Genomic DNA, 115,343 nt, shown 5'->3' with positions numbered 1-115,343 from the left:
TAAGGTCTGTCAGCTGGCGTCGCATTCCGGTTACCTTGTCACTGATAGCGTTAAGCGCGCTGTTCAGTCTGCTGATTGGCTTCGGTTCCGATCTGCAGCAGATGGCGCTGTTCAGTTTTACCTCCTTTGAGGTGTTCGGCCAGCAGGCGCGTTGGCATACGCTGGCGGCCATGCTGGCAACCGGTGAGCTGTGGCGACTGATTACGCCGGTTTTCATGCATTTCAGCCTGCTGCATATCATGTTTAACCTGCTCTGGGTTTGGGTTGTCGGCGTAAGAGTGGAGCCGGAGCAGGGCAGCCTGCCTTTCCTTGGCCTGGTACTGTTCAGTGGCGTATTGTCCAACCTTGCGCAGTTTGTTGTCAGCGGCCCCATGTTTGGCGGCATGTCGGGTGTGGTGTTTGCCTTGCTGAGCTATGCCTGGTTGTGGGACCAGTCTGGTATGCAGCCTCGTATCGGTCTGCCGCCCGCATTGATGGGCTTTATGCTGCTGTGGCTGGTATTGGGGTTCACCGGTGTGTTGCAGGGAGTCGGCCTTGGCGCAATAGCCAATACCGCCCACCTTGCCGGGCTGCTGGCCGGGCTGCTCTGGCTGTTGCTGGTACGGTTTCTGGGCAGGCGTTTCAGCTGAGCACTGTGCTAAAATCGGAACATCCAACTCAGGAGATGCTAATGACTCTGGACAAGATGATTGAGGCGATGACGCCGGATATCTACCAGTCACTGCGCCGCGCAGTGGAGCTGGGCAAGTGGCCCAATGGCGAGCGTTTGACGCAGGAGCAGCGCGAGACCAGTCTGCGTGCCGTCATCGCCTATGAGCACAAGCGCAATATGCCCGAAGATCAATGTGTCGGTTTCATCGACCGCACCCGCCCCGATGGCAAGCAGCATGGCAGTGATCCGCTGCAGCCGCAGGTTCTGAAGATTCTGGCTGATGGTTGATACTGTAGATACCCCTGCTGTTGGTGGCTTGCGCAAGATGTATACCCGGCTGGAGCAGCCCGTTCACTATCAGCTGCCGATCGGTGATGAGCAGGTTGATCTTAATGCACTGATCGGCAAGCCGATTCGACTGGTGTACCAGCAAGAAATCAACTGTCTTCACTGTGGTCGCAAAACGAAAAAAAGCTTCAGTCAGGGCTATTGCTACCCCTGCTTTACCAAGCTTCCCCAGTGTGACAGCTGTATCGTCAAGCCGGAAAAATGTCATTATCACGAAGGTACCTGTCGTGATCCGGCCTGGGGCGAACGTCACTGTTTTCAGCCCCACGTGGTCTATCTGGCCAACTCATCCGGCCTCAAGGTCGGCATTACCCGGGGTGAGCAGATACCCACCCGCTGGATGGATCAGGGCGCCATTCAGGCGTTGCCGATCCTTGAAGTGGACAACCGCCTGCATTCGGGTCTGATTGAACAGATCATTGCGGCCCACGTCAGTGACAAGACCAATTGGCGGACCATGCTCAAGGGGGGAAATCCGGGTATCGACCTCAAAGCGGAACGTGACCGTTTGCTTGGGCTCTGCGCTGATGAGCTCAATAAGCTGCGTGAGCGTTTCGGTGAGGCGGCAATCCGCCAGCTGGAGGCCGACGTGGTCGAGATCGAGTATCCGGTAGACCAGTATCCGGGCAAAATCAGCACCCATAATTTTGATAAGGAACCGGAGGTATCCGGGGTGCTCCTGGGTATCAAGGGGCAGTATCTGATTCTGGATACCGGTGTCATCAATATACGTAAATTTTCCGCTTACAAGGTACAGCTAAGCGTTTAGGCAGGAGTCGCAATGTCAGCTCAACAGCCCCATGCAATCTATCTGGAAGACTATCAGCCCCCCGCCTGGCGAGTGGAGCGTACAGCGCTGCGCTTTGAGCTGGAAGAAGAACAGGCACTGGTGCGAGCGCAGCTGAGCATCAGCATCAATCCGGAAGCGGGCAGTCGCCAAGCGCTTGAACTGTTGGGTGATGACGAGATTGAGCTGCAGCGGCTGAGCATTGACGGCGAGGTGCTGTGTGCATCCGACTATGCCCGTGCCGATGGCCGATTGGTCATCCCAAACGTGCCTGACAGCTTTACGCTGGAATGTGTCACTCGGCTGCTGCCACAGCAAAATACTGCACTGGAAGGCCTGTACAAGTCCGATGGCATGTTTTGTACCCAGTGTGAGGCCGAGGGTTTCCGGCGCATCACCTTTTTTCCCGATCGTCCGGATGTCATGTCGGTATTTACCACTACGCTGGTAGCCGACAAGACGCGTTATCCTGTACTGCTGTCAAACGGTAACCCGGTTGCCTCAGGCGATGCCGATGGCGGCCGTCATTGGGTGACGTGGGAAGATCCCTGGCCCAAGCCCAGCTACCTGTTTGCGCTGGTCGCAGGTGATCTCGCGTTGGTTGAGGATCACTACACCACCGCTTCGGGCCGTGAAGTGGCACTGCGTATTTATGCCGAACGCAAGGATCTGGACAAACTGGACCACGCGATGGTCTCGCTCAAGAATGCCATGCGCTGGGATGAGCAGGTGTATGGTCGTGAATACGACCTGGACATCTACATGATCGTGGCGGTGGATTTCTTCAACATGGGTGCGATGGAGAACAAGGGGCTTAACATCTTCAATACCTCCTGTGTGCTTGCTCACCCTCAAACCACTACCGATGCTGCATTTCAGCGCGTGGAAGCAGTGGTGGCACACGAGTATTTCCATAACTGGTCGGGTAACCGTGTCACCTGCCGTGATTGGTTCCAGCTCAGTCTGAAGGAGGGATTTACCGTCTTCCGGGATGCCGAATTTTCGGCTGATATGAACTCCCGTACAGTGAAGCGTATTGAGGATGTGACGCTGTTGCGCACGGCCCAGTTCGCCGAAGATGCCGGCCCCATGGCACATCCGGTACGGCCGGAGTCCTACATCGAAATTTCCAACTTCTATACCCTGACAGTGTACGAGAAAGGGGCAGAGGTGGTGAGGATGCTGCACACCCTGCTTGGGCCGGAGCTGTTCCGAAAAGGCAGTGACCTCTATTTTGAACGGCATGATGGCCAAGCCGTTACCACAGACGATTTCGTACGAGCTATGGAAGACGTCTCAGGTCGCGACCTGAGCCAGTTCCGCCGCTGGTACTCTCAAGCCGGTACGCCCAGGCTCAATGTTTCCGATCAGTACGATGCCGAAACCGGTTGCTACGAGCTTCACGTCAGTCAGAGCTGTCCACCGAGTCCAGGCCAGGAGCACAAATTGCCCTACCACTTGCCGCTGGCCATGGGGCTGCTGGCTGATGATGGTACCGAACTGTGCAGCCGGGTGCTGGAGTTGACCGAAGAGGAACAGGTGTTCCGCTTCGAAGGTATTCCGAGCCGCCCGGTGCCCTCACTGCTGCGTGGTTTCTCGGCCCCGGTTAAACTGGACTATGCCTATACGGATCAGCAACTGTTGATGCTGCTGCGTCATGATACTGATGGCTTCAATCGCTGGGATGCCGGCCAGCGATTGAGCGTGCGTTTGCTGCAGCAGCAGACAGAAGCCTGGTGTCGGGGCGAACCGATGCAGTGTGAACAGGCGCTTGTCGATGCCTGGCGTGGCCTGCTGCGTGATGAGAACCTTGACCCCGCGATGGTGGCTCAACTGTTGCGTTTGCCATCCGAGGCACAATTGAGTGAACTGGCCGATGAAATTGATGTCATTGCCATTCATGAAGCGCGTGAATTCATGCGCACAGCACTGGCGCGAGCGCTTGAGTCGGAGTGGCTGGCAGTCTACCAGCGCTGTGATGCTGCATCCGGCACCTACTCGCCGGATGCAGCATCGATCGGATTGCGCAGTCTGAAGAACCTGGCCCTGGAGTATCTGATCGCCACAGGCCGTGAGCCTTGGCTGGAGCTTGCACGCCAGCAGTTCGAGCAGAGTGATAATATGACCGATCAGCAGGCGGCGCTGTCGCTGGTTGTGCATTCGGGCTTTCGTGAAGTGGGCGCCGAGTTGCTGGAAGCGTTTTACCTGCAGTGGCAGCATGAGTCGCTGGTGATGAATCAGTGGCTGGCAATTCAAGCATCCGACTCGGCTCCCGGTGCGCTGGAACGCGTGGTGTCGTTGAGCCGGCATCCCATGTTTGATATGCGCAACCCGAACAAGCTGCGTGCATTGATCGGTGGGTTCTGTGGTCAGAACCTGGTGCAGTTTCATGCCGAGGATGGCAGCGGCTATACCTGGCTGGCAGACTGGATCCTGAAGCTGGACCGTCAAAATCCTCAGGTGGCAGCAAGGCTGCTGACACCGCTGACTCGCTGGAAGCGTTATGAACCGGTGCGTCGGGCGTTGATGCGTGATCAGCTACAACGAATGATGGATACCGCCGAGCTGTCGGCTGATGTATATGAAGTGGTAAGCAAGAGCCTTGTTTGAACAGGGCATTACAGCGCGCCCGTTTGGTGGTGCACACAACCGGAACAACAAACCGTGAAGGATAAGTAGATGGAACCGTATCTGAACGCCAGTGACAAATTTGATCTTCAGCAGAATTACCGCCGTTATCTGAAGTTCCATGATCAGTGCCAGGTACTGAACGAAATACTGAAGGATGCCCGTGCCAGCAGGGTCTGGGTGGCAGGTGTGGTGTTGATGGTGTTTGCGCTGGGCTCCGAGTTCTTTCTGGGTGCTGCAGCTGGTCTGTTTGGCCTCTATTTCTACCGTATCCTTTCGGCCTGGTATCGACTGAGTCAGGTTGAGGAAAACGTTGAAGGGATTGAGCGCTGGTTTGCCAGCAAAGGGCTTAAGTTTGAAAGCCGGGTGCTGTATCAACGCAATGATGACCAGCTGGCACAGCCTCTCGATCCGTTTAATGAAGAGCTTTACCGCTGATCTGACACCATACGATGCAGCGAGAGTACCGACGCCTTAGCCAGCACACCCGCCACCTTCTGTCGTTACCGGAAGGTCTGAACGTGGATTTCAAGCGTGAAACCCAGGCGGTGAAGGCGTCGGATCTTGTTGCCTTCGCCAATACGGCATTGGGTGGCACATTGTTGATCGGCATCGATGAGTACACCACTGAAGACGGTGTGCAGCGTGGCAGGGTAGTCGGCTGTGAAGTGGACGACAAAGCCAGGCTAACGCTGGTCAACAAGGCCACCGGCTGTATACCTAACGTTGATATCCATATTTTTACCGAAAACCTCTCGGCTTCCAGGCCCATCTTTCGGGTCGAGATTCCCCCTGGGCAGAATAAGCCCTACTGTACCCAACGCGGCGAATACTCTATCCGTACCGATGGTCGTAACCGAGCCATGCTGCCGGAAGAGTTGCTGGCTATTTTCATGGAACGAGAAGGCGAGCAGTTTCTGTCCCGCTTTCGTCATGCCGTCCAGCAACTGGAACATCAGCTTGACAGTGTCAGTCACGCCCTCAGTGATGGCATGCTGGGCGTGAGCGAGCGTTTACATGAGCTGGATCATCAGTTGCAGCGCACCCTGTCACGTATTGAACAACTGACCGACAGCAACAAGAAACGCTCACGCAATTTGATGCAGGCCTTGCGGCAAAGTCAGGATGGCATCGTGCAGCTTGAAAACAGTATTGCTCCGGTCATCAATGACAAGGGGCAGCACCTGCTGCAGGATATCGAGCACAAGCTGGGTATGTTGCTGGATCTGCTTGATATCGACAGCAGCAACGGCAACGGTCACTGATCAACCTTCGTCTACCGCACTGGTTAAGCTTGATCCCTGTCAAGATGAGGCAATGAGACTCGTCTATAGTGAAGTAAAGCAAGCTGTAGCGGAGACACCAACATGACAATTCTGTCAGAACTGCATCAGGATCATATCAACCTGAACCGTCTGCTCGAAATACTGACGCTGAAAGTAGAGCGGTTGCGTGAAGGCAATCACCCGAACTTTTCATTGATGGCGGACGTGGTGGCGTATGTCGGCAGCTATGCCGACCAGCATCACCACCCGCGTGAAGATGTGATGTACGAACACTTCCGTGGCCGTGATGCTGACTTGGACAAGGGTTTTGACCAGTGTGAAGCCGAACACGCAAAGCTGAAACAACTGTCTCATGACTTGGCCGAGTCCATTGATGCGATCCTGCATGACGCCGTGATGCCGATGGATCGGTTCACCGATCAGCTGGATGAGTTTGTCAGTACCGAGCGCCAGCATCTGGATTTTGAAGAGCGAGAACTGTTCCCCGGTATTCGCAAATTGGCCGGTGATACTGACTGGCAACAGCTTGAAGAAGCGTTGCCGTTGCCTGAAGACCCGCTTTTCGGTGAAAAGCAGGCTGCCGAGTACCGTGATCTCTATCGTGCTTTGATGGAAGATATGAACCGCAACGGCGCGGCGCACTAGCCGCGCTGTGCCATATAAAGGTTGACCGTATCAACGATCGCCTGAGTCTGCGGATCAACCTCCAGATTGACCCTGGCGCCCGGTTGCAGGCTGCCGAACGTTGTCTGCGAAAGGGTTTCCGGTATCAATGATATACCGAACTCACCCCGTTGGTTATCGACCTCAGCCAGGGTCAAGCTGCAGCCGTTCAGACCGACAAACCCCTTGGGGAGCAGGTAGGGGGCCGCAGCTTGTGGAATTTCAAAGTGAATATGGTGGTTGTGCTCGCTTGCTTCGATTCGGCTGATGCGTGCGCAGCACAAGATATGTCCGGACATCAGGTGGCCGCCTATTTCATCACCAATGCGGGCGGCACGCTCAAAGTTGACTCGGTCGCCGGGTTTCAGCTCACCCAGGTTGGTCAACTCTAGCGTGGTATCAATCAAGTCAAAGCAGACATGGCGACCCTTGAACGAAGTGATGGTCAGGCAGGTGCCATTAACTGCAATGCTGGCACCGGTCTCCAGGGCGCTTGCACGGGCAGGTGGCAGCTCCAGTTCCAGTTGCATGAAACCTTCGTGGCGACGGCAGGCGATAACCTCGGCGGTGCCCTGAACAATGCCAGTAAACATGTTGTGCTAACCTCTATACATCAGATCTGATCCGGTATTGGGAGCGTAAGTTTAACCCAAAGCCGCACGGAGAATAAAAAATGCGTGTATTGATTACAGGTGGTAGCGGGTTTATAGGACAGGCCCTGAGTACGGCCCTCATCGCCCGTGGAGATGATGTCATCATCCTCAGCCGGTCGCCGGAGGCCGTGCCTGCACGCAAGCGAGTACAGGCTGTAGGGGCTTTGCATCATATTGAAAACCAGGTTGATGCGGTCATCAACCTGGCGGGGGCACCAATTGTCGATAAACGCTGGAGTGATGCACGCAAGCAAGTTTTGCGTGACAGTCGTATCCAGCTGACCGATGCACTGGTGAACTGGATGCGACAACAGTCACAGCCACCGGCTGTTCTGGTCAGCGGCTCCGCTATTGGCTATTACGGCAGTCATGCTGATGAAGTGCTGGAGGAGAATGCTGAGCCAATGCCCGGATTTGCCCATGAGCTTTGTCGTGACTGGGAGCAGGCTGCCCTTGAGGCTGAATCATTCGGCGTACGTGTCTGTCTGATCAGGACTGGAGTGGTGCTGGGACCAGAAGGTGGGGCGCTGTCAAAAATGCTGCCAGCATTCCGGCTGGGTCTGGGTGGTCCCATTGGTGATGGCAAACAGTGGATGTCCTGGATCCATCTGGACGATGAGGTGGGTGCCATTATTTATTTGCTGGACAATCCTTCTCTCCACGGGCCGTTTAACCTGACTGCACCAGAGCCGGTGCCTAATGAAGTGTTCAGTCGAACATTGGCGCGTGTTTTGCGTCGACCTGCGTTTATGCGTGTACCCGCGACGATAATGAAACTAATGCTGGGCGAGGCCAGTGAGTTGTTGGTGGAAGGCCAGCGAGTTGTACCTGAAAACCTCCACACCGCCGGCTACGAGTTTCAGCAACCACGGCTGGAGGACGCACTGCGAAAGGTGCTGGATGTGAAATGAGGTAAGGGCCTCATGACACCATCAAAAGATCCTGTTCGCGAGAGTCCATACTCGGCTCCGCGTTGCGCAGGCGTCTGCGACGCATCGTTTCCAGTGCTTCAAGTAACAGGTCACCCTGCCACAATGTTGGTTCGTGGCGCAGGTGATGTTCCAGATCCATAATCAGAAAGTCCAGCGCCTGGCTACCCGCCGCTTCGCACAGGGACGTAAGGGAGTGCACATGGTGATCAAGCCAGAATTGCTGTCCCCAGTCGATCAAGCGTTGTTGAGTGCTGCCGGCATCGTTCTGCTGGCAGGCAATGGCCAGTGCCTGAAAGGTGTTGCGCTCCGCCTGCTGGTGTGATCGGTGCAACTGCGCTGCCTGTGCTGCCTGCACTTCCTGGCTGGCAGCCTTGTCACGGTTACGCAGCTGGCGCAGCTGATGCCAACTGTAAAGCCAGCCCAGAGAGCTGATGATGCTCAGTAGCCCAAGACCTGCGACCAGCATCCGCGAAGGGCTGCTCGGGTTGGCAGCGTCTCGGGCTACGGGTGTGCTTGAGTCTGTAACGGGTGGCAAGGACACCATGTCGATCTCCAGCTGTCTGCCGGGCAGCGTCAGAATTTGCCCTCTGTCACTGAGTGTGTTCCACCAGTGAATATCGATGGCGGGCAGAACCAGTCCGCCTTCACCCAACGGCTCAATCAAGATCCTTTCCGTGCGAGTGCTCACCAGCCCCTGCGGGGTTGCCGTTTCCGTCAGGCTGACATCTTCAGTACGGGCAAATGCTGAGTCCAGCTCTGCAACAAACAGGGAGGGCAAGGCATCGGCGGGCAGGCCAAGTGCTGTCAGGCTGATCTCGCGGACAAAGCTTTCACCAGGTTGCAGGCTGTCAGGCAGAGGAGCCTGTTCCTCGAAGCTGAGCCGCTCTGCTGGCAACCAGTAGCCACGCTGGCTGTGATGTGCCTGTGGCAGTACCTCTATCTCGAAACTTTCCACGGGGGTCAGTGCAATCGCATTTGGGGTAACATCGCTTTCATCGTCAAGAACCAGCCGTGCTCCTCGCAGGGTGTGCAAGCCCTCGTTTGAAGGAAAAAGCGCAAAGGCCTGTTCGGTAATCTGCCAACTTTCGCCACCGCGATCGGTTTCGTAACTGCGCTTTTCCGTCAGAGGTATGACCAGCGCCTCGGGCAGTTGGGGAGGCTGGAACCGGGCTGATTCAGGCAGTGGTTCTGTATGAAATACCCGCGCGGTATACAGCAGCTGAGCATGGCTGTAGATCTGATCCTGACTCAGTAGGCTGTCCATAAACAGGTTGCCGCGGTTCCGTGTCGGAGCGAGGTTACCTGTTACCTCAACTTCCATGGGGGCACTCAGATCGCTACCCAGTCGCAGGGGCGGAATCCGGATTTTGCCCGTGGTGCGGGGACGCAATTGCAGTTCCCAGCGCGTTCGTACGGCACGGCTGGAGGAGGAGTGGCTGGAAATGATGACCTTGCGGCTGCTGAGTACACTGAAGTCTCCTTCAAGTGGAGTCAGATCAGGGCGTTGCTCCAGCTGATCAGTTGCTTCCAGTGTCAGGGTCAGTACATCGGCGGCCGTTAGAGAGTAGCGGTCGAGCGAGGCGCGCACCTCAGCCCAGGCTGGCAATGAACAGCTCAGCAGTAACAGCAATGCCAGCAATGAACGCATCCGCGACTCCATTGTGGTGCAGAAAGAATTTAACAAATTCAGGTCATTATCAGTCATCATCTCGGCCAGATCAATTTCATGACCGTATCGCTTCGAACGAGGGAGATGTTTGCTATCCGTAAGGATGACTTCAGGCAGGCTTTAACTATACTGCTGAAAACAAAGCGCTTTCACTCAGGACGAACTCAGAATAAGAGGATGCTTATGTCCCGGCAACGTGCAGACAGCAAAACCGAACTCATGCAGCAACTTAAGGCGACCATTCGGCAGCGGTTGCCCAAGGAGCGGGCAGCACTTCTTGGAAGCTTCGTTGATCACTTCTTTGCCCATGCGGCAGATCAGGATCTTGGCAGCTGGCGCCTCGATGATCTTTATGGTGCCACACTGGCGATCTGGCATTTTCTGCAGCAGCGTTCTGCAAGTGAAGAGATCAAGGTCAGGGTGTTCAATCCTGACTTTGAGCGGCATGGCTGGCAGTCGACCCACACCGTTATCGAGGTAATGCAGCCGGATATGCCCTTTATTGTTGACTCGCTGAGGATGGAGCTGAACCGTCGAAACCTTACCATTCACGCGATCATCAATACGGTTTTCAGCATCCGCCGGGACAAGAAGAAAGGTGAGCTGCAGGAATTACAGCCGCGTAATGTGGCGTGCAAGGGCGGTGAACCCGAATCGCTGGTTGTCATTGAAGTGGATCGTCATACGGATCCGGCTCAGCTGGAAGAGCTGCGTAAGAGCTTGCTTGAGGTGCTGGGTGAAGTCAAGGCAGCGGTAACGGACTTTGATGCCATGCTGGCCAAGGCGCATGAGCTGCTTCAAGAATATCAAAAGATTCCCGAGGGACTGGAAGAAGAGGATGTTGTTGAAGCCCGCGACTTTATTTCATGGCTGAAAAACCATTTCACCTTTCTAGGATACGATGAACTGACCCTGACCGGCGAAGGCAAAAGCCGCCAGCTGGAGCCAGTATGCGACAGCTGCCTGGGTCTGTTTAAACAGCAGGATGGCAGTTGCCATCCGGGTGTGCTGCCATCCGGTGATCGAGAGGATGGCGGGTTTACGCTGATTCCTGATCTGATGTCATTTACCAAGTCATCCCGGCGCTCACGCGTGCATCGGCCAGCTTACCCTGACTACATCAGCATCAAACGGTTTGATGCCGAGGGGCAGCTGGTAGGTGAGTCACGTTTTCTGGGACTTTATACGTCATCGGTCTATCTGCATGGCGCCACCGATATTCCCGTCGTCAGGCGCAAGATCAACGCGGTAATGGAGCGCTCAGGCCTGCACAGGCAAGGGCATGACTGGAAAGAGCTGAAACAGATTCTCGAAATTCATCCGCGAGATGATTTGTTTCAGGCAAGTGTTGAAGAGCTGTTTGATACCGCCATGGGGATTTTGCAGATTCATGAGCGACGTCAGATCAGGCTGTTCCTGCGGCGTGATTATTATGGCCAGTTTTTCTCTGCGCTGGTGTATGCCCCGCGTGAGGTGTACAGCACCGATTTCAGGCAACGCGTGGAACGCATTCTTCAGCAACAGCTTGGCTGCGACCAGGCCGAGTTCACGACATACTTTTCCGAATCTGTATTGGCCCGTACTCAATTCATTCTGCGGACCAGCAACCATCAGGAAGTTACTCGAGAGTTTGATGTGGCCGATCTTGAGCGGCGCATCACTCAGGCGGCCAGCAGCTGGAGCGAAGAGCTGTACGCGGCGCTGGTCGAAAGTCTGGGTGAAGAAAAGGGAATAAAAACCTACAACCATTTTTGCAGCGGTTTTTCGGCGGGCTACCGGGCGGACTTTTCACCGCGTGCGGCGGTGGTCGATATTCAGTATATCCGTCGATTGACCGAAGACGCGCCGATTGCACTGAGCTTTTATGAAGCGCTTGAGCGTGAGCCAGATGAATTGAACTTCAAGCTCTATCATTTTGGACAGGCGCTGCCGCTGTCAGATGTGCTGCCGGTACTGGAAAATCTGGGTCTTAGAGTTATCGATGAACACCCCTACCAGGTGGAAACAGACGGACGCTGTATCTGGATTCACGACTTCAATCTGCGCTACACCGGCAAGCAACAGGTTACGGCCGAAACCATGCAGAACCTGTTCGAAGATGCTTTCCTGAATATCTGGAACGGCAATACCGGTAATGACGACTTCAACAAGCTGGTGCTTGGGGCGCAGCTGCACTGGCGTCAGGTTGCGCTGCTGAGGGCTTATGCCGGCTACATGAAACAGATTCGCTTTCCGATCAGTCAGGAAGCGATCAGTCTGGCGCTCAAACATCATGTGGCGCTGGCACGACTGCTGGTGGAGCTGTTTGCTGCACGCTTCGACCCTGACAGGGCCGATCCCAAACGGGAAGACAAGTTGGAAGCGGATATTCTTCAGGGGCTTGAAGAGGTCGCCAGTCTGAACGAAGATCAGGCAATCCGTCAGTATCTGGCACTGATACGTGCCACATTAAGAACCAACTTCTACCAGCAGCTTGGTGGTCAGCCCAAGCCCTATCTGTCGTTAAAGCTTTCGCCGCGTGATATTCCTCACGTGCCCGAGCCTCGGCCCTTGTTTGAAATTTATGTGCATTCTCCGCGGGTGGAAGGGGTGCATCTACGCGGTGGCAAGGTTGCCCGCGGCGGGTTGCGCTGGTCTGATCGCCTGGAAGACTTCCGTACCGAGGTGCTGGGGCTGGTCAAGGCTCAGCAGGTGAAGAACGCGGTTATTGTTCCTGTCGGTGCGAAGGGTGGCTTTGTCGCGCGACATCTGCATTCGGATATGAGTCGTGAAGCCTGGATGGAGGAGGGCGTAAGCTGTTATCGCACCTTTATTCGTGCTCTGCTGGATATAACCGACAATCTGATTGAGGGTGAGGTCGTACATCCCAAGGCAGTCGTACGCCACGACGAAGACGATACCTATCTGGTTGTGGCCGCGGACAAGGGCACTGCAACGTTCTCTGATATCGCCAATGAAATTGCCGCCGATTACAATTTTTGGCTGGGTGATGCCTTCGCCTCCGGTGGCAGTCAGGGGTATGACCACAAGAAAATGGGCATTACCGCACGTGGCGCCTGGGTATCGGTAGAGCGGCATTTCCGTGAATTGGGGCTGAATACGGCAAAAGAGCCGTTCACATGCATTGGGATCGGTGACATGTCTGGCGATGTGTTTGGTAACGGCATGCTGCGCTCGGATCAGATCAAATTGGTGGCCGCGTTCAATCATTTGCATGTTTTCATCGACCCTGACCCGGACCCCGCGGCTTCATTCAAGGAGCGTCAGCGTCTGTTTGAGCTGCCACGCTCGGGCTGGGGGGACTATGACGCCAAATTGATCTCCAAAGGCGGTGGTATCTTTAATCGCAGCGCCAAGTCGATCAGTTTGACGCCAGAAATCAAGCGGTTGACCGGTCTGACTTCAAGCCGAGTTACACCCAATGAGCTGATCTCGGCCCTGCTGTGTGCCGAGGTGGATCTGATCTGGAACGGTGGTATCGGTACCTACATCAAGGCCAGCGATGAAGCTCATGCCGATGCGGGTGACAAGGCCAATGATGGCCTGCGAGTCGATGCGCCGCAGGTCCGCGCGCGCGTGGTTGGAGAAGGGGGTAATCTGGGGCTGACCCAGCGTGCGCGTATGGAGCTGGCATGCAATGGCTGCCGCCTTAATACCGATTTCATTGACAACGCAGGTGGCGTTGACTGCTCCGACCACGAAGTGAATATCAAGATTCTGCTGAATCAGCTGGTGGCCAGTGGTGATATGACCGCACGCCAGCGTAACAAGCTTCTCAGTGACATGACCGATGATGTCGCGGAGCTGGTGCTACAGAACAACTACCGTCAGGTACAGGCAATTTCACTGGCAGAGGCGCGTTCTGCAAGCTCCATGGCTGAGTACAGGCGCTTTATCAATGCGCTGGAATCTCAGGGGAAACTCAAACGCAAGCTGGAATTCCTGCCGGCAGATGAACAGTTGGCCGACCGGCAGAACAATCGTCAGGGGTTCAGTCGACCGGAACTGTCAGTGCTGGTTTCCTACAGTAAGGCTGATCTCAAGGAGCTGTTACTGGCGTCTACGGTGCCGGATGATCCCTATCTGGCGCAAGAGCTGGCCACGGCCTTTCCTGCACGAATCTGCAAAACCTATTCTGATGCCCTCAATGAACATCGACTGCGCCGCGAGATTATTGCCACTCAGATCGCAAATCAAATGGTCAATCTTATGGGCATCAACTTTGTTGATCGCTTGCTGACCTCTACGGGAGCCGACATAGAGCATGTGGTACGTGCCTATGTTTTGGCTCGGGATATTTTCAATCTGAAGCCGCTGTGGCAAGAGATTGAAGGGCTTGATTACAAGGTTAAGGCCGATGTGCAGCTTGAGATGATGCATGATCTGCAGCATTTGATTCGGCGCGTGACGCGCTGGTTTGTTCGTAACCGTCAAGGTACGCTCGACTGCGCCAAGGAAGCCGAACATTTTAGCCCCTGCTTGGTGAGATTGGTGCCTGAGCTGGGCAACTTGCTGAGTGGGCAGCCATTGGAAGTGTGGCAGAGTGCACATGACCGTTATGTCGATGCAGGCGTTCCCGAGAAGCTGGCGCAGCGTGTCGCTGGCTCAAGAGCATTGTATCCGCTGCTGGGCATCATAGAAGTGGCGCATGATTGCGAAGTGTCTGTAGAACTGGCAGCAAAAGCACATTTCAGCATGGGTGATGCGCTTGAGTTGCAATGGTTCAGCACTCAGCTAAACGATCTGGATGTGAACAGCTACTGGCAGGCTCTTGCGCGGGACAGTTTCCGTGATGATCTGGATACTCAGCAACGCGCTCTGATTGCGACCCTGTTTGCCCCAGAAGGCAAGCTGGACCAGTCGGGGCTGGAAGCGCGCCTGGATGCCTGGCAGGAGCAGAATCAGCCGCATGTGGAGCGCTGGCTTAACATTTTGACCGAGTTGAAAAATGCCAGTGTTCAGGATTACGCAATGTATACTGTCGCCACACGAGAGCTGGCCGATCTGGCCCGCTGCAGTAGCTTGACGGAATCCAGTGGCTAGATGAACGAAATAATTGTTGATCTCAGGATCAGCAGTGAAGAATTCTTGAAAGTGTATCGGGGCCCGTCCCGGGTGGTATCAACCCGCGCCCGGGACGGTCGTCGAGTACAGTTCCCGGCCAATATTCTGCGCCCCTGGCTGCTGCATGAAGGCATCAGGGGCACCTTTCGCATCCGCTTCAGTGACGCAGGCAAACTGGAGGATATCCAGCGCTTGAGTTGAATGGTGTTCATAACCCGGCCGCTCGCCTATAATGTGGCCTCAGTTTATAACCACCTCAGTGACTCTCATGCTCTACGACCTCGCACGCGCACTCATGTTCAGGCTTGACGCCGAAACCTCGCACGAACTGGCATTGGGTAGTATGAACCTTGCTGCCTCTCTGGGTTTGCCTCGCCTGTTGGGTGCTCAGCAAATTTCGCTGCCAACCAAGGTGATGGGCATTCGCTTTCCCAACCCGGTTGGGCTTGCGGCGGGTCTGGACAAAAACGGTACCGCCGTCGATGGCCTGGCTGCCATGGGCTTCGGCTTTATTGAGGTGGGTACGGTAACTCCCAGGCTACAGCCGGGTAATCCAAAGCCTCGACTGTTTCGGATTCCGGAGTACGATGCCATTATCAATCGTATGGGGTTCAACAACGCAGGCGTTGATCAGCTGTTGAAGAATCTTGATCGCAGCCGGTACAAGGGTGTTTTGGGCATCAATATCGGCAAGAACAAGGATACTCCGAACGAGCAGGCGGATCAGGACTATCTGGTTTGCATGCGCAAAGTGTATTCCCGTGCCAGCTACATTACGGTAAATGTTTCATCGCCCAACACGCCGGGCTTGCGTACACTGCAGTTCGGAGATTCGCTGAACAGTCTGCTGGATGCTCTGAAAACCGAACAGGCCAGGCAGGCCAGTCTGCATGGACGTTATGTACCCATTGCGGTCAAGATTGCTCCGGACATGAATGATGAAGAGCTGGGGCTTGTAGCCACCGCTCTCAAAACCTACGAGATGGATGGTGTGATTGCCACCAACACTACGCTGTCACGCGAGGGGGTTGAAGACAGCCCACTGTCGGATGAGGCGGGTGGCCTGAGTGGCGCACCGGTACGCAATCGTTCTACTGAGGTGATCAGGACACTGGCTTCACATCTGGATGGTGCTCTGCCGATCATCGGTGTGGGGGGAATTACCGAAGGCTTTGATGCTGCCGAGAAAATCGAGGCGGGCGCCAGCCTGGTGCAGATCTATACCGGATTCATCTATCGTGGGCCGTCACTGGTACGGGATTCGCTTGAAGCAATTGAACAGCTTAAGCGAGGTTGAACTCGGCGGCAGGCCTGCGAGCAGGCCTGCCGTTCAGATTTAAGAGGTGAGTTGCACCGTCAGTGCATTGAAGGGTTGTGTTGGATAGCAGAAACGCCGGACATTCCACTCCAGTGCGCCTCACGTCCTTCGCGCCAGCCACTCATCCAGTGACTGCGCAGCTCAACTGTCTGGACTGGGCATTCCTCACGGGAACGCCCGTTGATGCCAGCCATGAATCCACGATTAAACAGAGTAGAGGTACGATCCCGTTTCTGTTTCTTCATACTTTGCGCCTCACATATTCTGATTATACTGTCCCCGACGTTAAGGTAACTGCATGGAACGGGGATGCGCTTTACGGTTTTCTGTCGTGACGTCACACCCCTATTGATATCTGAAAAAACAGGCCGTGGCGATTTAAATAAACTATGTTGTTACAGTGTTGTAATAAAATTTATCCGAGCGCAATTGCAGCATCGGTTATTAAATCAAGTGCTTAATCCGAATTGCTGCAGTTGCGGCGCTTGAATGAATTTTTTTCACTTTCATGACAGGTCGTTACCTGCAGACAGTAAAACATCGTCATGACCAGGTCGGAGCTACTCCAGACAATGCAACTTTTCATCACCTGTCCCAAGGGGCTGGAAAATCTGTTACAGGACGAACTGACTCAGCTGGGTGCTGCCGAAGTACGTCAGACCGTCGCGGGTGTGTCCTGTGAGGCCGAACTTGAAACCGCTTACCGCATCTGCCTCTGGTCTCGGCTTGGTAACCGGGTGTTGATGCCGCTGGCAGAAGGTGAGGTGCCGGACGCGGATGCACTGTATCAGCTGGTACAGACCGTGGACTGGCTTGAGCATCTTCGTCCCTCCGGCACTCTGACGGTGGATTTTAATGGCCGTTCTGACGCGATCAACAACACTCACTTTGGTGCACTGAAAGTCAAGGATGCCATTGTGGATCAGATTCGCTCTGCAACTGGACAGCGTCCGAGTGTAGAGCGCAACCAACCCGATCTGCGCATCAATGCTCACCTGCAGCGTAACCGGGCTACGGTGGCACTTGATCTGTCTGGGGACAGCCTGCACCGGCGCGGCTACCGCCTCAAAGCCGGTGCGGCACCGATGAAAGAGAACCTGGCCGCTGCCGTGTTGATTCGGGCGGGCTGGCCCGCCGCTGGCTTTGATACGCTACTGGATCCCATGTGCGGCTCAGGTACTTTGCTGACGGAAGCGGTACTGATGAGCGCCGATATCGCGCCTGGCCTGTTTCGACAGACATTTGGTTTCAGTCGCTGGCCGGGGCATGATTCCCGTCTTTGGCAGCAGCTGGTTGAAGAAGCCCGCCAGCGTCGTGAAACCGGTCTGGTAAAGGTACAGACGCAGTTCTATGGTTTTGATGCCGATGCCAGTGTGCTGTCGCGGGCTGAAGAAAACGCCCGCCGTGCCGGTGTCGCTGAACTGATCCGATTTGAACGCCGGCCACTGGATCAGTTACAGAGGCCAGAGGGAGGCGCCAAAGGCCTGCTGATTACCAATCCACCCTATGGTGAGCGCCTCGGCGAAACCCAGGAGCTGATGTTCCTGTACCGTTTGTTGGGCGAGCGACTGAAACAGGACTTTGCCAACTGGCAGGCTGCTGTATTTACCGGTAACCCTGACCTGTGCAAGGTGATGAAGCTACGGGCGGAGAAACAATACCGGCTGTTCAACGGCACCATCGACAGCAAACTGCTGCTGTTTACCGTACATGAGCAATCGGAAGAGCAGCGTGAGGAAGCCCGGCAGCGGCTGGAACAGGGCAGCGAGACCGTTGCTTTGTCCGAACAGGCGCAGATGTTTGCCAACCGCCTGAAAAAGAATCTGAAACAGCTGTCCCGGTGGGTGAAGCGAGAGTCGATCAGCTGCTACCGTGCCTATGACGCTGACATGCCCGAATATGCCGTCGCCGTGGATATCTATCCAGACCACGCCGTGGTTCAGGAATATGCACCACCTGCGTCCATTGATCCGGTCAAGGCGTTCTCGCGACTTCAGGATGTGATGCTTGCCGTTCCGCAGGTGCTTGAACTGCCGCCGGAGCGGGTGGTTCTGAAGCAACGCAAGCGTCAGCAGGGCCAGCAGCAATATGAGCGCCAGGACCAGACCGGTCATTTCATGACAGTCATTGAGCATGGCTGCAAGCTGCAGGTTAATTTGCACGATTATCTCGATACCGGTCTGTTTCTTGACCATCGCCCGGCTCGGCTCAAAGTGCAGCAGTTGGCGGCGGGCAAGGATATGCTGAATCTGTTCTGCTACACCGCCAGCGCCAGCGTACATGCCGGTGTGGGCGGGGCGCGCAGTACCACCAGTGTGGACCTGTCTCAGACCTATCTGGACTGGGCTCGGCGCAACCTGGAGCTGAACGGCCTGCCGAAGGCGCAACATCAGCTGATCCGCTCGGACTGCCTGCAGTGGCTGCAGCAGCCACACCAGAATCGCTATGATCTGATCTTCATGGACCCGCCCACTTTTTCCAATTCGAAGCGGATGGATGATGTGCTGGATGTGCAGAGAGACCACGTGCAGCTGATCAAGGGTGCGATGCAGCTGCTGCGTGATGATGGTCTGCTGATTTTCTCCAATAACTACCGCCGTTTCAGTATCGATCGTGAGGCGCTGGCGGACTTTGAAATCCGGGATATTACGGCCCAAACACTGGACCCGGACTTCAAGCGCAACGCCAGAATTCACAGTTGCTTTGAAATTCGTCATCGTCGCTGATGCACTGCCACGGGGCTTTTATCGCCCGACTGCACTGAACTGGCACAAAAACTGCTTGATTTTGCACCAATGCTCTGCACGGCGCTGGTGCAAATTGTACACATTGGTGCGTAAACCCAGTCACCACGCCGTCTGAGCCATTCAATTTACTTCGGGTGTTGATTCAGGTGGTGCTGTATTGCGGTGCAGTTGCCTCTTGATGGTGCATCCGTCAACAGACGGAGGGGATCGAGTGGAATCCATCAGCAGTGCAATCTCGCAGCTGTCGCAGAGTGCCAATACTCTGTTTATCCTGTTGGGCGCCGTTTTGGTATTTGCCATGCATGCCGGCTTCGCATTTCTTGAAGTGGGAACGGTACGTCGCAAGAACCAGGTCAATGCACTGGCCAAGATCATGAGTGATTTTGGCTTTTCAGCGCTGGCATACCTGTTCGTAGGCTATTGGTTGGCCTACGGAATCACGTTCTATGACAGTGCTGCCGTGCTATCCCGCGACAGCGGCTATGAGCTGGTAAAGTTTTTCTTTTTAATGACCTTTGCCGCTGCGATTCCTGCCATTATCTCCGGTGGAATTGCCGAGCGTGGTCGCTTCTGGCCGTTCTTGATAGCCTCAACTCTGGTCGTTGGGCTGGTATATCCGTTGTTCGAGGGTATTGCCTGGAATGGCAATTTTGGTGTTCAGGCCTGGCTGGAGGAGCACTTCGGGGCACCGTTCCATGATTTTGCCGGCTCTGTTGTGGTGCACGGTGTTGGTGGGTGGTTGGCACTGGTTGCAGTACTGTTGCTGGGCATACGTCATGGTCGCTACAAGGGGGGCCGGCTGGTTGCGTTCCCGCCGTCGAATATTCCGTTTCTGGCACTGGGTGCCTGGATTCTGTGTATTGGCTGGTTCGGTTTCAACGTCATGTCGGCTCAGACGCTGGATGGTGTGTCCGGTCTGGTGGCAATGAACAGTCTGATGGCGATGGTTGGCGGTATCGTGAGTGCGCTAATTGCGGGGCGCAATGACCCGGGCTTCATTCATAATGGCCCGCTGGCGGGTCTGGTGGCTGTCTGTGCCGGATCTGATCTGATGCACCCACTGGGCTCTCTGGTGGTCGGTAGTGTGGCCGGTGCGCTGTTTGTGTGGACGTTTACACTGATACAGAACCGCTGGAAGATCGATGACGTGCTGGGGGTGTGGCCGTTGCACGGCTTGTGTGGTGTCTGGGGAGGCGTTGCCGCCGGTATCTTTGGCAGTGAAGCACTGGGTGGGCTGGGCGGTGTCAGCCTGGTTTCACAGCTGCTCGGATCTCTGCTTGGGGTTGTGATTGCAGTGCTGGGTGGTCTGGTGGTCTATGGTGCCATCAAATCATTGGTGGGTCTGCGTTTGACTGCTGAGGAAGAGTTCAATGGCGCGGATTTGAGTATTCACAAGATTGAAGCAACATCTGACGATCGTTGAAAACAAAAATGCCCGGCATGGCCGGGCATCCTGATCAGTGCTGAGCTCCGAACTCAGTGCTGGTGTCCACCGGCACCGTGAACGTGACCGTGCTCAAGTTCTTCTTCAGATGCTTCACGTACTTCAACAACTTCTACGTCAAAGCTCAACGTCTGGCCTGCCAGCGGGTGGTTGCCATCCAGCGTGATGTTCTCGCCTTCAACCTTAACCACAGTCACGGGCTGTTCACCCCAAGGGGTCTGAGCCATGAACTGCATGCCCACCTGTACATCATCGATACCGGCAAAGGCGCTGCGATCAACGTCCTGAACCAGCTCTTCGCGCATAGGACCATAGCCTTCTTCAGGCTCAACGGTTACCTGCAGGCTGTCACCCACGGCCTTGCCGAGCAGGGCGTTTTCCAGTCCCGGGATGATGTTGCTGGCGCCGTGCAGGTAGGCAAGTGGCTCTTGGCCATTGGAGCTGTCCAGCACGTTGCCTTCTGCATTGGTCAGAGTGTAGTGGATGGATACAACGGATTTGTCAGCGATCTGCATCAGGGTCTCTCCTGGTGATGCGGAGATGCGTCGATGCACAGGCTCCCGGTCGATCAACCCCTGCCAGTGATGACACAGGGCTCAGCGAGCCGAAAACAGGGCAGCTTGGCAGGGCTCCCGGTTGGTTTGGGGCAACATGCTAACGGCCCGGCAGAGCAGGTGCAACCCGCAGCGGCCTTCAGGCATGATCTCAAGCGACCAAAATGGCGTAGTATGAAAAATTTTTTAGAACATCAAGGAGCATTGGTCGGTGAAGCAGGGAGAACGGGTGGCAATTATAGGTGCGGGGCTTGCCGGTGCGCTGGTGGCTGAAGGACTGCATCGCTTTGGAGCGCAGGTAACCGTTTTTGACAAAAGCCGGGGTACTGGTGGTCGCTTGGCGGCCGCGAGGTTGGGTGAGCTGAGTATGGATCTGGGAGCACCCGGGCTTAATCCATCTCAACGCAGTGCTCTGGCGGCACTGTTGCCAGGAGCGTCAATGCCACCCCTGTTCCACTGGCAACCCATTGCTGTGGATTTTAATCTGAAGCCTGTGGCGGCTAAACAGCTTTGGATGGCCCAGCCACGCAGCAGTGGTCTTACCCGCGCCCTGTTGAATGGAGTTGAGCTCAATACCCGTGTCCGTATTGCTCGGATCGAGTTTTCGGATGAAGAGGGGTGCGTTCTGGTAGATGATGCCGGTACCGCTCAAGGTCAATTCGACAGAGTCGTAATCGCTACACCGGCCCCTCAGGCGGTATCTCTGCTGGAGTGTGAGCCTGCGCTGCAGCGGGCCGTTCGAACAGTGGAGATGGAGCCTTGTTGGATGTTATTGCTGCAGCTTGAGCAGAGACCTGATCGGCTGGCACAGGTAGAATGGCTGGAGGGGGAGCATTCCTTGCTGCAAAGGCTCTGGCGCGATGGCAGCAAGCCCGGCCGCAGTGGCGAAACCTGGGCGGTTGAGGCCAGAGCTGACTGGAGCAGGCGTCATGTTGGTGATACGCCCGAGCGGGTTCAGGCTGAATTGTTACAGGCGTTTTCGGCGTTGTGCATGCAGCCGGCTAAACCGGTCCAGAGCCGTATTCATCGCTGGCTTTATGCCCATGCCAGACAGCCGGTGCTGTCATCATTCTGCAGTGATGATGCCCGTGTACTGGTCTGTGGTGACTGGGTGGCTGGTGGCGGCATCGAAGGCGCCATCGCGAGTGCTCGTCAACTGTTGGAGCGGATCCGTTCCTGAGCTATGCTGGTTCAAATGGAGGCTCTGCAGTTAGACTGTGGTTATGACAGGGAGGAGATAACTGTGACTGATCAACTGCGACACAAGGTGGAAAATGCACTGAGCACGCTGGGACAGGTGTTGTTGGGCAAGGATGAGCAGCTGCGCCTGGCACTGACTTGCCTGCTGGCAGAGGGGCACTTGCTGATCGAAGACCTGCCCGGTATGGGCAAAACCACTCTGGCGCATGCCCTGGCGCGCGTGTTGGGGCTGGACGACAAGCGAATTCAGTTCACCAGCGACATGCTGCCGGCCGACATCCTCGGTGTGAGTGTTTTTGAACCCGGCAAGGGCAGTTTCCGCTTCCATCCTGGCCCGGTTTTTACCCAGCTTCTGCTGGCGGACGAGATCAACCGCAGCACCCCCAAAACCCAGTCTGCACTGCTGGAGGCGATGGAAGAGGGGCAGGTCAGTATTGAGGGTGAACGTTATCCGCTGCCTGAGCCTTTTTTTGTCATCGCGACCCAGAATCCATCTACCCAGTACGGCACCTTTCCATTGCCCGAGTCCCAGCTTGATCGGTTTCTGATGCGTATTGCCCTGGGTTATCCAGCCCCGGATGTTGAACGGCGCCTGCTGACGGGCGGGGATACTCGCCAGCATTTGGGGGGACTGTCACAATGCTTGACGCCAACTGAATTGTCACTGGCTCAGGCGGCGTGCCGTGATGTACATGCCTCTTCCAGCTTGATTGACTACGTGCAGCGTCTGTTGCAGTACACCCGTGATGCGCCCGGCTTCAGTTATGGGGTTTCACCTCGCGGCGGGCTGGCTCTGTTGCGCTGCGCACGCTGCTGGGCCTGGCTGGATGGGCGAGATCACCTGGTGCCGGAAGATGTTCAGGCGGTACTCGAAGCGGTGGTCGGTCATCGCGTGCGGGCAGCAGAGGATGTGGCGGGTCATGAAAGCCGTCGGCTGGTGTCAGAGTTGATGGCGGAGGTGGATGTTCTTGGTTGATACACTGCGATCACGGCTACAGGGACGTGTTCGACGCTGGGCGCTGAAGCGCTACCCGCGCAGTCGCAGTGTGACACTGACCCAAAAGCGCATTTTCATTCTGCCTACCCGTGCCGGCGCCGGTTTCATGTTGCTGCTGCTTATGTTGTTGATAATGGGCGTCAACTACGAAAACAACCTGATCTATGCCATCACCTTTCTGGCAGCCGGGGTATTTCTGGTCTCCTGCCTGCACACTTACAGCAACCTGGCCGGCATAAAGTTGCAGGCACTTCGTGGCAACAGCTGTTTTGCAGGTGAGCAGGCCGGTTTCGAACTTGAACTGGATCATCAGGCTGGGCGGCAGCCTGAGCAGATACGATTGCAGTTTGAGCAGGGCAGCCCTCTTTTGATTGATCTGGAACACAGAGGTCAGCGTCTGGAGCTTTTCTGTGCTGCACCTGAGCGAGGCTGGTTGGATCCCGGTGGCTTGAAGCTGGAAACCTGTTTTCCGCTGGGATTGTTCAGAGCCTGGACCTGGGTCAGCCTGGAGCTGCAGGCACTGGTTTATCCCAAGCCTCTTGGGGGAGAGCTTCCGGCTCCTGATGGCGGCGGCCAGTCGGGTGAAACCGGCTTGCAAAAGCGGGATGGCACAGATGATTTCACAGGTCTTGAACAGTTTCAGCCAGGGATGTCGCTGCGTCAGATTGACTGGAAAAGCTATGCCCGCGGGCTGGGTCTTCAGGCCAAGCAGTTTGGAAGTCAGCAGAGCCCGGATATCTGGCTGGACCTTGAGGCCTGTCCAGGAAATCTTGAGCAGCGTCTGTCGCGCTTGACCTACTGGGTGCTGGAACTGTCCAGACGAGAGCAGCGCTTCGGACTCAGGCTGGGAGCCCTGGAGCTGCTCCCCGAGCAGGGTGACAATCATCGCTATGAAGCTTTGAAGCGACTTGCGCTGTATGGTCGTGGAGGTCGAGCATGAGGCACGTCCAGATAAGTCGAAGTGCGGTGATCCTGCAGCTGGTGACATTTGTTGCTGTGCTGCTGCCCCATCTGAACTGGTTGCCAATCTGGACCACCCTGTTGGCTCTGGCCATGGTGGGTGCACGACTGATGATCCATACCGGCCGCTGGCCCTTTCCTCACTGGCTGATCAAGCTGGCACTGATCGCCGCCAGCACCGTTGGCCTGATTATCAGCTTTGGTGGCAATGCGGGTCCTGAAGCGATGGTCGCACTGCTGGTTTTGGGACTGGCACTTAAACTGATCGAGATCTATCATCGCCGTGATGCGCTGATTTTGCTGTTTGTGGCCTTGTTTGTACTGGCGACGGCGTTTCTGTTTCATGAAAGTGTCTGGGTCGCCGCGTACGTATTGCTGGTGGTCTGGCTGTTGCTGGCTGCCCTGTGTGCCATTCACCAACGACCGGAACGCACGGAATGGCTGCCACCCTTCAAGCGTGCCTTTGGGTTGCTGCTGCCGGCACTGCCACTGATGTTGGTACTGTTCCTGCTGTTTCCGCGGCTGGAGCCTTTCTGGTCAGTGGAGATCAGCTCTCCGCGTGCCACCACCGGCTTGTCAGACAGTATGAGCCCTGGTGATGTGAGTGACTTGGCGCTGTCAGATGCGCTGGCGTTCAGGGTGAGTTTTGATGGCAATCAACCACCTGCTCCAGCTCAGCGTTACTGGCGAGCGCTGGTACTGGGCCAATTTGATGGCCGAAGCTGGCGTCAGGCTTCGCTGGATCAGCGCAAGCAATTGCGAGAGGAAAAACTGATTACGGAGGCTGAGCCGCTGGGTTATGAAATCGTGCTGGAGCCCAGTGGCATGCCCTGGCTGATGGCGTTGGACTTGCCGATGGCTCAGGCACAGGGGCAGCGGATGACGCCGTTCAAAACACTGGTGAGCAATGCTCCATTGGAGCGGCGTACTCAGTATCGGCTTGAATCGGTGCAGGATTATCGGCTCCAGCCTCTGCTGACACAGCAGGAGCAACAACACTACCTGCAGTTGCCGCAAGTGGGTAATGATCGCAGCCGGGAGCTGGCAAGACAATGGCAGCAGGACAGCAATGGCGAGCCTGAGCTGTTTATTCGTCAATTGATGAATTATTTCAACCGTGAATTTGAGTACACCTTGGCACCCGGGGTGTTGGGGCGTGACGGTATCGATCAGTTCCTGTTTCAGACCCGTCGCGGTTATTGTGAGCACTTTGCTGGTGCCAGTGTCTTTATGCTGCGCTCAGCCGGGATTCCGGCTCGGGTGGTCACCGGTTATCAGGGTGGGGAGTGGAACCCTTACGAGAACTACCTGCAACTGCGCCAGTACGATGCCCATGCCTGGACCGAGGTGTGGCTGGAAGGGCAGGGGTGGATACGGCTTGACCCGACTGCAGCCGTGGCACCGGAGCGAATCGAATCCTCCGCGGTACAGTATTTTCAGCAGCGGGGTGATACCGCATTCAGCGGCGGGCGTGGTTTCAGGCTGCAGGCTGAGTGGGCTCGCCAGCTGCAGCAACGCTACGAAGCCTTCAATTTTGCCTGGCATCGATGGGTGTTGAACTACCAGAGTCAGCAAACGGATCTGCTCAAGGACTGGTTGGGTGGACTGGACTACTGGCGCATGATTCTGGCTCTGATGCTGCCGGCTACCGCCGTTGTGGCAGCCGTTATGGGCTGGCAATTGCGTCAACGCCTCAGAGCGGGTCGCAAGGATCCCTTCGAACGCAGGTTGCAACGGTTACAGGCCGTGCTGGGGCAGCAGTTTAAACCGCGTCAGCCCTGTCAGTCCCTGACAGGCTGGCTCCGGGTTCTGGCTACTCTATGGCCAGAGCAACAGGGCAGGCTGGAGCAACTAGCCAGGCTGGACGAACGGCAGCGCTATGCTCGTGACAGCGATCAACAGCTGCGCCAACAAATGTTGCCGCTGGTTGATCAGTTGCTGCGCGCAGCGCGGGAGCGGTGATGACACACGCTTACCAGCTGATCCGCAGCCGCAAGCGTAAAACCCTGGGCATTCGCATCCGTGATGCCGAAATTCAGGTGCGTGCTCCAACCGGTGTCAGTCGAGATGAAATTGATCGATTTGTACTCAGTCGCAATGACTGGATCAACCGTCACTTGAGTCATCAGCGGGAGCAGCTCAGCCGGTATCAGATCCAGATTAGTCAGGGTGGTCGTGTAATGTTGGATGGACGCTGGTTGGCACTGGAGTGGCAGAGAGCCGCCCGAAACGAAGTGCGTCAGCTGCCGGAACAATTAAAACTGACCCTCTCGGCTAGGGTGCGCCGTGAAGAGCGTGAGGCCGTGCGAGCTCTGCTGCAGCAGTGGTTTCGGGTCGAGGCTGAAGCGCGTTTGATCCCGCGCTGTCAGGAATTGGCCCAGATAACCGGATTGATACCGGCGAGCATTAGCATCGGCAGCTGGCGAGCACGCTGGGGACAGTGCTCCTCAAAAGGTGAAATTGGTCTGAACTGGCGTTTGTTGCAGCTAGAGCCCAGGCTTCAGGATTACGTCATTCTGCATGAGTTGTGTCACCTGCAACAGATGAACCATGGTCCGCGTTTTCATGCTCTGCTGGCGCATCATTGCCCCGCACACATTCAATTAAGAGCTGAGTTGGCTCAATATACTGTCTGTTTGAACTGGTAGTCTTGATACCTAAGGAGGATGGCACCTCGCTTGTATCTGTGGCCAAAATAGGTCACTTCGTCGCAGGAGGCCGCAAAGCGAGCCATCCCCTGTGCCTATAACGATAAGAAAGAGTGTCTGATGAGTCTCTATACAGCTATTGAGAAGGCCGCTTTCAATACATTGACCAAAAAAATTGTGGGCAATGTCATCTTCCTGCTGTTACCCCATCTGGTTCTGATTCTGGTTGGCATCTATTACGCTGCCGAGCTGCGCCAGCTGCTGCACAGCCTCGATCTGAATGAAACCCAGCTTGGCGCGATCGAAAGCAGTCTTATTGCCTTGATGTTTGCGACCGGTACCACTGTAACGCTGGCGCTGCTGGCGGGCATCTTCACCATCTTTTTCATGCGCCATCTGTTTCTGCGCCCGATTCGTGAAATTACGTCGGTGCTGCGTGCAATCAAGGAGGAAGATGGTGATATTTCAGCCACCTTGCCGGAATACACCCATGATGAAATTTCCGAAATGGCGGCGGCCTACAACGAGTTTTCGGCCAGTCTTAAACGGATGATCGCCGAGAGTCAGCGCCGCTCAGTAAGCGTAGCGCTCTGCGCAACGCGACTGCAGAAGGTGGTGATTCAGGCGCATGCTTCGGCGGAGCGTCAGGAGGGACAGGCCCAGCTGGTATTTCAGTCCAGTCAGGAGTCGACCCAGGCGATTGACGAGATCGCCCAGAGCACACTCACCATCAGTGAACAGAACAACAGCAACATGCAGGAAGTGCATGGCTCCAGCGAAGAGCTCAAACGGGTTCAGGAGCAGGTCAAAGCGGTGTGCGATCTGGCGGTTGGGTTCCAGCAAACGGTGGACAAGCTCAGCGAGAACTCTGGCAATATCACCAGTATTCTGTCCATGGTGAAGGACTTTTCCGATCAGACCAACCTGCTGGCCTTGAACGCATCCATTGAGGCCGCCCGTGCGGGCGAGGCGGGGCGTGGTTTTGCTGTCGTGGCAGATGAGGTGCGCAACCTTTCACAGAAGGTCAGTGCCGCTACCCAGCAGATTGACAAAAACATCAGTGAAATGGCGGGTCTGGTCGAGAGCACTCGCAGCAGTGCCCACAATATTCTGGAGTACGTCGAGAACACGGATCAGTTCATTGTCAGTACCAATGAACAATTTGCCCGCATGGTACATGACTTCGAAGAGGTTAACGCACAGCTGACCGGTATCAGTGCCGCCATTGATGAACTGTCACACACCAACCGGGAATCGCATAGTCATGTGCGTGAGATTACCGAGCTGTCCGGTGGCATCCGTGATGAAATGGCGCAATCGCGCACCTATTCTGAAGAGCTGGAAATCTCGACGGAAGAAACCCAGGAGCTGCTGTCACGTTTCATTATCGGCTATGGTGGTTTTGAGCGCATGATTCAGACCGGCAAGCACTGGGCACAGGAAACCGTTGACGCGATGCAGAGGCTGCAGGCCGAAGGCGTGAATCTGTTCGATCACAACTACCGCTGTACCAACAAGGGGCAGAAGCCTGAGAAGTTCGACTGCAGCTACACTAACCGCTTTGAGCAGGCGCTGCAGCCTTTGTTTGACCGTTTTATCACCGAGCGACCCGAGTTTATCTATGCCATTACGGTGGACAAGAATGGTTATGCGCCGGCACATCACTCCAAGGTTTCGAAGCCTCTAACCGGGAATTTTGAGGTTGATAACCTGCAAAGCCGCAATCGGCGCATTTTCAATGGCAACCGTGCCGAGAAGCGCCGGGCTTCTCACACTTCACCGTTCCTGCTGCAGACCTTTGTACGTGATACCGGTGAGGTGCTGAATGATTTGTCGATTCCGATCTACCTTAATGGTCAGCACTGGGGGGCACTGATCATGGGCTTTAACCCTGAGCAGTTGTTGCGGGATACGGAAGAGAAAACGGTGAACTGATCTTTAAAGATCAGTTCACCGCTACCAGCTGACGCACCAGCTGCTTGAGCATGTCGTAGTTGAGCGGTTTGTTGCAAATGGCAGAAACCCCGGCACTTTGAACAGCAGCCAAACGGCTTTGATTCTGCTCAGAGGTGATCATCATCACCGGAACAGTCGGCTGATCGCTGTAGTGGCGAATATGCTCTACCAGCTCCAGACCATCAATATTCGGCATGTTGTAGTCAGAGATCACCAAATCAAAGCGCTGCTGTTTCATTATCTGCAGTGCTTCGGCCCCATCTTTGGCTTCAATGACATTATTGATCCCGATGGCGTTCATGCTGCGGCGGACAAACTTGCGTGACATGACACTGTCATCCACCACCAGCACCTGCATGTCTTCCAGCTCATCATTATCCAGCGGCTCGGTTTCCTGAGTATCGCGTATATAGTGCATGGTGTTGCGCAGGGCCACTTCCAGTTCTTCACGCCGAAACGGCTTCGGCAGGATGGCGATGGAACCGGCTTGGCGAATCGGCTCCAGATAGCGGTAGTGGGTTTCCGAAGAGATCAACAGGAAAGTGACGTCGGTCAGCTCGGCGCTGGCACGCATGCGGGTTACCAGCTCAGTGCCGGTCATGTCCGGCAGGTGCATGGAAGAGACAACGATATCCGGCACTACATGTTGCATCCGCTCAAGCGCGGGACCGGCCTCTTCAAATGGCTCAATCTCACGTAGCCCGACGTCTTTGAGCATGTCGATGATGATATGCCGTTGAAGTCGTGAGGGCTCAATTACCAGTACCAGAAGTTCATCGAGGTTCATATCAGTTCAATCCATTCTGACTTGAATCAGTCCCAGACCCCGGTCGTGAGTCTGATGTTCAGCTTTTATCTACAGTATACAGGGGGAACTGCCTGTGTTTAGTGTCTCAGATTATCAACATTAGTGCCGCCTTTTCCGTATTTTTTTGCCCCGGTTTGGCTCAGGGATCCGCTACGGCTTGCATCAAGGGGAGATATCGCCGTTAAATAGCTGGCTTTGGTCTTGGATGGAATAAGTATATGAATCGCCATGTCTGGTTATTGGCACTCTGTCAGGCATTGTTGAACACCGGCAATGTATTGCTGGTATCGGTCAACGCCCTGATCGGTCTGCAGCTCGCACCGGCCAGTGAGTGGATTACGCTGCCAGTGGCGTTTCAGTTCATAGGTCTGATGCTGGCGACCATTCCCGCTTCGCTGATCATGCAGCGTATCGGGCGGCGCAACGGCTTCTTTCTGGGCAACCTGATAGGCTTCAGCGGTGCTTTGCTCTGCCTGTTGGCGCTGCAACAGCGTTCATTTGTGCTGTTCTGTACGGGTACCGCCCTCCTTGGGGTGGGCATCGGCTTCGGCATGTTGTATCGCTTTGCCGCCGTTGAAGTGTGCAACAAGGGCTATGAAAGTCGTGCCATTTCCATGGTAATGGTGGGTGGGGTGGTTGCGGCCATTCTGGGGCCCAATATTGCCGTTTACAGCCGTGACTTCGAGATTGGTGCCGATTTCAGTGGCGCCTTTGCCGTACTCGCCGGACTGTATCTGCTGGCACTTGTACTGCTGACGCAAATTCGAATTCCGCCGATGCAGCAGGGGACGAATGGCGAAGTAAGACCGTTGCGGCAAATCCTGCTGCAGCCAAGGTTTTTGCTGGCGGTGATTGTGGGCATGACAAGTTATGCGGTTATGAACCTGCTGATGACAGCAACTCCGCTGGCGATGGATCGTTGTGGCTATGCCTTTTCCAGTGCAGCCAACGTCATTGAGTGGCATGTGTTGGGAATGTACCTGCCATCCTTCTTTACTGGCCAGCTTATTCGTCGTTTTGGCGAAGTGCGCCTTATGCTCTGTGGTGCGATCATCATGCTGGTGTGTATTGGCATCAACCTGCACGGTGTCAGCGAGTGGCACTTCTGGAGCGCGCTGTTCCTGCTGGGTCTGGGCTGGAACTGGATGTTCATCTGCGCAACCTCCTTCCTGACCAAGGCCTATCGGCCGGCTGAGAAGGCGCGGACTCAGGCCGCCAATGAATTTCTGGTATTCGGGACGGTCACCTTTTCGGCGCTGGCAGCTGGCTGGCTGGAGTCCAGCCTGGGTTGGCAGGCGATGAACGCATTGATGATCCCGGTAGTGGGTTTTACCCTGTTGGCAATCCTGTTGCTGGAGCCCTTGCGTCGACAGCAGGAAGTTCCGCAACCAGCTGGAGTATCCTGAATCATGTGTGAGCTGCTGGCGATCTCAACGGCTGAACCTGTGCATTTGTCACTTTCACTGGAACGCTTTGCTCGTCATGGTGGGCTGGAAGGTCCTCATGGCGATGGCTGGGGTTTTGCCTGGTATGAGGGAGCAGATGTCCAGCTGATTCGTGAAGCGGCCGCTTGTGCTCACAGTGAGACGGCGCACTGGCTGCGGGAGCGTCATCGACCTTCAAGTCTGTTTGTCGGCCATATACGGCATGCCACTCAGGGCGAACTGGCACTGCGCAATACCCAGCCGTTTCAGCGAGAAGCCTCAGGACGCATGCACCTGTTTGCACATAATGGTGATCTCAACCAGTTCATACATAACCCCAAGCGTTTTCCCACTGGTGGTTACCGTCCCGTGGGTGAAACCGACTCCGAACGTGCCTTCTGTGTACTGATGAATCGCATCAGTGCCGTTTGGCAGGATGGGCGTCCCGATCCGGAAGTACGACTGGCGGTGGTGGCCGATTTTGCGGCACGCATGCGCCAGCTCGGTACGGCCAACTTTCTCTACTCAGACGGAGAGCTGTTGTTTGCCCACAGTGACCGCAGGCGTCAGGCAGATGGCACTGTTTCGGCGCCAGGACTGCATCTGCTGGAGTGTGACGAAAGTGGTAACGCCCATATAGACGGTATCGAGATTGAACCGCTGCGTAACAACCCCGGCGTAATGCTGGCAAGCGTGCCTTTGGATGGACGTAGCTGGCAGCCATTGCCTGAAGGAGAGGTGATGATGTTTCGCGATGGGGTGCTGCTGGATCAGTGCCCGCGCCTCTCTCTTTGGAGTGAGGCACGGGAACAGCTGGAATACTGAACGACCGGATGTAGCAATTCAGCGGATACAGTTCACCAGGTAGGTGATCTCGGGGCTGCAATTTTGTGGGTTGACCAGACTGTCGGGCAGGTAGGTCGGAGGCTCTACAAGACCGCGAGCCAGCAGTTCGTTGATCAGTGGCAGGTAGCTGAAGCCGGTCTTGCCGATATACAGCCCCTTGATATCCCCCTCGCGCCACAGCTTCAACGCCTGGCTGAAACCGCTCAAGTAGAGATGATCCTTGGTGAAACCGCCTCCACGGTGTACCCGTGCAGTGATCTTGAATGCCTCTTCCTCTGGGCAGGCGTGATCTTCCACCAGCGTGCGCCAGGTGCGGCAGAAGTCGTTGTAGCGGATCATCTGGTCAACCGCGATGACCCTTAATGCCAGTGTCTTGAGACGCTTCAGCGTGAGGTGGCCACACAGGTACTCGCTCAGAATCGCCAGTCCTTCCTGCGCATGGGTATTCCCGGGCAGGCCCAGGGTAAACACCTTCAGCGGCTGAGCAGCAGCATTGAGCGACGTGCTCATGTGAACCCCCAGCTCATGATGTGCCAGCGCGTGCAGCTCAGCCTCGCTGGCACGGGCGCTGCGTTTCACCAGCAGTGCCTTGCGGCCGTTATTCACCATCGCCTGTGCCAGCAGTCGATCCGACAGCTCTACCTTGCACTCCAGCCCCCATTGCTGCGCTTTCTGTTCGAAGAACGGGATCATCTCTTCGGCACTGTAACGTACGCCATTATGCTCTTCAGGCCGTTCGGGGGCATGCAGCAGGAAACGGGCATTCGCCAGATCTTCAGAGGTAGGTTCACCGTAATAACGCAGTGAATTATACAGGAAGCGGTCACTGCCGATGCTGACCAGCAGGTCGATCCGCTCGGCCAGTGCATCGATCACCTCACGGTAGAGCTGGCGCAGGGCAGGGTCGCGGATGCGGTCAACCGGTAGGCGGTACAGCTTCTCGCGGTGTACATAAGGGTCAATGCGCAACTGACGATAGCGGAACTGCGGTTGATAGCGACCACGGTTGCGCATGAACAGCCGCTCTTCCCGGGCAATATTGATAGGGTTGATGTACAACAGAGTCTCCAACCCCTTGGCCAGCTTTTTAAGTGCGCGGTCGACGCGCAGCACTTCACCAGGTAGTTCGCTGGGCATCAGGTCATGGCCGCGAATCCGTTGGCCCGACCTTTGCCGGGCCAGAATGGCGGCGGTCTCGTACAGGCTGTGATGCAGCCCGGTGCAAAGTGCATCCACCACCAGTGGATACAGGGCGCCGCTGCTGTCGCGGAATACCGGGTCGATCTGTAAGGGGATGGTCAGGGTCTGTTCATGACGGGTGTTCACATGAGCACCCAGGTACTCTCCCTGATGTATCGGTTCACCGGTCGATACACTGACGCTCTGGTTGGGAAGGCTGATCTGGTCAAGCTGCTTGAGCAGACCATTGACCACCGTTTCACCTTCCGGCAAACGTACCTGACTGGCGATGACGTGAAAAATCCCGCTTTCGGTACCTGGCTCTCGTGGGTGGCTGTGAAGGTCGATCAGCAGGCAGTGGCCATGGTCCTCTTCCAGTGCATCCAACAGTGCATCCAGCAGATGGTAGAAGCGTTGGTGCTGACGATGAGCCCGCTGTTGCATCTGCTTGGTGGGAGGGCGCTGCCACAGGCTGCGGCCGTCGATGCGCCTGCGCAGGCATTGCGACAGCGGAAAATTCAGGTCGCAGCCCAGGCGAGATTCTTCAACAATCAGCGTGATCGGCAGCAGGGCGGCGAGCTGCTCCGTACCGGTCGTCTCGAAACGCTGCCGCTGCTCTTCGCTGATGGCCAGCCGCGAGGAAATTTCAGGCCGCAGGCTGGTGCCCGCATGTAAAACGGTGCATACCAGCGGCACATACTCATCAATGCGTATGGTCAGCCCGGCGTTGCGCAGCCGGGCGTGAACCGGCTGGCGTGCTTCGATCAGGCTGACAACCTGGGCTTCAGACAGCGTCTGCATCTTCGATCACCTTGCGGAAAGCGGTTTTGCGCTGTTCGACCATGTTGCGCGCCTCGACCACATTTTCGACAAAGTCGATCACCTGACGTTGCAGGCGTACCCGATTGAGCTTATTGATTCGAACGATGCCACCCGGTGCCATGACGTTCACTTCCAGCAACTTGCCGTTGATCACATCCAAACCGGTGAAATAGAGGCCGTCACGCACCAGTTTCGGGCCGAAGCTGCGGCACAGTTCCAGTTCCTGTTTTGTGAGGGTGTGTTTCACTACGCGACCGCCTGCGTGCACATTGGAGCGCATGTCGTTCTCGGCCGGGATGCGGCGCATTGCGCCAATCGGCTCGCCATTGAGCATCAGAATACGGACATCGCCGTTCTCGGCGCCTTCAATGTATTCCTGCAGGATGACATAGTTGCTGCTGCTGCCACTGCCGATGTAGAAGTCGAGCAGAGAGCGGAAGCTCTGACGCGCGCTTTTCTCGATGACGATCACTCCCTTGCCACCGAAGCCGTTCAGCGGCTTGAGGATCATGCGCTCGCCGGGTGACTCATCCAGTGCCTTTTCCAGGTAGTCCTTGTTCTTGGATACATGGGTCACCGGCAGATACTGTGCAGCGGGGCCGTTAAATGCCGCTGTATAGAGTTTGTTGTTGCCAATGCGCAGGCCATCCAGTCCATTCATGATAAACACTTCACCATGAACCGAATCCAGGAAGTTCAGCACGATGGTATCCAGCGGCGGGTTCAGACGCACGATGATGGCATCAAAGCCAGCCAGTGGCAGACGGCTGCGGCGGAATTCGGCGTGGCGGTAAAAGGATGGAATGTTGTCCGACACCTTGCTGCCCTTGCGCAATACGTTGCAAAACGCACTGCTGATGTTGTCGCGAATGGTCAGGTTGGCGGGTGAAGTGATCGCCACGGTATGACCACGGAGGGCCGCCTCATGCACCATGCGCAGTGTGGTGTCGGTGTCCGGTTTGATTTGTTCCCAGGGGTACATCAGAAAGCAGATTTTCATGTCTTTCTCCTGCAGACAGACAGACGTACCGGGCAGCACATCTGCCGGAATCAGGAAGCTGTCAGTGTGTCAGATATAGGGGGTAAAAAAGGGCCGCTGTACAGGTCTGGACAGCGTGCGACAAGTGCGCGCATTGGACGCCATATCGCCGTTTGACACAACACTTTTTACCCGGTGAAACATGGATTTTTTTCATCTATTCGCCTGAGTATAGTGTGCTGTGTTCATGTTGTGGCAGGCGGTGTAAAACTTTTTGGCCTAGACTCTGGTACAGCTCATGTGGCGGGCTTAATATCGCCGCTCACACCCTTCGGAGTAGCCCCGACAGATGCTTGGCTGGATTCTTTACAAATCGGACAGCACCCTGGTCAAACAGGAAACCTACGAACTTGAGCGACTGGTTGCGCGTGCGCCTTCGCACGGCATCGATATCCGCGTGTATCAGCCCGAGGACTTCGACCTTACGGTCACCCGTGATGATCGCAACAGCGTAATGATCAACGGCGAGTCCACCCCGCTGCCGGATTTCTTTCTGCCTCGCATGGGGGCAGGCACCAATTACTTTGCGCTGGCGGTCATTCGTCACCTGGAGCGCCTTGGGGTACACAGTTTCAATTCGGCCGAAAGCATCGATACGGTCAAGGACAAACTCTACAGTCACCAGATTCTGGCTCAGAACGGGCTACCGGTACCCAAAACCATGCTGGTTAAGTTTCCGGTCAACCCGGAACTGGTGAAAAAACAGATCGGTTTTCCGGTGGTGGTAAAAACGCTTTCCGGCTCTCAGGGCAGCGGCGTGTTCCTGTGCGAAACCCTGAACCATTTTGAAGACCTGATGCAGATGGTGGAGCTGACCAACCCCAAAGCCAACATCATTCTGCAGGAGTTCATCGCCGACAGTCGTGGCCGAGACCTGCGCGTGATTGTGATCGGGGGGCGAGCTGTGGCCTGCATGGAGCGGGTGGCGGAAGAGGGCAGCTTCAAGGCCAACTTCTCCCGCGGGGCCTCGGTTCGGCCCTATCCGATGACTCCCGAAATCGAATGGCTGGCGATCGAAACCGCCAGAGTACTGGGCCTGGAGATCGCGGGGGTGGATCTGCTGTTTGCCGGCGATCACTACAAGGTGTGTGAAGCCAATTCATCCCCCGGCTTTGAAGGTGTGGAGAGCTGCTGCGAGGTGGATGTGGTGAACGAGATCTACAACTTCCTCTGTATCCGCCTTGGTAACTTCTAATCTGTTATTGGTAGCCCGCTTCGGCGTTGTCAGGGTCGTTCAGATGCGGGCGTGGCTCACGTCCCCAGCCATACTGCTCAAGTACAGGCAGCAACAGTGCACGTACCTCGGCTTCGCTGTTGCAGGCTCTGGCCTGCTCCAGTACCGGCAGCAGCTCGTCCCGGTTGATCGAGCGGATAAGCAGTTTGATACGGGGAATGTTGTAGGCACTGAGGCTCAGGCAGTCATAGCCCATGGCAGTCAGTACCAGTACTGCTGCCGGGTCTGAAGCCATCTCGCCACAGATTGACACCGGCAGTGACAGGGCCTTGCATTGCTGCAGAATATATTCCAGGGCTACTAGTACCGCCGGGTGAAGATGGTCAAACAGCGCCGAGACGCGCGGGTTGTTACGGTCTACCGCCAGCAGATACTGTGTCAGGTCGTTGGAGCCGATCGAAACGTAATCGATGTAGGGGGCCAGCTTTGACAGCAGCAACATGGAGGAGGGCACTTCGATCATCATGCCGATCGGTGGCACTTTTACCTGATGTCCTTCGCGCAGCAGTGAATCGACCGCCTTCTCCACATACTGGCGAAACGCCTGCATCTCGTCCACCCGTCCAACCATCGGCACCAACAGCTTCAGATTGTCGGTGTCGACATTGGCCCTCAGCATGGCACGCACCTGACTGATCAACAGTTGGGCATTGTCCAGCGTAAAGCGGATGCCACGCCAGCCTAAATAGGGGTTACTCTCGCTGATGTCGAAATAGGGCAGCTGCTTGTCGCCACCGATATCCAGCGTACGCATTGTAACGGGCCTAGGCGCATAGGCCTTCAGCACCTTCTGGTACAGGGTGAACTGCTCCTGCTCGGTAGGAAAGCTGTCATGAATCATGAACGGAATTTCCGACCGGTACAGACCAACCCCTTCAGCGCCGCGCTGAAGACCGGGAGTGGCATCTGCCAGCAGACCGGTGTTCGTCAGCAGGGTTACGCGGAAGCCATCCTGGGTTACGGCGGGCTCATCGCGCAGCTTCTCGAGCCCTTCCATAAAACGTTTTTCTTCCGCAATCATCCGCTTGTATTCAGCCAACAGCGGTGGTGGCGGGTTGAGTACGGCTTCTGCCCGGTTGCCATCAACAATCACGCGAGCGCCACGGTGGTGCTCCGGTTCAAGTTGCTCCAGCCCCATCACTGCAGGAATCCCCAGCGCATTGGCGACAATGGCGGTATGGGACAGGGTAGACCCTTGAGTGCACAGAATGCCGCGAATCTGTTGCAGCGGAAAGTCAGCCAGGTCGGCGATACTGACCAGCTCGCCGGCCAGGACCAGCTCTTCATCCGGGGTTTCGATGACAGGGCGTTCGCGCGATAAAAGCTGGTTCAGTACCCGCTGGCCGATGTTGGCGATATCCTCACCACGGGCGCGCAGGTAGGGGTCTTCCGACTGGTGAAACTGATCAGCCATTTGCTCGATTGTCTGACGCAATGCCCAGGCGGCACTGTCGCCGGCCTCAATCAGTGCCAGTGTCTGCTGGGTCAGCTCGGGACTGTGCAGCATCATTTGATAGACGCTGAACAGCGCGTGTACATCGCTGGGCAGGTGGCTGCCAAGATGGCCTGAACCGGACTCAAGCTCGTCACTGACCATGGAGATGGCCGCCAGCAACTCGTCGCGCTCCTGCACCGGATCACTGTTGATCCCGGGCTGAACCTGATCGAGCGACATGTGTGGTTTTACGAGCCAAAGCCGTCCAAGGCCGAGCCCCGGGGCTCCCTTCAGACCGACATGGCGACGGTACACGCCGCGATTGCTGCGCGGGCGTTGCTCGTACCAGTCCCCCCGACTTTGCAGGGCATGCAAGCTGCCGGCCAGCTGGGAAGCGATGGTAATCAGGAAGGCCTCAACCTCTTGGGAAAAAGGTTCACGCTCGCGCCCCTGCACCACCAATACACCCACCAGACGGCGCAGATGGATCAGTGGCACGCCAAGAAAGCGGTGGTACGGCATTTCGTGGGTTTCCGGAATGAACACGAAGCGATCATCCGCCGGCGCATCGCCAAGATTGAGAGTGCTTAGTGAGGCGGCTATATGCCCTACCAGTCCCTCGTCAAGCTTCAGTCGGGCCTTGCCAACAGCTTCTCTTGACAGACCTTCGGTCGCGGCCAGGATCAGATGCTCCTGATCCGGTGTGCACAGGTAAAGGCTGCATACATCAACGTGCATCAGCTGACACAGGCGTTGGACGATGGTACTCATCATTGCTTCAGGATCGCCGGTACGCGCAATCTGTTCAACAATAGCGGTCAGGGCGCTCAGAGAGGGTTGTTGCATGGTCGCAGTTCCGAAAAAGGTTCCGACAATGAATCCGGCAATCGGCAGGTAATGCATGGATGCTGTCACAGCTGTGACAGCAGAGCAATGCTTTGATGCGAATCAAAAATCTGTCACTGATAGACTACAATTAGCGCAAATTGCGAAGTGTGGTAATCTTGCAGATCATGAATACACATCTCCGACATCTGCCGGCAATAAAGGTTGCAGCAATCAGCCAGGCTGAAATTATTAGCATCGAACTCGGTGCCCCCCTGTCGCAGGCGGTAACCCTGATGGCGCAGCACCATATTGGCTCAGTGTTGGTGGAAGATGGTGCCCGTCCGGTGGGGCTCTTGACCCGTAGCAGAGCGATGCAGCTGGTGTTGCAGCAGGGCTCCAGCAATACCCTGATTGAAGCCAGTATGCTGGCACCGGTACTGCAGGTGGATGCCAATCTGAGCGTGGATGAGTTGGGGCTTGAGTTCATCAGTCAAAGTGCAGCCCATGCAGTTGTTGTCGGGATGGCCGGTCAATGGGTTGGTATTGTCAGCCAGAGTGATGTCGTTAACAGTCAAGGGCTGGAGCACGACCTGTTTCTCAAATCGTTGGAAGAAATTACCAACTTCAATGTACTCAGACTGTCCCCGGATTGCAGCTTGAGGCGGGCAATCGAGCGCCTGCGCAGCGTGAATTATACCGCCATGCTGGTAGGTGATGATGCTCAAGGCTGGCAGATCATGACTGAAACCGATGTCATTCGTCTGCTGGCCGAAGCGGTCGACCTGGATCAGCCGCTGGCTGGCCTGGCACTGCCAAGCTTGATATCCGTTGACAGCCGCCTGAGCCTTTATAATGTGCGGCGCTATTTTCGAGAGCACAACTGCCGGCATATCGGCGTCAAGGATCACAACGAGACAGTGATTGGCCTGGCCTCCTATGGCGATATACTGCGCAGTGTCGAACTGGACTACATCTATCGGCTGCGAGAGCTGCTGCATGACAAGAGCCGTGCCCTGCAACAGTCTCAGCATAACCTGCGCCTGATTGAACGGGTGATTAATGCATCCCGCGAGGGGATTGTGATCACGGATGGCACGGGTCATATTCAGAGCGTTAACCCGGCGTTTACCGCCATCACCGGTTATGAAGCCTGGGAAGCGCTGGGGCGTAACCCCAGCATGCTCAGTTCAGGGCGTCATGATCGTCAGTTCTACCGTCAGCTTTGGCAGACTCTGGAGCAAGAAGGGCGCTGGCAAGGGGAGATCTGGAACCGTCGCAAGGATGGAAGTATTTATCCTGAATGGCTCAGCATTACCGCCATCGAGAATGACGACGGCCAGATTACACAGTATGCCGCCATATTTCATGACTTGACCGAAGCCAAGCGCTCGGAAGCACGCATGCAGCAGCTGTCTTGGTTTGACAGTGTGACAGGGTTGGCCAACCGTCGGCTTTTTCATGACCGGCTGCAGATGGCGCTGGGTTTTGCCCGTGAGCAGCAGCGATCGTTGGCGCTTCTGGCGCTGGATCTGGATATGTTCAAGCAGATTAATGATCGCTTTGGCCACAGTGGTGGCGACCAGGTGCTGAAGCAAATTGCCGAGAGGATCGAGTCTGCACTGCAGGAGTGCGGCACCGCGGCGAGGCCGTCAGGGGACGAGTTTTATATTCTGTTGACAGAGCTCAAGGACGAGACCTGCATCACGGCCTGTCTTGATCGGATAAGCAGGGCATTGTCACTGCCAATCCTGATCGAGAATCGCGAGATACGTGTTCTTGGCAGTATTGGTGTGGCGGTTTTTCCGGCTGATGCAAATGAGCCGGGAGAACTGGTGCGGGCTGCGGAGGTGGCGCTGGAGCACTCCAAGGAACGGGGTCGCAACAATATCTGCTTCTTCTCGCCCGTTCTGCACGAACAGACGCTGAGTCGTTATCGTATTAACAGTTTCTTGCATCAGGCCCTGGAACGTGAAGAGTTCACCCTGGTGTATCAACCACAGGTCTGTCTTCGAAGTGGCACTCTGCTGGGTGTCGAAGCCCTGATTCGCTGGGACAGCCCGGAACTGGGACGCGTAGCGCCGGATGATTTTATCCCGGTGGCCGAAGATACCGGCCTGATTGAATCAATTGGTGCCTGGGTGCTGGATCAGTCTGCACGGGATGCGGCTGACTGGTTGGCTCAGGGCCTGGTACTGAAAATGTCGGTTAACTTCTCTGCTCGTCAGTTTCAGCGTACTGAAGTGGCGGATCAGGTCCTCAGGGCACTGCAGACCTACCGGTTACCGGCCGATCAGTTTGTGGTGGAGCTGACTGAAACCAGTTTTCTGCACAGTGCCGAGCGCACCGAGCATGAAATCTGCCGCTTGCGCAATCAAGGCGTGCGTATCGCCATTGATGATTTCGGTACCGGTTACTCCAGCCTCAGTTATATCCGCCAGATGTCACTCGATATGCTCAAGATTGATCGCAGTTTCGTCAGTGGAGTACAGGCAGGCAGTACTGACGCGCGGCTGGTACAGGCCATGATCGATATGAGTCATGCGATGGAGCTGATAGTTGTGGCGGAAGGTATCGAGAACGAGCAGGATCTGCGGGTGCTGCATGAGCTTGGTTGTGATCAGGCGCAGGGGTACCATATTGCCCGGCCGATGCGGGCGGAGGAGCTGGTGAAGTGGGCTGAACACTATCAGGCCAATGCTCTCCTTTCACCGGATGATTCGGCTCAGTTATGAGGCGATGGCCTGAGACTTCAGCGGGAGTGAATGCGTGAAAAGCTATATTTTTGCCACCGACAACGAGCGCGGCGGCGTAATACTCTGTGATATTGATACGCTGGAAGAGGCGGTCGAATACCTGCAGCAGCGCTTTGAAGGGGTGATCAGGGTAGAGCAGGGGCGCCATTATTGGGCCAGAGGCGAAGGGTTTGCCGAACTGGAACCCCTGCCTCCGTCTCTGGGGCGTGTCAGCGCCTAGAACCAGTCGTCGCGGCGTTTGCGCTTGCGCGGCATATAGGGCATCACCAGTCCCAGGATGACGCCGCCAAAGGCGATCAGGCCTCCATAGGTCAGCCAACGCATCAGGTTGCTCTGATCCATGTTTGCAATCTGAGACTGCAAGTCCCGAATCTCGGTGTTGAGTGTTCTGATCTGATCATCATAGGTCCCATTCTCGCTTTTCAGCTGGCTCAGGCTGGTGTTGAGCTGCTCAATGGTCTTTGCCTGCTGGCTGATGGTGGCCTTGCTTTGCTCCAGAGACTGCTCCAGTTTTGGCAGTTCGATCAGCTTGCTGTCCCCCGTCGCTACAAACTGATCGGGCATCCAGCCGGTACGACCACTCTCTGTTTGAATCTGAACGTAACCGGTACCGTTGTTACGTCCCAGGATTTCCACGGGCTCGCCACTGTTAACCCGGCCGGTAATACGGTACTCATTGCTTGGGCCGCCGTGGAAAAAAACGTACACATCGTCGGCAATATGTCCTTTCTCAGCCAGAACCGGTAACGAGAAGCTGAGCAGGGCGGTGAACAGGGCTGTTTTTCTCATCGTTTTCCCATCTGCGTAATCAACAAAAACATGATTTTACACTACAAACACTTTATCGTTTAGGAGCTGTCCCGTACATGAACGGCAGCAAAACATGATTAATGTGCCTGAATTTTCAAGGGGAGCACAAATGGAAGCCTTTTCTCAGGAATATATTTTACCTTGGGCGGTCAATATCGCCCTGGCAATCGCGATCTTTTTTGTGGGTCGTCTGGTTGTGAAACTGTTGATGAATGTGGTGGGGCGACTGCTGCGCAAGAGCAAAATGGATGTAATGCTGATCAACTTCATCAGTTCCATCGCGTATGCTCTGCTGCTGCTGTTTGTTATCATTGCTGCACTGGGTCAGCTGGGTGTTGATACTACCTCGCTGATCGCCTTGATCGGTGCGGCTGGTCTGGCCATTGGTTTGTCACTGCAGGATTCGCTGAAGAACTTTGCTGCAGGCGTAATGTTGATTGTGTTTCGTCCGTTCAAGGCTGGTGATTTCGTTGAAGCCGGTGGCGTGACCGGTATCGTTGAGCACATCACTATTTTCAACTCTGTTTTTCGTACCGGCGACAACCGCGAAGTCATTATCCCCAATGGCAAAATCTATGCTGACAACATTACCAACTACTCCACACGTGAGACACGTCGCGTGGATATGGTATTCGGCATTGGCTACGGCGATGACCTGCTGAAAGCCAAGCAAATTCTGGTTGATATTCTTGCTCAGGATGAGCGCGTACTGAAAGAGCCTGAGCCAGTCGTGAATGTGGCGGCGCTGGCCGACAGCAGTGTTAACTTCAACGTGCGTCCCTGGGTCAAAAATGCCGACTACTGGCCGGTGCTCTGGGATACCACAGAAAAGGTAAAGCTGGAGTTTGACCGTCAGGGAATCAGCATTCCCTTCCCGCAGATGGATGTCCATTTCCATCGGGAAGAGTCAGCCGACTGAACCTGCCTACCCCTCCTGTTGGGGTTCCTGCAGCAGCTGCTGACGCAGCGTCTCGTTTTCATGACGCAGGCGCTGCGCTTCCACTCGATAATCGAATATCTCCTGGTAACGCTGTTCCAGGCGCGTTTCAAGCTGCTCAATCTGATTCTTCTGCTGATCCACCTTCAGCTGCAACCGTTCCAGTTGGTTCTGCAGATCATCCAATGCTTCAAAGCTGTGATTTTGTGGCTCGTGCGCCTTGTCCGGGTGAAAACGATAGGACCCCTGCAACTCGTTTACAATATGGCTGTAAATGGCGGTCAGGTCCGAGCGTTCCCGGTCGGTATAGCGAATACTTTCCTCAATGGCAGTATGCGCGCTGGCAGCCCCAATTGAACCTGCCAGTACCTGCTCCAGCATGCGGTGGAACTCCATCAACTCCACAACCGAAATGTGACTCTTGTCGTAAACCTGCAGGTCTTCGGCGATGCGATTTACGCTGTGCTGCGCCTTCTCTTCACCCAGGTAGCGCTTGAGTAACTGTTCCGCCTCCACCAATTTGGGGGCTAATTCGATATACGCATTGAGTCCGGTAGGGCGTGTTTTTTCCTGAGTGCGCAGTGCTCGCGTTGTATACAGGAATTCGGTAGTCAGGGTGCGTTCGTGCTTTTGTGGGTGGTAGAACCAGGACCCCAGCAGATAAAACAGGATGTTGGCCAATAGAGACCAGAATACGGCATGAGGGACCTGAGGCAGGTCCAGGCCAAACAGCATTTCCGGTCGCAACCACTCAATCCCGAAAGGCCCGTTATTGAGAAGGCTGGCTGACACCCAGCCTTCCTCCACCCAGGCTGGGATGATCAATGTCCATCCCCAGAGGGCAAAACCGACCAGCATGCCAAGAAAAGCCCCCATGCTGTTGCCGCGAGACCAGAACAGGCCTATGAGGGTTGCCGGTGCCAGCTGCAGTGCAGCTACAAATGAGATCAGGCCTACAGCCACCAGCATGTGCGTATCGCTGAGTAGCCGTGCCAGACCAAAGCTGCCAAACAGAATCAGTGCCACGAGTACCCAGCGGACCTGCAGTAGCCAGGTACGCATCCAGCGCAGATTATCAAACTTCTCGCAGACCGGCAGTAACAGGTGGTTGGAGACCATGGTTGAGAGTGTCATGGTTGTGATAATGACCATGCCGCTGGCTGCTGAAAAGCCGCCAACAAAGGCAAGTAATGCCAGAAGCGGTTGGCCCAATGCCTGTGGAACCATCAGCATGAAATAGTCGGCGCGGGCTTCGGGCAGGCCCAGAATCATGCCGGCTGCGGCGACAGGAATCACGAAGGCCGTGATCAGAGCCGTATACAGCGGAAATATCCAGCGTGCACGGCCCAGGTGACGGGGTGACACGTTCTCCACCACGGCTACATGGAACTGACGTGGCAGCAGCTGCACACCGACGAAGCTGAGTACGATCAGCGTCATCCACTGGATACCCGCATCTTCGCCTCCCAACCCGAGCAGGTGTTGATAGCCGTTGGTCTGGATTTGTTGATACATATCCACCGGACCATCAAAAAAGTACCAGGTAATGAAGCCGCCCAGTACCAAAAAGGCCACCAGCTTGACTACGCATTCGGCCACCAGCGCAAGAATCATTCCCTGGTGCCGTTCGGTGGGGTCCAGGCGGCGTACCCCGAACAGAATGGTAAACACCACCATCATCAGGGTGATCAGCAACCCTGAAGAGCTCCAGTGGATACCATCGGCTTCTTCAATGGTGATCAGGCGAAAAGAACGCACCACCGCTTCAAGCTGCAGGCTGATGTAGGGCAGCAGGCCGAGAAAGGCGATCAAGGTTACCAGCGCCGCGATCCGTTGCGAGCGTCGGTAACGAGTCGAAATCAGGTCGGCAATGCTGGTGATACGGAATGTTTCCTTAACCGCAATCATGCGCCTCAGGGTCATCTGCCAGAAGAAAATGGACAGTAAAGCGCCAACATAAATACCCAGATACAACAGGCCGGACTGAGTGGCAAAACCGATACTGCCGTAGAAGGTCCAGGTGGTGAAGTAGACTCCCATAGACAGGGCATACAGGGTAGCCGAGTTAAACGGCTGGCCGCGTCGTGTGCGCTGCTCACCCCACTGAGCCAGACCAAACAGGAACGCGATGTAGACAACAACAACCAGAATGACACTCAGTGGAGAAAACATCTTTGCTCCTGCAGCCGGTGGCGGTCAGTGATTCTTTTCAGTGTAGTCAGGTTGTGACAATTCGGAACGCTCGTCGTGGCCGGCACAGCCACAGCGTGGAGGTACAGGATCAATTCCACCGTCGCTGTAGGGATGGCAGCGCAGGATGCGTCGAGTACCGAGCCATAGCCCTTTGAACACGCCATGCACTTCGATCGCTTCGATCATGTAGCTGGAACAGCTGGGATAGAAACGGCAGTTGTTGCCGAGAAAGGGGCTGAGCAGTAGCTGGTAGCCACGCACCAGCAGAATAAGGAGTTTTTTAAGCCATTGGGTCAGTTGATGCATGGGAACCTCGAAACCATCTGTTGCAGATGATAGCCCGTGCAGCAGGCAACAGCCAGTGAAGAGAACTGTGAGGGGCCTGTAAAAGGCCCCTCGGCAAGTGATCAAGACTGACGATCCAGCTCCAGTACCGACAGCGTGCGCTTGCGCACCTGAAGCAGTAGCTCCGTGTTTTCAGTCAGGTTCTGGCCGTAGGAAGGCACCAGTTCGGTGATCTTTTGTTTCCAGCTCTCTTCCTTCATGCGCTCTGCAAAACAGCGCTCGACGATGCTCAACATGGCGCTGACAGCAGTGGAAGCGCCCGGAGATGCGCCCAGCAGTGCCGCCAGTGAGCCGTCAGCAGAGGTTATCACTTCGGTACCGAATTCCAGCTTGCCCGCGCGCTCGGTACCAGGCTTGATGATCTGCACACGCTGACCGGCATAGGACAGCTCCCAATCTTCTTCTTTGGCATCCGGGAAGAAGTTGCGCAGAGATTCAACCCGCGAACGGTGAGACTGGCGCACTTCACTGATCAGGTATCGGGTCAGGTCCATGTTGTGCATTGCCACCGACATCATTGGTGCCAGGTTGCTTGGGCGAATGCTTAGCGGCAGGTCCAGAAACGAGCCCTGCTTGAGGAACTTGGTGGTAAAGCCGGCGAAGGGCCCAAACAGCAGTGCCTTCTTGCCATCGATCACACGGGTATCCAAGTGTGGAACCGACATGGGCGGAGCGCCGATCGGTGCCATGCCGTAAACCTTGGCCTGATGCTGTTCGATGACTTCTGGGCGTTTGCAGACCAGCCACATGCCGCTTACCGGGAAGCCGCCGTAACCCCGACCTTCTTCGATTGCAGACTTCTGCAGTAGTGGCAGTGCGCCGCCGCCGGCACCGAGAAACACGAAACGGCTGCGAACGGTTTCAGAGCTGCCGTTGCTGTTGTTTTTCAACACCACGTCCCAGCTGCCATCACTGTTCTTGTTCAGGTCCTTGACGTTGCGGCTAAGCAGCAGATCGAAGCCATCCTGTTGTTCAAGGTTGCTGACCAGGTTGCGTGCCAGGGCACCGAAGTTGACGTCGGAGCCATAGCGAACCCGGGTGCCGGCAACCTTGTCGGACGGGTCACGGTTCTGCATTACCAGCGGCATCCACTCGCGCAACATGGCGTGGTCTTCGCTGTACTCCATGTCTTTGAAGCAGGGGTGCTGGCTCAGCGCGGCGTAGCGCTTGCGCAGAAACTCAACGTTTTTTTCGCCCCAGACGAAGCTTTGATGAGGAGCCGGGTTGATGAACTCACGGGGTGAAGGCAGGTTACCCTGCTCGACCAGATAGGACCAGAACTGCAGGCTGACCTCAAAGGAGGTGTTGATTGCGAACGCCTTGGTGGTATTGATGCTGCCATCAGGCTGCTCGGGCGTGTAGTTCAACTCACAATAGGCCGCATGGCCAGTACCGGCGTTGTTCCAGGCGTCGGTACTCTCGCGCGCAACATGGTCAAGACGCTCGACCATACAGATCTTCAGGGCCGGGTCCAGCTGTTTGAGTATCATCCCGAGGGTGGTACTCATGGCACCGGCACCGACAAGCAGCACATCTACAGTTTTAGTGGTCATATGAGTTCGCCATTTGATCGTAAACAATGGGATTCAGAAACCGGGAGGAAGGCTTTTGGCACACCTGATCGGACCCGTGCCGTTGGGCACAAAACCGGTCAGGACCTCCGGGTCTCACTGCAGCGGTCACCGGCTGATGCTCGGTCCCGCGCGCAGATTGCATGATTATTTACGCTGAATACGTTGGTGCGGTGCATTATATGCAACTGTCGACAGAATAAAACTCACTGCTCGAATCAGGTGCCCTGCCGGGGTGATGTCATCAGGCTGTAACCCGCGTGAGATAAGGCGTTGAGGCGTTTTTTAGACTTTGGTCTCGCGATTGTCGCGGTTTTGAATTCCACTGTTGCAGCGAACCGTTTGGTTCGCTGCAACTCGCAGGCTGACGCCGTTCAGAGGTGTTCTTCGGCGTACTCGGCCAAGCGTGAGCGGAAGATCCCTTCAAAGTGAACGCTCGCCGAACCTTCAAAGTCACGGAAGCGTTCGACAATGTAGGTCAGGCCCGAGGTCAGCGCCGTGAGGTAATTGGAATCGATCTGCGCCAGGTTGCCCAGGCATACCATCTTGGTGCCCTTGCCACAGCGGGTCAGAATGGTTTTGAGTTGTTGTGGCGTCAGGTTCTGGGCTTCGTCAATCAGTACGATGGCATTTTGTATGCTGCGGCCGCGGATGAAGTTCAGTGACTTGAATTGAATGTTGGCTTTCTCAATCGCGTATTTGACACTGCTCTGTGGACGCTCGTCCTGCTCGTGCATGGCTTCAAGGTTATCGTTGATCGAGCTCATCCAGGGCGTCATCTTCTCCTCTTCGGTTCCGGGCAGAAAGCCGATGTCCTCGGCCACGGGAGGTGTGGAGCGTGTCACGATGATCTTGTTGAAGCGCTGCTCCTCTATCACCATTTCCAGGGCGCAGGCCAGCGCTATTAACGTCTTGCCCGAGCCGGCGGCACCCAGCAGGATGCTGAGGTCAACCTCGGGATCCATCAACGACTGCATCGCAAATGCCTGCTGCAGGTTAATCGGTTGAATACCCCAGCAGGATTGTTGCATCAAGCGGTCATAGCCCAGATCCATCAAGGTGACGGTCGTTTCGTCCACTTTCACGGTACGCGCTGCAAAATCCTTGCTGTCGTCATAGATGTATTCGTTCATGTAGGTGTCAGGTAACAGGCTGCGATCCACCTTATGGTAGGTGTGGCCGTCTTGCTGAAAACTGTCGACCTTATCCACGCCTTCCCAGAAGGGGGTATCCAGATGATGATGTCCGGCCGGCAGCATGTCGATGTCGGATACCAGCTGGTCGGTGCGGTAGTCTTCCACCCGCTGAAGGCCCGCCCCCAGCGCCTTGAGGCGCATATTGATGTCCTTGGTAACCAGAACAATCTGCCGGTGAGGGAAGGTGGCCTGCAGGTGCAGCGCGCAGTTGATGATGCGATTGTCCTTGTTGCTTATGTCCGGCAAAAAGCCCTGGCGGCTGGTCAGTTCATGGTCCGGGAAAATCGACAGCTTGCCCAGCTTCTGCTCGCGCTCCTTGCCTTCCACCAGAATGCGCACGCCTTTAGTGATTTGGCTCGCGTTGGTGGCACTGGACAGAATGTTGTCGATCACGCGGATGGCATGCCGCGCCTCTGCAGCTACGTTTTGCTTGCGGTCCTTGATTGAATCAAGCTCTTCGAGCACGGTCATCGGGATGGTGATGTCCTGCTCCTTGAACTGGAACAGACACTTGGGATCATGCAGCAGAACGTTGGTGTCCAGGATATACAGTTTTGATGCAGACATCGGCAGGCTTCCTTGTACGTCAGTGTATGGCTTCAAACTAATTCAAGGTGAGACCAATTACAACGCGTCCGGTTAGGCTTTTGCTGCATATCAGTTCAGTGAGGTGCTGTAACAGGGTTGACATGCGGTGGTAGTAAATCTGTCCGGCAGCGTTCATAGTTAAAGCCACACGCAGGTATCGGCGTGTGTCAAAGCAGTAGCGAACAAGGAGGTCAGTATGATGACCGAGCACTACATTACCTCCAGCGTAACACCGCTGGACAATCTCGATGTTCTTTCACCTTATGAAGTGGCCCGGCTGCAGGACAAAAGCCAGGGCGGCCTGTACAACCTGTTTCGTCAGTGTGCACTGGCGGTCTTAAACTGTGGCAGCGAAATGGACAGTACCCGTTTGGTGCTGAATCGCTTTCGCGAGTTCGATGTACAGATCAGTCAGAAGCACCGAGGGGTACAGCTGGACCTGATCAATGCACCAGCCGCAGCGTTTGTCGATGGTGAGCTGATTCAGGGGATTCACGAGCACCTGTTTGCGGTGCTGCGTGACCTGCTATATGTCAGTGACAAAATTGATGGCTGCTGTGAGGGGCTGGACCTGTCCGGTACCATCTCCAATCAGGTATTCAACACCCTGCGTCATGCCAATGCTCTGCGGCCCCATGTGAAGCCGAACATGGTGGTATGCTGGGGCGGACATTCGATCAATCAGGTTGAATATGACTATACCAAGCGGGTGGGCTACGAGATGGGCCTGCGCGGCATGAATATCTGTACCGGCTGTGGTCCGGGAGCCATGAAGGGGCCGATGAAGGGCGCCACGATTGCTCATGCCAAGCAGCGTATCCACGATGGCCGTTATGTGGGTATCTCGGAGCCAGGCATTATTGCGGCTGAGTCTCCCAATCCGATTGTTAACGAGCTGATCATCATGCCTGATATCGAGCGTCGACTGGAAGCGTTCGTACGGCTTGGGCACGGTTTTGTCGTATTCCCCGGGGGGGTTGGTACAGCAGAAGAAATTTTGTACATCCTTGGCATTTTGCTGCAGCAGGATAATACAGAACAGCCATTCCCGCTGATCTTTACCGGTCCCGCTGGCAGCGAGGCCTACTTTGAAACCGTGGATCGCTTTATCCGCAATACGCTGGGTGAGCGTGCCGCCAGCTGCTATGAAATCGTTGTGGATGATGCGTATGAGGTGGCGGAGCGGATGCGGGTGGGGCTGGAAGCCGTGACTTCATATCGAAAGGCGACCGGAGAGGCGTACCATTTCAACTGGCAGCTGCATATCCCGTTGTCGCTGCAGCAGACTTTCGAGCCGACACACGCCAACATGCGCGGGCTTAACCTGTCTCGTCGGCAGGAGGATCATGAGCTGGCAGCCCAGTTGCGTTGTGCGCTGTCCGGCATTGTGGCTGGTAACGTCAAGGAGCCGGGCATTCGAGCCATTGAGCAACATGGGCCGTTCGAGCTGCACGGCGAACCTGAGGTGATCGAGGCACTGGATGAGTTGCTGGAATCCTTCGTTTCACAGCGCCGCATGAAGATTAATCATGACGATTACCAGCCCTGCTTCCGGCTGGCACGAAACAATCGTGCCTCGGCCGGTTGATCAGAGCTGGCGCGAGATGGTGCGTTCACGCACAAATGATGTGAGGTAATTGGGGCCGCCATAGAGCGGCCCGGTACCCGATGTGCCTGCCCCGCCGGCAGGTCTTACTCCGGCTGACAGGTCGGCCAGGCTGCGGTTGATCATCAGGCTGCCGGCCTGCAGCTGTTGTCGCACCCGAGCGATCAGTGCTTCATCATGGGTGTGAATGCCGAATGCCTGCCCCTGGCAGTAACGGTTGATTTCGTCGATCACACGCTGCAGGTTTTCCCGGTTGTAACGGATGAGGTGCAGGATGGGGCCATTTACACAGTCTTGCAGCTCATCCAGGGTGTACAGTCGCAGCAGCGTTGGGGGTACAAAAAAGCCATTGTCATGGCGGTCGTCCAGTGGCAGTTGTGCCAGCAAGCGATCACGCACCCGCAGTCGCTCAATGTGGTGATAGACCCGGTCCATCTGATGACGGCTGACCAGTGGGCCAATATCGGTGTCAGGTTCTGCCGGATCGCCCAGGTGCAAAAGCTGCAGGCTGCTGATCAGTTGGGCTTCCAGCTGGTCGGCTATCGACTCTTCAATATAAAGCATGCCCAGCGAGGCGCGTCTCTGGCCGGCAAAACTGAAGGCACTGTGCATTAGTTCGCGCACTTCACGGTTGTCCAGTGGTCGGTCAACCAGCTGAGTACCAGGTAGGCTGCTGTGAGTCAGAGGCGGTACCAGCGGAGCCCCTGAGCGGTTGCTGATCATCGCATTCAGAGCTGTGGCTTCACTGGCATCACCAAAAAACACGGCACCTGCCAGCCGGTAGTCTTCAGCCATCCAGGCCGAAACCCGTTCGGTAGGGCCTGGCAGCAGCGCGACAAGCGACTCAGGCAGACCGGTTTCCAGCAGCAGCTCGATCAGTCGAGTCGCGCTGAAAGCCGTGGCGCTGCCTGTATTGACCAAAACGGCATTGCCGCTAACCAGAATGGCCGCAAGTTGACCCACAAGAGTGGCCAGGGGGTCGTTGTCATCCGTGATGCAAATGTAGACACCGCGGCCGTGCAGTTCCAGCTGGTTTACCTCACCGGGCAGACCGTGCAGGGGGCGTGTCTGCAGCTGTGTTCGAGCCTGAGCGCTATAGTAGTAGCACAGGTTGATGGCGGTACGCAGATCACCCAGTACATCATTCAGCACAAGCCCTGATTCGCGAACACACAATGTGGCCAGTGTATTCAGTTCCTGTTGTAACCGCTGCCCCCAGCGTAGAATCAGATCAGCGCGGTGAGAGACGTGAACGTCATTCCAGCCGGGCTGTGCTTCCACGGCCAGCTGAAATGCTTCACGCACCTGCGCTTCGGTACAGTCGCAAACCTCGCCGATCATGTCTTCAACATGAGCAGGGTTAAAGCGCTCTCTGGCCAGCGTATCGGTGCAGCTCTCGCCTGCGATCAGAGGGCAGGCAACCCATCTTTCCCGTTGAACACGCTGCAATGCGTCCTGCAGTGCCTGTTCAATCAACCATTGGCCGCGTATGGGGCCGGTGGCGTTCAGTCTGGCAGGCAAGTAGATGTCGGTTGGTGGTAACGGAGCTGAATAGTGATCAGGAAAAGGGCGGGATTTGGCGAGTCGGGTACGCAGGCAGGTGTTATTGGTACTGTGCAGGAAAGTGTCGCACAGCTCAAATGCGATGTCGCAGTGTGCAGGGTCGGTCATGACCGGATATTCAGGGTAGCCGAGGTGTTGGGCGTTACTGATTTCCGAGGTCTCCGGTGCGCCAGTCAGCAGCAGGACCGGAATGTTAAGCTTGAACGCACGTCCCAGGTGTTCCAGGTATCCCAGGGTTGGAAGTGCGCGTTTTGATGCTGTCGGAAGGCAGATGCCAAAATGATTCCAGCCTTCCAGGCCCGGCAGGGCAAGGGTACTGGTAAAAATGCCCAGTGTAAGTTCGAGAGCCTCTTCCGAAGGGGAGAGTAACAGCACTTCGCGTCCCTGCTCGCGCGCAGCCAGGGCAATTACCTGTAGCCGTTTGCTGATTCCCTCGCTGATTCGCTCGCGCAGAAGCGGCTCGAAACGGGGGTGCAGATCAGCAGGGTTAATGATCAGCGGGGTGTTCCGCGGTGTTGGTGAGTTCAGATATTGGTTGAAGCGCTGATTGGATTCTTCAATGCTCAGCGGCGGTGGCAGCCGTGTCGGCAGACAGATATCCGTCTGGATTTGTTCTTGCCTGCGCCCGGGTTGCCATACTTCCGGTGTCAGGTTTTTCAATTCCTGCCAGGCACTGACCAATAGCTGGTCAGGGACCGTAAAGTATTGGCTTACACCTCGTTGCAGCTGGGCTCGACTCAACAGCCTGAATTCATCCGAAATATAGAGTGCCAGCGGTAACATCCATCTACTCCGCACAATGAGTGGTCGTGACCCAGTCTACCTTAAAAAACGCTCCAGAAACTCCCTTTTGCCAGCGGCATTGATCAGGGTCGTGTTACTGGTGGCATGGGGGTACTCGGGTTATAGTAGCTGGATTTGAGCGTATGAGTATCCCGTTTGCGACGTAAGCTGATTCTGACACTGACCACCGTGCGTGGCTCCCGGCAGTATTCCCTTCACCGGGTATTGGGCTATTTGATGCTGATGTTCCTGCTGGTGTCAGCGCTGAGCTTTTTTGTATCCAATTGGTTATTGATGAAGACCCACGATAATCTGACGGATCTGGAACGTGACCATCAAAGTTTGAACGAGCAGTATGAAATGTTACTGGGTACCCAGCAGCTCTACATATCCGAGCTGGGGGAGTTGGGTGCAACCCTGTCCAGTCTGTCAGAAGAACGTGAGCAACTCGCGTTGGAAAATCATCAATTCAGTACTGCTCTGGATGATCTGGAATCGATGCTGGGGCTTTTGGCTGAAGACAGCGCTGCCGATAATGCTGAGCAAAGGCTGGAACTCGCTCGGCTGGCCGCTCGTCAGCGTTTGTTCCTGCTGCACAGTATTCCCAACGGGGTGCCGATCCAGGCGGAGCAGGTGAATGACAGCTACGGCATGCGTTTCCATCCGGTGCTCAAAACCCGCAAAATGCACAATGGTACTGACTTTAAGGCTGACACAGGCACACCCGTGTATGCCACAGCAGATGGTGTGGTTGAGTATGCCGGCTATCGCAAGGGCAGCGGCTTTGGCAATCTGATCATTCTGCAGCATAATTTCGGTTTCAAGACCTATTATGCGCATCTGCACAAGGTGCAGGTCAAAAGCGGCAGCTTTGTCTACAAGGGGCAGCAGATCGGACTGAGTGGCAACACCGGTCGCTCCACCGGTGCTCATCTACACTACGAGGTGCGACATCTGTATCGGCCTCTGAACCCGGAGCCCTTTGTACAATGGGGGCTGGATAATTTCGACTCCCTGTTCAGTCGTGTCGAGGAGGTACCTTGGGAATCATTAAACGCGATGTATCCGCTAAATCAGGTCGGTCTGCAGTAACCATCATCGCTCAGGGCAATCACTTCAAGGGTGATACCCAGGTATCCGGCAAGATGCATGTGGATGGCCTATTTGAGGGCAGTGTTGATTCGTCCGAGGATATCTCTATCGGGCGCCATGGCTGTGTTCGTGGCCGTATCAAGGCACGCAACGTAACAGTCAGTGGTGTGCTGGAGGGTGAACTGATCTGCGATCAGCTGCATATCGAGCGTGGCGGGCAGGTACGCGCCACCGTCTACAGTGATAATCTGAGCATTGACCCACAAGGTTGTTTTGTCGGCGAGCGCCGGCTTCAGGTTACGCCACAGCTGGAATATCACCCTGAAGAGGCAATGCGTGAACACAGTGGCAGCATCGACTACAGTCTGATCGACTCGCTGCCGGACCGTATTACCCTCAGCGCCAAGGGAAGCTAGGCCATGTGCGAATTACTTGGCATGAGTGCCAATGTGCCGACGGATATCTGTTTCAGCTTTACTGGTCTAATGCAGCGCGGTGGTCGCACCGGTCCGCATCGGGATGGTTGGGGTATCGCCTTTTATGAGGGCAAGGGGCTGCGCTGCTTTCATGATCCCAAGCCCAGTGCAGACTCGCGCATCGCGAATCTGGTCGCGGACTACTCGATCAAGAGCAGGGTGGTGATCAGCCATATTCGTCAGGCCAATGTCGGCCAGGTTTGCCTGGAAAATACTCACCCGTTCAGTCGTGAACTGTGGGGCTATAGCTGGACCTATGCCCATAACGGTCAGCTTGACCCGAACCTGTTCGACTGGCCATTGAAGTTCTATCATCCGGTGGGTACCACCGACAGCGAATATGCCTTCTGCTGGCTGTTGGATCAGATCCGTAACCGCTACCCCGAACGTCCAACTGATTTGCATGAGCTGGAGCGCTTTATTCACCAGTGCTGTGAGAGGCTGCGCGGGCTGGGCGTGTTCAACATGCTGTTGAGTGAGTCTACCCATTTGTTCTGTTATTGCAGTACCAAGCTGGCCTGGATTACACGGCGGGCACCTTTTGGCGAGGCTCGGCTGAAAGATTGCGAGATGAGCGTGGACTTTGGCGCTGAAACAACACCGAATGACGTGGTTACTGTCATTGCCACCGAACCGCTCACGGATAACGAACAGTGGCAGCGACTGCAGGCGGGTGAGTTGGTTGTATTCAATGACGGCGAAGTTGTATGTGATTTGTCGGAGGCGTCCTGATGCAGGCGCCCGGGCCGCAGTTCGACAGTCTGTCCGACATGCTCCAGTTGCTGGCGCGCCGTTTTGATGAACGTCCGGCCTTTGGGCATATGGGAGCCAGTATCAGCTTTGCTGATCTGGATCGCCTGTCACGCCGCTTTGCCGCCTGGGTGCAGCATGAAACCGATTTGCAGCCGGGCGACCGAATCGCATTACAACTCCCCAACCTGATGCAATATCCAGTGGTGTTGTTTGGGGCTCGCCGGGCTGGGCTGGTGGTGGTGAATACCAATCCCCTTTACTGCTGTGAAGAGCTGTGTCAGCACTTGAAAGACTCGGGTGCGCGTGCGCTGGTTGCCTTTGCGCCGCTGCAGGCGCAGGTGTGTCAACAGCTTGCCGGCACCGAAATCGAATATCTGGTTACCACCGAGCTGGGTGATCTGCATCCTCTGCGCAAGCGCTGGGTGCTGAATCTGGCCGCCCGCTTTAAACGAGGCGGTGCGGCTCAGTTGCTCCAGCCGGTACCACAATTATCAGGTATACAATGCATGCGCTTGACCCAAGTGATGCAAAAGGGCGGCGGCTTGATCTGGCAGCCGCCGGAGCGGTTCGGCCAACAGGAGTCGTTGGCATTGTTGCAGTACACCGGTGGAACGACAGGGCCTGCCAAGGGTGCCATGCTGAGCGAAAAGGCACTGCTGGCGAATCTGGTCCAGATTCGTGCCTTGCTTGACCACTATTGTGAGCCGGGTCAGGAAAAACTACTGCAACCCTTGCCGCTGTATCATATCTACTCGTTCATGTTGACGCTGGTCATGTTGAGCATTGGTAGCTGTATTGAGCTGGTACCGGACCCGCGTCGTATCCGGACTCTGGTCAAATGCTGGGATCGTTTCGATCCGACTGTAGTGGCCGGAATCAACCCTCTGTTCATCTTTCTATGTCAGCAACCGGAGTTTCAGCGCCTGGACTTTGGTCGCTTGAAGCTGACCATTTCAGGCGGTATGGCGCTCACCCAATCGGTGGCACAACGCTGGCAGCAAGTGACGGGCAACGCTATTTGTGAAGGTTACGGCCTGACCGAGTGTTCACCGGTGGTGAGTGTGAACCGGCCCGATGATATTCATCTGGGTAGTGTCGGTTGTCCGTTGCCGGATACAGAGGTTCGTATCATTGGTGAGCAGGACCAGAGATTGCCCGATGGCGAGATTGGCTCCATTTTCGTACGCGGGCCACAATTGATGCAGGGCTATTGGCATCAGCATGGCGAAACACAGCAGGCCTTTCATGAAGGCTGGTTGGATACAGGGGATATCGGTCTGATCGATACACAGGGTTATCTGCGTATCATTGACCGTCGCAAGGAGGTGATTAATGTATCAGGCTTCAAAGTGTATCCCAGTGAGCTGGAAGATATTATTGCGTGCCACCCGGATATTCTGGAATGCGCTGTGATAGGGCTACCGGACAGCTGCAGTGGTGAGCAGATCAAGCTTTACGTGGTGCCTGCCAGTCAACAACTGACCATCAAGGCAGTACGCGACTATTGCCGTGAACGGCTGACACCCTATAAGGTGCCGCGCTTGGTAGAGTTCTGCCAGCAGTTACCGCGTACCTCGATCGGCAAGGTTTCGCGCCGTGCGTTGCGCGAGCAGGCGCTGGGGCGCCGTACTCTCTGAACACATTCATTTACCCGCAACAGGTTGTATCGGTTTGTCTGACTCCATTATTAGCTTGAAACAGAGGCTGCAGCAGGTTCGCCTCGCGGACCGCTTCCGTTTGCAGCGAGATCTCAACCGTTTGCAGCGTAATACTCAAACGCCGGACCCGGATCGTCTGCAACGCCTGAATGAACAGATTGACGCTTCAGTGGCTCAGGTCGAACGTTTGAAAGCCCTGCCTGCAAAGCCTGAATACCCTGATCTGCCGGTATCGGAACGTCGCGAGGAACTGCTCAAGGCCATTGCTGAGCACCAGGTGGTTGTAATCGCTGGCGAGACCGGTTCCGGAAAGACCACCCAGATACCCAAGCTCTGCCTTGAGCTGGGACTGGGTTGCCGCGGCCTGATCGGCCACACCCAGCCACGCCGATTGGCGGCGCGTACCGTTGCTGCTCGTATTGCCGAAGAACTGAAAACTTCGCTGGGCGAGCGTGTGGGGTATCAGGTGCGGTTCCATGATCAGGTAAGCGACAATACCCAGATCAAGCTGATGACCGACGGTATTCTGCTTGCTGAAACCCAGCATGATCGTTTTCTTGATAAGTACGAAGTATTGATTATCGATGAAGCCCATGAGCGCAGTCTCAACATCGATTTTCTGCTTGGTTACGTCAAACGTCTATTGCCGCGGCGACCTGACCTCAAGCTTATTATCACCTCAGCCACCATTGATCTGGAGCGTTTCTCAAAGCACTTTGATGATGCACCAGTGATCGAAGTATCCGGTCGCACCTATCCTGTTGATGTTCTTTACCGCCCGTTGCATGAAATGGAAGGTGAGGATGAGAAGGCGTTGGACCTGCAGCAGGGAATTCTGGCTGCGGTGGATGAGCTGGTCGAAATTGATCGCGCCAAGCGAAATGGAGGCCCCGGTGATATTCTGGTATTTCTGCCGGGTGAGCGTGAAATTCGTGAAACCGCTGACCTGTTGCGTAAGGCTCAACTGCGTGACACTGAAATCATTCCACTCTATGCGCGCTTGTCACTCGCGGAACAAAACAGGGTGTTTCATGGCGGTCGGGCTGCGGGGCGTCGCATTGTACTTTCGACAAATGTGGCTGAAACCTCACTGACTGTGCCGGGTATTCGTTATGTAATTGATCCCGGTCTGGCGCGCATCTCTCGCTACAGCTATCGTTCCAAAGTGCAGCGACTTCCGATTGAGGCCGTATCCCAGGCCAGCGCCAATCAGCGCGCTGGTCGTTGCGGTCGTGTGGCGCCGGGTGTTTGTGTCCGCCTCTATTCCGAGGAAGACTTTCTTGGTAGACCCGAGTTTACCGACGCCGAGATTCGGCGCACCAATCTGGCAGCTGTTATCTTGCAGATGCTGCAGCTCAAGTTGGGTGATGTCCGAGACTTCCCGTTTGTTGATCCGCCCGACAGTCGCATGGTCAATGATGGTTACAAGCTGCTGGAGGAGCTGGGCGCTGTCGACAGTTCACGCAACCTGACGCCGATTGGGCGGCAGTTGGCAAGGCTGCCCGTGGACCCGCGCATCGCGCGCATGGTGATCGAGGCCGGCCGGCTGGATGCGTTGCGTGAGGTGATCATAGTTGCCAGTGCGCTCAGCGTACAGGATCCGCGTGAGCGCCCGCATGACAAACGCCAGGCCGCAGATCAGAAGCACAAGGAATACAGTGATGAGGAGTCTGACTTTGTCTCGCTGGTCAATCTGTGGGACCTGTACAATGAACAGCGCGAAGCGCTCAGCCAGAGCCAGTTACGGCGCTGGTGTCAGAAGCGCTTTCTTTCTTTCATGCGTCTGCGTGAGTGGCGTGATGTACACCGCCAGCTGCACCTGAGCATCCGTGAGTTGGGTCTGAAGGAAAATACCGAGCCAGCGGATTACAAGGCGATGCATTGTTCCCTGCTGGCTGGGCTGCTAAGCCAGATCGGTTTCAAGCAGGAGAAAGGCGAGTATCTGGGTGCGCGTAACCGTCGCTTCAAGATATTTCCGGCTTCGGGGGTGTTCAAGAAAGCTCCCAAGTGGGTCATGGCGGCAGAGTTGCTGGAAACCAGTCAGCTGTTTGCACACCAGGTGGCGCGAATTGAACCTGAATGGGTGGAAGCCCCGGCTCGGCATCTGATCAAGAAAACATGGATGGAGCCGCACTGGGAGAAAAAGCGTGCCCAGGTGGTGGCAACCGAGCAGGTCAGCCTGTTCGGGTTGATCATTGTTCCCAAGCGCAAGGTCAACTATGGCACCATCGATCCGGTAGTCTCCCATGAAATATTCATTCGCGCGGCGCTGGTAGAAGGTGAGTATCAAACGAGTGCCGCCTTCTTCCAGCATAACCGTGAACTGCTGGCCAGTGTCGAGGCGCTGGAGGACAAGTCACGCCGCCGCGACCTGTTGGTGGATGAGGAGCAGTTGTACGCTTTCTATGCCCAGCGCTTTGAGGAGTTGAAGGGCACTCATGTCGTCAACGGCAAGGGCTTTGAGCACTGGCGCAAACAGGTTGAGCAGGATAACCCCGAAGCGCTGTTTATGCGTGAAGAGGATATCCTGCAGCGTGAAGCGGCTCATGTAACAGCACGCCAATACCCGGATCATCTGGATCTGGAAGGAGCCGGGCTTAAACTCAGCTACCAGTTTGAGCCAGGTGCCGAGGATGACGGTGTGACGTTGGAGCTGCCCCTGGCACTGCTGCGTATCGCACCGCTGCAGCGGCTGGAGTGGCTGGTGCCGGGGATGCTCGCGGACAAGGTGGCAGCGATTTTGAAGGGGCTGCCCAAGTCATTGCGCAAGCACTATGTACCTGTACCCAATTATGTTGAAGCCTTTTGTGCTGCAGTGGTGTTTGCAGAGGGTGACCTGTACGAAGCATTGGCGCTTCAGCTGCTGCGCATGACCGGTATACGAATTGATGCCGATACCCTGCGTGATGTAGAGCTGGAGCCGCATCATCGATTCAACCTGCGCCTGCGTGACGAAAAGGATCGGGTCGTGGGGGAGGGGCGTGACTGGGACGCGCTTAACCGTCGCTTCGGTGACAAGGCTGAAGCGGCGCTGCAGGCAGGGCCGTCACAACAATGGGGCAAAATCGGTATTACCGGTTGGGGTTTTGGTGAGTTGCCTGCGTCATTGCGACTGCGTCAGGCAGGTGGTATCGAAGTCGAAGTCTGGCCTGCCCTGATTGATCGGCAGGACAGTATTGAACTTAAAGTAATGCCTTCTCCCGATCTGGCTCAGCAGGAAAGCCTGCTGGGCATCTGCCGACTGTTGCTGTTGTCACTGCCGGCACAACAACTCAAATACCTGCGCCGCGATATCCCGCAGCTGAACCAGAGTCTGATTCTGACCGGAAAGCTGTTTGAGCGCAAACGGCTGGAAGATGAGGTTCTGCTGCTCGCTGCACGGCGTGCTTCCGGTCTTGATCCTGAGCAGTTGCCTCGCGATGAAGACCGTTTTGATGCCTTGCGTGAACAGATGCGAGGCAGTATTGCCGATGAAGTGGCGCAGACTGGACAGTTTGTTTTGCAGTGTCACCAGTCAGTGCATCGTATTAACAAACAACTGGGTGGCCGTATTAACCTGCAGGCTGTGCCTGTGCTGAATGATATCAAGCAGCAGTTGGCGGAGCTAATGCATCCGCACTACCTTAGTCGTACAGAAGAGGAGTGGTTGCAACAGTATCCGCGCTATCTGCAGGCGATTGAAATCCGGCTGGAAAAATATCAGCGCGATCTCCGCCAGCAATGCCTGCTGTCAGATCAATTAAGCCAACTCTGGCAGCAATATAAAAAAAAGGAGCAGGAGTGCCGGGCGCGCCATGAGCTACCGCAGGCCCTGAGTCGTTTTCGCTGGCTGCTGGAGGAATACAGAGTGTCCCTGTTTGCCCAGCAGCTGGGTACAAAAGTGACTGTTTCAGAGAAGCGCCTTAAACAGGCCTTGGCCGAGCTTTGAGTATTGTTATGACGGGGGTCAAAAACCCGTCCAGCCCTTGCGAGCAAAGGCTCTAAAGGGTTGCACCAGTGCGGTGCTTGTGCTGTAATGCCGCCAATTTAGGTGGTTGCTCAGCCGGACGCGAGCCATTCTCAGCAGAGAACCTTGCAAGGGAGGGCAGTTACCATGCAACATCGAACCGGTAAAAGTTTAAAAGTTATGGAACTTTTTGCTTTGATTGGTTTGCAATAATCTGGATTTATAGTATTTTTCTGATAGCGCTGATAGTGCTGAGAAAAACTAGAATTCACTACTAGTATGTTGAATGAAGGGGAAATGTTGATGAAAAAGTCACTGATTGCTCTGGCTGTTGCTGGTGCCATGACTGCTCCGATGGTCGCTCAGGCTGACGCTACTCTGTACGGTTCTTTCCGTGTAGGTCTGGCATTCCAAGATAATGAAGATGCTGATCTGCGTGACGAATCTACCCGTATTGGTATCAAGGGCACTGTAGATCTGGGTCTGGAAGACACCAAGGGTTTGTTCCATTGGGAAGCTAATATCAATACTACTGACCAGGGTGGTTACGGTGCTGATATGTTCGCTCCGCGTCTCTCCTATGCAGGTTTGACTGGTTCTTGGGGTACTGCTCTGGTTGGTCGTCAGTACCACCCGCACTACACCATGCTGGTGTCTCACACTAATATCTTTAACTCTGCAGATAGCGAGTTTGGTGAAGCGTTTGCGATTGGTAATGCTGGACGGCATGGCGGTTTCGCTCACAAGCGTAATGACAACACTATTGCCTACGCCTCTCCTGTTATGGGTGGCTTCCAGGTGGTAGCTGGTGCAGTTATCGCTGGTGAAGGTGATGACTCTCGTGACGACGTAGACGGATACAACATCGCAGCCCAGTTCACTGGTGTTGAAGGTCTGCGTGCTACCGTGTCTTATGCTTCTACTAGCGATGGTGGTGCAGCTACAGTCGATCAGGATCTGTGGGGTCTTGGTGCTAGCTACAAGATCGCTGATTTTACAATCGGTGCTCGCTACGAAGATCGTGAAATCGAAAATGCTGCTGGTGCAACCATCGATGAGCGCGATGCTTGGGAACTTGCTGGTGTATACCAGATGGGTGCAACTGCGCTGAAAGCTCGTTACGGTAGCTTGGATATCGACAATGTTGCTGATGGTGATCAGTGGGGTCTGGAAGTTGAGCACAAGCTGGGCAGCAAAGGCCTGGTTTGGGTAGGCTACACTGATATCGAAGAAGAAGTTGCAACCGCTCTGGGCGCAGCAGAAGATACACTGGTTCTGGGTTACCGCGTAGATTTCTAATCTAATCATAGATTAGTATCTGGTATGAAAAGGCTCCTTCGGGAGCCTTTTTGCATTATTGGAGACATTATCACTCCAGTGTTATTGAGAATATTTGCTTGAATGGCTGCTACTTGGCTTAGTTTAAGTGAGCTCATTTACTCTGTTTGCCCCCCGAGATAGAATTGCCCCATTGTCATGTCAGCTTTTAAGGATCGAGCATGCTGAAATCTGCACTGCGTACAGGGCTTCTGGTAACCGGTTTTTCGCTGGCGGCTATTGCTGCCCCTTTGTCGGCGAACAGCGAAGTTGACCCTTGGGAAGGCTTTAATCGCCCGGTATTCAACTTCAATGAAGGCGTGGACAAGTATGCGTTGAAGCCGCTGGCGCAGGGATACCGTTATGTCACGCCTGACATTGCCGAAAAGGGCGTCAGTAATTTCTTCGATAACCTGAGCGATGTGCGCAATCTGCTGAACAATCTTCTGCAGTTCAAGCTTGAAGCGGCCGGTCAGAGCTTTGCTCGCCTTACGTTCAACTCAACCTTCGGTCTGTTTGGTCTGATTGATGTGGCAACACCGATGGGAATAGCTCAGAAGCCTGAAGACTTCGGTCAGACGCTGGGTTATTGGGGCATGCCTTCGGGGCCTTATCTTGTGCTGCCGCTGCTGGGGCCAAGTAACCCGCGTGACGGTATTTCACTGCTCGCGGATAGTGCTGTCGACCCTGTACGCCAGGTCGGTGACACGTCTGACCGCAATGCGCTTTACGGTTTGCGCCTGATTGATACTCGCAGCCGGTTGCTTCAGGCTGAGCAGATCATCAGTGGCGACAAATACAGTTTTATTCGTGATGCGTATATGCAGCGTCGTGAATATCAGATTAACGATAAAGCCGTTGATGTCGACTACAAGAACGACTTCTGATTCAGTTGCAACCGGGTGCGGTTGTGGCTACTGTTGAGACTCTTGATTTAGAGTCTCTTAATGGCTGATTAATGGGTCTACACCATCAGCGGGTGTTGCTGGTCTCAGACAGCACCCGCACCACCGATCGTATCTTCGAGCTCTGTGAGGAATGTGATCATCAGCGTCTGCGTCTGATTGTTTGTCGTGACACTGACGATGCCGATCAACAGCTCGACCACTATGATATCTCCCTGATAATTTTCGATCTTGCTTCTGTCGGCAGCAGCCTGTCGATGGATCGCATCGCACAGCGACTTAACCCCAAGCCACTTATCGCCCTGATCAATGAAGGCACGGCCGAGAGCTTGGTTGCTGCACTGCGCAGCGGGGCTGATGATGTTTACGTATCGGGCGAGCTGGATCTGCACCCTGAGTTGTTCGTTCGTTCGGTTGAGCGGCAATTGAAGCGGGCACGCTATATTGAGGAGGTGCGCAGTCTTCGTGACAGCCTTGAGCGCAGCCTGGATGAGCTGCGTGAGGATCAGCATGCTGCTCAGCAGGTGCAGCAGAATCTGCTTCCGCCTCAGCAACAGGATATCAATGGTATCGAGTACGCCTATGTGCTCCAGCCTTCCTTGCTGCTCAGCGGTGATTTTGTTGATGCCTTTGTTGTCAGTGACAAGTTGAGCCTGTTCTATCTGGCGGATGTATCCGGGCATGGGGCTTCATCGGCGCTGGTGACGGTGTTGCTGAAAAACATGACACACAGGCTGCTGCGTAACTACCGCCGTAATTCAAGCTTTGACATTCTGTCGCCTTCTGCCACGTTGCACCGCATTAATCGTGAGATGTTGCTGACTTCGCTGGGCAAGCATTTGACCATGTTTGTCGGTTTGATTAACCACGATACTCAAACCCTGAGCTATGCTGTAGGTGGTCATCATCCGCTGCCGATTTTGCTTCAGGATGGGAGGGTGCGTTTTCTGGAAGGGAGGGGTATGCCCCTTGGCTTGTTTGAAGAGCCGGTGTTTGATGAGTTAGAGTGTCCGCTTGGCGACAATTTTACACTGACTCTGTTCTCCGATGGTGTGCTTGAAGTGATTGATGGTGAAACGCTGGAAGATAAAGAGCAGGTGCTGCTGAATATGTGCAGTGCAAAATACGGGTCGCCAGCCGAGTTTTTGCAGAGTATGATGCCCGCCGGGCGGGGACATCCCGATGATGTGGCGATCATGACTGTACGCAGAGAGTCTTTATGAGTGATGGGGCGATCTATTACGCGTGCCGCGACGGGCACTACGTTCTGAAGTTTGTAGGTGATGTGCGCCTGACCCTCTGCTCGACTATCGAGCGACACCTCGAAGCCGTGTTGGAGCGTGAAGATGTGTCAGATACGCTGGTTGACCTGACTGAAACGGACAACATCGACAGCACATCTCTTGGGTTGATTGCAAAGCTTGCGATCAAGGCGCGAGAGAAAGGAATGCCGTTGCCGACCTTGGTGTCCACCAACGGCGATATCACACGCATTCTCTACAGTATGGGGTTTGATCGCGTGTTTGTGTTGCTGGAGGAGTTGCCTACCAGCCGCTGTGACCTCAAGCAGGTGCCGTTTGTGCAGGAGTCTGAAGATGAAGTGCGCGAGCGAATTCTCGATGCTCACAAGGTGCTGATTGATCTGAACGAGTCCAACCGTAACGCCTTTAAGGATCTGGTCGCAACATTGGAGAGCTGCCGTTAAAGCCGCTCTCCTGCAACCGTCAGTGACCTGCCAGTAGTTGTTCCAGCTTGATCTGGTCCTTGGCAAAATTGCGAATCCCTTCTGCCAGCTTTTCCTGTGCCATTACATCTTCGTTCATATCCCAGCGGAAGTCGCTTTCGTTCAGGTGTAGGCGAGTATCATCACTGCTGCATTCAGCTGACAGCATGCGGTGCAGGGGCTGCTCCGTGCTGGCCAGTTCCTGCATCAGGGCGGGGCTGATCGTGAGTCGATCACAGCCTGCCAATGACTGGATTTCGCCGATATTGCGGAAACTGGCACCCATCACGACTGTATCGTAGTTGTGTGCTTTGTAGTAATGGTAGATTCGAGCCACTGATCGTACCCCCGGGTCACGCTGGAGGCTGAAATCAGCCTCTGGCTCTCGAGCCTTGTGCCAGTCCAGTATGCGGCCAACAAAGGGTGAAATCAGATAAATGCCGGCATCGGCGCAGGCGCGGGCCTGAGCAAAGCCAAACAGTAAGGTCAGGTTGCAGTTGATGCCTTCCTGCTCCAGTTGACGGCCAGCTTCGATACCCTCCCAAGTGGAGGCAATCTTGATCAATACGCGTTCCCGGGGAATATCAAGGGCTTCGTACATGCTGATCAGCTCCCGCGCCTTGGCAACCGTAGCTGCCGTATCAAATGACAGGCGGGCATCAACTTCGGTAGAGACGCGTCCCGGTACCAGTTGAGTAATTTCACGGCCGATCAGTACGGCGAAGCGATCTGTCATCAGTCCGAGCTGCTTGGTTGTGTTGGAGGTTTGTGCGGCAGCCCAGTCCTGTGCCTCCTTCAGCAGGGGGGTATATTTTGCATCCTGTGCGGCCTTGAGCAGCAGTGATGGGTTCGTGGTGGCATCGACCGGTGCAAACTGGCGGATGGCGTCGATATCGCCGGTATCCGCCACCACGGTTGTCATCTGTTTCAATTGTTCAAGCTGGTTCATCAAATCTAGTCCTGTAAAAGCAAATAAAGTCTTTAGCTCAATCCTGTGCGACCAATGCAAGCGCGGCCCTGAAGGTGTCAACGCCTGCTTCCCTTGCATGACCGTTTTCGCTTAGATATCGGCGGAACTGTTTACCGCCACGCTGGCCGTGGAAGAGTCCAAGCAGGTGTTTGGCAACGGCGTACAGGGGAGCGCCTTCAGCCAGGCGCTGCTCCAAGTAGGGGATGAATGCTTCGGCAATGTCCATGCGGCTGCGTGCCGGACGATCAATGCCGAAGTAGCGTTGGTCCACCTCACTGAGCAGTGGCCAGGGATTCTGGTAGGCCTCACGCCCGATCATCACGCCGTCGACCCTCTCAAGATGCTGGTCGCACTCGGCAAGTGTTTTAATGCCGCCATTGATGATGATCTCCAGCTCGGGGTATAGAGCCTTTATGCGGTAAACATGGTCGTAGATCAGTGGCGGGATATCGCGATTTTCCTTGGGGCTCAAGCCCTGAAGAATCGCCTTTCGTGCATGAATGGTAAAGCTGGTGCAGCCGCTTTGGCGAACTGTCTCGACAAACTGGTGCAAGTGTTCAAAGCTGTCCAGATCATCAATGCCAAGTCGGTGTTTGACCGTGACGGGAATGCCTGCCGCTGCCCGCATTTCTCCCAGGCATTCCGCCACAAGCTGTGGGTGCGCCATCAGGCAGGCGCCGATCATATTGTTCTGTACCCGATCGCTTGGGCAGCCTACATTCAGGTTCACCTCGTCATAGCCCCACTCTTCGGCCATGCGGGCGCACTGAGCGAGTTCACTCGGGTTGCTGCCACCCAACTGAAGCGCGACTGGATGCTCACTGGCGTGATAGTCAAGATGGCGTGCGGCGTCGCCATGGATCAGCGCGCCTGTCGTAACCATTTCGGTGTACAGCAAAGTGTGGTCTGAGAACAGGCGATGAAAGACCCTGCAATCAGATGTTGTCCAGTCCATCATCGGCGCAACTGAGAATCGCCGGCTGATACTGTCAGGTGTCGAAGAGGGATTGGAAATGTCGAGTCTTTGTGGTGCCTGAGCTGAGTTCATTACTGCCTGTTCTGTTCGATTTAAGGCGGCTACTATAACACAGCTGGCAGGATGATTCGGCGGGGCGCAGAGACAAAACAGGCCCCAAAAGGGGGCCTGTAAAAAGAGGAAACTGACAGCTGATCAGAAAGCGTTGAAGCCGTAGTTTGCGATCAGGCGTACCTCGTCGACGTTGTCGAACTGCTCACTTTCAATGTGAGCAATGCGTGCACGCAGTGAAAGGCCCTCAAGCGTTCCGCCCTGAACTGTATATCGGGCTTCAAGATCGGTTTCGCTTTCTTTGGCATCTGACTGGGTGCTGGTATCAATATCCCAACCTTCGGTATGACGTGCCATCAGACTCAGTCCCGGTACAGATGCGACATTGTAGTCGGCGCGAACCTGCAGTGACTGTTCATCCGCACTGTTGAAGTCCAGATATTGAACGGAGTTCCAGACCATCAGGATGTTGTTGTCGTTGTTAAAGCCATCCCAGCTGTAGTCATAACCATCATCGCCACCTATGTTCTGGTAGGACAGCGTCATGGTTAGGTCGCCGGTCGTGTAGCGGCCTGCAAGGTTGAACAGGCTGGATTGATAATCACGGCCGTAAAGGTCACCGTCATCCGTGCCGTAGTAATAGTGTGCATCTACCAGAATATTGTCGCCGTTGTTCAGTTCAAACGGATAGGACGCGTTCAGGTAGGTCTGACGCAGGTAGTCATCAGCGATGCCGTGAGCTGCCTGGACGCTCAAGCCGTTATTGAAGCTATAGCTGCCGCCGAGGACGTACAGGTCGTACTCTTCACCGTTGGCTTCATACTTGTCAAAGTCAGTCTCGGCCATGTTGACAGCACGATCACTGTAGATGGCATAAAGATCAGCGCCGCCCACTTGAGTATCCAGTTTGATCGCCTGGGTCGAGCTGGGGGTTGAGCGAGAGTCGTCATCGTATAGCAGAGGAGTCGCGAGAACCATGCGACCCGCACGCAGCTCGGTGATGTCACCCAATTTCAGTTTGATGAATGCCTGGCCCAGTTTGGCATAGCTCTCGGTATCATCGCCATCGGCTTTAAGCATGCCAATGCTTTCATCGCCACCGCGGCCATCCAGTTTGAGGGCTCCAAACAGGGAGGCGTCAAAGCCGATCACATCGTTGATATAGGGAGAAACATAATCAATGCGCACGGCCTGAGAAGCGGCTACACGGTCTTCTGCGGTCCCTTGACGAAAGTCGCGATTGAAGTAAAGCGTACGCAGGTTGATATCCAGGCTTGGCTCATTGGCAAAGGCAGCTGGCGTGGCGATCATGCCGCAACTTGCTAATGCAACGGCGAGTGGTTTTTTGAGTGTATTCATCGTAGCTGTACCCTGTTGAATGAGAGGGTCTGCAGAGTTGTGTTCGCCAAATTTGGTATTGGCAGCAGACTGAACGGGGCGCAGTGTAATAAAATGCACGTTTGAGCTCAAACGTGTGGTATTAGACCTTGTCTGTATTTAAAGCCTTATCCAGGCCCCTGCTGGGGTTGCCGGTAGCGATCATTTTTCTTTTGCTGCTCGATCTTCTGTTGGTGCGAGATTTGGCATGGACGCTGGAGAACTATCAGGGCAAGCGCTTCTGGGTCAATTTTGGCATCAGTGCTTTTGTGCTTTGGGCGCTGTTATTCAATATCCGAGGCTATTGGAACCTGCACCGGCGCACTGCAGTCGCCTTGTTGGCTGGCGTGGCCATTGCCTATTTCGCCCAAAGTGCCTACTTCGGCGTATACCGCAAGTTTGTAACGGTATTTGATTTCCGCTTTTTTGCCACTGATCCCCTTATGGCCGTTGAATTGTGGCTGGAGCACGGTACCTTTCTGCGTCCTGTTCTGGCGGCAGGGCTCGCCTGTATGGTGTTGTATCTGATTATGCGCCAGCCGGCCTCCCCTCGTCGCTGGCTGCGCTGGAGTAAGGGTGGGTTGGGTGTTGCACTGTTTTTACTGGTGACGCTCAACTGGTATGGCGCACCTCATTTCCAGCTTTCACCGGTGGCCTATGCCGGTAATCTGATCAGTGCAGTCGAGTTCAATTACAACCGGGATGACTACCCGCCAAAACCCACGCTGAATTACCGCGAGCAGGTGCCTGAAGGAGCGCCATCGCTGGTGTTTGTGATCGGCGAGTCATTGAACGTGAATCATATGGGGGTTTATGGCTATGAGCGTGCGACAACACCGAATCTGAGCCGGTTGCAACAGGAGCAAAAGCTGGTCGCCATGCGCAATGCAGTGAGTATTGGTCCACGCACGCTAACCTCGGTTCCCTACATGTTGACCGGATTGCAAGGCGTTGACCCGCACGGGGTGATCTACTCCGTGCCGACTCTGTTCAATTATGCGAAAAGTGCGGGCTATGTCACCGCACTGATCACGGCGCAGGATTTCCAGTGGCGGAATACAGATAAACTTTTTGTTGATCAGGATATGGATCACTTTGAGCAGGGCAGTCATTTCAGCGCTGACGTCAGCGTGTCGATTGGTGCTGACGATCGGGTGGTGCTGGAAAAAGGTATCAAGCCCTGGCTGCAACGCCAGTCAGAAGATGAGCGTCCCTTCATGCTGGTGGTTCAAATGAGCGGCAGCCACACTCCGTTTTCTCGACAGGTACCGGCCGATATGAAGCAGTTCTTGCCGGAAGAAAACCCCAACAGCATCAACGCCTATGACAACACAGTGTGGTACACCGATCTTGTTCTAAATGAACTTTTTCAGGCAGTAAGAGCCGAGAAGCCGAACAGCTGGATCTTTTACTCATCCGATCACGGGGAGCATGTGACCGGAAAGGGTGGGGCCTTTCATGGCGATTTTCAGGATGAGGTGACACACAACAGTTTTCTGGTTTTCCCACCTGCATCATATTATGAAGCGGTTGTCGGCAAGGTGGATGCTCCGCTGTCACAGGCAGATATTTTCGCTACCCTGCTGGAACTGATGCAGGTGGAGCCGGTGACACCTATTGATGGTTTGAGCCTGTTGGGTGATATTCCTGAAGGTCGGATGCGAATTGTCACGGCGTTTATGAAAACTCTGCATAATGACCCGCGGGCTGCGCTGGTGTTCCCGGATCGTCGCATCTGGGAAGTGGATTTTGAACGCAGCAATGTACGCTTGGCCGATGGGGAGAGTGTGATTCCCTACCGCCAGATGGATAAGCGCTACCGTCAGATGTTCGACCGTCGAATTAATGCAGGGAAAACAAGCGAATGATCGTAACCAAAACCACGGGGCTGGCGAGGTTCTATTACGCCACCCGCTATTCAATCAAGGGGCTGCGAGCCGCCTATCGCAGTGAGCCGGCATTTCGGTATGAACTGTGGGCGGCAGCGTTGCTGTTGCCACTGGCATTCTGGCTGGCTCAATCCGGCTTGCAGCTGGGACTTTTGATCAGCTCACTGCTGTTTGTGCTGATCATGGAGCTGATCAATACTGCCATAGAAGCGGTGGTCGACCGTGCCGGTACCGAGTTCCATGCTCTGGCCGGCCTGGCCAAGGATCTTGGATCGGCAGCGGTGTTGCTGGCGCTGTTCGTTACGGCTTTGATCTGGGGCGGTATCGCTTGGGACAACTTCAGCTGACGCTCCTGCATGGCAGCCTGCCTGTCTTGCGCGTTATAATGTCGCGTTTAACTCACCCCATTACAGGATCGAGTCACCATCATGACTGTTCGTACCCGTGTAGCACCGTCACCTACTGGCGATCCCCACGTAGGCACCGCCTATATTGCACTGTTTAACCTCGCTTTTGCCCGTCAGCATGGCGGTCAGTTCATTCTGCGTATTGAAGATACCGACCAAACCCGCAGTACGGTCGAGTCTGAACAGGCGATCCTGGACTCGTTGCGCTGGCTGGGGCTGGAGTGGGACGAAGGCCCAGACGTGGGCGGTCCACATGGTCCTTATCGCCAGAGCGAACGCAAGGATATGTACAAGGACTTTGCCATGCGTCTGGTGGAGGAGGGCACGGCGTTTCTCTGCTTCCGTACCGCAGAGGAGCTGGATGAGCTGCGCGAAACTCGTCGTGTCGATGGCAAGCATACAGCACTGAAACAGAGTGACCTTGAGTTGCCGCAGGACGAAGTCGAGCGTCGCATGGCGGCGGGAATGCCCTATGTGGTCCGCATGAAGGTGCCCGAAGAGGGTGTCTGTGTGATTGACGACATGCTGCGAGGCCCGATCGAGCTGGATTGGGGGCAGGTTGATGCTCAGATTCTGCTCAAGTCCGATGGCATGCCGACCTACCATCTGGCCAACGTAGTCGATGACCATCTAATGCAGATCACCCACGTGATTCGTGGCGAAGAGTGGATCAACTCAGCACCCAAGCACAAGCTGCTGTACCAGTACTTTGGTTGGGAGATGCCGCAGTTGTGCCACATGCCGCTGCTGCGCAACCCGGACAAATCCAAGCTGTCCAAGCGCAAGAACCCGACCAGCATTCTGTACTATCAGCGCATGGGCTTCCTGCCGGAAGCGCTGCTGAACTATCTCGGTCGCATGGGTTGGTCCATGCCGGATGAGCGTGAAAAGTTCAACCGTGACGAGATGTTTGCGAACTTCGATATTCAGCGTGTGTCTTTGGGCGGGCCGGTATTCGATCAGGAAAAGCTGAGCTGGCTCAATGGCCTTTGGATTCGTGAAGAGCTGAGCCCAGAGCAGTTTGCGGCACAGGTACAGAAGTGGGCGTTGAACCCCGAGTATCTGGCGCAGATCATTCCGCTGATTCAGCCACGCGTCGAGAAATTTACTGACATCGCTCCGCTGGCTGGGTTCTTCCTCAGTGGAATGCTGTCGATCACCGAGGCGGATTTTGAGCACAAGAAAATCGAGCTTGATGAGGTGCGTCGCATCCTGCAGTTCAGTGTTTGGCATATGGATCAGCAAGGCCATTGGGACCGTGACAGCCTGTTCGCCGAGTTGAAACAACTGGCCGATGGTATGGAAATCAAGATTCGTGATTTCCTGTTCCCGCTGTTCGTAGCCATATCCGGTACGGCACAAAGTGTTTCAGTGGTGGATGCCATGTCTATTTTGGGACCGGATATGAGCCGCGCCCGTCTGCGCCATGCGCTTGAAGTAGTGGGTACGCCGTCCAAGAAGGAAACCAAGCGTCTCGAAAAGGAATACAAGGCGCTAACTGACTGATTCAGTTGTGCAAATTGTCAAATTTACTGCAAGAAAACGTTTGACAGCACAGGGTGGGGCCATTACTATACGCCCCGTCCTTTGACGAGGGGCCTTAGCTCAGCTGGGAGAGCGCAACACTGGCAGTGTTGAGGTCAGCGGTTCGATCCCGCTAGGCTCCACCAAATCGTCATACACTGCGTCCCATTCGTCTAGTGGCCTAGGACACCGCCCTTTCACGGCGGTAACAGGGGTTCGAACCCCCTATGGGACGCCATTTTTACAGGCATTCGCCTGATTGTGGGGCCTTAGCTCAGCTGGGAGAGCGCGACACTGGCAGTGTCGAGGTCAGCGGTTCGATCCCGCTAGGCTCCACCATCCTCTTATATCTTTCCAGGTTCTCTGTAACCGGCATCAAATGCCTGCTCATTAAGAGTCAGCATTTTTCCACCCTTGTTGGCAAAATGGTCCAGCAAAGCCTGTTTCAGCAAGCCGCTGTCGAAAGGCAGATGTCTGGCTGCGGCACCGAGCATCAGGCTGTTTACCAATCGACGATCCCCCATGCCAATGGCCATATCCCCGGCATTCAAGCTGCTGACGCTGATCGGATACCGGGCCAGCTGTTCCAGTGGTGCATCCGGATATTCAAACAACCCTAAAGATACAACCGGTGGAGTTTGTGCAAAGGTGTTTACCAGTGCAGCTGCACCTGTGCGCAGGTGTCCCGCCCAGCGCAGTGCCTCAGCTGGCTCGAACGCCAGTAGCAAGTCGGCGTGTCCGGGTGTGATGGAAGGGGAGTACACGTGCTCACCAAAGCGGACGTGGGAGGTTACAACACCACCGCGCTGTGCCATGCCTGCTACCTCTGTCTTTTTCACATCATGGCCGGCGCGAATGGCAGTCTGAGCAATAATGTCCGCTGCGGTCATGACGCCTTGTCCGCCAATTCCGGCCACCAGTATATTGGTTACGTAGCTCATGCACTTACCTCCACGGCATTGATTCGGCTGTCGCGGCTTAGCGGAATGATGGCATCCGGGCCGCAGGTGTTGATGCAAAGATTGCATCCGGTACAGGCTGCGCTGTCGATTTTCACGAATGCCAGTTGCTTTTCACGACCGTTGGGTTTGATCACCGTTTCACGCCGTTCAACCAGAATGGCCGGGCAGCCTACATCAAGGCAGTTGCTGCAGCCGGTACACCTGTCGGCATCTACCGCCAGAGCCGGTTGTTGTCGGTAACGCTCGGTAAGGACGCAGGGCTGATTGGTGATGATGACCGACGGCCCGGTTTGTTTGACCTCTTCGCGCAACGCCTTGAACAGTACAGGCAGTTCATATGGGTTTACCTCATGGATTCGCGCTGGTTTGACACCCAGGGCCTCACACAGCTTTCTGAAATCTACCTGTATGGTTTCCTCGCCATGAAGATCAAGGCCTGAAGAGGGAGCGTTCTGTCCACCGGTCATCCCAACTGCTCGGTTGTCCAGCAGCAGGATGGTAACGTTGCCACGGTTGTAGGTGATGTCCAGCAGTCCCTGCATGCCCATATGCAGGAATGTGGAATCGCCGATGACCGCAATGACATTCTTGTTTTGATCCGCTTCACTGCGCCCCTTGTCGATCCCTTGGGCAACGCTTAGTGAAGCCCCCATGCTGATGCAGGTATCCAGTGCACTCCATGGCTGGCCGGCCCCCAGCGTGTAGCAACCGATGTCGCCGGAGATAATGGTGTTTTTAACGTGTGCGAGGCAGTAGTAGATGCCCATGTGAGGGCAGGCGACGCACAGGGTTGGTGGGCGCGGAAACAGGTCGTTTTGAGTTGCAGGGGCAGTGGTGCAGGTGTCACCGGTGAGCGGGGCCAATGCGGGCCTTAGTACGGAAGGTATCAGTTCTCCGATCCGGGGCAGGATATCCTTACCGCTGAGCTGGATGCCGGCCGCTTTCAACTCGGTTTCGAGCAGGGGTTCGACCTCTTCTGCCACAATAAGCTGGTCAACCTCTTGGGCAAAGGCTCTGATTGTTTCAATGGGGGCGGGGTGGCTAAGCCCAAGCTTCAGAACGGGGGCTTCCGGAAATGTTTCGCGTACATGGCAATAGGCGGCTCCCGAGGTGACAAAGCCAATCCGCCGATCCTGGCCTGGCTCGAACCGGTTCAGTTCACAGCCTTCTGAAAATTGCGCCAACTCTTTATCGCGTTGCATCATCAACGGTATGCGGTTGCGTGCGTTGCCCGGCACCATTACGTAGCGGCTGCTGTCCTTATTGAAGAACCGTGCAACCGTTTTTTCGGACGCATCGGTTCGGACCAGTCCCTTTACGTGGCAGATACGAGTGGTTAGGCGCAGCAGCACGGGTACTGAAAACTGTTCTGACAGGCTGAAAGCAAAGCGGGTCATGCTGTAGGCTTCCTGCGCGTCACAAGGCTCCAGCACCGGAATATGGGCGAACCGACCCCAGTAGCGAGAGTCTTGCTCATTCTGTGAGGAAGAGAGCCCCACATCATCCGCCACTGCAATGACCAGTCCGCCAACCGCGCCAATCAGTGTTTGAGTCATCAAAGCATCGGATGCCACGTTGAGTCCGACGTGCTTCATGGCGCAAAGGGCCCGGCTTCCGGCCAGCGAAGCGCCAATCGTGACCTCAAGTGACACCTTTTCGTTGATCGACCACTCTGAGTAGACCGTTGGATAGGCTGACAGATATTCCAGTATTTCGGTGGATGGTGTCCCGGGGTAGGCTGCTGCCACACGGCAATCGGCATCGCGGGCAGCCATCGCTACCGCTTCGTTGCCGGAAATGAATATGGCCTGTGGATTACGTACCTGTTCGGCGGCGGTCATTGGGCGCTCCATGACAAGATGATATTTTTTATTAAAGGTCTTGTTCGAAAATGAATCATGTTTCGAGTGTAGAGCTGCAGCCACGGGCGTATACGGATCTGGATCAATAAAGCGTGAATGTGGCACATTAGCCAATAGCAGCGCGGCGAAGAGCGTTGATGTCGATCATCAGGGAGCGGGAATGTTATGAATGTAATCCAGCATGTGGCAGCTAATCAGCGTGGGCGCGATTTTGTGGTGGGTGATATTCACGGCTGGTACGGGCCCTTAATGGCTGAGCTGGAGGCGGTCTGTTTTGACCCTGCCCGGGATCGGCTGTTTTCAGTGGGGGACTTGATCAATCGAGGGCCGGATTCAGAACGTTGCCTGCTGTTGACTCAAGAGCCCTGGTTTTTTGCGGTGCGCGGAAATCACGAGCAAATATTGTTCAACTGGCTGAAACAGCCTGAGGCGGTGGATGTGGAAACATGGCTGCGATACGGCGGCAGAGCCTGGTTGGGCACCGGTCCGGAACACTACTTTGCTCGCCATGCGAAGCTGCGCCAGCATGCTGAGATGCTGGCAGAGCAAATGCCCTGGGTAATTGAGCTTGAGGTGGGTGATGGGCGCAGAATCGGCATCTCACACAGCACCTTCCCGCTGGATGAATGGGAAGACCTCGCCCTGAGGCTACCGTTTGAGCCTGCGTTGCAGGAAGCCTTGTTGTGGGAACGCCCCATTAAGCAGTCTGAATTTGTCCACCATGTGGAGGGGATCGACCTGACGGTACATGGCCATGTGGTTGTGCCAAGGGTCGAGCGACGTGGCAACGGCATATATATTGATACGGGGGCTGCGTTGTTTGAACAGCCGCTGAAGCCTGAAAGCCGTACTCATAACCCGCGTATTACGGCGATCGAACTCAGCGAATTGTTTGTGATTTCAGCTCACTGAACCGCAATCGGTGCGGTGTCACTCTTGAACTCAAGTCGTTTTCGGCACATCTGCAGTATCTGTTCGGCGATACCTTAACTGACGTGAATCAATTTCAGCATTGACTCGGAGCTACGCCCTCACTTGTCGTATTTATTGACTAGACTGATCCGTATGACTGCACCCGCAGTATCATTGCTTCAAGTGATACACTAATTCAAAAAAAGTTTTGTTTTTATGTATCATTTAATTAGATTTGGTAGTACATTTAATCCATCGCATGTTGGTGAGCGTATCCTGTTGTATCTGTGCCTGAAGCGGTACAGCTAAACAGGCTGTAAGTGGCTAGAGCGATACAAAAAACACTCTGGCTTAGAAAAATAAGTTACACAGTGCGACAGAATGAACCAAGATCGGAGAGCAGAACGATGACGCCCGAAGAAAAGAATTTCATGCGTAAGATCGAAGCGGAAGAGAAGATCGAGCCCAAGGACTGGATGCCTGCGGAATACCGCAAGAACCTGATCCGTCAGATCTCTCAGCACGCTCACTCTGAAGTGATCGGCATGCAGCCGGAAGGCAACTGGATCACCCGTGCACCTTCTCTGCGCCGCAAGGCGGTATTGCTGTCCAAGGTACAGGACGAAGCGGGACACGGCCTTTATCTCTACAGCGCAGCCGAAACCCTGGGTATTTCTCGTTCCGAAATGATCGAGCAGCTACAGACCGGTAAAGCCAAGTATTCCTCGATTTTCAACTACCCGACCCTGACCTGGGCTGATGTAGCGGCGATAGGTTGGCTGGTTGATGGTGCTGCCATCGTGAACCAGGTATCCCTGCAGCGTACCTCTTACGGTCCGTACTCACGCGGCATGATCCGTATCTGTAAGGAAGAGAGTTTCCACCAGCGTCAGGGCTATGAAGCCATGCTGGCTTTGGCCAAGGGTTCTCCGGAACAGAAGGCGATGGCTCAGGACGCCCTGAATCGCTTTTACTGGCCGGCCCTGATGATGTTTGGTCCGCACGACACCGAATCTGCCCACTCCCAGAAGTCCATGGAGTGGAAGATCAAGCGCGAGACCAATGACGATCTGCGCCAAAAATTTGTTGACCAGACCGTCAAGCAGATTGAAGTGCTGGGTCTTGACCACCCGGACGCCAACATCAAGTGGAACGAAGCGCGTGGCCACTACGACAGCAGCGATCTGAACTGGGACGAGTTCTGGAGTGTGATCAACGGTAACGGTCACTGCAACCGTCAGCGTATCGAGCACCATGTTGCCGCTCACGATGAAGGCGAATGGGTTCGTGACGCCATTACTGCATACAACGAAAAGAAACGCGCCAAAAAAGCACAGCGTGCAGCTTAAGAGGTAACTGGAAATGACAAAGCCAACAGAAAAACTGGAACTGTTTGAGGTTTTCGTACGCTCCAAGCGTGGTCTGGACCACAAACATGTCGGCAGCCTGCACGCTGAAGATCCTGAACAGGCACTGGAGTACGCCCGCGACTGCTACACCCGTCGCAGCGAAGGCGTCAGCCTGTGGGTCGTAAAGTCCAGCGACATCTGCGCCTCTCAGGAAGATGATGCGGATTGCTTCTACGATCCGAACGATGACAAGCCCTACCGTCACGCGACTTATTACGTGCTGCCCGATCCCGTCAACAACATGTAATTGGTGAGGAGATAGAGTAATGAGTGACGCAATCAAGGCGGCAACGCTTGAATATGCCACCCGTCTGGGTGATGACTCCGTGGTTCTGGGCCACCGTATCTCCGAGTGGGTGAGCTACGGTCCGTTCCTCGAAGAAGACATCGCCTACGGCAATGTGGCACTGGACTACATCGGTCGTGCTCGCATGTTCTATACCTATGCAGCCGAGCTGGCCAACGATGGTCGCACCGAAGATGACTTCGCCTACATGCGCAGCGATCGTGAATACCGCAACCTGTTGTTGATGGAAATGCCCAAGGGTGATTTCGCCTACTCTCAGGTTCGTCAGCTGTTCGCGGATGTGTACTACACCATCATGCTGCCGCATCTGGAGCAGTCCAAGGACAAAACGCTGGCCGCAATCGCCTCCAAGGCGATCAAGGAAACCAAGTATCACCTGCGTCGCAGCCGCGATTGGGTACTGCGCTTGGGTGATGGTACTGAAGAGAGCCACAAGCGTACTCAAAAGGCCGTGGATGCACTCTGGGGTTACACCCACGAGATGTTCGACATGGATGAAACCGAGCAACTGCTGGCTGACAACGGTATCGGTGTCGACGTATCCAAGTTGCGCGATGAGTGGCACAAGATGGTCAGCGATATTCTGACCGAAGCGACTCTGACCGTACCGGAAGACAGCTGGGCCGTACGTGGTGGTCGTACCGGCTATCACACCGAGAATCTGGGTCACATGTTGACCGAGATGCAGATCGTGCATCGCTCTCACCCCGGATGCCAGTGGTAACGCGCCATGAATGAAATCTCACTGATGCCGGAAGAGCAGTATCGCCGTTTGCAACAGCGCAACGCCCCGGACGTAAAGGAACTCTGGAATTTGCTCGATGAAGTGAAGGATCCCGAAGTCCCGGTACTGAGCATCTGGGATCTGGGGATTCTGCGTGACGTGGAGCGTGATGGTGACCGTATTGTGGTCACCATCACTCCGACTTACTCCGGCTGTCCGGCGATGAACACCATCACCGATGACGTGGTGGCTCAGCTCAACCGAAACGGTTATGACAAGGTCGAAGTCAAAATGACGCTGTCGCCGGCCTGGAGTTCGGAGTGGATGTCACCGGAAGGACGCCGCAAGCTGCGCAACTACGGCGTGGCACCGCCGGAAGATGCCGATATCGATGCGGATGGCCTGACCCCGGATGCCCATGCCAAGTGCCCGCACTGTGGCTCGCGCAACACCCGTCGGATAAGCGAGTTTGGCTCCACCGCCTGCAAGGCGCTGTTCCAGTGCAACGATTGCAACGAGCCTTTTGACTATTTTAAGAAGATATAGGTGAAGCGATGTCTGACACCAATTTCTACACGCTGAAAGTGGCCGAAGTCCAGCCTGAAACGGACTCGGCCATCTGCGTGACCTTTGAAGTACCTGAAGAACTGAAGCAGAAGTTCAAGTTTATCCAGGGCCAGTTCCTGACCCTGCGCGCCATGATTGATGGCGAAGATGTGCGTCGTTCCTACTCCATCTGCTCCGGCGTGAACGATGGCCACATGCGTGTCGGCATTAAGCGTGTACAGGATGGTCGTTTCTCCAACTACGCCAACGACCACTTCAAGCCGGGCGTTGAGGTTGAAGTCATGCCGCCTCAGGGCAGCTTCTACACCGAGCTGAACCCGGATAACGCCAAGAACTACATGTGCATCGCGGCGGGCTCCGGCATTACGCCGATGATCTCGATCATGAAGTCCGTGCTTTCAACCGAAGCCAACAGCAAGGTCACGCTGATCTACGGTAACCAGCGCAGCAATACCGTGATGTTCAAGGATGAGCTGAACTTCATCAAGAACCGTTATATGGATCGCTTCCAGTGGATCAATATTATGGACTATGAAGATCAGGGAGCGGATCTGCTAAACGGTCGCATCGACAACAAGAAAGGCTATGCACTGCAGAAGAGTGGCCTGATCGATATCAAGAGCACCGATGAAGCGTTCATTTGTGGTCCTGAGGCGATGATGACCGAAGTCTCTCGCGGCTTCCGTATGGAAGGTTTGAGCGACAGCCAGATTCACTACGAGCTCTTTGCTACTTCATCTGCAGACTCCAAGGAGATGCTGGAGAAAGCACAGGCGCGTGTAGCGCAGTATGGCGAAGACAAGATGAGCAAGGTGACCGTGGTTGCCGATGGTCGCTCGGTGATGTTCGACCTGGCTACCGTGGGCCAGAATATCCTGGATGCGGGTATGGATGCCGGTATGGACCTGCCGTACTCCTGCAAGGCCGGTGTGTGCTCCACCTGCAAGTGTAAACTGACCAAGGGTGAAGTGGAGATGGATATCTCCCATGGCTTGGAGCAGCACGAAATTGAAGCCGGTTACGTGCTCAGCTGTCAGGCACACCCGATCTCGGACGAGGTGGTGCTGGATTTCGATCAGCGCTGATACCGCGTCGGTTTATACCGGAACGCCCCGCCCAGTGCGGGGCGTTTGCGTTTCTACTCTTCGCTCGATGGGTTGCCGGTCGTGTTATCGGACATTGGTTCGACCATGCGCACGGCGCTTTCGATCACCACGGGTGTTAGCGGTACATCTCCGTGCATGCCTTTGCGGCCGGTTTTCACTGCACTGATTTCATCGATGGTGTCCATGCCGCTGATCACTTTACCGAACACGGTGTAACCGGTTGGTCCATTGCGGCCGTCAAGCCGAACGTTATCAGCTGTATTGATGAAGAACTGGGCTGTGGCGCTGTCCAGGTCCCGTGTGCGAGCCATGGCGATGGTGCCACGTTGGTTGCTCAAGCCGTTGCCCGATTCGTTCTTGATCGGCGAATCAGTTTCAACCTGCTCCATCTCGACCGTGAAGCCGCCACCCTGGATCATGAAGCCCGGGATTACGCGATGAAAGATCAGGCCGTCATAGTGGCCCTTGTCCACGTATTGCAGGAAGTTTTTTGCAGTAATGGGGGCTTTGTCGGCGTTAATCTCCAGCTCGATAGGGCCCAGTGTGGTGTTCAGTAACACTCGGGGCATTGTGTCTTCGGCGTGGGCAGGCATAAAAGTGGCTGGCAGAAGTGCCAGGCCAAGCAGCAATGGTTTGAGCATAGTGTCCTCCTTGGTTATCGCTGCGATTATAACCACTGAGCACTCGGTTGATAGTCGTGATAGGCAGTAACTTTCAAGAGTGGCACTCTGACACTACACTTTTTTTGATCTAGAATACTGTAAACCCCTGAGTCGTGTTTTATACAAGGATACACCATGCCCCCGCAGACACTTCCCGGCTGTGCCGGATGTCAGGTACCGCTGGATTTTGATTTTACCTTTGCCTTTCAGCCTATAGTGGAGCTGTCCAGTGGCGAGATCTATGGACACTAAGCGCTGGTGCGCGGCGTGGATGGTGCGCGATATCGACAGCAGTCGGGTTAAACAGATCATCGTGGGTGGGTTGATCGATATCTGTAACCAGCTCGATATTCGTATTCTGGCCGAGGGGGTCGAAACCGCCGCCGAGATGGAGTATTTCCTCCAACACGGCGTGACCTTGATGCAAGGCTACTACTTCGCGAAACCAGGCTTTGAATGTCTGCCCAAGGTTGATTTCGAGAAACTGCCCGACTGATCAGGCAATGGGCCGGTCATAGACCGGCTGAATCCTGTGCTCTGCGTTCGATCGCGGGCTCTTCGATCACATCTTCCGCTACCGCCCAGGGTTCTGCCGGAGCCAGTTTGCGCTCACCGGTGCGAGCAGCATAGCGCTCTTTACGCAGCGCACGCAGCAAACCGGTCGCCATGGCCACCACCACCAGTGAAAACGGCAAGGCAGCGGTAATAACAGCTGCCTGCAGGGTTTCGAGTCCGCCGGCCAACAGCAGAACTGCGGTCAGCAGAGCCAGAAAAACTCCCCAGAGAATACGGTGCCCAGAGGGCGGATCGGTATCCCCGCCAGACAGAATGGTGGTGATCACCAGTGTGCCGGCATTGGCTGAGGTGATCAGGTAGGTACCGATCAGCACAATCAGCAGAGTGGATACAACCGGTGTCATGATACCCAATGACATGCCTTCAATCATGACAAACAGGGCCGAAGAGATATCGTTGTACACGGCTTCAATGACACCGCCGCCTTGAAACAGCTCTTGATACAATGCGGTGCCGCCAAACAGGCCTATCCAGATAATAGTGATGCCGGTAGGAACCAACAGTACACCGGTGACAAACTCACGGAAGGTGCGCCCGCGTGAAATTCGGGCGATAAACATGCCAACAAACGGGCTCCAGGCCAGCCACCAGCCCCAGAAGAACACAGTCCACTCTGCTTGCCAGTGGCCACCATGGGTGGCGTTGGTGTGGAAACTTAGGGGCAACAAATTCTGGATGTAGTCGCCGGTGGCTTCAATAGTGACGCCGATCAGATACTGTGTAGGGCCTAGAATCAGCATGAAGAAGACGGCGGCAATGCTGAGCCAGAAGTTCATTTCCGATAGCAGCCGCACACCACGAGAAACACCTGATACCACCGAGACGGTGGCGATCATCATGATACCGGCGATTACGGTCAACTGCAGTTCGGTGGAATTGACGATGCCAAATACACGATTAAGCCCGGCGTTCATCTGTTGAACGCCAAGGCCCAGTGTTGTGGCAATGCCAAACACAGTGCCGAATACCGCCAGCAGATCGACCAGATCACCAAAAGCCCCATGGATTCGGTTGCCCAGCAGTGGGCGCAAGGCTGAGCGTACAGTCAATGGCTGGTCATGGCGAAAGGCAAAGTAGGCCATGGTGAGCCCGACAAAGGAGAAGATGGCCCAGCCGTTGATACCCCAGTGAAAAAACGAGAGCCGCATGGCGATGATGGCTGCGTCGGCATCAGTGCTGCCAAACTCAACAAAAGGGTTGTCTTGAAACTGAAGAATCGGTTGTGCCACCGACCAGAAAAGAATCCCGACCCCGGTTCCGGCTGCAAACAGCATGCTGACCCAGGAGAAAAAGGTAAATTCGGGTACCTCGGCATCGTTGCCCAGACGCACATTCTTATAGCGCCCAGTGCCGAGCCAGATCATGAAGAACAGCAGAAAGGCAACCAGCAGGACGTAATACCATTCCAGAAAGGGGTTGAGCCAGCTGCGCAGCTGGCCGATTGCGGCGGCACTTTCATCGGTGAAGAAAACACCGGCTACCACCGTCGCCAGAATCATCAGGATGGCGATGGTGCTCATCCCTGCGTTCATCCCCTTGAACGGGCCTGTCTGTGCCTGATTATACAATGCACTATCCTCCTTTTATCGGGTAAGATCCTGAAATGGTAAGGGTTGAGGCACTGATTACAACCGTGCCGAGAAAATAGAGTCACGGGCGGTCGGTTCGCTGAGGGTGTGGGAGAGGGTGTTGGAATGACGGAATTACTGAAGATACGGGGGTTTCCGGCGTTCATTCTGGTGGCGTTTATCAATGCGTTTGTCGATCTGGGACACAAGGTCACCATCCAGAACACCCTTTTCAAAAGTTATGATGGTGAAACGCAAATTCTGCTGACGGCTGTCGTAAATGGCTTGATCCTGCTGCCTTTTATTATGCTGTTTACCCCTGCAGGTTTTGTTTCCGACAAGTACCCAAAACACCGTGTCATGCAGCTATCCGCAGCGGCGGCACTGTTAATTACGCTGGCTATTACAGCCTGTTACTATGCCGGCCTGTTCATCCCCGCCTTTGCCCTGACCTTTATTCTGGCTGTGCAAAGTGCGATTTATTCACCGGCAAAATACGGTTTTATTCGGGAACTGCTCGGTGTTGAGCGTTTGAGCGAAGGCAACGGCTGGATTCAGGCTGTTACCATTGTGGCGATACTAAGTGGCATTGTGGTGTTTTCGGCGCTGTTCGAGTGGATGCTGGCCGGGCAGTCGCTGCATGGCCCAAATCAAATTCTGCCAAACGTGGCCTCACTTGGCTGGGTTCTGGTGGGTGGGGCAGCCCTGCAGCTACTGCTGACCTTGCGTCTGCCGGCCTTGAGCCAAACCGATTCTCGACAATGTTTCAGCGTGCGGGACTACGTCAGTGGGCGCAGTCTGTGGCGTAACCTGGCCGAGCTGGCGAGTGTACGCACCATTCTCCTGTCCATATTTGGCCTCGCCATGTTCTGGTCAATCAGTCAGGTGATGCTGGCTGTATTTCCCGCCTATGCCAAAGAGCATCTGGACCAGAACAACACATTCATTATTCAGGGAGCGATGGCGCTGGCAGGGGTCGGCATCATGATTGGTTCTGTCATCGCGGGTCGCCTGTCACGACACTACATCAATGTCGGACTCATTCCCCTGGGTGCCTGTGGTGTGGCATTGGGGCTGCTGCTGTTGCCGCAACTGAACAGTATTGCCCTCTGTGCGCTGGCCTTTCTGCTGATCGGGGCCAGCGGTGCGATGATGATTATCCCGCTCAACGCCATGATTCAGTTTAACGCTGAAGAGTCGCGTCTGGGGCGCGTGCTGGCCGGCAATAATTTTGTTCAAAACGTTTCCATGCTCAGTTTCCTGCTGCTGACCGTGACAAGTGCGCTGTTATCGGTACCCTCAACTTGGGTGCTTTGGCTGCTGGCGCTGGTGGCGGTATGTGGTGCAATCTATGCGGTGATCCTGCTGCCACAAGCGCTTGTACGTCTTATGGCTACAAGTCTGATTCGACGTCGCTACAACCTGAAGGTGCTTGGGTTCGAGCACCTACCGGTGAGCGGAGAAGGGACTCTTCTGCTTGGGAACCATATCAGCTGGCTGGACTGGGCCATGCTGCAGATGGCTTGCCCGCGTCATATCCATTTTGTGATGGAACGCTCGATTTATGAGCGCTGGTATCTGCGCTGGTTTCTGGATCTGTATCGTGTCATTCCCATCTCTGCGCGAGGCCCGCGCAGCGCCATGCGCCAGGTACGCAAGCTGCTGGCTGATGGCCGAGTCGTGTGTCTGTTCCCGGAAGGCGCCATCAGTTACAGCGGTCAGCTGGGCGAGTTCAAACGTGGCTTTGAGCGGGTCGCTCGTGAAAGCGGGGATGGTCCGGTTCCGAATGCGCGGATCATACCTTTTTATCTGCGGGGGTTGTGGGGCAGTCGCTTTTCTCGCTCCAGTGAGCGGCTGCAGGGATTTGACAACCGTGGGCTCAAACGTGATGTGATAGTGGCATTTGGTGAACCGCTGCCGCTTGATACCCGTGCTGAAACGGTCAAGCAGACGGTTGCCCAGCTATCGATTCATGCCTGGAATGAGTACACCGACAGCCTAGAAACGCTGCCGCGAGCCTTTATTCGTACAGCCAGGGCGGCACCCTCTGAATGGGCTTTGACCGATCTTAACGGCCCTGTGCTTAACCATCGAAGGCTGTTGACGGCCTGTATCCTTTTCAGTCGCCGGCTTAGAAAGATTGAAGAGCAAAATGTTGGGCTGTTGTTGCCGACGGCGGCCGGTGGTGCCATTGCCAATATGGCGCTTTTGATGTCAGGCAAGACGCTGGTCAACCTGAACTACACATCACCGGAGCACGTGTTGCTGGGTTGTGCCGAGCGGGCTGGTGTACGCACACTGGTCACCTCGTCACAGTTTCTGCGCAAGCTTGAGCAGCGAGGCCTGAGTTTCAGGCAGCTGCTGGAGCGAATGAATGTAATCATCCTGGAAGACGTAAAAGCAGGGATTGGCAAGCCAGAGTCGCTGCTGACCCTGATGCAAGCAGTGCTGACGCCGGTATGGGCGTTGCACTGGCGTTATGGGGGGGCGTCTGATCTGGATGACACCGCCGCGATCATGTTCTCATCCGGTAGCGAAGGAGCCCCCAAAGGGGTCATGCTGAGCCACCGTAACATGATGGCAAACCTTAAACAGATCGCGGCCGTGTTGAACGTTCAGGAGGATGACTGTGTACTGGCAACGCTGCCCCTGTTCCATGCCTTTGGCCTTACCGTTACTTGCATGATGCCGCTGGTGGAGGGAATCCCGCTGGCCTGCCATCCGGATCCGACCGATGCGGTCAATATCGGCAAGGCGGCAGCGCGCTATCGTGCCACGATTCTGTGCGGTACCAGCACCTTTCTTGGCATTTATGTGCGCAACCAGAAACTGCATCCGCTGATGTTCAGCTCGTTGCGTTTGGTGGTGGCAGGAGCCGAGAAGCTCTCGCCGCAGATAAAATCCGGCTTCGAGGCGCGCTTTCGCGTTCCGGTCCTGGAAGGATATGGCTGTACAGAAACCACGCCGGTGGCCAGCGTAAACCTGCCGGATTACCTCGATACACAGTGGTGGCACCTGCAGCGGGGGCAGCGCGAAGGGACCGTGGGCATGGCACTGCCTGGCTCCATGTTCAGAGTCGTAGACCCGGTTTCGCTGAAGCCGTTACCGGTTGGTGATAGCGGAATGATCCTGCTGGGAGGCAGTCAGATCATGAAGGGATACCTCAACGAACCTGATCGTACTGCCGAGGTGATCATTGAGGCGGATGGTTTGCGTTGGTACAAGACTGGTGACAAGGGGTATCTGGATGAAGATGGCTTCCTTACCATCATTGATCGCTATTCACGCTTTGCCAAGATAGGGGGCGAGATGATCTCGCTCAGCTCGGTAGAGCGAGCCGTGCAGTCAGAACTGGATCAGCCGGAGCTTGTGCTGGCGGCGGTTGCTGTACCGGATGAGCGCAAGGGCGAGCAAATTGTATTGCTGGTGGAGGGGGCTGATTCCGAGTCGATTCAGTCGTGCTTGCGGAAATCCTCAATTGCGCCGCTGTGTCGGCCTGCAAGGGTGTATACCGTTGATCAAATACCGCTGCTGGGCAGTGGCAAGATGGATCTTCCCGCGCTGCGGCAGCTTGCACTGGAACAGCAAGGCATATCTGAGGCATAATTCCGACTATAGTACTGGGTTATTATCAGGCTCAGATCGTTCAAGGAGTTTCCATGACAGCAGCAAATGCCGAGCAGATACGTGCAGCCATTGAGGCTTGGATTGATCCCGATACCGGGCTGGCCCTGGCGGACATTGGCCGGGTTGGTCCGATAGAAATTGATGACACCCGCATCAGGGTTGTAGTTGAGCTGGGATTTGCCTGTGCCAGCCAGCACTCGAGGCTGCATGATGGCTTGAATGAGACGGTTAGCGAGATGTATGCAGGGCATACCGTTGAGATCCAGGTTTGCCAGCAGATTCAGGCACACCCCAGCCCTAAAAAGCTACCTGGCCTTGAAGGGGTTCGCAATATTATCGCCATTGCTTCCGGCAAAGGTGGAGTTGGCAAGTCGACTACCACCGTAAACCTGGCGCTGGCGCTCGCAGCGGAAGGCGCACGGGTGGGTATTCTGGATGCGGATATTTATGGCCCCAGTCAGGGCATGATGTTGGGAATTCCCGAAGGACAGCGACCCGAAACCGCGGAAGAGAAATACTTCCGTCCGATCGTGGGGCATGGTATTCAGTCCATGTCGATGAGCTATCTGGTCGATGAAAACACACCCATGGTCTGGCGCGGACCAATGGTGAGTGGCGCCATGCAGCAGTTGCTGAACCAGACATTGTGGCAGGATCTGGACTACCTGCTGATCGACATGCCGCCCGGCACCGGCGATATCCAGCTGACGCTGGCGCAGCGGGTACCGGTCAGCGCGGCGGTCATTGTCACTACGCCACAGGATATTGCTCTGCTGGATGCCCGCAAAGGGATCGAGATGTTCCGCAAGGTGGATATTCCGGTGCTTGGAATTGTCGAGAATATGAGTGTGCATATCTGCAGTCAGTGTGGCCATGAAGAAGCGCTGTTTGGTGCTGGTGGTGGCGCGCGCATCGCGCAACAGTACGAGACAGAGCTGCTGGGGCAGTTGCCGCTGGCGCTTGCGATTCGTGAGCAGACCGATGCCGGCAAGCCGACGGTGGTTGCCGACCCCGAAAGTGGCCATGCCCAGCGCTATCGAGAAATTGCTCGGAGCATGGGCGCGCGGCTGGCAAAAAAATTAACTACAGCGGGGAACTCAATTCCCACTATTCAGGTCAACAGTGACTAGTACAGCGAGATGAAATTTTCCGCCCCAGTGTTACACCGGGGCGGTTTTTTTTGCCCAAAACGTATAGAATGGTGCGTTGATTTGCCAACAGACTTTCAGGTGAACAGGCAGCTATGGGTATAAAGTCGGATCGCTGGATTCGCCAGATGGCGGACAAACACCGCATGATTGAGCCGTTCGAGGCCGGTCAGGTACGACGTGCCAATGATCAGCCGATTGTGTCCTACGGGACCTCGAGCTATGGTTACGATGTTCGCTGTGCGGACGAATTCAAGATCTTCACCAACATCAACTCCTCCATCGTGGATCCGAAGAACTTCGATCAGGGCAGCTTTGTTGATGTGCAGTCTGACGTTTGCATTATTCCTCCCAACTCGTTTGCACTGGCACGTACGGTCGAGTACTTCCGTATCCCGCGAGACGTACTGACGATCTGCCTGGGTAAAAGTACCTATGCTCGCTGCGGTATCATCGTTAACGTGACACCGCTGGAGCCCGAATGGGAAGGACATGTAACCCTCGAATTCTCCAACACGACGCCACTGCCGGCCCGTATCTATGCCAATGAAGGCGTAGCTCAGATGCTGTTTCTCGGCGCAGATGAGGTTTGTGAGACCTCCTATAAAGATCGCAGTGGCAAATACCAGGGACAGACGGGTGTTGTTGTTCCGCGAACCTGACACGCTTTAACATCATTGGTGTACATGAATTCCAATCCTGATTTGAATCAGATCCGCGCTTTCTGGCAGCAGATTGAACAAACACTCGATCAGCTGCTGGATAGTCAGCAGGATATGCAGTTTGATGCCGACAACCTGCTCGATACCTACCGTGTCTCGCTGCAGAAAATCGACCGTAATCTGACCTTCCACTTTGAGCGCGAGCATGAAGAAGGGCCGGTCGAGATGATCTTTGGTTGTGACGGCTATCCTGAGTCGATCCATGCTGTACTCAGTGTGGTGGGTGCTGCGCCTGAGCTCAGTGGCATCAACTTTCGTGCCTTCAATCACCGCTATGATCCAGTACCGTCCTGCGTCAACCTGGGTGAAGAGTACTGTGATATTGAAGAGTTCTGGTGTTCACTGCGCGTGATCGAAGGCAAGCTGCACCTGGCCATCTATCTGCAGGATTCTCCCAAAATACTGGAGATGGATCCGCGGGTTGAGGCGGTGATGATTTTCATGGATGCTCTGATTGGCGAATATGAGCTGATGACCCGGATCTGGGCGCTGGACTGGTGCGAACTGCCGGCAGAGCCACTCGATTTTGGTCTGATACCCTTGCTGCAGCTGCGTGAGCAGTTTGACAAGCTGAAAGATGACGTTAAACCTGTGGGTATTACCATTCACTAAGCAGGGTTTATCCTGCAGATGGGCGGAGGCACGGCATGAGTCGTCGGCTGGCAGATCTTATGGACAGGGTGCGGCAACGTTATGTACGCACCATGCAGGAAAGTGGTCAGCGTGAGCCTTACATCACGGCACACCGGGTGTGTCAGCAGATGCTCAATCTTTCACCGTTAGCTCTGGCGGAGTTGATTGCGGAAGATCCGAAACTGCTGTCAGCACGTGCCGGTGAGCTGGTGGAAGATCCTGCCGAGATTGAAAACCCAAGTATTGGCGTAATAGTGACCAGCAATATCTGTGCGGCGGCGCTTGAGGGGCTGCTGGCAGTGGCTGTCAATCGTGAGTGGCTCCAGATCGACAGCGATGACCGTATTCTGGTCGATGCGTGGGAGCTGGACAACATTCCCGAAGTTAAAAGTGTGGACTACAGTGATGTGGCTCCACCTGATCTTAGTCAGCGCCAGAACAGCCAGTTGTCTGTGCTGTTTAATGCGGCCGAGAAAGCCTATCTCAAGCAGTTGGGGGAAGCCCCTCATGATGCCTATCAGCTGGCGCTGCAGGTATCTTCGGATTATGTGGTGTTTGCGCCGGATGACCTGGCACCGCTGATACAGGAAAACCCGCTGCTATTAGGACTCCGTGCCGACGAATTGGTAGATGAAGACATGTTTGAAGGTGATCCGCCTGCCGGGCTGATCATCAGTGCCCACTTGACTGAAATGCTGCTGCAGCAATTGCTGGAACTGGCTCAGGGGCAGGGCGCCTTGCCGCTGGACAGTGCTGGCCAGCTGATTTTGCCTGAATCGGATGAAGATGCGCCCACGCTGCATTGAGTGGCTTGCAATGTGCCGGCGACTCGGTATCACAAAAGCACAATAAAAAGCCGGCAACTGCCGGCTTTTTACGTATTCAGGTCAGGATTTATTGAGCTGCGGTCGATGACTTCAGCCATTCATCCAGTGACAGCAGGTCATCGGGGCTCAGCGTGCCCAGCTGTTGCTTGAAACGGAACAGGGTGGACACATGATTGAATCGTGCAGTCGCGTAGTCCAGTCGGGCTTGATACAGCGCCTGTTCGGCCTGCAACACATCCACCACGTTGCGGGTACCCACGTTGAAGCCTTCTTCAGTGGCACGCAGGGCCGTCTCGCGTGATTTAATGCTCTGCATCCGGGCTTTCACGCTCTGGACGCTGGTTTGCAGGTTGCGCAAGAGCGAACGGGTCTGTTCCGTGACCTCACGATACCGGTCCTCACGCTCATACTGGGCGGCATACAGGTTCTGCTGCGCCTCGCGTACCTGAGAACTTGTGGCGCCTCCGCTGAACAGCGGTACGCTCAGAGTCAGGGCTACCGAACTGCTGTCCTCCCAGGGGTGACTAGTGAATTCAGATTCACTGTAGCCATAGTTGGCTTCGAGATTCACGCGCGGATGATGGCCGGCACGTGCAATCTGACTGTCGCGGCGGCTGGTTTCAATGCCAAGCTCGCTGAGTTTGAGGGCCAGGTTGCCGCTACGTGCCTTTTCGAGCCATGGCGCGGGCTCAGCCGGTGTAATCGGCTCAATCGGATAATCCTCGCGCAGCAGGTCGACCGTGGTAAATTGCTGTCCCGCCAGCCGCTCCAGTGCTTCATAGCTGTTGGTCAGGGCGCCTTCAGCATCGATTCGCTGTACGACAGCATTATCAAAGGAAGCCTGGGCTTCCTGTACATCGGTGATGGCAATCACGCCAACCTCAAATTGCGCGTTTACCTGCTCCAGTCGGCGCTGCAATGCGCGTTCTTGGGCCTGAGCGGTCTCCAGCGTGCTCATGGCACGCAGAACGCCAAGGTAAGCGTCAACCGTGCGCTGGATCAGCTGCTGCTGGTCAAGATCGAATTGAAGCGATGTCTGTTCTGTGATCAGCTGGCTTTTCTGATAACCGAACCACTTGGCAGTGTCGAATACCGGCTGTACCAGAGAGACCTGCCAGGCGCGATCATCTGCGCTCTGGTCACGATAGCCATCATTACTGTGTGTGTAGCTGCCACCGGCATTGATTTGTGGCAGCAGTTGCGCCAGCCCCTGAGTCTCTGCTTCCTGCCCGGCCAGGTAGCGGGCTTCTGCGGCCTTGAGCTGCGGGTCGTTATCCAGTGCCATGCGGTACAGATCGGCAAGAGCCGCTGCACCAGCAGGTGCACTGCTGAAGCTGGCAAGGGCCAGCAGCGGGATGAGTTTCCGTTTAATGCGTTTCACTGTGCAATACTTCCCTTGTGTGATGTACGGGCCGGTCGTTGGGTTCCGGAGCGGGCAAAATTTGCTGCCACAGCATATTAACTGCGTCATAAAGTGGCTGGCGGCTATCTTCAACTTTCATCCGCAGCAGTGCGCCTTGCCAGTAGTCCCAGATCAGGCGCGCAAGGGCACTGGCAGAGAGGTCGGTGCGGACACTGCCTTCCTGCTGACAGATCAGCATATCGTCATTTATGGCATCGATAACACGCTGGATTGCATCGCGAATGGCGTGCCGAAATTCCGGTGAGGCCAGAGCCATCTCTCCGGACAGGTTGGCCAGCAGGCAGCCGATTCGTTCGTTTTCATCAGAAAAGTCTTCGATCAGGCGCAGCATCATGGTTCGCAGCTTGTCGGCGTGGGAGCCCTGAATGCGGCTGAATTCTTCGCGCCACAGGTCCATTTCCAGTGCCTGATAGTGTTCGATGACTTCGATGGCGAATGATTCTTTGCCGCCGAAATAATTGTAGAAGGAACCACGCGAAACGTCACAGGCATCCAGAATCATGCTCAGGCTGGTGCCGTGATAGCCGTGGCGCTGGAAAAGGTGGTTGCCAAGATCCAGCAAGGCTTCGCGGCTGTGTACCGGGGGTCTGCCTCGTGCCATTTAATTGAACCGATCATTCCAGAAAGGCGTCATTGTGCATTAACAGACTGGCCAGTTCAATAATCTGTCACTCAAATCCCGCGCTGTTTCTTTTCTTTTCTCAAGCGGCTGTCCGCCAGCAGCAGCAGCTCATCACCACTGCCGTTGACTTCTGACAGCAGAGCCAGGCCGGCACTGGCATGAAAGGCTGACCCTAATGTCTGTGTCATGGCGCGGTTGATCTGATCCAGGCGCTGTTGCAAAGGCGGTGGCGTGTGTTTGACGGGAAGCAGCAGGACGAACTCGTCGCCGCCAAAACGGAACAAGTGGTCATCAGGACGGCAGATGTGGCGCAGGCGGTCGGCAAACTGGCACAAGACGCGGTCTCCTTCGTGCTGGCCGTGCAGATTGTTGATTGCCGAAAGGCTGTCGATGTCGATCAGTGCCAGCAGACAGTCACGGCCGGACTGCTTCCGCTCCTGCTCGCTGCCGGCAAGGGTGTGATCGAGTGCGTCGCGTCCGGGCAGTTGTGTCAAAGGGTCCAGCTGGAGAGCAGGGCTGCGCTCACTTCTTTCCAACTGTTCCGGTTGCCAGGCGCTGATAAGATCGGCGCAGAGTTGCATCAGATGGATACTGTCAGCCAGGCTGGCTGTTTTCTCGGCCCCCCACAGGCTCAAGTGTCCCAATGGGTTGCCATTGCGGGAATCCACGCGCTGTGCAATCCAGAGTCCCTGATCCCCAAGCAGGGGATCGCGCACTCTGGCTTCGTTTCGGTCCCATTCCAGAATCAGGGTACCGGGCTGGCCTTGCTGGTAGAGCGGAGCTGCTGAGCTGTTTTTAAGCTCCAATGTTTGCGGTGGCAACAGATGTTGTCCGGACCAGTGTCCCATCAGAGCCAGCTTATCAGTGCCCTGCAGCTTGCAGCCAGCCGCCTCGGGCCAGTCAAGCAGGGATGCCAGCAGTTGCGGCAGAATAAAGAACGGGTCGCTGCCCGAGGCCAGGGCAGGCATCAGCTCCTGCAGCAATGCTCGCTGCTGTTGTCCGGCACGGTGCCCGCACGCCAATATCAGGTAGTGCTCATCCGTTTTCAGGCGCTCAAAGATCACGCCCTGGCTGATCAGGATGTCGGTATTTTTGCTGTCACTGCTCCAGTCCACAATGCTCTTACGCTGCTTTTTCGGCAACTGTTCAAAGGCCTCGTTGCTCCATTCGGCTTTGGAGTCCTTCAGCAGCAGGGCCGGAGCGGATGTATCGGCAAGCAGTCGAGTCAGAATTCTGGTTTTCATGGCAGTGTTCGATCAGGATAGGGGATACAAAAAGCCCCGGACTGTGCCGGGGCTTGTGTTTAGCGTTCCAGTGCCGCCTTGATGCGGCTGATTGCATCCTCGAGCACATTCAGGCTGGTAGCGAAGGAAAGTCGCATGTTGCCGGGTGTGCCAAAGGCCGATCCAGGCACCAGTGCTACACCGGCTTCCTGCAACAGGAATTCGGCCAATGCAATGTCATCATTAAACTCGGGGCGAGAGTCGATCACCTTGTGGAAGCTCGGGAAGGCGTAAAAGGTACCGTCCGCCCGGATGCACTCGACACCGTCGATCTCGTTCAGTGCATTGACCACGAAGTCATGACGCTGCTTGAATGCGCTGACCATCATGGCAACACAATCCTGTGGGCCATCCAGTGCCGCCTGAGCCGCCACCTGAGCGATGGAGTTCGGATTGGATGTGCTCTGTGACTGAATTTTCTTCATGGCGCCGATCAGCTTGGCCGGGCCTGCCGCATAACCGATACGCCAGCCGGTCATGGAGTAGGCCTTGGAAACACCGTTCAGCACGATGGTACGGTCATACAGCTCAGGACAGGCGTTCAGGATGTTGCAGAACGGCTGATCGGTGAACAGGATGTGCTCGTACATGTCATCAGTGGCAACCAGTACCTCCGGGTACTTGTTCAACACTTCGCCCAGAGCCTTAAGCTCTTCCAGTGTGTAGGCTACACCGGATGGGTTGGAAGGGCTGTTCAGTACGACCAGGCGGGTACGCTCGGTAATGGCATCATCCAATTGCTGCGGCGTGATCTTGAAACGCTGCTCCTGGGTAGTGGTGATGATCACTGGCTTGCCTTCGGCCACAAGAACCATATCCGGGTAAGATACCCAGTATGGGGCAGGGATCACGACTTCATCGCCCGGGTTCAGCAGAGCCAGCGCCATGTTGAAAAAGCTCTGCTTGCCACCGCTTGAAACCAGAATCTGGTTGGGGGCGTAGCTGAAACCGTTCTCACGCTCAAATTTGGCAATCACCGCTTTCTTCAGCGCCGGGGTACCATCAACGGCAGTGTACTTGGTAAAGCCGTCCTGAATGGCTTTGGTCGCCGCCGCCTTGATATGTTCCGGGGTGTCAAAATCGGGTTCGCCGGCGCCGAGGCCGATGATGTCTTTGCCTTCAGCACGCAGCTCGGCAGCACGATTTGTGACGGCCAGTGTGGGTGAAGGTTTGATGCTGTTAACGCGGTCGGAAAGTTGCACGTCCAAGCCTTGGTCCTCTCTGTAATCGGTGCAAGGAATCCATCAATGCATAGCCAAAAGAGCATACAGCATAACGCACCGGGTCTGAATGCCCCGTTATGAAAAAATGCGTATCGGCGGGCGTTGCAGGCTGGTTTCTGTGTGTTGCATCAAAACAGGTATAATCGGCGGCTGGTTTGAAACAGGTGGAAAAATGAAACAGAGGTTCAGAGTACAGTCGGCATTTGCGCCCGCCGGCGATCAGCCGAAGGCGATCAGTGAGCTGGTTGACGGGCTGGAGTCGGGGCTTGCAGCCCAGACCCTGTTGGGCGTGACAGGATCGGGCAAGACCTTCACCATTGCCAATGTGATCGCCGCCGTGCAGCGCCCCACCATTATCATGGCGCACAACAAGACGTTGGCGGCACAGCTGTATGGCGAGTTCAAGGAGTTCTTCCCGGACAATGCGGTTGAATACTTTGTCTCCTATTACGATTATTACCAGCCGGAGGCCTATGTGCCGGCGTCTGATACCTTTATCGAAAAGGACGCCTCGATCAACGATCATATCGAGCAGATGCGCCTGTCCGCTACCAAGGCGCTGCTGGAGCGGGATGACGCCATCATCGTGGCAACGGTATCTGCCATTTATGGTTTGGGCGACCCCAAGTCCTATCTGTCGATGATGCTCCATCTGGACAGAGGCGATGTGATCGATCAGCGTGATCTGTTGCGCAGGCTGGCAGAGCTGCAGTACACCCGTAACGATATCGAATTCCATCGTGGTACCTATCGGGTACGCGGTGACGTGATTGATGTGTACCCGGCTGAATCGGACAGGGACGCCATCCGTATTGAGCTGTTTGGTGACGAGGTGGATCAGATCGCCTGGTTCGATCCCTTGACCGGCGAAGTCTTGCGCAAGGTGCCACGCGCCACCATCTACCCCAAAACCCACTACGTCACACCGCGTGAAACGCTGCTTGAAGCCACCGAGCATATCAAGGAGGAGTTGCGCGAGCGGCTGAAGCAGCTGCGCGACAACAATAAGCTGGTGGAAGCACAGCGACTTGAACAGCGTACCCTGTACGATATTGAAATGATCATGGAGCTGGGCTATTGCTCCGGCATCGAAAACTACTCGCGTTACCTGTCCGGTCGTGATCCCGGGCAGGCACCGCCCACCCTGTTCGATTACCTGCCTGACAGCGCGCTGCTGGTGCTCGACGAGTCTCATGTCACCGTGCCGCAGATCGGCGCCATGTATAGGGGCGACCGCTCGCGCAAGGAAACCCTGGTTGAATACGGTTTCAGGTTGCCTTCAGCGCTGGACAACCGGCCGATGAAGTTTGAGGAATGGGAGCAACAGGCGCCACAGATGATTTTCGTTTCCGCCACGCCCAGCAAGTACGAGGCCGCGAATGCTCAGCAGATTGTAGAGCAAGTGGTACGGCCGACCGGACTGGTGGACCCGCAGGTTGAAGTACGTCCTGCAATCAATCAGGTGGATGATCTGCTGACCGAAATCAACCTTGTGGTCGCACGCAAGGAGCGGGTGATCGTAACTGTGCTCACCAAACGAATGGCTGAGGATCTCACTGAGTATCTGGCCGAGCATAATGTGCGGGTGCGCTATCTGCATTCGGATATCGATACGGTTGAACGCGTGGAAATTATTCGCGATTTGCGCATCGGCGAATTTGACGTGCTGGTTGGTATTAACCTGTTGCGTGAAGGGATCGACATGCCGGAGGTATCACTGGTGACCATTCTGGATGCCGACAAGGAGGGCTTCCTGCGTTCGGAAACCTCCATGATCCAGACCATCGGTCGCGCGGCGCGTAACGTCAACGGGCGTGCCATTCTTTATGCTGATCGCATGACAGGTTCGATGCAACGCGCCATTGATGAAACAGAGCGGCGTCGCAATAAACAGATCGCCTTCAATGCAGAGCATGGCATTACACCCAGAGGCATCAGCAAGTCCGTGGCCGATATCATGGAGGGTGCCAGCCAGATTCCCGGCAAGCGTGGCAAGGGCGGCGCGCGCAAGGCTGCCGAACCGGATGCCGAATACCGGGTTGATGCCCAGCTGCTCAGCCCTGCAGAGCTGGCAAAGACCATCACGCGTCTGGAAGACAAAATGTACGAAGCGGCCAAAAATCTGGAGTTCGAGCAGGCAGCCCGCTACCGGGACGAGCTGGAGCGTTTGAAGCACAGCGGTTGAGGGTATCCGATGCTGGAGTGGAGTGTATTAATAGTTGCTGGATATCTGGCAGGGGTGCTGAACTCAATTGCTGGAGGTGGCTCTTTTCTGACCTTTCCGGCGCTGGTTTGGGCCGGCGTGCCCCCGATAACGGCAAATGCCACCAGTGCAGTGGCCGTATTGCCCGGGTATCTGGGCGGTGCGGCCGGGTTTCGCAAGGAGTTGCGCAGTCTGTCCATGCGAGAGCATGTGCAGATGTCGGTTGTGGGTCTGGCTGGCGGCTTGGCAGGAGCGCTGTTGCTGCTGGTGACACCGGTCGAGCTGTTCTCGAAAGTGGTGCCGCTGTTGTTGCTGTTGGCAACCTTGATGTTTGCCTTTGGTCAGAAGCTGCTGGCCCTGGTGCGCAACAGTGAAAACCCCCTGCCTCTGCTGCCAGGCCTGTTTGTGGTGGCAGTCTACGGGGGCTATTTTAATGGCGGGCTGGGAATCATGTTGCTGGCGATGTTTGCAGCCGCCGGCATGGCAAATATGTTGCTGATGAACGGCCTGAAAAACTGGCTGTCATTCGTACTGTCGATGATTTCCGTTGTGGCTTTTGCCATCGCCGGCAAGGTGCTTTGGGTTGAAGCATTGGTGATGATGCTTGCGGCAACGCTGGGCGGCTATCAGGGTGCTGCCCTGTCGCGCCTGTTGCCGGTTGCCTGGGTCAAGGGCGGAATCGTAGTTGTGGGTCTGATGATGACAGTGGTATTTTCCCTGCGTGCATGAGGGTGCAGGTTGAAAATTGTAAACCAAGCAAAAAGGATGTGGCGAATCATGCAGGGAGTGAAACAGGTACTCTGCCTGGTCAGAGCAGGCGTGTTTGGGCTGGTATTGCTGTTGGTGACGACCATGGTGACGGCGGCAGGCATCAGTGACTATTGGCACTATGACGAGTATTACCGGCAACATCCTGAGCAGAGGCCCTGGCTGGCTGAGTTGACTGAAGCGGTTCGCCAGCGCGCTGAGCCTGTTGAGACAGACTTGCAGGCGAGGCCGTTGCGCATCGCCATGGTATATCCCTCTCTGCAGGCATCAAGTTACTGGCCGGACAGCGAACGGGCCCTGCAGCAGCGGCTGAACCAGCTCGGTATTCGATATCATCTGGAAGCACGCTATACCGAGCCGAATATCCAGCTGGTCGAGCAGGTAAACCAGATACGTGAACTGCTGGACTGGCAGCCGGATTACCTCCTTTATACCCTTGACTCATCGCGCCAGCAGTCGATTATCGAGCGACTGATCCAAAATACGGATACGCGGCTGATTCTGCAGAACATCACTACGCCGCTCAAGGCATGGGGTGACCGCCAGCCACACATGTATGTCGGTTTCGATCATGCTGAAGGGGCGCGTCTGTTGGCTGATCACTTTGGGAAACGTTTTCCTCAGGGTGCCGACTATGGTGTGCTGTTTCGTAGCCAGGGTCTGATCAGTCAGTTGCGCGGAATGACCTACATTCAATCGGTGCCCGAGAGTCACCGTCTGCGCAGCAGTTATTACACCGATTCCAGTCGAGTTGGAGGGCGCAAGGCGGCGTTGCAGATGCTGCGTGAACACCCCGAGCTTGACTACATTTATGCCTGCTCTACTGACGTGGCGCTGGGAGCAGTGGATGCCCTGGCCGAGCTGGGAAGAGCTGATGTGGTTGTCAACGGCTGGGGTGGCAGTCCCGCCGAGATTGAGCAGCTGCGCCTGGGAGGGCTTAAAGCAGTTCTGATGCGCATGAATGATGACAATGCCATCGCCATCGCGGAAGCGATCAAGCGTGACCTTGAGGGCAAGCCACAGCCGTTGATCTACTCCAGCGATTTTGTCGTGCTGGATGACAGCATGAGTGTGGAAGAAATACAGGCGTACGAGGCGCAGGCGAGGCGCTACAGCGCAGGCGGATATTAGTCGCATGGGCAGGCTGCGCTTCAAAACGCTGACATTTTGGCTGACATTGGGCATCTCGCTGATATTTGTAGCCGTGTTTCTGGTCGTTACCTTCATCCAGTCACGCAGTGTGATTGAGGAGCAGGCATATACACTCAATCGCAGCCTTGCTCTGCGCTATGAAGAGCGTGTAACGGACTATCTGCAGCAAATTGAAACCGAAGTCTTGACGTTGGCGGCCGATCGTACCCGCATTGAAACACTCTACACCCAAAGCCCTAGCCGGCTTGAAACCGGCTTTGAGCGGTGGGAGGAAAGCCACGAAAACCGTCGCTATGATTTTGTGGCGCTCTCTTTTTTTGAGTCGGGGCGTTGCCTGTTGTCGCTCAGTTATACCCCTGAACTTAACCAGTTGCCCTGTGAACAGTTGATCAAACAGCATGGCAGTTTTCAGTACAAGGGCTGGAAGCTGCTTGAGGTGGGTGGTGAACAGCTTGCCGTATATTCGGTGCCGCTTTACCTGCACGACAGTGGCAAGATCGTTGGCCAGCTACTGTCGGGGATGCGCCTGGGTGGGAATCGCTATCTGCTGAGCTCCATTCTGGTCAAAAGTGACAATTTACGTCATTTGGCGCTTTTTGATGGTGACCGAGTGCTGAGTCGGCTCCAGCCGGAACTCGAATCCAGTAATTCGGTTATGGCCCAAGATCTGGTGCTCTCGAACGGCCTTACTCCGCTTGGGCCGCAGCTGCGAATAGGTTTGCTGGCTGATGCCAGTGCGCAGCGTCAATTACGCGATGCGCTGGCGGAAACGCTGCTGTATGGCTGTCTGCTGGCACTGGTCGTCTCGCTGCTCTCGTCCTTTTTGTTGTCATCGGCGGTTGACCGGCAGTTGCAGCAATTGATCAGCCTTACCCGTCTGGCCAACCGTCAGAGCAACACCCGTTGGCCGCAAAGCTATATTCGGGAATTCAATCTTATAGGCGAAGAGATCATTGCGATCGTTAACCGCCTGAAAGAGCGAGAGCAAACGCTGGAAGGGGTCAACCAGAGACTGTCACAGAACATTGAAGAAAAGCGCCAGATCCTTCAGCACTTGATGCAAACCCAGGAGCGTGAACGACTGCGGCTGTCGAACGAGTTGCACGATGATATGGCGCAGCTGCTGGTTGCTGTACGCATGCACCTGCAATTGCAGCGTCAGGAGCTGGAGCAGGCTCGCTTGCCGCAACAGAACCTGCAGCTGGCCGCCGAGCTGATCGACAATATCTATGACACGGTCTACAACCGAATCAGGATGCTGAGGCCTTATGAGCTGAGTGATTTTGGCCTCGGTGTGAGTCTGACCAGTTTACCGGCCGTGAACTTGCTGGAACAGCTTGATTACGCGGTTGAATTTGATATTGAACAGAGCCGGCCGCTCAAGCCTGACCTGGTATCGAATTTGTATCGCATCGCACAGGAGGCACTGTCCAACGTGACACGCCATGCAGGTGGAACCTGGGTACTGGTACGCCTTCGAGACGAACCTGACGGGCTGCGTATGACTATCGCCGATGACGGTGTAGGCTTTATGTCGGAACAGAATGGTGGAGTCGAAACTTCTGGTTTTGGCTTGATGGGGATTCGTGAGCGGGCAGGGCATCTGAATGCTCAGGTTGAGATTCACTCCGACCATGGGGTCAGCATTGATCTGCTGATCCCGCCTGAATATGCGTATTCATTTGTGGATCTGTGTGAAGGACCAGGGGGGGCACCTACGTAAAAACACGTATCGCATATTGCGTAGTATGCGGTATCGGCTGCGTAGAACCACTCCTGTCTCTGGGTGGTATTTCCGATACCGGCCTGTGCCTTTGCTGTCGATAATGTCATGGCTGATGACTCGTCTGAGTCATTGTCAGACTCGACAACAGAGGATAGATAACAACAATGCTTAAATTTACCTTTGCCCGCAAACTGATGGCCGCTGCTGCCTGCGCCGCTGTCATGGTTAGCCCTGTTCAGGCGGCCGAGAAAGTCCACAAACTGAAACTGGCTGAAACCTGGCCCACGAATTTTGGCGTTTTCAGCGAGCCGGCTCGCCGCATGGCAGACCTGGCCAACAAGATGTCCAATGGGCGTCTGGAAATCAGTATCGATACTGCCAACAAGCACAAGTCAGCCTTTGGCGTTTTCGACATGGTACGTGCCGGCCAGTATGACATGGGGCACTCAGCGTCCTACTACTGGAAAGGCAAGGTGCCCAACACGCTGTACTTCACCACCATGCCGTTTGGCATGACCGCTACCGAACAGTATGGCTGGTTCTACTACGGTGGTGGCATGGAGCTGATGCAGAAGGTCTACGAGCCGTTCAATCTGATGTCTTTCCCGGGCGGCAACACCGGTGTGCAGATGGGTGGCTGGTTCCAGAAAGAGATCAATACTGTAGAAGACCTGGAAGGCCTGAAAATGCGCATTCCGGGATTCGCGGGTGAAGTGCTAGCCAAGCTGGGTGCCAACCCGACCAACATTCCGCCGGGTGAGCTGTATACCTCTTTGGAGCGTCGCACCATCGATGCACTGGAATGGGTGGGGCCTTCCATGGACCTGCGCATGGGCTTCCACAAGATCGCACCGTACTACTACACCGGCTGGCATGAGCCTGCAACCGAGCTGCAGTTCCTGGTCAACAAACGTACCTTTGACAAGCTGCCTGCAGACCTTCAGGAAATCCTGACCACTGCCATGCGCGTTGCGGCCTATGACATGACTATTCAGTCGCACCATGAGTCCGGTATGAACTGGGCCACCATGAAGGCGGAGTTCCCGAATGTTCAGGTCAAGCAGTTCCCGCCGGAAGTCATCCAGGCGCTGAGTAAGGCCAACGATGAATTGCTGGCTGAGCATGCCGCCAACGATGAGCTGGCCAAGGAAATTCTGGACTCCCAGGCCGAGTACATGGGTGTGGTACGTCAGTGGACTGACATTGCAGACCGTGCCTACCTGAACAGCTTCGAGTAAGCCTGTTCTCTTCGAGGCTCCGGTTGCGGAGCCTCGATCCGCATCCGGAAGATGTATCTGACAGCCTTGGGCTGCGAGGGATTCTGAATGTTTCTGTTACGCCTTGAGCAGACGATCAACGCCTTTTCCGATTGGCTGGGCAAGATCTCTGCCGTTCTTTTTGTGATCATGCTGTTCAACGTTTTCTACGACGTGATCACGCGTTACCTGTTTAATGATGTGTCCATCGGCATGCAGGAGCTGGAGTGGCATCTGTTTGCTGCCATGTTCATGCTTGGGGTGCCGTTTACCCTGAGGGTCGGTGGCCATGTGCGCGTTGATCTGATCTATGAAGGGTTGAGCCTGAAGAAGAAAGCCTGGATTGACCTTTTCGGTGTCCTGACGCTGTTGTTCCCCTTCTGTCTGCTGGTGGCCTGGTATGGCGTGGATTTCGCCCGCGAGTCCTTTGAGTTGGGTGAAGGCTCGGGCGACCCCGGTGGTCTGCCGTATCGTTGGGTGATTAAGGCAGTCATTCCCTTTGCCTTTTTCTGCACTTTCATCAGTGGTGTCGGGATGATGCTTCATTCTGTTAATACGCTCGCGGGCCATCACAGGGATGATGGCTACACCCCGATGCAGCACTAACGCACAAGGTATTCCCGATGATCGGTATTACAATGTTTTTCGTTGCCCTGGGCATGCTGTTGATCGGCTTCCCGGTGGCCTACATTTTTGGCGGTGTGGCGCTCTGGTTCGGTGTCTATGCCGAGGGACCGGACATGTTTGCCTTCATGCCGTTCCGTATCCAGAGCATCATGGAAAACACGGTGCTCATGGCGGTGCCCTTGTTCGTGTTCATGGGAATCGTGCTGCAGAAAACCCGTCTGGCCGAGCAGTTGCTGGAATCCATGGGCAAACTGTTTGGTGGCGTACGAGGCGGTCTGGCAATTTCCACCGTACTGGTAGGTGCTCTGCTGGCTGCTTCGACCGGTGTGGTGGGTGCGTCCGTAGTCGCCATGGGTCTGATCTCGTTGCCGGTCATGCTCAAGTACAACTATGACAAAAAGCTGGCCTGCGGCACGATCTGTGCCTCCGGTACGCTGGGGCAGATCATTCCGCCATCCATCATCCTGATTATTCTGGGTGACGTGATGGGGATTCCGGTCGGTGATCTGTTTCAGGCGGCCATCATGCCTGGATTCATTCTGATCGGTGCCTATGTTCTGTACATCCTGGTGTATACCTACCTGAAACCTTCAGCGGCTCCGGCCTTGCCGATGGATCTGGACGATGGCACACGTCGGGAGCAAGTCTTCAAGGCATTGAAAGCGATTATTCCCCCGCTGGCACTGATTCTGGTGGTGCTGGGCTCGATCTTTGCCGGTATTGCAACACCGACCGAATCCTCGGCGCTGGGTGGCGTAGGTGCTCTGCTGCTGGCGCTGATCTACCGCCAGTTCAGCTGGAAGATGGTATACAACTCTGCCATCGAGACTGTGAAAGTTACGGCGATGGTTTTTGCCATCCTGTTGGGGGCCTCGGCGTTCTCCATGGCGTTCAGTTATACCGGTGGTGAAGAGATTGTAGAACATTACCTCTCCAATCTGCCGGGTGGGGCCATGGGCTTCCTGCTGCTGTCGATGTTGGCAATCCTGATTCTTGGCTTCTTTATCGATTTTGTTGAAATCAGTTTCATCATCGTGCCGATTCTGCTGCCGGCAGCAGAACTTCTGGGCATAGCGCCGGTGTGGTTTGCGATCTTGATCGCAATGAATCTGCAGACCAGCTTCCTGACTCCACCCTTCGGCTTCAGTCTGTTTTACCTCAAGGGGGTTGCGCCGCCCAATGTGCGTACCCTGGATATCTACAAGGGGGTCGTGCCCTTTATCATCATGCAGGTGGCAATCGTGATTTCGATTCTCCTGTTCCCAGGGTTCTACGGTCTGGTTTAGACTTAACGAACGCCTGTTCGGCCCTGTGCCGTTCAGGCGTTTTATTTTTCTGGCCGTGCGGGTGCAGTTCAATGCCGCTGAAGATCAAGATCCTCCTTCTTTCCATTCTTCCGATGATGCTGGTGACCTCGGCTGTTGCCTGGCTTGGCATGAATCAGGCGCGTCAGCTGTCAGAGGAAGAGATCCGGCTGTTTGAACAGCATTTGCTGGGCTCCAAGCAACGAGAACTGGAAAACTATGTCAGCCTGGCGCTGACATCCATCGCCCATATCGTTGATACGGCAGGCCCCGATGATGCCCAGGCCAAAAGTGCAGTCAAGCAGATTCTGACTGATATGACTTTCGGTGATGATCAGGACGGGTATTTCTTCGTTTACACACTTGAAGGGGTCAACCTGGTTCACCCGACACAGCCGGAGCTGGTCGGGCAGGACCTGTATGACATGCAGGACGCCCGTGGCAATTACGTGATTCGCAATTTGCTGGAGCGCGCTCGACAGGGAGGCGGCTTCCATCGCTACCTGTGGGAAAAGCCCTCCAAGCAGGCACGTGAAGAGAAAATCAGCTATGCGGTGATGTTGCCCAAGTGGAACTGGATGCTGGGAACCGGTCTGTATCTGGATGATATCAGCCGTGAGGTTGCCAAGATCCGTGCCGAGGTCAATCGTAACATTCGCAACACCTTTTTTACCGTGCTTGTCATCATGTCGGTGGCTGTGGTGTTGGTGGTCCTGTTGGGAGTTGCAATCAACCTGCATGAGAATCGTTTGGCTGACAGTCGTCTGAGGCTGCTGGCGCATCGTTCCATTCTGGCCAACGTGGCGGATCGACGTCGCTTCTCGCGGGAGTTGCATGATGGCATCAACCAGTTGATGGTATCAGTGCTGTACCGGATTGAGTTGGCGCAGCGCAAACTGAAACAGGGAAATCAGGAAGGATTGACTGACCTGGACAAGGGCTATCAGGTGCTGAATGAAGCGATTCAGGAAGTGCGTCGGATTTCTCACGACCTGAGACCGACTCTGCTGGATGATCTGGGCCTGGAGGCGGCGCTGGAAGGCTTGCTTGATCGCTTTACGGAGCGAACCGGTATCCGACTGGATCTGGATATCCGCTTGCCCGGTGGAAGGCTGCCAGAGGACGTGGAAATTACGGTCTATCGCTTGGTCCAAGAGGGTCTGACCAACGTGGAGCGACACTCAGGTGCGGGGCTGCTACGCTTACGTCTGTGGCAGCAGAGCGGTCAGCTGTGGTTGAAAATGCAGGATGATGGCTGTGGGTTTGACCCCGAGGTACTGGAGCGATTTGAAGGTATCGGTTTGCGTAACATGCGCGAACGGGTCGAATTGCTGGGTGGCGAGTTCAGGCTGGCTTCACGGCAGGGACAGGGGGCAACACTGTTGGCGGGCTTGTCCCTGCAGCAGACAGGAGGTGAGCGATGACAGACTCGATCAGGGTGCTGCTGGTGGATGACCATCCGCTGGTCATTGATGGCATTCAGGCCCGGCTGGAAAACGAGGGTGGCATCGAAGTGGTTGGACAGGCCGGCAATGGTCTTGAAGCCATCGAGCTGGTTCAGTCTCTCAAGCCGGACGTGGTGTTGATGGATGTGTCCATGCCGATCATGAATGGACTGGAGGCAACGCGTGAGCTGCGTACACGTTCACCCGAAACTCGAGTGCTGATTCTGAGCATGCATGACAACCGGGAATATATGGTACAGCTGATTCAGTCTGGTGCCCGAGGCTACATACTGAAGGATGTTTCTGCGGCCGAGATGGTGAAGGCGATTGAAACTGTTTGCCAAGGCGGTACTTACTTCAGTGCCAGTGCATCGCAGACCTTGTTCAGTCACTTCACGGACCCGGAGGCGGCGAATTCGGCAGAGGAGCCCGGGGAATTAACACCGCGGGAACGCATGGTGTTGCGACAACTGGCGGAAGGGCACAACAACAAGGAGATTGCCCGTGCCCTGTCAATTTCGGTGCGGACGGTGGAAACCCACCGTCAGAACATCAAGTCAAAGCTCAATATTCATACAGCTGCAGGCCTGGTGCGGTATGCGCTGGAACACAATCTGGTTCAGTGAGGCGGCGCGACCTCCTCTAACACAATGGGCCCAAGATCATTGGCCTCGGCTGCTTTTCTAAGGCGGCCGTCTTGTTTGATGTCACTGACAAAGCGATTCACCCGTGCCAGCCACTGGGGCTGCCCTTTGGCTACGGCATATGCGTACCGGAAGGGGCGCTCAGTCATTGATGCCGGAGGCTCAATCAGGCGAGCCCAGTCATAGAAACGAAGCACCTTGCGTGAGTAAGGGTAATCGGTGATGAATACATCCGCCATTCCTGACATGACAGCCTGCTCACGTTCTCGAGGGTCTTTAACTACCATCATGTCGGCATGTTGCAGGCTGCTGCGCATTTGAGACTCCATATAGGTTCCTTCCTGTACACAGACAATGGCGCCGGGCTGGTCAATATCACTCCACTGTTGTATGCCAGGATGCGTGCGTGTGCTGACCGCATACATCTGGCTGGCCAGGTAGGGTTCACTGTAATCGATGCGCTGGGCGCGTGCGTCCGTGATTGCTATCGAAAACATTCCGATGTCACAGGCGTCTGCTTCCAGGTCATCCATGAAACGGCCGAAATGTGTTTCGACAAACTCAAGTTCCACATCAAGGTCGCGTGCAAATTCATGCGCCAGCTCGATATCAATCCCCTCAAGACGACCCGTCTTGGGGTGGCGTGCACTGATGGAAAAGTAGTCGGGCCAGATACACACTCGCAACGTCTGTGATTGCATGATCCGGTTGAGTCGATCAGGAGAGTTCGTTTGTGCATTCAGGCCAAGGCTGGTGCACAATAGCGTCGTGAGGGCAACCCAAGAAAGGGGTAACAGTGCCTTGACCTGCATTTAACGTCTCCAGAGAGTAAGCGATGCCAAGCACTATAGCAGATGATAAACCCCGGTATAGCCTGAAGACGGGCTTGTCTGTTTTGCTGTTGGGGCTGCTGCTGATTACCACGTTGGTGGTGATGCAGTTGGTTGTCGTCAACCTGGGTACACAGCGGGCGGTAGCTGAGCTGGAAAAGGAAGCCACCCTGCTGGCACATTCGCTTGAGAGCAGTGTCACTCGAACGGTTCAGGACGTACAGGGGCGCTTGCGTTCCCTAGAGGATCTGTTGGAGCACAGTAAGGAGTTGATGCAACAACCGCTAGAACTGCAGCAGCGGATGCAGATGCTGGTTTCCATGACGCCCCAGCTGCGTGAGCTGGCAGTGCTGCAGCGACAAGAGGGTCGCTTAACCGTGTTGGCGAGCTCCGCGATAGCGCGTGATGGCAGTCATATTGAGTCCCTTGCCTGTACGGAAAGTGCCCCTGTTACAGCATTGCTGCGTTTTTCCGAGCCGCTGCCTGGGCGCTTCCTGGGCTCTGATACCGGGCCTGAGGGGGTGTATAAGCTGCCGGTATGCATGCTGTTTTCGGCCGAGGCCGGGCAGCAGACATGGCTTGTTGCAGTATTGAACCCAGATGCGTTGCGTGAGTTGTTCCGGCCGATCATTGATAACCTGCCGGCGCAGGTGCAGCTTTATCGTCATGACGGCCGAGCGCTGGTGGAGCTGCCGGTCGCTGCAAAAGGCTTTGCTGCAGCACCCGGAGAGTTGCTGGAGCTGGTGCGCCAACGTGAGTGGGGGCTGTATCACGCTGTTGAACAGCCTGACGCCAATGTAACAGCCTACCGTGCTACCTCCATGCTTCCGTTATTGTTAACGCTTACCATCGATCGTAATCAGGCGTTGGCACCCTGGTATAGAACGGTAGCGACCATGTGGTTGATAGTGGGTGTGGTGTTGGTGTTGATACTTATGGCATCAGTTCTGATCGCCTGGATGCGCTACCGCCAGTATCGTTTGATAGATGAGCTGCACTTGCTGGGCGCAGCGATCAGTACCACGGCCAATGCCGTGCTGATTACAGATAGCCGTGGCGATATTCGCTGGGTCAATCAGGCATTTACGCGCCTGACCGGCTTTGCGCCCGAAGAAGCTCTGGGGCGCACGCCAGCCATTCTCAATTCAGGTGAGCACTCGGCACTGTTCTTCAGACGCTTGTGGGACACAATTATGGCGGGTGAGGTTTGGCGTGGCGAAGTAGTCAATCATACCCGTGATGGCAAGCAGCTCATGGTTGAACAGACAATCACGCCGATCAAAAGCGGCAAAGGAAAGCTGACTCATTTTGTAGCGGTGCATGAAGATATTACCGCGCGTAGGGCGGCCGAACAGCGCTCGCTTTATCTTGCCAATCATGATCACCTGACCGGACTTCCCAATCGGCGTGAGCTGCTGTCGCGGTTGGGTCAATGGCTGCAGCCAGATGGCCCTTCCTATCTCGCGCTGCTGTATATCGATCTGGATAACTTCAAGGCGGTCAACGACACGCTTGGGCATGGCCGAGGGGATGAGTTGCTGATTGGCATGGTAACCCGGCTTAATAACCTGATTCCGCCAGGCGGGTGCCTTGCGCGCTTGGGGGGGGACGAATTTGCAATTGTGATGGTACAGGATGTGGGGCGCGAACAGGCGTCGCAACTGGCACAGAGAATAACCGATCTGTTGGCTGAACCCTTTGAGCTTGCAGGCCAGCGCTTCAGTTTGACGGCCAGTATAGGTTTGGCTCTCACGGCAAGGGGCAAAAGCGACCCCCAAACCCTGCTGCGGCAGGCTGATCTTGCACTCTATGCGGCCAAGCATGATGGGCGTAGCGTATATCGAATATTCAATGCAGAAATGGACTTTCAAGTCAGCCGAAGAGTGAATATCGAGCAGGGACTGAGACTTGCGCTGACGCGGCCTGAGCATGTTTTCAGCATGTACTACCAGCCAGTATTCGATGCCCAGACATTAAAGCCTGTAGCGGCTGAGTTGCTGCTGCGCTGGAAGACTGAAGCGGGAGAGTGGATTTCACCGGCGGAATTTATTCCGGTTGCTGAAGAAAGCGGCATGATCATTGAGCTTGGTCGCTGGCAATTGGAGCAGGTAATCGCGCGTATGGCAGACTGGGAATTGATCAACAGCAGCCGTTTTTACCTTAGTGTTAATGTATCGGCAGTACAGCTGGCGCGTGACGAAATCGCCAATTGCATGATAAGCCTACTGGATCAGTATGGTATTCCGGCGCACAAGATCACAGTGGAAGTAACCGAAACGGCAATTATCAATTTGAATGACAGGTTTGAAGCCAATCTGGCCTCCTTTGCCGCTGCCGGAATACGCCTGTCGGTAGACGACTTCGGTACCGGCTATTCATCACTTGGAAATCTTCGTAACCTGCGAGCGGACTACCTGAAAATAGATCGCAGCTTCGTGGTGGGTATTGGGCAAAACCATGGCGATGAAGAGATCATTCTGGCTATGCTGGCGTTGGCGCGAAGTCTTAACATGAAAGTGGTGGCCGAAGGGGTTGATAAAGATCATCAGCTAAGATTTTTGCAGCAGGCCGGCTGTGATCAGATACAGGGCTATCTGCTTGCCAAGCCAATGCCGGAGTCGGCTTTAATGCGTCACCTGCAACAGCATCAGACAGGCCCAGGTGGTTGAATGACTTGATGCAGGCGTATGAAAAAAAAGAAAAATACCCTCTGAGGGGCTTGCACCCAAAGTCATCATCTATATAATACGCAGCACATTTTAGGACTATAGCTCAGTTGGTTAGAGCACCACCTTGACATGGTGGGGGTCGGCGGTTCGAGTCCGCCTAGTCCTACCAAATTTGTGAAAGAAAACAGCCACTTACGTCAATGACGAAGTGGCTGTTTTTGTTTGTGGAGAAATTCTGGAGAAATTCTGGAGATATACAGTGTCCGATAAACGGATTTCTGTTGGTAATATGCGGGAGCTAATGCCTTATGGAGCGAGTCGCTTCATTTCCTTGGACCAGCGCCAGTTGCACTATAGATCCAGCCTCCTTGATTCTCTGGCCATATAGATCCTGTCGGGCTTCGTGATCCTATCGACTTAAGGTTCTGCTGTTTCAGCTCATCCAAAAGCTGAACTATTCGTTGCTCTTCATCTGGATGCTGCTTGATATGCTCTTTAATTCGCGCTTGGGCCTCTAGGTTTCCTTTTCTGGCCATCCTCGCTGTACGGATTAGCTCACAATCATTCTCGAAATCTCTCACATCGAACCTCCGATATCTCTATATTTCAAGTTACATGATAGCTAACAGTCAGCGAGTGTGGCCTTAAAGACTTCTAAGTTGATTAAATTGTTAGGTTTGCACTACACACCGTCCATTCAATGTGACGGTCGGTGTAATGGTGTGTCATCTTCAGGGTGCTGTGGCCCATCAGGGTTTGGACATACTCGTCAGAGAATCCGGCCTCCAGGTAGAGATGCCCACCCAAAGCCCGGATCTCATGGACCGTGGGCCGCTGTGCGACTGGCAGTCGCGCGATTTCGGGTACCTTGTCCCTGGCTTTGGCAAACTCTTTCGACAGGGTCTCTGGCCGTACCTGTGACCAGTGAGTCATCGACTTGCTGCGCCTGATGCGTTCTGGGCGGCGGTGGATGATGTAGGGGCTGGCAATGCCTGATTGTCGGCTGCGCTTTATCACGGCCTCCAGTGATGCACCTACTTTGATTCTCAGGTGAGCCCTGTGGCCGTGTTTCTCCGTCTTGCGCTGTATCAGGTGCAGGTGACCCTCTCTGATATCGTCGAACTTGGCCGAGCATAGGTCGCTGCGGCGCTGCAGTGTGATCAGGGCAAAATCCATGGCCACCTTGAGCCAGTCATCGGCGTGCGCATAAATCGCGTTGAACCACTCCTTGGTCAGCGGTCGGCGCTGCTTTTCGTCTGCTGCCTTTGCCAGCGTATTCTCAGCAGGGTTGGTGTCACACAGCCCCTTGGTTGCACCGAACCGGAATAGCTCCGACAGCAGGCCACGGATCTTGATGTAGGCGTTGTTCTGGAAGTTCTCATCCAGGTAGTCAGCCACCATCTTGATGCTCATAGCCTCGACCTGTTTGTCTTTCAGGTCGCGTTCCAGCCGGTTCAATCGATAGGTGGTTTCTTCCAGGGTGCGGGGCTTCAGCTTCTTGGTGGGTAGATATTCTGTCCGGTACCGCTTGATGATGTCACCGAACAGAACGCGCTGCTCGGTGACCACACGGGATACCAGATCATTAGAGGGGATCAGTAGTGCGTTCAGTTTTCGCGCTGCTGCGTTCGCTTTCTTCCGGTCAGATCCCATGCCGTGGTACTTCCCTGTTTGAGGGTGGCGGTACTTGTAGTAGCCGCCACTCTCGTGCAGGTTTGGCTCCAGATCTCGGTTTTTATCACTTCGTCTGCGTGCTGCCATTGTCTGCCAATACCTGATCAACCAATGGATCACCGGTCGATCGTCGCTCCTCTTCAACTCTTACAAACCACTTCCCGCCTATCAGTTTGGCAGGAATGTGACCATTAACGCACCACCGTTTAACCGTCGATCTGGACGGAGGGGTGGTGAATCGTTGCGTTCTCCACTCATGCAAGGGCATCAACTGTTCAATTGGCATCCCGCTGACTCCTGTGGTGGTTCTGGTAACGGCCGAACGCCTGCTGTACCTTGCGGAACAGAGCAGCGGCATCAGGGTTGTGGTCCAGCTCAGCTCGACTCTTGATGCCGCATGCCTCGCAAATGAACTCCCTGGCGTCGTCTTCAGTGTGCGTGCCATCGGGAATATCCATATTGAACTTGGCTCGGCGGCGGCGATCGAGCCAAAGGCGGAAGTCAGCACTCTGGCACAGCATGGCTGCGCTCCGTGCCAGTCGGCCGCCTTTGGTCTCGCTATCAAACCACTCTTTCAGGTGCTCAGCTTCACCAAAGATGCCGTTTTCAAACAGCTCACGGCCACGCTGCAGGCTTACACGCTTGCCGTTTTCAAAGAAGATGGGCTTACCCTTCGCCCATGATTGAGATGCAGTGTGGTAGGTCATACATCCTCCCTGTTAGCAGGTACTGCTCATAATTCTGGTGTTAGGCATCCAGCATTCCAGCTCGATATAGAGCTATGTCTAAATGATGGATGCCGTTATCAAGCTCAACACAGAACGGGCATTTACCATTTTTGCCGCCGTCCTCAACTTCCCAGCCTTGTCTTCGGGCCAGCGTGTCCAGCTCTGAGTCAGTCATCTCATGCTTGGCGTTTTCGATATATTTATCAGTGCTGCAAGTGAAGCAGTGGAGCTTCACCACCGGCTCACAGTTGTGCTCTCTAATTACATCTTTCCAGCTCATAGCTGCCTCCAGAAGCCATCTGTCGCAATAGGTCGGTGATCACATCAACCTCCGTTCCTCTGACAGGGATTCAAACCGCTGGACCAGCTGCTTCAGTGCTTTTTCATCAAAGGCGTTGCGCAGGTGCTTGCGGGCCAGATCGATCTGTTCGCGCAGGTGGCGGATGATGGATTCATCGCTCCAGTCGCCGGCGTCGAAGTCCAGCGCATCGAGCGCCAGGTACAGGGTGCATTCCAGTTGGGTGATGCGCTGGCTGTAACGGGGGATGCTCTCCAGCTGCTCAACCGCCAGGACGATATCGGTGGGCTCGTCGGTTTCGCCCTCTGCAGCCAAGCGATCGGCGAGCCGGTGCAGCCGTGTTATCAGTTCAGACATGGGAACCTCCTGTGTACCGCCGCACACCTATGAGGCCCATACATTCCATGCTATCCAGTTCGAGCATCTCTGCTCGACGACCGATGCGGTATGAATAGACCCACTTCGGAAATCCCATATAAGAAAGTCCATCTGCAATACCGATCGGTATTCGCTTTAGGTATCGCAACTTGTTCATAGCTCCAAGATCCCTAGACAATTGCGGGCACTTCGGAGCGCCAAATGGTTGAATGCCTACCTTTGGGTTGAAGTGTTCTGCATAGGCATACACAAAATCAGAGTCCAAAATATCAGCGGTACCTTTCTTCTTAATCCATTCCAAAATCCATTTGTATCGATGATGAGGTTTAACAGCAGCATCAAAATCATTTGCTTCGCGCATTTTGACCTCCTGTATACCGCAGCACGCTCATGAAGCCTGGATCTTGCGGTGTGATCATGCCGGCATCGACCGCAGCCCGAACGGCGGTGAACAGCCGCTTGGTTGTCCAAGGCTTGCCGTTCTCAGTCGGGCGCAGGTTGGCTGACAGTTCCAACCAGGTGAGCTGCCGGGTGTTGTGTGTATCGCGCACCAGGTGGGTGACGATATCGGCATCGGTGTCGGGGGCAGTGGAGGGCGGTAGGCCGCCCTCGCTGCCCAGCAGGGAAAGCTGAGCTTCAGACATTTATCGTGCCTCCTTCATTGCCAATGCTGGTAGCGCTGCTCCAGGCACAGAGGGTTCTGTTCAGTGCTCATATCTCGTCTACCTCCTCAACCCAGTTTGCGCGGGCGGCCGTCAGGATGGCTGTCAGCCGTTTGCGTTGCTGCGTGACCCAGTGTTCAAGATGCTCGGGGCACAGTTCACCGCGTTCAGCCTGGGCTAGTATGTCGGCCAGCATGATCCTGACGATTTGCGATCGCTCGCCGTTGGCGGCGTACATGCGGCAGCGTTCCAGCTCGTCGCCGCACTTCACAAACAGCTGAAGATCAGAGTGGCGATATTGGCCGCCGGGGCCGCCGAGCCAGTAGAAGCCGTCGGTCGGCTCTGGTTTCAACGTCACGCGGAACGGCTCGCCAGTGTCCTGGTCGGCGTAGTAGCTGCTGGCCGGGTGGATGCGTGCGTATAACTCAGCCATGACGCACCTCCTGCTCATCATTCTTCAGGCCCTGCATCAGCTCGCGCTGGATGCGGCGCCAGATCTCCTCGCGGTGTACCTGTACGTCTTCCGGGGCTTTGACGCCGATGCGCACTTGGTTGCCTTTAACACCCAGTACAGTTACTTCGATCTCGTCGGCGATGATGAGGGTTTCGCCTACGCGGCGGGTCAGAATCAGCATGGTGTTGCCTCCTTGCTTTCGTTAACTTTTACTTTGAAGTCCTCAGACTCAAAGGTCATCTCGTCGCAGCCTGTAAGCTCAATGCCGCAGGTGCCATCAAGTGGCACCCAGCCTTCTCGCTGTTGAAACTGGCTGCGTACTCCGTGAACATTCCACTCAATGGATTCAATAATCGCGGTCTGCGCGAAGAGCAGCAGCCAGGCCTCTTGCACGTCACCTTCGCAATCCTCGATCATTTCCTGGCCACCACCTCGGAACAAAAGCATTTCACGCAAGGTATCCAGTGTTTCCGAGTCCTGCTGAATGCGCAGGGTGGCTTCCCAGCCGCTCCAGTCATGGCTCACAGTGAATGTCTTGTATCCAGCGTTCATACCGCACCCCCAAAAAATGCCTGGTGAAAGGCCAACACCTCACCCGCGATCGCTTTCGGTACCGGGCGGATCTTCGGCGTGATCAGTTCACTGCCTTCAACGCGCACGGTCTGGCTGACCTCATTCTCAGTGTCGAGCAGCTGGTACCAGCCATCCTTCGGGCAGGTGAACAGTTCCCAGCGGCCGACGCGGCCGGGTTCGAAGATCCGATCGGGCTTTAGCTCCTGCACGGCGTTGGCCTGTGCGATCGCTTTATCCAGGGCGATGTCCAGCTGCCGGTTCTTCTTGGCCAGCTGGTGGTTGCGGGTGCGCATCTTCTGGGCACCTGCAACGGCTTCGGTACGTTTCTTCTGCAGCCGCTTCACCTGCGCCTTGAGGCGGTCGGGCTCCATTTCGCGCAGGCGTTTCACCTCGGCCTCGGCGGCTTTCAGCTTCTCCTGAGTTTTGGTCAGTACACGGGCGTTGGCGTTGTCCTGGATGATGAGCCGTTCGATCTCGCCCTGTAGTCTCTCCTTGTCGTCGGCCAGCTGGTTGCCGGCCTTCTCGAACTCGTCGCGGGTGTCCTTCAGTTGCTGGCATTCCAGCTGCAGGCTGCACACCTTCTGGTGTAGCTCAGCAGTGGTTCCACGCAGTTTGGCGAGGAAAGGTTCAGCAATGGTGCGCAGTTCCGCTTCGTCCAGCTGCTGGATATCGCCGCAGATGAACATCACATTCTTCAGGCCCATGTCGCGTACTGACTGTGCAAGCTGGCTCATGAGTTCGTAGCTACCATCCGGTGTTTGCAGTACATCACCATCCTGAAGCTGAAGCTTGTTGATGACCGCATCGCGCAGCGTCTGCACGCGCTTGAGACTTTCGGCGCCACGTTCCAGGCTCAGCTTCTGCTCGTTGGACATGAACGCCAGCTGCTCCTCAAGCTCTTTGATCCGCTCCTCCCGCAGGGCAATCTCGAACGACTCCAGACGGCTGGCTTGCTCGGCCAGTGATGGCTCGGGGCGGTTGTTCAATGACAGTCGGGCGTTCATGGGCGGTCTCCTTTGCGGGGCAGTTCCAGGGCCTGTGCGCGGCGGGCGCGGATGCGGCGGTTGAGTTTTTCGAGCGCGGACGGTGGCAGCTCCCGCAGGATCTGCATTGCGATCGCGCGCCCCAGGGCGTTAGAATCAAAGGCGTTGGTGTTTGCTTTCATGTGCTTACTCCTTCATGGCTCCCGGATGCTTGGCGGTATCGGGAGCCGCTTCATTTCAGGCCGTTCGGCCCGGTTCAATCTCGATCAAATATCCAGCACTTCACGGTCTTTTCCTGCTCGGTGATCTTGCTGCGTACCGAGCGGTTGGATTCAATAAACTTGCGGGTCTTACTGGTGCGCAGCAGGTGTTTCAGCGTGCGCATATCGGGTGCGCGCAGTTTGAACTCGCCACACCAGCGTTCGAATTCCTTCAGGTTCACGGCAATCTGTTTGGCATCGGGGCCGTAGTGGTTCAGCTTGGGTTTGCTGCTGTCGCCGGTGCCTTCGATGTAGTCGAACGCCTCCCAGAACTCCGTCACCATCGGGTGGTCTGCATTCAGGGCGGCCTGGCGTTCCTTGGCCATCTGCACTACAAACTGACGCGCCTCGGCGATGATCGGCTCTGGCAGCAGGCCAAGGCCCTTTTCGCCCAGGCAATCCACCAGGGCCATCAGCTGGCCGTGGTTTTTGGCGATACGTACCATGCGTACCTCCTCAAGGCTCAGCAGCCACGCTTCGTAATGTGCGCAGGCCTTGTCGAAGATCTCCATCAGCTGCTGCTCGGCCCGAGTGGCTTGCAGCAGGAAACCGCTGACTTGCTCCATAGGCACGCGCTCCAGCCACTCGGCGGCCACTTTGGTCTGCGGGGTTTGGCGTTCGCGGGTAAGGGTAATGTGCAGGATACGGCTAAGGATCGCTTCACTGGCTTCGACCTGCGCGTTCTGGCTGATCACAATTGCACCACGAAATGGCGGTTCGCGTGTTTCGCTGCCGGCGGTTTTAACGCCGAGGCTACGAATGGCACGTCCGTTGTAGGCGGTTTTCAGCTCGTCCCAGTCGAACTGCCCCGCTTTGCTTTTGTCGATGCTTTCGCGGTCAGCCTCGATCAGTACCACTGGCAGATTGCTGACCTGCTCAAACTGGCGGTAACGGCCCACCCTGGTTGCTTTGCTGGGATCAAACCCCTCGTAATCTTCACGGCCTAACAACTTCCACATGAATTCAAGCAGAGTGGATTTACCGGCCCCGGCTTCGCCTACCAGCTCAAAGAAGGG

General features: G+C 55.3%; 98 protein-coding genes and 4 tRNA genes (2 of these 102 cut by a window edge). 64 read left to right on the top strand and 38 right to left on the bottom strand.

Annotation, left to right across the window (positions count from 1 at the left end; genetic code table 11):
* The 7 genes from BLV48_RS04605 to BLV48_RS04575 form a co-directional block, all read left to right on the top strand.
* On the top strand, window positions 1–629 hold the 3' portion of the coding sequence (locus tag BLV48_RS04605; protein WP_091823783.1) for a rhomboid family intramembrane serine protease. Its footprint begins 220 nt before the window's first position; 629 of the gene's 849 nt are visible here — the last part of the coding sequence; its start codon lies beyond the left edge, outside the window; its stop codon occupies window positions 627–629.
* 41 nt (window positions 630–670) lie between these two features.
* On the top strand, window positions 671–940 hold the full coding sequence (locus BLV48_RS04600; protein ID WP_091823781.1) for a YeaC family protein: 270 nt from the start codon (window positions 671–673) through the stop codon (window positions 938–940).
* The gene (locus tag BLV48_RS04595; protein WP_217632946.1) at window positions 933–1,769 is read left to right on the top strand and encodes a DUF2797 domain-containing protein; all 837 of its coding nucleotides are present in this window, start codon (window positions 933–935) and stop codon (window positions 1,767–1,769) included. Before BLV48_RS04600 ends, BLV48_RS04595 begins: the two co-directional genes overlap by 8 nt.
* Window positions 1,770–1,781: 12 nt before the next feature.
* Complete coding sequence (pepN, locus tag BLV48_RS04590; RefSeq protein WP_091823778.1) at window positions 1,782–4,397, top strand: aminopeptidase N; 2,616 nt, start codon at window positions 1,782–1,784, stop codon at window positions 4,395–4,397.
* A gap of 69 nt (window positions 4,398–4,466) precedes the next feature.
* Window positions 4,467–4,853 carry a hypothetical protein gene (locus BLV48_RS04585; RefSeq protein WP_091823775.1) on the top strand — a complete coding sequence of 129 codons (387 nt, stop codon included), beginning with the start codon at window positions 4,467–4,469 and terminating at the stop codon, window positions 4,851–4,853.
* Between the two features lie 14 nt (window positions 4,854–4,867).
* Entirely contained in the window at window positions 4,868–5,680 is an 813-nt protein-coding gene (locus tag BLV48_RS04580) for an AlbA family DNA-binding domain-containing protein (RefSeq protein ID WP_091823772.1), read from the top strand.
* A 102-nt stretch (window positions 5,681–5,782) separates the two neighbouring features.
* Window positions 5,783–6,346, top strand: a complete 564-nt coding sequence (locus BLV48_RS04575) for a hemerythrin domain-containing protein (protein ID WP_091823769.1) — start codon at window positions 5,783–5,785, stop codon at window positions 6,344–6,346.
* On the opposite strand, the gene BLV48_RS04570 is transcribed toward BLV48_RS04575, so the two are convergent.
* The gene (locus BLV48_RS04570; RefSeq protein ID WP_091823766.1) at window positions 6,343–6,957 is read right to left on the bottom strand and encodes a riboflavin synthase subunit alpha; all 615 of its coding nucleotides are present in this window, start codon (window positions 6,955–6,957) and stop codon (window positions 6,343–6,345) included. The two genes, BLV48_RS04575 and BLV48_RS04570, sit on opposite strands and share 4 nt — an antisense overlap.
* A gap of 80 nt (window positions 6,958–7,037) precedes the next feature.
* On the opposite strand from BLV48_RS04570, the gene BLV48_RS04565 reads away from it, so the two are divergent.
* Window positions 7,038–7,928 (top strand): TIGR01777 family oxidoreductase, encoded by an 891-nt coding sequence (locus BLV48_RS04565; protein WP_091823764.1) that lies wholly within the window; start codon window positions 7,038–7,040, stop codon window positions 7,926–7,928.
* A gap of 10 nt (window positions 7,929–7,938) precedes the next feature.
* On the opposite strand, the gene BLV48_RS04560 is transcribed toward BLV48_RS04565, so the two are convergent.
* A complete protein-coding gene (locus tag BLV48_RS04560) occupies window positions 7,939–9,597 on the bottom strand; it encodes a BatD family protein (RefSeq protein WP_175527581.1) in 1,659 nt (552 codons plus the stop codon).
* A gap of 204 nt (window positions 9,598–9,801) precedes the next feature.
* Between BLV48_RS04560 and BLV48_RS04555 the strand changes: the two genes are divergently transcribed.
* From BLV48_RS04555 to BLV48_RS04545, 3 genes are all read left to right on the top strand, one after another.
* Complete coding sequence (locus tag BLV48_RS04555) at window positions 9,802–14,661, top strand: NAD-glutamate dehydrogenase (RefSeq protein WP_091823759.1); 4,860 nt, start codon at window positions 9,802–9,804, stop codon at window positions 14,659–14,661.
* On the top strand, window positions 14,662–14,883 hold the full coding sequence (locus tag BLV48_RS04550) for a DUF2835 domain-containing protein (protein ID WP_091823756.1): 222 nt from the start codon (window positions 14,662–14,664) through the stop codon (window positions 14,881–14,883).
* A gap of 67 nt (window positions 14,884–14,950) precedes the next feature.
* Window positions 14,951–15,979, top strand: a complete 1,029-nt coding sequence (locus tag BLV48_RS04545; RefSeq protein WP_091823753.1) for a quinone-dependent dihydroorotate dehydrogenase — start codon at window positions 14,951–14,953, stop codon at window positions 15,977–15,979.
* 59 nt (window positions 15,980–16,038) lie between these two features.
* Here BLV48_RS04545 and rmf read toward each other — a convergent pair whose 3' ends face one another.
* Complete coding sequence (rmf, locus tag BLV48_RS04540; protein ID WP_091823749.1) at window positions 16,039–16,245, bottom strand: ribosome modulation factor; 207 nt, start codon at window positions 16,243–16,245, stop codon at window positions 16,039–16,041.
* A 327-nt stretch (window positions 16,246–16,572) separates the two neighbouring features.
* Here rmf and rlmKL point away from each other — a divergent pair, with 327 nt between their 5' ends.
* Complete coding sequence (gene rlmKL / locus BLV48_RS04535) at window positions 16,573–18,726, top strand: bifunctional 23S rRNA (guanine(2069)-N(7))-methyltransferase RlmK/23S rRNA (guanine(2445)-N(2))-methyltransferase RlmL (RefSeq protein ID WP_091823746.1); 2,154 nt, start codon at window positions 16,573–16,575, stop codon at window positions 18,724–18,726.
* Window positions 18,727–18,958: 232 nt separating this feature from the next.
* Window positions 18,959–20,170: an ammonium transporter gene (locus tag BLV48_RS04530; RefSeq protein WP_091823743.1), complete on the top strand. Its 1,212-nt coding sequence runs from the start codon at window positions 18,959–18,961 to the stop codon at window positions 20,168–20,170.
* 53 nt (window positions 20,171–20,223) lie between these two features.
* Here the strand turns inward: BLV48_RS04530 and BLV48_RS04525 are convergent, their stop codons facing one another.
* Window positions 20,224–20,706, bottom strand: a complete 483-nt coding sequence (locus BLV48_RS04525) for an FKBP-type peptidyl-prolyl cis-trans isomerase (RefSeq protein WP_091823740.1) — start codon at window positions 20,704–20,706, stop codon at window positions 20,224–20,226.
* A 250-nt stretch (window positions 20,707–20,956) separates the two neighbouring features.
* Between BLV48_RS04525 and BLV48_RS04520 the strand changes: the two genes are divergently transcribed.
* From BLV48_RS04520 to BLV48_RS04495, 6 genes are all read left to right on the top strand, one after another.
* Window positions 20,957–21,925 carry an NAD(P)/FAD-dependent oxidoreductase gene (locus BLV48_RS04520; protein WP_091823737.1) on the top strand — a complete coding sequence of 323 codons (969 nt, stop codon included), beginning with the start codon at window positions 20,957–20,959 and terminating at the stop codon, window positions 21,923–21,925.
* Between the two features lie 75 nt (window positions 21,926–22,000).
* Window positions 22,001–22,921: an AAA family ATPase gene (locus tag BLV48_RS04515; RefSeq protein ID WP_091823845.1), complete on the top strand. Its 921-nt coding sequence runs from the start codon at window positions 22,001–22,003 to the stop codon at window positions 22,919–22,921.
* The gene (locus BLV48_RS04510; RefSeq protein ID WP_175527580.1) at window positions 22,914–23,882 is read left to right on the top strand and encodes a DUF58 domain-containing protein; all 969 of its coding nucleotides are present in this window, start codon (window positions 22,914–22,916) and stop codon (window positions 23,880–23,882) included. The genes BLV48_RS04515 and BLV48_RS04510 overlap by 8 nt, the downstream gene beginning before the upstream one ends.
* Window positions 23,879–25,864 (top strand): transglutaminaseTgpA domain-containing protein, encoded by a 1,986-nt coding sequence (locus BLV48_RS04505; RefSeq protein WP_091823730.1) that lies wholly within the window; start codon window positions 23,879–23,881, stop codon window positions 25,862–25,864. Before BLV48_RS04510 ends, BLV48_RS04505 begins: the two co-directional genes overlap by 4 nt.
* Window positions 25,864–26,550, top strand: a complete 687-nt coding sequence (locus BLV48_RS04500) for a M48 family metallopeptidase (RefSeq protein WP_091823727.1) — start codon at window positions 25,864–25,866, stop codon at window positions 26,548–26,550. The genes BLV48_RS04505 and BLV48_RS04500 overlap by 1 nt, the downstream gene beginning before the upstream one ends.
* Window positions 26,551–26,670: 120 nt before the next feature.
* Entirely contained in the window at window positions 26,671–28,485 is a 1,815-nt protein-coding gene (locus BLV48_RS04495) for a methyl-accepting chemotaxis protein (RefSeq protein WP_091823724.1), read from the top strand.
* A 10-nt stretch (window positions 28,486–28,495) separates the two neighbouring features.
* Here the strand turns inward: BLV48_RS04495 and BLV48_RS04490 are convergent, their stop codons facing one another.
* Entirely contained in the window at window positions 28,496–29,293 is a 798-nt protein-coding gene (locus BLV48_RS04490) for a response regulator (RefSeq protein ID WP_091823722.1), read from the bottom strand.
* A 239-nt stretch (window positions 29,294–29,532) separates the two neighbouring features.
* Between BLV48_RS04490 and BLV48_RS04485 the strand changes: the two genes are divergently transcribed.
* On the top strand, window positions 29,533–30,720 hold the full coding sequence (locus BLV48_RS04485; RefSeq protein WP_091823719.1) for an MFS transporter: 1,188 nt from the start codon (window positions 29,533–29,535) through the stop codon (window positions 30,718–30,720).
* A gap of 3 nt (window positions 30,721–30,723) precedes the next feature.
* Complete coding sequence (locus BLV48_RS04480) at window positions 30,724–31,563, top strand: class II glutamine amidotransferase (protein WP_091823716.1); 840 nt, start codon at window positions 30,724–30,726, stop codon at window positions 31,561–31,563.
* An 18-nt stretch (window positions 31,564–31,581) separates the two neighbouring features.
* On the opposite strand, the gene BLV48_RS04475 is transcribed toward BLV48_RS04480, so the two are convergent.
* Window positions 31,582–33,564, bottom strand: a complete 1,983-nt coding sequence (locus BLV48_RS04475; RefSeq protein ID WP_091823714.1) for a flavohemoglobin expression-modulating QEGLA motif protein — start codon at window positions 33,562–33,564, stop codon at window positions 31,582–31,584.
* Entirely contained in the window at window positions 33,548–34,585 is a 1,038-nt protein-coding gene (locus BLV48_RS04470) for a glutathione synthetase (RefSeq protein ID WP_091823711.1), read from the bottom strand. The genes BLV48_RS04475 and BLV48_RS04470 overlap by 17 nt, the downstream gene beginning before the upstream one ends.
* A gap of 328 nt (window positions 34,586–34,913) precedes the next feature.
* Between BLV48_RS04470 and BLV48_RS04465 the strand changes: the two genes are divergently transcribed.
* Window positions 34,914–35,819, top strand: coding sequence for an ATP-grasp domain-containing protein (locus BLV48_RS04465; protein WP_091823708.1), 906 nt, complete (start codon window positions 34,914–34,916; stop codon window positions 35,817–35,819).
* A 4-nt stretch (window positions 35,820–35,823) separates the two neighbouring features.
* Here BLV48_RS04465 and ptsP read toward each other — a convergent pair whose 3' ends face one another.
* On the bottom strand, window positions 35,824–38,139 hold the full coding sequence (gene ptsP, locus BLV48_RS04460; protein ID WP_091823842.1) for a phosphoenolpyruvate--protein phosphotransferase: 2,316 nt from the start codon (window positions 38,137–38,139) through the stop codon (window positions 35,824–35,826).
* A gap of 167 nt (window positions 38,140–38,306) precedes the next feature.
* Between ptsP and BLV48_RS04455 the strand changes: the two genes are divergently transcribed.
* Window positions 38,307–40,853, top strand: coding sequence for an EAL domain-containing protein (locus tag BLV48_RS04455; protein WP_139253882.1), 2,547 nt, complete (start codon window positions 38,307–38,309; stop codon window positions 40,851–40,853).
* A 34-nt stretch (window positions 40,854–40,887) separates the two neighbouring features.
* Window positions 40,888–41,094 carry a hypothetical protein gene (locus tag BLV48_RS04450; RefSeq protein WP_091823703.1) on the top strand — a complete coding sequence of 69 codons (207 nt, stop codon included), beginning with the start codon at window positions 40,888–40,890 and terminating at the stop codon, window positions 41,092–41,094.
* Here the strand turns inward: BLV48_RS04450 and BLV48_RS04445 are convergent.
* Complete coding sequence (locus BLV48_RS04445; protein WP_091823700.1) at window positions 41,091–41,663, bottom strand: TIGR04211 family SH3 domain-containing protein; 573 nt, start codon at window positions 41,661–41,663, stop codon at window positions 41,091–41,093. The two genes, BLV48_RS04450 and BLV48_RS04445, sit on opposite strands and share 4 nt — an antisense overlap.
* Window positions 41,664–41,793: 130 nt before the next feature.
* Between BLV48_RS04445 and BLV48_RS04440 the strand changes: the two genes are divergently transcribed.
* Complete coding sequence (locus tag BLV48_RS04440) at window positions 41,794–42,603, top strand: mechanosensitive ion channel family protein (RefSeq protein ID WP_091823697.1); 810 nt, start codon at window positions 41,794–41,796, stop codon at window positions 42,601–42,603.
* 6 nt (window positions 42,604–42,609) lie between these two features.
* Here BLV48_RS04440 and BLV48_RS04435 read toward each other — a convergent pair whose 3' ends face one another.
* The 4 genes from BLV48_RS04435 to BLV48_RS04420 all read right to left on the bottom strand — a co-directional run bounded on the left by BLV48_RS04435 (window position 42,610) and on the right by BLV48_RS04420 (window position 48,493).
* Window positions 42,610–44,793 carry a sodium:solute symporter family protein gene (locus BLV48_RS04435; RefSeq protein ID WP_091823695.1) on the bottom strand — a complete coding sequence of 728 codons (2,184 nt, stop codon included), beginning with the start codon at window positions 44,791–44,793 and terminating at the stop codon, window positions 42,610–42,612.
* Between the two features lie 24 nt (window positions 44,794–44,817).
* Window positions 44,818–45,120, bottom strand: a complete 303-nt coding sequence (yidD, locus tag BLV48_RS04430; protein ID WP_175527579.1) for a membrane protein insertion efficiency factor YidD — start codon at window positions 45,118–45,120, stop codon at window positions 44,818–44,820.
* A gap of 101 nt (window positions 45,121–45,221) precedes the next feature.
* Window positions 45,222–46,712 carry a malate dehydrogenase (quinone) gene (gene mqo, locus BLV48_RS04425; RefSeq protein ID WP_091823692.1) on the bottom strand — a complete coding sequence of 497 codons (1,491 nt, stop codon included), beginning with the start codon at window positions 46,710–46,712 and terminating at the stop codon, window positions 45,222–45,224.
* A 392-nt stretch (window positions 46,713–47,104) separates the two neighbouring features.
* Window positions 47,105–48,493 carry a PhoH family protein gene (locus BLV48_RS04420; RefSeq protein WP_091823690.1) on the bottom strand — a complete coding sequence of 463 codons (1,389 nt, stop codon included), beginning with the start codon at window positions 48,491–48,493 and terminating at the stop codon, window positions 47,105–47,107.
* 217 nt (window positions 48,494–48,710) lie between these two features.
* On the opposite strand from BLV48_RS04420, the gene ppnN reads away from it, so the two are divergent.
* Window positions 48,711–50,102: a nucleotide 5'-monophosphate nucleosidase PpnN gene (ppnN, locus tag BLV48_RS04415; protein WP_091823687.1), complete on the top strand. Its 1,392-nt coding sequence runs from the start codon at window positions 48,711–48,713 to the stop codon at window positions 50,100–50,102.
* Here ppnN and BLV48_RS04410 read toward each other — a convergent pair whose 3' ends face one another.
* On the bottom strand, window positions 50,103–52,466 hold the full coding sequence (locus BLV48_RS04410) for a proline dehydrogenase family protein (RefSeq protein WP_091823684.1): 2,364 nt from the start codon (window positions 52,464–52,466) through the stop codon (window positions 50,103–50,105).
* 156 nt (window positions 52,467–52,622) lie between these two features.
* Here BLV48_RS04410 and BLV48_RS04405 point away from each other — a divergent pair, with 156 nt between their 5' ends.
* The 9 genes from BLV48_RS04405 (at window position 52,623) to BLV48_RS04365 (ending at window position 64,318) form a co-directional block, all read left to right on the top strand.
* Window positions 52,623–53,558, top strand: a complete 936-nt coding sequence (locus BLV48_RS04405; RefSeq protein ID WP_091823681.1) for a M23 family metallopeptidase — start codon at window positions 52,623–52,625, stop codon at window positions 53,556–53,558.
* Window positions 53,507–53,974: a bactofilin family protein gene (locus BLV48_RS04400; protein WP_091823678.1), complete on the top strand. Its 468-nt coding sequence runs from the start codon at window positions 53,507–53,509 to the stop codon at window positions 53,972–53,974. The genes BLV48_RS04405 and BLV48_RS04400 overlap by 52 nt, the downstream gene beginning before the upstream one ends.
* A 3-nt stretch (window positions 53,975–53,977) precedes the next feature.
* The gene (locus tag BLV48_RS04395; RefSeq protein ID WP_091823675.1) at window positions 53,978–54,766 is read left to right on the top strand and encodes a class II glutamine amidotransferase; all 789 of its coding nucleotides are present in this window, start codon (window positions 53,978–53,980) and stop codon (window positions 54,764–54,766) included.
* On the top strand, window positions 54,766–56,424 hold the full coding sequence (locus tag BLV48_RS04390; protein ID WP_091823671.1) for an AMP-binding protein: 1,659 nt from the start codon (window positions 54,766–54,768) through the stop codon (window positions 56,422–56,424). The genes BLV48_RS04395 and BLV48_RS04390 overlap by 1 nt, the downstream gene beginning before the upstream one ends.
* A 34-nt stretch (window positions 56,425–56,458) precedes the next feature.
* Window positions 56,459–60,373, top strand: a complete 3,915-nt coding sequence (hrpA, locus tag BLV48_RS04385) for an ATP-dependent RNA helicase HrpA (protein ID WP_091823668.1) — start codon at window positions 56,459–56,461, stop codon at window positions 60,371–60,373.
* 321 nt (window positions 60,374–60,694) lie between these two features.
* Window positions 60,695–61,690, top strand: coding sequence for a porin (locus BLV48_RS04380; RefSeq protein ID WP_175527578.1), 996 nt, complete (start codon window positions 60,695–60,697; stop codon window positions 61,688–61,690).
* A gap of 200 nt (window positions 61,691–61,890) precedes the next feature.
* A complete protein-coding gene (locus tag BLV48_RS04375) occupies window positions 61,891–62,595 on the top strand; it encodes an MlaA family lipoprotein (protein WP_091823662.1) in 705 nt (234 codons plus the stop codon).
* Between the two features lie 71 nt (window positions 62,596–62,666).
* A complete protein-coding gene (locus BLV48_RS04370) occupies window positions 62,667–63,836 on the top strand; it encodes a PP2C family protein-serine/threonine phosphatase (protein WP_091823659.1) in 1,170 nt (389 codons plus the stop codon).
* Window positions 63,833–64,318 carry an STAS domain-containing protein gene (locus BLV48_RS04365; protein ID WP_091823656.1) on the top strand — a complete coding sequence of 162 codons (486 nt, stop codon included), beginning with the start codon at window positions 63,833–63,835 and terminating at the stop codon, window positions 64,316–64,318. Before BLV48_RS04370 ends, BLV48_RS04365 begins: the two co-directional genes overlap by 4 nt.
* Before the next feature lie 19 nt (window positions 64,319–64,337).
* On the opposite strand, the gene tal is transcribed toward BLV48_RS04365, so the two are convergent.
* From tal to BLV48_RS04350, 3 genes are all read right to left on the bottom strand, one after another.
* A complete protein-coding gene (tal, locus tag BLV48_RS04360; protein WP_422730687.1) occupies window positions 64,338–65,285 on the bottom strand; it encodes a transaldolase in 948 nt (315 codons plus the stop codon).
* Between the two features lie 37 nt (window positions 65,286–65,322).
* A complete protein-coding gene (dusA, locus tag BLV48_RS04355) occupies window positions 65,323–66,354 on the bottom strand; it encodes a tRNA dihydrouridine(20/20a) synthase DusA (protein ID WP_091823650.1) in 1,032 nt (343 codons plus the stop codon).
* A 123-nt stretch (window positions 66,355–66,477) separates the two neighbouring features.
* A complete protein-coding gene (locus tag BLV48_RS04350) occupies window positions 66,478–67,692 on the bottom strand; it encodes an OprD family outer membrane porin (protein ID WP_139253881.1) in 1,215 nt (404 codons plus the stop codon).
* 128 nt (window positions 67,693–67,820) lie between these two features.
* Here BLV48_RS04350 and BLV48_RS04345 point away from each other — a divergent pair, with 128 nt between their 5' ends.
* The 6 genes from BLV48_RS04345 (at window position 67,821) to BLV48_RS04320 (ending at window position 71,869) form a co-directional block, all read left to right on the top strand.
* On the top strand, window positions 67,821–69,578 hold the full coding sequence (locus BLV48_RS04345; RefSeq protein WP_139253880.1) for a phosphoethanolamine transferase: 1,758 nt from the start codon (window positions 67,821–67,823) through the stop codon (window positions 69,576–69,578).
* Window positions 69,575–69,946: a diacylglycerol kinase gene (locus BLV48_RS04340; protein ID WP_091823641.1), complete on the top strand. Its 372-nt coding sequence runs from the start codon at window positions 69,575–69,577 to the stop codon at window positions 69,944–69,946. The genes BLV48_RS04345 and BLV48_RS04340 overlap by 4 nt, the downstream gene beginning before the upstream one ends.
* Before the next feature lie 81 nt (window positions 69,947–70,027).
* Window positions 70,028–71,512, top strand: a complete 1,485-nt coding sequence (gltX, locus tag BLV48_RS04335; RefSeq protein WP_091823638.1) for a glutamate--tRNA ligase — start codon at window positions 70,028–70,030, stop codon at window positions 71,510–71,512.
* 88 nt (window positions 71,513–71,600) lie between these two features.
* Window positions 71,601–71,676, top strand: a tRNA-Ala gene (locus tag BLV48_RS04330).
* Window positions 71,677–71,692: 16 nt separating this feature from the next.
* A tRNA-Glu gene (locus BLV48_RS04325) sits at window positions 71,693–71,768 on the top strand.
* 25 nt (window positions 71,769–71,793) lie between these two features.
* A tRNA-Ala gene (locus BLV48_RS04320) sits at window positions 71,794–71,869 on the top strand.
* Between the two features lie 5 nt (window positions 71,870–71,874).
* Here the strand turns inward: BLV48_RS04320 and BLV48_RS04315 are convergent.
* Window positions 71,875–72,471: an indolepyruvate oxidoreductase subunit beta gene (locus BLV48_RS04315; protein ID WP_091823635.1), complete on the bottom strand. Its 597-nt coding sequence runs from the start codon at window positions 72,469–72,471 to the stop codon at window positions 71,875–71,877.
* Window positions 72,468–74,333 (bottom strand): thiamine pyrophosphate-dependent enzyme, encoded by a 1,866-nt coding sequence (locus BLV48_RS04310; RefSeq protein ID WP_091823632.1) that lies wholly within the window; start codon window positions 74,331–74,333, stop codon window positions 72,468–72,470. The genes BLV48_RS04315 and BLV48_RS04310 overlap by 4 nt, the downstream gene beginning before the upstream one ends.
* A 186-nt stretch (window positions 74,334–74,519) precedes the next feature.
* Between BLV48_RS04310 and BLV48_RS04305 the strand changes: the two genes are divergently transcribed.
* From BLV48_RS04305 to paaE, 6 genes are all read left to right on the top strand, one after another.
* Complete coding sequence (locus BLV48_RS04305; protein WP_091823630.1) at window positions 74,520–75,266, top strand: metallophosphoesterase; 747 nt, start codon at window positions 74,520–74,522, stop codon at window positions 75,264–75,266.
* Between the two features lie 407 nt (window positions 75,267–75,673).
* Entirely contained in the window at window positions 75,674–76,615 is a 942-nt protein-coding gene (gene paaA, locus BLV48_RS04300) for a 1,2-phenylacetyl-CoA epoxidase subunit PaaA (RefSeq protein ID WP_091823626.1), read from the top strand.
* Between the two features lie 13 nt (window positions 76,616–76,628).
* Entirely contained in the window at window positions 76,629–76,922 is a 294-nt protein-coding gene (paaB, locus tag BLV48_RS04295; RefSeq protein ID WP_091823623.1) for a 1,2-phenylacetyl-CoA epoxidase subunit PaaB, read from the top strand.
* A 19-nt stretch (window positions 76,923–76,941) separates the two neighbouring features.
* Entirely contained in the window at window positions 76,942–77,706 is a 765-nt protein-coding gene (gene paaC, locus BLV48_RS04290; RefSeq protein WP_091823620.1) for a 1,2-phenylacetyl-CoA epoxidase subunit PaaC, read from the top strand.
* A 6-nt stretch (window positions 77,707–77,712) separates the two neighbouring features.
* Entirely contained in the window at window positions 77,713–78,252 is a 540-nt protein-coding gene (paaD, locus tag BLV48_RS04285; RefSeq protein ID WP_091823617.1) for a 1,2-phenylacetyl-CoA epoxidase subunit PaaD, read from the top strand.
* 8 nt (window positions 78,253–78,260) lie between these two features.
* The gene (gene paaE, locus BLV48_RS04280; protein ID WP_091823614.1) at window positions 78,261–79,358 is read left to right on the top strand and encodes a 1,2-phenylacetyl-CoA epoxidase subunit PaaE; all 1,098 of its coding nucleotides are present in this window, start codon (window positions 78,261–78,263) and stop codon (window positions 79,356–79,358) included.
* A gap of 53 nt (window positions 79,359–79,411) precedes the next feature.
* On the opposite strand, the gene BLV48_RS04275 is transcribed toward paaE, so the two are convergent.
* Window positions 79,412–80,020: a peptidylprolyl isomerase gene (locus BLV48_RS04275; protein ID WP_091823611.1), complete on the bottom strand. Its 609-nt coding sequence runs from the start codon at window positions 80,018–80,020 to the stop codon at window positions 79,412–79,414.
* A 262-nt stretch (window positions 80,021–80,282) separates the two neighbouring features.
* On the opposite strand from BLV48_RS04275, the gene BLV48_RS04270 reads away from it, so the two are divergent.
* Complete coding sequence (locus BLV48_RS04270; RefSeq protein ID WP_217632945.1) at window positions 80,283–80,537, top strand: EAL domain-containing protein; 255 nt, start codon at window positions 80,283–80,285, stop codon at window positions 80,535–80,537.
* Window positions 80,538–80,553: 16 nt separating this feature from the next.
* Here BLV48_RS04270 and BLV48_RS04265 read toward each other — a convergent pair whose 3' ends face one another.
* The gene (locus BLV48_RS04265; RefSeq protein WP_091823608.1) at window positions 80,554–82,185 is read right to left on the bottom strand and encodes a BCCT family transporter; all 1,632 of its coding nucleotides are present in this window, start codon (window positions 82,183–82,185) and stop codon (window positions 80,554–80,556) included.
* Window positions 82,186–82,311: 126 nt separating this feature from the next.
* Here BLV48_RS04265 and BLV48_RS04260 point away from each other — a divergent pair, with 126 nt between their 5' ends.
* The 5 genes from BLV48_RS04260 (at window position 82,312) to BLV48_RS04240 (ending at window position 89,121) form a co-directional block, all read left to right on the top strand.
* On the top strand, window positions 82,312–85,791 hold the full coding sequence (locus BLV48_RS04260; protein WP_091823605.1) for an acyl-[ACP]--phospholipid O-acyltransferase: 3,480 nt from the start codon (window positions 82,312–82,314) through the stop codon (window positions 85,789–85,791).
* A 53-nt stretch (window positions 85,792–85,844) separates the two neighbouring features.
* On the top strand, window positions 85,845–86,942 hold the full coding sequence (gene apbC, locus BLV48_RS04255) for an iron-sulfur cluster carrier protein ApbC (RefSeq protein ID WP_091823602.1): 1,098 nt from the start codon (window positions 85,845–85,847) through the stop codon (window positions 86,940–86,942).
* A gap of 113 nt (window positions 86,943–87,055) precedes the next feature.
* Window positions 87,056–87,622, top strand: a complete 567-nt coding sequence (gene dcd, locus BLV48_RS04250; protein ID WP_091823599.1) for a dCTP deaminase — start codon at window positions 87,056–87,058, stop codon at window positions 87,620–87,622.
* Window positions 87,623–87,646: 24 nt separating this feature from the next.
* Window positions 87,647–88,294 carry a hypothetical protein gene (locus BLV48_RS04245; protein WP_091823596.1) on the top strand — a complete coding sequence of 216 codons (648 nt, stop codon included), beginning with the start codon at window positions 87,647–87,649 and terminating at the stop codon, window positions 88,292–88,294.
* A 35-nt stretch (window positions 88,295–88,329) separates the two neighbouring features.
* Window positions 88,330–89,121 (top strand): hypothetical protein, encoded by a 792-nt coding sequence (locus tag BLV48_RS04240; protein WP_091823593.1) that lies wholly within the window; start codon window positions 88,330–88,332, stop codon window positions 89,119–89,121.
* A gap of 88 nt (window positions 89,122–89,209) precedes the next feature.
* Here BLV48_RS04240 and BLV48_RS04235 read toward each other — a convergent pair whose 3' ends face one another.
* The 4 genes from BLV48_RS04235 to BLV48_RS04220 form a co-directional block, all read right to left on the bottom strand.
* Window positions 89,210–90,523, bottom strand: coding sequence for a TolC family outer membrane protein (locus tag BLV48_RS04235; RefSeq protein WP_091823590.1), 1,314 nt, complete (start codon window positions 90,521–90,523; stop codon window positions 89,210–89,212).
* The gene (locus BLV48_RS04230) at window positions 90,510–91,166 is read right to left on the bottom strand and encodes a TetR/AcrR family transcriptional regulator (protein ID WP_091823587.1); all 657 of its coding nucleotides are present in this window, start codon (window positions 91,164–91,166) and stop codon (window positions 90,510–90,512) included. Before BLV48_RS04230 ends, BLV48_RS04235 begins: the two co-directional genes overlap by 14 nt.
* Before the next feature lie 71 nt (window positions 91,167–91,237).
* A complete protein-coding gene (locus tag BLV48_RS04225) occupies window positions 91,238–92,431 on the bottom strand; it encodes a GGDEF domain-containing protein (protein ID WP_091823584.1) in 1,194 nt (397 codons plus the stop codon).
* Window positions 92,432–92,490: 59 nt separating this feature from the next.
* Entirely contained in the window at window positions 92,491–93,678 is a 1,188-nt protein-coding gene (locus BLV48_RS04220; protein WP_091823581.1) for a pyridoxal phosphate-dependent aminotransferase, read from the bottom strand.
* A gap of 187 nt (window positions 93,679–93,865) precedes the next feature.
* Between BLV48_RS04220 and uvrB the strand changes: the two genes are divergently transcribed.
* The 9 genes from uvrB (at window position 93,866) to BLV48_RS04175 (ending at window position 104,800) form a co-directional block, all read left to right on the top strand.
* The gene (gene uvrB / locus BLV48_RS04215; RefSeq protein WP_091823836.1) at window positions 93,866–95,878 is read left to right on the top strand and encodes an excinuclease ABC subunit UvrB; all 2,013 of its coding nucleotides are present in this window, start codon (window positions 93,866–93,868) and stop codon (window positions 95,876–95,878) included.
* 9 nt (window positions 95,879–95,887) lie between these two features.
* The gene (locus tag BLV48_RS04210) at window positions 95,888–96,625 is read left to right on the top strand and encodes a sulfite exporter TauE/SafE family protein (protein WP_091823579.1); all 738 of its coding nucleotides are present in this window, start codon (window positions 95,888–95,890) and stop codon (window positions 96,623–96,625) included.
* A 48-nt stretch (window positions 96,626–96,673) separates the two neighbouring features.
* A complete protein-coding gene (locus BLV48_RS04205; protein ID WP_175527576.1) occupies window positions 96,674–97,795 on the top strand; it encodes a substrate-binding domain-containing protein in 1,122 nt (373 codons plus the stop codon).
* 4 nt (window positions 97,796–97,799) lie between these two features.
* Window positions 97,800–99,539 (top strand): sensor histidine kinase, encoded by a 1,740-nt coding sequence (locus tag BLV48_RS04200; RefSeq protein ID WP_091823574.1) that lies wholly within the window; start codon window positions 97,800–97,802, stop codon window positions 99,537–99,539.
* A gap of 167 nt (window positions 99,540–99,706) precedes the next feature.
* Window positions 99,707–100,780: a TRAP transporter substrate-binding protein gene (locus tag BLV48_RS04195; protein ID WP_091823572.1), complete on the top strand. Its 1,074-nt coding sequence runs from the start codon at window positions 99,707–99,709 to the stop codon at window positions 100,778–100,780.
* Window positions 100,781–100,867: 87 nt separating this feature from the next.
* The gene (locus tag BLV48_RS04190; RefSeq protein ID WP_091823569.1) at window positions 100,868–101,404 is read left to right on the top strand and encodes a TRAP transporter small permease subunit; all 537 of its coding nucleotides are present in this window, start codon (window positions 100,868–100,870) and stop codon (window positions 101,402–101,404) included.
* 17 nt (window positions 101,405–101,421) lie between these two features.
* Window positions 101,422–102,711, top strand: a complete 1,290-nt coding sequence (locus BLV48_RS04185) for a TRAP transporter large permease (protein ID WP_091823566.1) — start codon at window positions 101,422–101,424, stop codon at window positions 102,709–102,711.
* 71 nt (window positions 102,712–102,782) lie between these two features.
* Window positions 102,783–104,153 (top strand): cache domain-containing protein, encoded by a 1,371-nt coding sequence (locus BLV48_RS04180; RefSeq protein ID WP_091823563.1) that lies wholly within the window; start codon window positions 102,783–102,785, stop codon window positions 104,151–104,153.
* The gene (locus BLV48_RS04175; RefSeq protein ID WP_091823560.1) at window positions 104,150–104,800 is read left to right on the top strand and encodes a response regulator; all 651 of its coding nucleotides are present in this window, start codon (window positions 104,150–104,152) and stop codon (window positions 104,798–104,800) included. The genes BLV48_RS04180 and BLV48_RS04175 overlap by 4 nt, the downstream gene beginning before the upstream one ends.
* Here the strand turns inward: BLV48_RS04175 and BLV48_RS04170 are convergent.
* On the bottom strand, window positions 104,794–105,630 hold the full coding sequence (locus BLV48_RS04170) for a substrate-binding periplasmic protein (RefSeq protein WP_091823557.1): 837 nt from the start codon (window positions 105,628–105,630) through the stop codon (window positions 104,794–104,796). The genes BLV48_RS04175 and BLV48_RS04170 overlap by 7 nt on opposite strands.
* A 74-nt stretch (window positions 105,631–105,704) precedes the next feature.
* Between BLV48_RS04170 and BLV48_RS04165 the strand changes: the two genes are divergently transcribed.
* Together BLV48_RS04165 and BLV48_RS04160 are read left to right on the top strand one after the other, a co-directional pair.
* The gene (locus BLV48_RS04165; protein ID WP_175527575.1) at window positions 105,705–108,317 is read left to right on the top strand and encodes a putative bifunctional diguanylate cyclase/phosphodiesterase; all 2,613 of its coding nucleotides are present in this window, start codon (window positions 105,705–105,707) and stop codon (window positions 108,315–108,317) included.
* Between the two features lie 92 nt (window positions 108,318–108,409).
* A tRNA-Val gene (locus BLV48_RS04160) sits at window positions 108,410–108,486 on the top strand.
* Between the two features lie 494 nt (window positions 108,487–108,980).
* On the opposite strand, the gene BLV48_RS04155 is transcribed toward BLV48_RS04160, so the two are convergent.
* The 12 genes from BLV48_RS04155 to BLV48_RS04100 form a co-directional block, all read right to left on the bottom strand.
* Entirely contained in the window at window positions 108,981–110,078 is a 1,098-nt protein-coding gene (locus BLV48_RS04155; protein WP_091823551.1) for a tyrosine-type recombinase/integrase, read from the bottom strand.
* Between the two features lie 188 nt (window positions 110,079–110,266).
* Window positions 110,267–110,698, bottom strand: coding sequence for a hypothetical protein (locus BLV48_RS04145; protein ID WP_091823545.1), 432 nt, complete (start codon window positions 110,696–110,698; stop codon window positions 110,267–110,269).
* Window positions 110,699–110,738: 40 nt separating this feature from the next.
* Window positions 110,739–110,999, bottom strand: coding sequence for a hypothetical protein (locus BLV48_RS04140; protein WP_091823542.1), 261 nt, complete (start codon window positions 110,997–110,999; stop codon window positions 110,739–110,741).
* A gap of 39 nt (window positions 111,000–111,038) precedes the next feature.
* Entirely contained in the window at window positions 111,039–111,374 is a 336-nt protein-coding gene (locus tag BLV48_RS04135; RefSeq protein ID WP_091823539.1) for a hypothetical protein, read from the bottom strand.
* Window positions 111,367–111,756, bottom strand: a complete 390-nt coding sequence (locus BLV48_RS04130; protein ID WP_091823536.1) for a hypothetical protein — start codon at window positions 111,754–111,756, stop codon at window positions 111,367–111,369. Before BLV48_RS04130 ends, BLV48_RS04135 begins: the two co-directional genes overlap by 8 nt.
* Window positions 111,740–112,039 (bottom strand): hypothetical protein, encoded by a 300-nt coding sequence (locus BLV48_RS04125; protein ID WP_091823533.1) that lies wholly within the window; start codon window positions 112,037–112,039, stop codon window positions 111,740–111,742. The genes BLV48_RS04130 and BLV48_RS04125 overlap by 17 nt, the downstream gene beginning before the upstream one ends.
* A gap of 67 nt (window positions 112,040–112,106) precedes the next feature.
* Window positions 112,107–112,490, bottom strand: coding sequence for a hypothetical protein (locus tag BLV48_RS04120; protein WP_091823531.1), 384 nt, complete (start codon window positions 112,488–112,490; stop codon window positions 112,107–112,109).
* Window positions 112,483–112,692: a carbon storage regulator CsrA gene (gene csrA / locus BLV48_RS04115; RefSeq protein WP_091823528.1), complete on the bottom strand. Its 210-nt coding sequence runs from the start codon at window positions 112,690–112,692 to the stop codon at window positions 112,483–112,485. Before csrA ends, BLV48_RS04120 begins: the two co-directional genes overlap by 8 nt.
* Complete coding sequence (locus BLV48_RS04110) at window positions 112,686–113,063, bottom strand: DUF2528 family protein (RefSeq protein WP_091823525.1); 378 nt, start codon at window positions 113,061–113,063, stop codon at window positions 112,686–112,688. The genes csrA and BLV48_RS04110 overlap by 7 nt, the downstream gene beginning before the upstream one ends.
* Window positions 113,060–114,088 carry a coiled-coil domain-containing protein gene (locus BLV48_RS04105; RefSeq protein ID WP_091823523.1) on the bottom strand — a complete coding sequence of 343 codons (1,029 nt, stop codon included), beginning with the start codon at window positions 114,086–114,088 and terminating at the stop codon, window positions 113,060–113,062. The genes BLV48_RS04110 and BLV48_RS04105 overlap by 4 nt, the downstream gene beginning before the upstream one ends.
* The gene (locus BLV48_RS18935; RefSeq protein ID WP_175527574.1) at window positions 114,085–114,249 is read right to left on the bottom strand and encodes a hypothetical protein; all 165 of its coding nucleotides are present in this window, start codon (window positions 114,247–114,249) and stop codon (window positions 114,085–114,087) included. The genes BLV48_RS04105 and BLV48_RS18935 overlap by 4 nt, the downstream gene beginning before the upstream one ends.
* 74 nt (window positions 114,250–114,323) lie before the next feature.
* Window positions 114,324–115,343, bottom strand: partial view of a toprim domain-containing protein gene (locus tag BLV48_RS04100; RefSeq protein WP_091823517.1) — the end only. Its footprint extends 1,650 nt past the window's final position; the window shows 1,020 of its 2,670 coding nt (coding positions 1,651–2,670); its start codon lies beyond the right edge, outside the window; it ends in the stop codon at window positions 114,324–114,326.

It is taken from the genome of Marinobacterium iners DSM 11526, assembly GCF_900107855.1.
Lineage (GTDB): Bacteria > Pseudomonadota > Gammaproteobacteria > Pseudomonadales > Balneatricaceae > Marinobacterium > Marinobacterium iners.
The sequence above is the reverse complement of the archived record's forward strand: the minus strand, read 5'-3'. Positions and strand labels throughout refer to the sequence as shown.

Excerpts from the sequence above, each read along its gene's own strand:
- BLV48_RS04600 (WP_091823781.1), top strand. The coding sequence starts at position 671 with ATGACTCTGGACAAGATGATTGAGGCGATGACGCCGGATATCTACCAG.
- BLV48_RS04595 (WP_217632946.1), top strand. The coding sequence starts at position 933 with ATGGTTGATACTGTAGATACCCCTGCTGTTGGTGGCTTGCGCAAGATG.
- pepN (WP_091823778.1), top strand. The coding sequence starts at position 1,782 with ATGTCAGCTCAACAGCCCCATGCAATCTATCTGGAAGACTATCAGCCC.
- BLV48_RS04585 (WP_091823775.1), top strand. The coding sequence starts at position 4,467 with ATGGAACCGTATCTGAACGCCAGTGACAAATTTGATCTTCAGCAGAAT.
- BLV48_RS04580 (WP_091823772.1), top strand. The coding sequence starts at position 4,868 with ATGCAGCGAGAGTACCGACGCCTTAGCCAGCACACCCGCCACCTTCTG.
- BLV48_RS04575 (WP_091823769.1), top strand. The coding sequence starts at position 5,783 with ATGACAATTCTGTCAGAACTGCATCAGGATCATATCAACCTGAACCGT.
- BLV48_RS04570 (WP_091823766.1), bottom strand. The coding sequence starts at position 6,957 with ATGTTTACTGGCATTGTTCAGGGCACCGCCGAGGTTATCGCCTGCCGT.
- BLV48_RS04565 (WP_091823764.1), top strand. The coding sequence starts at position 7,038 with ATGCGTGTATTGATTACAGGTGGTAGCGGGTTTATAGGACAGGCCCTG.
- BLV48_RS04560 (WP_175527581.1), bottom strand. The coding sequence starts at position 9,597 with ATGCGTTCATTGCTGGCATTGCTGTTACTGCTGAGCTGTTCATTGCCA.
- BLV48_RS04555 (WP_091823759.1), top strand. The coding sequence starts at position 9,802 with ATGTCCCGGCAACGTGCAGACAGCAAAACCGAACTCATGCAGCAACTT.
- BLV48_RS04550 (WP_091823756.1), top strand. The coding sequence starts at position 14,662 with ATGAACGAAATAATTGTTGATCTCAGGATCAGCAGTGAAGAATTCTTG.
- BLV48_RS04545 (WP_091823753.1), top strand. The coding sequence starts at position 14,951 with ATGCTCTACGACCTCGCACGCGCACTCATGTTCAGGCTTGACGCCGAA.
- rmf (WP_091823749.1), bottom strand. The coding sequence starts at position 16,245 with ATGAAGAAACAGAAACGGGATCGTACCTCTACTCTGTTTAATCGTGGA.
- rlmKL (WP_091823746.1), top strand. The coding sequence starts at position 16,573 with ATGCAACTTTTCATCACCTGTCCCAAGGGGCTGGAAAATCTGTTACAG.
- BLV48_RS04525 (WP_091823740.1), bottom strand. The coding sequence starts at position 20,706 with ATGCAGATCGCTGACAAATCCGTTGTATCCATCCACTACACTCTGACC.
- BLV48_RS04505 (WP_091823730.1), top strand. The coding sequence starts at position 23,879 with ATGAGGCACGTCCAGATAAGTCGAAGTGCGGTGATCCTGCAGCTGGTG.
- BLV48_RS04500 (WP_091823727.1), top strand. The coding sequence starts at position 25,864 with ATGACACACGCTTACCAGCTGATCCGCAGCCGCAAGCGTAAAACCCTG.
- BLV48_RS04495 (WP_091823724.1), top strand. The coding sequence starts at position 26,671 with ATGAGTCTCTATACAGCTATTGAGAAGGCCGCTTTCAATACATTGACC.
- BLV48_RS04490 (WP_091823722.1), bottom strand. The coding sequence starts at position 29,293 with ATGAACCTCGATGAACTTCTGGTACTGGTAATTGAGCCCTCACGACTT.
- BLV48_RS04485 (WP_091823719.1), top strand. The coding sequence starts at position 29,533 with ATGAATCGCCATGTCTGGTTATTGGCACTCTGTCAGGCATTGTTGAAC.
- BLV48_RS04480 (WP_091823716.1), top strand. The coding sequence starts at position 30,724 with ATGTGTGAGCTGCTGGCGATCTCAACGGCTGAACCTGTGCATTTGTCA.
- BLV48_RS04475 (WP_091823714.1), bottom strand. The coding sequence starts at position 33,564 with ATGCAGACGCTGTCTGAAGCCCAGGTTGTCAGCCTGATCGAAGCACGC.
- BLV48_RS04470 (WP_091823711.1), bottom strand. The coding sequence starts at position 34,585 with ATGAAAATCTGCTTTCTGATGTACCCCTGGGAACAAATCAAACCGGAC.
- BLV48_RS04465 (WP_091823708.1), top strand. The coding sequence starts at position 34,914 with ATGCTTGGCTGGATTCTTTACAAATCGGACAGCACCCTGGTCAAACAG.
- ptsP (WP_091823842.1), bottom strand. The coding sequence starts at position 38,139 with ATGCAACAACCCTCTCTGAGCGCCCTGACCGCTATTGTTGAACAGATT.
- BLV48_RS04455 (WP_139253882.1), top strand. The coding sequence starts at position 38,307 with ATGAATACACATCTCCGACATCTGCCGGCAATAAAGGTTGCAGCAATC.
- BLV48_RS04445 (WP_091823700.1), bottom strand. The coding sequence starts at position 41,663 with ATGAGAAAAACAGCCCTGTTCACCGCCCTGCTCAGCTTCTCGTTACCG.
- BLV48_RS04440 (WP_091823697.1), top strand. The coding sequence starts at position 41,794 with ATGGAAGCCTTTTCTCAGGAATATATTTTACCTTGGGCGGTCAATATC.
- BLV48_RS04435 (WP_091823695.1), bottom strand. The coding sequence starts at position 44,793 with ATGTTTTCTCCACTGAGTGTCATTCTGGTTGTTGTTGTCTACATCGCG.
- yidD (WP_175527579.1), bottom strand. The coding sequence starts at position 45,120 with ATGCATCAACTGACCCAATGGCTTAAAAAACTCCTTATTCTGCTGGTG.
- mqo (WP_091823692.1), bottom strand. The coding sequence starts at position 46,712 with ATGACCACTAAAACTGTAGATGTGCTGCTTGTCGGTGCCGGTGCCATG.
- BLV48_RS04420 (WP_091823690.1), bottom strand. The coding sequence starts at position 48,493 with ATGTCTGCATCAAAACTGTATATCCTGGACACCAACGTTCTGCTGCAT.
- ppnN (WP_091823687.1), top strand. The coding sequence starts at position 48,711 with ATGATGACCGAGCACTACATTACCTCCAGCGTAACACCGCTGGACAAT.
- BLV48_RS04410 (WP_091823684.1), bottom strand. The coding sequence starts at position 52,466 with ATGTTACCGCTGGCACTCTATATTTCGGATGAATTCAGGCTGTTGAGT.
- BLV48_RS04395 (WP_091823675.1), top strand. The coding sequence starts at position 53,978 with ATGTGCGAATTACTTGGCATGAGTGCCAATGTGCCGACGGATATCTGT.
- BLV48_RS04390 (WP_091823671.1), top strand. The coding sequence starts at position 54,766 with ATGCAGGCGCCCGGGCCGCAGTTCGACAGTCTGTCCGACATGCTCCAG.
- BLV48_RS04380 (WP_175527578.1), top strand. The coding sequence starts at position 60,695 with ATGAAAAAGTCACTGATTGCTCTGGCTGTTGCTGGTGCCATGACTGCT.
- BLV48_RS04375 (WP_091823662.1), top strand. The coding sequence starts at position 61,891 with ATGCTGAAATCTGCACTGCGTACAGGGCTTCTGGTAACCGGTTTTTCG.
- BLV48_RS04370 (WP_091823659.1), top strand. The coding sequence starts at position 62,667 with ATGGGTCTACACCATCAGCGGGTGTTGCTGGTCTCAGACAGCACCCGC.
- BLV48_RS04365 (WP_091823656.1), top strand. The coding sequence starts at position 63,833 with ATGAGTGATGGGGCGATCTATTACGCGTGCCGCGACGGGCACTACGTT.
- tal (WP_422730687.1), bottom strand. The coding sequence starts at position 65,285 with ATGAACCAGCTTGAACAATTGAAACAGATGACAACCGTGGTGGCGGAT.
- dusA (WP_091823650.1), bottom strand. The coding sequence starts at position 66,354 with ATGAACTCAGCTCAGGCACCACAAAGACTCGACATTTCCAATCCCTCT.
- BLV48_RS04350 (WP_139253881.1), bottom strand. The coding sequence starts at position 67,692 with ATGAATACACTCAAAAAACCACTCGCCGTTGCATTAGCAAGTTGCGGC.
- BLV48_RS04340 (WP_091823641.1), top strand. The coding sequence starts at position 69,575 with ATGATCGTAACCAAAACCACGGGGCTGGCGAGGTTCTATTACGCCACC.
- gltX (WP_091823638.1), top strand. The coding sequence starts at position 70,028 with ATGACTGTTCGTACCCGTGTAGCACCGTCACCTACTGGCGATCCCCAC.
- BLV48_RS04315 (WP_091823635.1), bottom strand. The coding sequence starts at position 72,471 with ATGAGCTACGTAACCAATATACTGGTGGCCGGAATTGGCGGACAAGGC.
- BLV48_RS04310 (WP_091823632.1), bottom strand. The coding sequence starts at position 74,333 with ATGACCGCCGCCGAACAGGTACGTAATCCACAGGCCATATTCATTTCC.
- BLV48_RS04305 (WP_091823630.1), top strand. The coding sequence starts at position 74,520 with ATGAATGTAATCCAGCATGTGGCAGCTAATCAGCGTGGGCGCGATTTT.
- paaA (WP_091823626.1), top strand. The coding sequence starts at position 75,674 with ATGACGCCCGAAGAAAAGAATTTCATGCGTAAGATCGAAGCGGAAGAG.
- paaB (WP_091823623.1), top strand. The coding sequence starts at position 76,629 with ATGACAAAGCCAACAGAAAAACTGGAACTGTTTGAGGTTTTCGTACGC.
- paaC (WP_091823620.1), top strand. The coding sequence starts at position 76,942 with ATGAGTGACGCAATCAAGGCGGCAACGCTTGAATATGCCACCCGTCTG.
- paaD (WP_091823617.1), top strand. The coding sequence starts at position 77,713 with ATGAATGAAATCTCACTGATGCCGGAAGAGCAGTATCGCCGTTTGCAA.
- paaE (WP_091823614.1), top strand. The coding sequence starts at position 78,261 with ATGTCTGACACCAATTTCTACACGCTGAAAGTGGCCGAAGTCCAGCCT.
- BLV48_RS04275 (WP_091823611.1), bottom strand. The coding sequence starts at position 80,020 with ATGCTCAAACCATTGCTGCTTGGCCTGGCACTTCTGCCAGCCACTTTT.
- BLV48_RS04270 (WP_217632945.1), top strand. The coding sequence starts at position 80,283 with ATGGACACTAAGCGCTGGTGCGCGGCGTGGATGGTGCGCGATATCGAC.
- BLV48_RS04260 (WP_091823605.1), top strand. The coding sequence starts at position 82,312 with ATGACGGAATTACTGAAGATACGGGGGTTTCCGGCGTTCATTCTGGTG.
- apbC (WP_091823602.1), top strand. The coding sequence starts at position 85,845 with ATGACAGCAGCAAATGCCGAGCAGATACGTGCAGCCATTGAGGCTTGG.
- dcd (WP_091823599.1), top strand. The coding sequence starts at position 87,056 with ATGGGTATAAAGTCGGATCGCTGGATTCGCCAGATGGCGGACAAACAC.
- BLV48_RS04245 (WP_091823596.1), top strand. The coding sequence starts at position 87,647 with ATGAATTCCAATCCTGATTTGAATCAGATCCGCGCTTTCTGGCAGCAG.
- BLV48_RS04240 (WP_091823593.1), top strand. The coding sequence starts at position 88,330 with ATGAGTCGTCGGCTGGCAGATCTTATGGACAGGGTGCGGCAACGTTAT.
- BLV48_RS04230 (WP_091823587.1), bottom strand. The coding sequence starts at position 91,166 with ATGGCACGAGGCAGACCCCCGGTACACAGCCGCGAAGCCTTGCTGGAT.
- BLV48_RS04225 (WP_091823584.1), bottom strand. The coding sequence starts at position 92,431 with ATGAAAACCAGAATTCTGACTCGACTGCTTGCCGATACATCCGCTCCG.
- uvrB (WP_091823836.1), top strand. The coding sequence starts at position 93,866 with ATGAAACAGAGGTTCAGAGTACAGTCGGCATTTGCGCCCGCCGGCGAT.
- BLV48_RS04210 (WP_091823579.1), top strand. The coding sequence starts at position 95,888 with ATGCTGGAGTGGAGTGTATTAATAGTTGCTGGATATCTGGCAGGGGTG.
- BLV48_RS04205 (WP_175527576.1), top strand. The coding sequence starts at position 96,674 with ATGCAGGGAGTGAAACAGGTACTCTGCCTGGTCAGAGCAGGCGTGTTT.
- BLV48_RS04200 (WP_091823574.1), top strand. The coding sequence starts at position 97,800 with ATGGGCAGGCTGCGCTTCAAAACGCTGACATTTTGGCTGACATTGGGC.
- BLV48_RS04195 (WP_091823572.1), top strand. The coding sequence starts at position 99,707 with ATGCTTAAATTTACCTTTGCCCGCAAACTGATGGCCGCTGCTGCCTGC.
- BLV48_RS04190 (WP_091823569.1), top strand. The coding sequence starts at position 100,868 with ATGTTTCTGTTACGCCTTGAGCAGACGATCAACGCCTTTTCCGATTGG.
- BLV48_RS04185 (WP_091823566.1), top strand. The coding sequence starts at position 101,422 with ATGATCGGTATTACAATGTTTTTCGTTGCCCTGGGCATGCTGTTGATC.
- BLV48_RS04180 (WP_091823563.1), top strand. The coding sequence starts at position 102,783 with ATGCCGCTGAAGATCAAGATCCTCCTTCTTTCCATTCTTCCGATGATG.
- BLV48_RS04175 (WP_091823560.1), top strand. The coding sequence starts at position 104,150 with ATGACAGACTCGATCAGGGTGCTGCTGGTGGATGACCATCCGCTGGTC.
- BLV48_RS04170 (WP_091823557.1), bottom strand. The coding sequence starts at position 105,630 with ATGCAGGTCAAGGCACTGTTACCCCTTTCTTGGGTTGCCCTCACGACG.
- BLV48_RS04155 (WP_091823551.1), bottom strand. The coding sequence starts at position 110,078 with ATGGCAGCACGCAGACGAAGTGATAAAAACCGAGATCTGGAGCCAAAC.
- BLV48_RS04145 (WP_091823545.1), bottom strand. The coding sequence starts at position 110,698 with ATGACCTACCACACTGCATCTCAATCATGGGCGAAGGGTAAGCCCATC.
- BLV48_RS04140 (WP_091823542.1), bottom strand. The coding sequence starts at position 110,999 with ATGAGCTGGAAAGATGTAATTAGAGAGCACAACTGTGAGCCGGTGGTG.
- BLV48_RS04135 (WP_091823539.1), bottom strand. The coding sequence starts at position 111,374 with ATGTCTGAACTGATAACACGGCTGCACCGGCTCGCCGATCGCTTGGCT.
- BLV48_RS04130 (WP_091823536.1), bottom strand. The coding sequence starts at position 111,756 with ATGCGCGAAGCAAATGATTTTGATGCTGCTGTTAAACCTCATCATCGA.
- BLV48_RS04125 (WP_091823533.1), bottom strand. The coding sequence starts at position 112,039 with ATGTCTGAAGCTCAGCTTTCCCTGCTGGGCAGCGAGGGCGGCCTACCG.
- BLV48_RS04120 (WP_091823531.1), bottom strand. The coding sequence starts at position 112,490 with ATGGCTGAGTTATACGCACGCATCCACCCGGCCAGCAGCTACTACGCC.
- csrA (WP_091823528.1), bottom strand. The coding sequence starts at position 112,692 with ATGCTGATTCTGACCCGCCGCGTAGGCGAAACCCTCATCATCGCCGAC.
- BLV48_RS04110 (WP_091823525.1), bottom strand. The coding sequence starts at position 113,063 with ATGAACGCTGGATACAAGACATTCACTGTGAGCCATGACTGGAGCGGC.
- BLV48_RS04105 (WP_091823523.1), bottom strand. The coding sequence starts at position 114,088 with ATGAACGCCCGACTGTCATTGAACAACCGCCCCGAGCCATCACTGGCC.
- BLV48_RS18935 (WP_175527574.1), bottom strand. The coding sequence starts at position 114,249 with ATGAAAGCAAACACCAACGCCTTTGATTCTAACGCCCTGGGGCGCGCG.